We start from the raw sequence: 115,343 nt of genomic DNA on the forward strand, positions 1-115,343 counted from the left end.
TCTAGCCCCGTGAATCGCCTACTGCGTCAGTTCAAAACTGACTTCATTTGCCCGTCAGCGGCGTCGAGTTGATGCTGCGAAACTGCTTTGGCAAATTCGGCATCTCTTTTGGCTGCAAAGCGGAGGACGGGTTCGCGCCAAGCGAGACTTCAACTTCCGGCGGAATGATGACGACCTTGTACTGGCCAGGCGTGATGCCGCCGGCGGCCGCGACTTCAATGGACCCATCGGCGTCCAGAAAGGGATGTATCTCGACATAAGCCCCCGGAAGAGCTTTTTGGGAGAAACTCCCATTCCAGCCACATCAGGGTGCACCAATGAGGCCATCTCGGTCGCTCGGCGGAAATCGGTGGCCGCTAGATTACTCTCCGATCGGTTGCCCCAGCTTTTGCGCCCAAGCGGCAATCGCTTGGTACTTGGGGGAATCGGCCGGGTCTTCGTCGAGCGATTGTAGCGCGCCCCAGCTACCCCATTTCGACCAACTGCCAACCGAAGAGAAGTAGCAGAAGATTCCGCCTCCGTTGGCTTCCCACGCGGCGAAGTACTTGGCGTAGATCTCTCCCAAACGGGGATTGGAGTTCGCGGCGTGCAACAGCTTGGTCAGCTCTTCATTGCTCTCCCCACCACCGACGCCCACAAAGTGCTGTCCCCCTTCGTAAGCCAACAGCTGTAACTTGTGCTTGGCGGCCAACTGATGGTTTTCTTCCATCCACTTCGTGCACTCGGGAAGGGAATGCTGCTCGGCATGATCGAGCAGTCGGTCGACGGTCCAGCTGGCGACTTCCTCCGACGAAGGCTTTCCCGTGGGACTCAGGTTCATGCTCAAGTAGGGAGCGATCGCCAGCGCGTCGGCCTGCTTCGCCGCATCGCGAAAGTTGAGGATCTGCTGGGCGACGTAGGGGTTGGCCGCCTGGGAAGGTAGAACGCGGACGAGGCGCTGCCGGCCGAATTCCTTTTGCCAGATCTGGAAGATCTCGACCGAGCGATAGGCGGTGTAATACCAGGCCGCTTCCCAGGCCTTGTCGGCAAAGCCGAGCTTCTGCCCCTGTTCGGCGGCGTAGCGGTTCTGCTGGAATTGGCCGTTCCAGACTTCGTTGGAGTACTCGATATAGACCTTCCGCTGCGGATCAAGCTTCTCCTTGGTCTGCGCCGCGAAACGTCGGACGTAATCGTCATCCGCCTTGTGCGGCATACAAAACCAAGCGTCGCACTCCAGCCGATTGACCAGGTCGACCATCGCTTCCAAAGGAACTCCATGTTGCGACCAGGTCGCATCTTCCATCGTTGGGCGCTCGGCCCAGGTCGAGATGGTCGAGTCGTTGGTATGCATGAAGTCCATGAAGCGGAGGCAGGCGACGCCACGCCACAGCTTCAAAAACGCCGGATTCCACGGCTCCTGCTCATACGTCTCGACATGCCCCGGCATGATGACGCGAATATTGCGGAGGTAGTCGCTTTTGTCGGTCTCCCGAATCTGCAGGGAGAATCCGCCGCGGCCTGCGTCGACGTTCAGCGTCAATCGCCCTGGCTCTTCCGACGTCACCTCGGCGGCGCCGGAAAAATCGAGCTTTCCTTTCCCGTCATACAGAACCGTAAAGTCGCCTGACGGATAGTGACCTCCTTGAATCGTGCACAAGGGAGACTCGGCCCAGCAGCCAGACTCCAGACTTTTGACCCATCCATGTTCATCGAGCGCGAGCTCCGGCCCTTGACCCCACGGCGATCCTTGCTGTTGACTGACCCAAGGTCGCGACTGGCGGAAGACGTCGACGAACGGCAGTTCGGTATTCCAATCAACCGGCCCGGCCAGATTCATGCCGAGACTCGCCTTGGATTTGGCGGCCGGTTCAGCAGCCAATAGCGGCGAGACGAATAGCAAACAGAAGAGGAGGGCGGGGCAAAGGCGAACAATCATCGCGAGGCTTTCGTTCGGTTCGTATCGGGGCGGAGTTGAACCAGCAGGATCGCTTCAAGATAGCTGGTGGAACTACCGAAGTCACGTTTCCACGGCTGCGCCCCAATTGGCCCCTAATTGCCGCAGTCGTATGATGAAAGTCGAGCCCTGCGACAGAACGTCACCTCTGGAGATTTCCCCAATGAGCGATCATGGCGCCGCGAAGGAACTAGGCAAGTTGTTGGCCGACTACGCCGTCTTCTATCAAAAGCTGCGCGGCTATCACTGGAACGTCGTCGGCAAAGATTTCTTTCCGCTGCACGCCAAGTTTGAAGAGTTGTACGACGCCGCGGCCGAAGGAATTGATGAGTTGGCTGAACGGATTCGCGGCCTCGGCGCTAATCCTCCTTGCACCCTCGCCGAATTCCTCGAACTGACGACGCTGACTGAAGACAACTCGCAAGCGTCGGCCGAAGCGATGGTCGCCAACCTGTATTCCGACATGGGCAAACTGAACGAGCACGTGAAAAAGGTGCACGCCCATGCCGACGAAATCGGCGACACCGGCACCGTGATCATTCTCGAAGACTTTATCGTCAGTCTCGAAAAAGAACGCTGGATGCTCAGTTCTTACTTGCAGGCGTAACTTCCGAGAAGAATAGAACACGGAGGCCACGGATGAATCACGGAGAAACACGGTAAGAAATAAGAATCGGCGGTGAGAAAAGTCGGCGAGTTCCGTTACGGCGGGATTCGGATAAACCGCTATCTCGACTCTCTTTTCTTACCGCGTTTCTTTCCGTGCTCTTCGCCGTGGCGTCCGTGTTCTATTTCTTTCTTTTGCAGGCAAGAAACAAAAAAAGGCGATCCGGCCAGCGGGGGCAAACTTGGGGGAATTGCCGGCCGGGATCGCCTAGTGCGGGAAACGTCAAATAGAACGGGCCGCATTCGTTCGGGCAAAAATCTTGCGGTCATTTCCTTCGACGCCTCAATTGTTCGCCTCCTTAGGAAAGAAGTCCACTTCCCAGCGATGTGGTTTTCCGCACCAGCAGCGGCGAATTCACCGCAAAAGAAACACGCGCAGCGCGTCCCCCACCAAACGGGCGACTTCTCTCGACATGATCGTCATACTTGGATCGAAGTCGACGGTGAGATAACGCACTAACCAGCGTGCGGAACCAATTGGCGCAGATACTCGAGCGACTGCTCGACCTCGGCGAGCGGATACTCGGGGTTCTCGCGCACGACGGTGAGATAGCCGTTATAGCTGGCGTCATCCAGCAGCGTCAGCAACATCGGGAAATCGGCCGAGCCTCGACCAAGTTCGACTTCGATGCCGCGGCCGATCGCCAGATCGCGGACGCCGTCGCGGGCAACCACATGTCGCACATGCTTCAGCAGCACTTCGAGCGACTCGCGTGCGGAGAATCCGTTAACGATCAGCGCCCCTGGATCGAACTCGACTCCCAAGAGTCCATCGGGCAAAACGTTGAGCAAGCGATTAAGATCTTCGGCCGATTGCGGCCCCGTTTTGGCCGTCATAAAGACGCCGTTTTGATGAGCGTAACGCCCAATTTCGGACATCACGTCCCGCAGCAGCGTGAACTTCTCGTCGGTCTCTTCGGCCGGAATGCGACCGATGTGATTGGTCAAAAGTGGGGCGCCCAGTTTGTAGGCGCAGTCGATCGCCTCTTTGGTCGCGGCGATCCGTCGCTCCAAATCGTCCGAATCGTTGTAACCGCGGCGCGTCGGATAACTCGCGGCGGAGATCTTCAGATTCAAATCGTCGAGCAGTTTCCGAAACTGGCGAATCCCCGTTTGCGACAATTCGCGGGGGAGAATCTCGGTGCGGAGGTCAATTTCGACGCCGCGAGCCCCCAGCTCCGAAGCGACTTGCAGCGCTTTGCGGACCGGAAGACGGAGGGAGCGAAGTTGAACGCCGAAACGAAACATAACGATTGTCGCGATTGTCAGGATTGTCGGATACAAAAAGGGACTGCCGCAGCTTGCCGGCGACAGGTCCGTCTGGCTTTATCCGTGGAATAAGCCAAGTTTTCAAGTACCTTTGCGCCCAGCATTTACGTGCAGCGCCGATTTTCGCTCCTTTTGCGCCCTTGTGCGATATGAATTCGCTTTTGCTGCTGCCGTTGTTGCTCGCCGCGATGCCTCAGGCCGAGGCTCCGATCGACGCGCGCCATCCCGAAGCGATCCAGCTCTACCATTGCGACTTTTCGCAAAACTTCGACCTCAATTACGACGAATGGCCCGATCAATGGACGCGTCGCGGCGGAGTCGGTTTTCCGCGCTATCTTGATATCAAAGTCACCGAAGAGGACTCGGCGGTCGGCGATCGCTCGCTGAAGATGTCGCTCGACGGCGGCTCGGCGGCGATCTATAGCCCGCCGATCGAAGCGCGAGAAATCTTCAGCTACGTTCTCGAAGCGCGGATGCGGACCGAAGGGCTGAAGTACGACAAAGCGTTTCTCTCGATCACCTTCTTCGACGCCAAAGAGCAACCGATCGAGACGTTCTACTCCGAGCGTTTCCGCGAAACCGGCGGTTGGATCAAACTGCGCGTCGGGCCGGTCGCGCCCGTATCGACCGACGTCGCGATGGCGGTGATCGGTCTGCATATCGAACCGGCCGGCAAGATCGACGAAGACCTGACCGGCGCCGTCTTCTTTGACGACATCTGGTTCGCTCGCTTGCCGAAGATGACCCTCGCTACGCCTGACGGCACGCACGTCTTCTCCGACCCGAGCAATATCGACATCATCTGCGAAGTATCCGGCATCGTCGAGCGCGATCCGCGGATCGTGTTTGAGCTGGTCGACGTCGGCCGGCAGTCGCTCGCCAAGATGGAAAGCCGCTTGAACGGCAAAGTGGTCGCCCGCAAATCGAATCTGGCGTCCGAGTTATTCGGGAAGCAGGCGCAGGCGACCGTCAATTGGGACATCGGCTACGCCGGCAAGATGGACTGGAAGCCGCCGATCACGCAGTACGGGTTCTATGAGATCCACGCCACCATGATCGGCAGCACAGGGCTGATGCATCGCCGCGTGATTTCGGTTGCGGTCGTCCCGGACGAACTTCCTCCGTCGACCGGCGAATTCGGCTGGTCGCTCCGCGACGGCGAAGCGCCGCTCGATATGACCAACATGGGCAATCTGCTGACCAAGGTCGGCGTGAACTGGGTCAAGTTCCCGGTCTGGTACGGCGAGAACCAAAAGGAACGCGCCAATGAAGTCGCGCGGTTCGCCGAACGTCTGAAGAAAAACCATATCGAAATGATCGCGCTGGTCGACAAGCCGCCGGAGGATATCCGCTACTTGTTCGGCGAGAACGACAACTTGCTGGTCGCCAGCATCTTCGCCGAACCGATTCTGTGGCGACCTTATCTCGAACCGGTGATGACCCGGTTGTCGCTGAAGGTCCGCTATTGGCAGTTGGGTTCGGATGAGGACGTCAGCTTCGTCGGCTATCGCAACTTGCTGGAGAAGCTGGAACAGATCCACGCCGAACTGCGCAAGTCGGGACAAGACATTCGCCTGGGCGTGCCGTGGCGATGGATGGCCGAGACGCCGTCGGCCCGCAAGCTGCCGTGGGAATTCCTGGCTTATTCCATCATCCCGCAAAACGGGGACGTCAATGACGTCATCCCGCTGACCAAGGACGAGCTAGGCTCTTACCTCGATAGTTCGAAGGGCCCGACGCAGCGGTTCGTCACGATCTATCCGCTGGCGCGTTCCAAATACACGACGAACGAACGAGCCCGCGACTTGCTTGAAAAGATGCTGTCGGCCAAGATCCACCATGCCGAAGCGGTCTTCATTCCGCGCCCGTTCGATCATGAATATGGCGTAATGAACGAAGACGGTTCGCCGAGCGAATTGCTCCTCCCGTGGCGAACGACCGCGCAGATGATCTCCGGCGCGACGTACTTGGGCCAACTGCAGCTTCCCAACGACAGCAACAACCACGTCTTTACCCGCGACGGCTCGACGACGATGGTGATCTGGAACGATCGCCCGGTGACCGAGACGATTTACCTGGGAGACGACGTCGAAGTGGTCGACCTGTGGGGCCGCCGGGTGAAGCCGACGCAGGACGAACATCGCCAGGTGATCGAGGTCGGACCAATTCCGATGTTTATCGTCGGCATGAACGAGTCGGTCGCCAAGATGCGGATGAGCTGCCAGTTTGACCCGGCGGTGCTCAGCAGCAATTTCGGCATTCCCCAACGTCTAAAGCTGTCGACGAAGAACGAGTTTCCGCAAAGCCTGAGCGGCGTCGTGCGAATCGTCGGTCCCGACGTCTGGGAAATCACGCCGGACGTGACGCCGTTCAAATTGTCGCTCGGCGGCGAATACGCCAACATGCTCAGCATCTTGCTCCGCAACGACGCTTCGAGCGGTTACCAGCGCGTGCGGCTCGATTTTGAAATCGAAGCGGACAAGACCTACAAGTTCAGCGTCTATCGCCGCATCTTGATCGGCAGCGGGATGCTGAACGTAGAGTCTTCCTGCCATCTCGACGAAGCGACCGGCGACCTGGTCATTGAAGCGGAACTGCTCAAACAGGACGACGACTTCTCGACCTTCGACTGCATGCTGTTCGCCCCGGGGCGTAAACGGATGCAAACGCGCGTGACGAACATGTCGCGGGGGCGGAAGACCGTCACCTACCGAATTCCGAATGGCGCCGATCTGCTGGGTACGAACCTGCTCTTGCAGATTCGCGAAATCGGCGGCGTCCGGATCTTCAATCATCGCGTCGTCGCCGCGCCCTGACGCCGAGCGCTACTCCCAGTTCAGCGCGTCGAGCGTACGCGCCAAACGGACCGCTTCGCGGAAGGGAGAGAGGGTCCACTGCGGCTTGTACCGAATGGCGAAGTAGAAATCGACGTCGTATTGCAACGTCACCAGGACCACCGTTTGCGAACGGGGCGTCAACTCGACGCACAACGTTTGTCGCGCTCGCGATTCGGCGCCGATTAGACTTCCCCATAGATGACCGCGGCGGAAATGAAGACCCGGGGCGTGACTCGTGCGGTGAAATCCAACGCCCTTGTAGAAGTCGACGATCCGCTGCGAAAGCGTGTCGGAGGGCGCCACTTGAAACTGATAGCGATCGACGAATCCGCTCCAAATGAAACCAGACGGACATTCGGCCCGAATCAGTTCGCCTGATTCTACCGCTTGCGGCGACGCGTATGGATTCAGTTCGGGCATACGAGCGGACCTTCTAGCATCGACAAACGCCATCCTTTGATGATGACGCCGATTCGAGCGAACGACAAGCGATTTGCGGTACTGGGCGCGCTCGTAAAATGGATGCTAGCTTGGGGCGAGAGACGCCCTGTTCGCGTCTCTGCGAGTTCCGCTCTTAGTCGCTGCCGCGGGTCGACGCCGCTTCTTCACCCGAATGAACCGGCATCAGCGGGACGTCAGCAACCAGTTCGCCCAACAGCCCGGTCGTTACGGCCAAATCAAACAGCCGGGACTTGGTCGAGATCTTGAGCTTGCGAAAGATGCTGGAGCGACGGAATTGCACCGTCCGCAGGCTCAGCTGGATCTGGTCGGCGATCTCCTGATTCGTTCGACCGGCGATCATCAGCCGCATCACATGCGACTCTTCCTTGGTCAAGTTCTTCAGCTTTCGCCGACCGGCGTCGCATTGCTCTTGCTTCTGCTGCCGAGAATAAGCGGCTCCAACGGCCGTCCGAATCGCGGCCAGCAGTTCTTCGCTGCGGCACGGCTTTTTCAACACGGTCGTCGCGCCCAAATGCATCGCCTGCACGACAAGCGAAACGTCGGCGACATCGGTCAGAAAGACCGCCTCTATCGAAACCGGCAAGGTGCGAACGTGTCGGAGCAGGCCGATGTGTTCAGCGTTTAGTTTTAGCAACAGGCAACCGCAGGACCCCGGTTGAAGGAGGCCGAGAAGTTGTTCGTTTCTTTGGATCGAGACGAGCGGCAGCGAGATCGATTCAACCAACCGTTGAAGCGAATCTATCACCGGCATCTCGTCGTCAACGAGGTAAAGCGATGGGACGTTCGTCATGGACTTCCAGCTACGGGCAAAATGTCTCACGCCGCGCAGTTCTCCTGCGCTGCCTTCTATGCCGATAGTGTGCTGCCCATAGCTTTGCCATCTCTAGCAACGCCGCATCATGCTTCGCTACGCAAAGAAACTTTGCGAGGTGGCTTCTGACGTCCTGCTATGCCAGAAACCGAAGTCGTGACGTGCTGATTGTAGAGACGCGCGATTAATTGCGACAAGTGGAAGGTGTAATGAGACGTGTTATCGGAATGCACGACAACTATAGCATACGATTACATTGGGCAAAAACCTGAATTTCCGCACAATTCCATCCCTTACTGCGCAAACCCAGCCTTCAGGGGAGCGAGATCTGCCACAATCGCGCACGGGTTTGGCCATACGCCTTTTGCGGAAAAACTACAAATGGACCGATTTCTCCACCGCTTTACGCGATCCCAAGTAAGTCGGATCAATTCCCCCTGCTTCTTTTTCGGCTTGCACTTCTACAGCCGTGAAGTCCAGCTTGCTCATGCACAATGCTACCAATTGTCACGCATCAAGGATGCGTTAACTAATCAACTCGGAAACCTCATCCATTGTTTCAAATTTGTTCCCCAAAAGCTCTGGACCACGAAGTTACTTTGCGAACAAATAAGCGGCGTATCAACGATAGAAAATGCGCGCAAAAAAAGCTGGTCCCTGCGGACCAGCTTTTCACGTTGTCGTTCGATTGCAGCGGAATGCCCGCTTACTCTTTGATGATGTCGTTGACCGTCATGCCCGACGGAATCATCGGCAACACTTGTTCCTGATACGGAACCTGCACGTCCAGGACGTACGGGCCATCGTAGTTGATCATCTCTTCGAGCGCCGCTCGCAAATCGGCTTTGCGGCTGACGGTGGCGCCGCCGCAACCAAAGCCCTTGGCGATCTTCACGAAGTCGGGGTAACGTTCGGCCGCGTAACGCTCCGAGCCGTCGCCGGTCGCTTCCGGATGATCGACCGGACCGAGGTAGGTGTGAGCGCGGTTGCCGGCCATGAAGCGATCTTCCCACTGCACCACCATGCCAAGGTGCTGATTGTTGAGCAGCATCACTTTGACCGGCAGCTTTTCGCAGTAGCAGGTCGCCAGCTCTTGGATGTTCATCGTGAAGCTGCCGTCCCCTTCGATGTCGATGCAGAGGGCGTTCGGGAAAGCCGCTTGAGCTCCCATCGCCGCCGGCAGGCCGAAGCCCATCGTGCCGAGACCGCTGCTGCTGAGCCACGTGCGAGGCTTGGTGAACTTGTAGAACTGCGCGGCCCACATCTGGTGCTGACCGACGCCGACCGAGATGATCGTGTCCCGTTCTTTGCACAGGGCGTTCAGTTCCGAAATCGCGTGCTGCTGCAGAATGCCGTCAAACGACGTGTCGTACTTCAGCGGCTCGTCTTTCTTCCACTTCGCACACTGGGCGACCCATTCCGAAATGTCTTCCGGCTTCTCCACAACGTCGTTGAGCATCCGCAGCGCCGGCTTCAGGTCGCTGACGACCGGGAAGTGAGCCAGCTTGTTCTTGTTGATCTCGGACGGATCAATGTCGATGTGGATGATCTTGGCGCCCTTGGCGAATTCGGCCAGTTTGCCGGTCACGCGATCGTCAAAACGAACGCCGAGCGAGATCAACAGGTCGCAGTGCTGCACCGCGTAGTTGGCGTAGACCGTGCCGTGCATCCCCAGCATGTCCATGCTCAGGGCGTCGTCGCCTGGATACGTCCCCAAACCCATCACCGTGGTGGTGATCGGAATACCGGTCTTGGCGACCAGTTCACGCAGTTCATCCGACGCGCCGGAAGTGATGATCCCGCCGCCGGCGTAGATCATCGGACGCTTGGCCCGCTTGATCGCCGCCGCGATCTGCTTGATCTGTTCCGGCTTGGCGATGCGCGTTTCCAGGTTGTAGCCCGGCAGATTCATCGGGCAGTCCCAATCGGGAACGATCTGCTCCAGCTGGACATCTTTCGGAATGTCGATCAGCACCGGGCCCGGACGACCGGTCGAAGCGATGTGGAACGCTTCCTTCATGATCCGGGTCAGGTCGGCGATGTCGGTGACCAAGTAGTGATGCTTGGTGATGCCGCGACAAACTTCGACGATCGGCGTTTCCTGGAACGCGTCGGAGCCGATGACGGCTCGCGGCACCTGAGCGGTGATCGCGACCATCGGAATGCTGTCGAGCTTGGCGTCGGCGATCGCCGTCACCAGGTTCGTAGCGCCGGGACCGCTGGTCGCCATGCAGACGCCCACTTTGCCGGTCGTGCGGGCGACCCCTTGGGCGGCGAAACCGCCACCTTGTTCATGCCGCGGCAGGATCGTGCGGATCTTGTCTTTGTAGCGCGTCAGCGACTGGTGCAGCGGCATGCTGCAACCGCCCGGATAGGCGAAGATGACGTCTACGCCGTGCCGTACCAACGATTCGATCATGATGTCGGCGCCAAGCATCAGTCCCGTGTCGGTCGCGGTAGTAGCGTTCACCTAAATTAACTCCGGTAGCAGTAACAGAAAGAATTGGGATCGCCCCTGGCGACCCCAGCCGTATTGATTGCAACGTATAAGGATAGGCGAGTCGCCCCTTTGGTTCAACCAATTGAACAACTTCTCGCGCCCCCCGAAATCCGGGGCAAATGGGCGCACCGCCCTTATATCGACGGGCGCACGCAGATTCTTCGCAGATAGACCATCCGGCAGGGGTAGACCGTTTTTGCGGGAAATTAACCCATGCTTTCTGGCTTTTGGGTCAACGGCCGCTTATCGGTTCTTCCAATCGACGCCGCTCAGCTGTGATAGAGCCAAAAAGAGGGCCTGGGTTCCGTCTCGGCCATGCCCTTGAGCTTTCACCCCCTGATAGAGCTGCTCGGCCAGCGCCAGCCCCGGCAGCGCGATTCCCATCCGTCGCGCTTCGGCCAGCGCGATACCCATATCCTTGACGAAATGCTCGACGAAAAAGCCAGGGTCAAAGTTATTGGCGATGATCCGCGGAGCCAGATTGGTCAGCGACCAACTGCCGGCAGCGCCCGAGCCGACCGACTTTAGGACCGTCTCCAAATCGAGTCCCGCCTTGTAGCCGTAGAGGAGCCCTTCGCAGACCGCGATCATCCCCGAGGCGATCAGCGTCTGGTTGACCATCTTGGTGTGCTGACCGGCGCCGGGTCCACCTTGGCGGACGATCGTTTTCCCCATCGCTTCCCAGCAGGGATTCAGCGCGGTAACGACCTCTTCGTCGCCGCCGATCATGATCGACAGCCGGGCTTCCTTCGCGCCGATGTCGCCCCCAGAAACCGGCGCGTCAACGCTCACGACTCCCTTTTCTGCGGCGATTTCCGCGATATGGACCGCCAACGACGGCTCGCTGGTCGTCATGTCGACGATCACGTTTCCTGCTTTCGACCCCGCCAAAACACCTTCCTCTCCCAGGATCACGTGCCGCACGTCGTGCGGAAATCCCACGATCGCGAAGACGACGTCGCTCGCTTCGGCGACCGCTTTGGGCGTATCGCCCCACTTAGCCCCTTTGCTCAGCAGCCCCTCGGCTTTCGCTTTCGTCCGGTTGTAGACCGTCGCCGAGAACCCGGCGTCGATCAGATGGCCGCACATGCTGGAGCCCATCACGCCGGTACCAATCCAGCCGATCTTCGTTTGGCCAGGAACAATCGAAATCGCGGGCATGATTCTCTCTCGCAGGGAAGGGTGGAAAGCGGTTTGCGGAGGCGCAACTTAAAGGATCAGCGACCGAAAGTACAGCAGCGACGTCACTCAAGCAGACGGCAACGCGTCTGTTCGTCACAGACCCCGCACGAAACCTCTTCGCCACGGCAGCGAGCCAGACAGACGTCGATCCGCTCGGCCATGATCTCCGCCATCTTGGTATGTAAACCAAGCGGTGCAGTCACCAGGTGCCGGACGCCGGGATGGGCAGCGGCCGCTTCGGCGGCCAGCCGCGGGATATCTTCGCTCCAATGCCGTCCCGGCGACAAGAAGTAGGGATGGACGATCACCAGGTTCGCGCCCTGAGCGACGCACTTCGCGAAAGCGGCGGCGATCGACGGTTCGGCCAATTCCATGTGGGCCGCTTCCACGATCTCGCGCCCCGTCGTTTGGCGGAAGAGCTGCACCACATCCAGCAGCAATTCGTTGCTAGCCGCGCGTCGGCTCCCATGATCGACGACAACGATGCCGATCGTTTCGTTAGGAGATGATTCGCTGTTCAAGCGAATTTCCTTCGTCTTGTGGAGAAAAACAGAGTCACCTAGGTCCCTTTATCTTCGACGGTTACCCACATGCTGGCAACCGCCAAGGCGCCGTTGTGAAGCTACGGAAAGGGAACTATTCTGACCATAGCCATGATCGATCAAATACCAACCATCCTGGGTCTCACCATCGCCGTCTTTCTGGTGATGTCGATTGGGGGAACGGCGCGGCATCTCGGCTGGCTCACCCGCGAAGCGGATGAGGGGATGCTGAAGCTCTGCATCCGCGTGTTGGTTCCCTGCCTGATCTTTCGCTCGGTCGTCGGCAATCCTGCGTTCGACAACGCCACCAATATCTTCATGCCGCCGCTGTTCGGTTTCCTCAGCGTCGCCGCCGGCACGCTGATCGCCGCTTGGATCGGACGGGTGACCGGTCGCTTTACCGGCATGCTCGACGCCAAAACCTACAGCTCGTTCGGCGTCTGCGTCGGGATCTTCAACTACGGCTTCGTGCCGCTGCCGCTTGTCGAGAACCTGTTCGGCAAGGACGCCCTCGGCGTGTTGTTCCTGCACAACGTCGGCGTCGAACTCGCCATTTGGACGATCTGCGTCGGTCTGGTCGCCGGCGGACTCTCCAAGGGATGGTGGAAGCATGTCGCCAATCCTCCCAGCATCACGATCGTCGTCGCCCTCGCGGTTAACTTCCTGGGATTGGGACCTTACATTCCCGAAATGATCCTCCAGGTGATGAAGACCCTCAGCACGGCGGCGATCCCGATGATGATGCTGCTGATCGGGGCCAACTTCTTCGATCAGATCACCGGCGGCGATGCGACCAACGGCAAGAGCGAAAGCTTTTGGGGAACCGCCGGCCTGGCGGTGCTGCTCCGCTGCGGCATCTTCCCGGTCTTCTATCTGATGGCCGCCGCGATGCTGCCGATCTCGCGCGAACTGAAGCAAGTCGCCGCGATCGAAGCGGCGATGCCGGCCGCCGTCTTTCCAATTGTGCTCACGCGACTCTACGGCGGCGAGCCTCGCATCGCGCTCCGGGTAACGATCGCGACCACCGTCGTCGGGCTGGTGACGATCCCGCTCTGGATCTCGTCGGCGATCGGCGTATTGGAACTACAAGACTCGCTGATCCACGTCAGCGTCGAAAGCGACGCGTCCCCGGCCGACGCCGAACCTCCCAAGGCGGCCGATCCCAAGTCATCGCCAACGACCACTGCCGCGCCGGTAAACGAAGCGGCGACGCTCGATCCCGAAGTGGTCGAAGTTGACGCCCAGACGATCGCCGGCCTCAAGGTCAGCACCAACAACCTGAACGAGACGAACTCGCTGACCGGCAAGATCCGCCAGCTTTACAATCGCTACTTCTCCGAAAAAATCGGCGACCTCCTGCCGAACCCTTCGCCCCGCTACGCCGTCTATCACAATTACCAGAAGCAAAGCGACGGCGACTACGCGCTGCTGGTCGGCGGCGCCGTCGAAGAGCCTCCCAGCGACAAGCTGGAAACGACGACGATCGCCCCTGGCAAATACCTGAAGTTCCAGGCCAAGGGGAAACAGCCCGAAGCGGTCATCAAAGCCTGGCGACAAATCGCGGCCTACTTCCCCCAGAGCCCGCACCGCCGAGCCTACACGACCGACTTCGAGCGTTACGACGACCAGTCGCCGGAAACGGTCGAGATTTTCGTCTCGATCGAGTAGAGCAGGGGGGAACAACAAGTCCACGGCCCGAAAATTCCCCCCGCCGCTTCCCGCCGCCCCAAAGCGCGGGCTATAATCGCAAACAACACGTCCCCGTAGCTCAATTGGATAGAGTGTCGGCCTCCGAAGCCGAAGGTTAGTGGTTCGAATCCACTCGGGGATACTTTTTCTCTCTTGGCGGTCTGGCTCTTCCCTGACCGCATGTCATCGCCAGGCGGCACGATCACGTGCGACAGCGCCTTCTTCCGCTAATGTGAGCTAAGCGGCTCTCGCGGCGTCCGAATCAATGAGCTTTGGCAAGCGCAGCGCTGGATAGCGACGGCCTAGACGACGCTCCTTGCGGATTTCGTCCAAATAGGCGTAGAAGTCGACCTGAATCGTGTGCCGAGGCGAGCTTGCGTAACGCTTTTGCAACTTGCGCGCGTAGTCGTCCATCTCCTGATCCATTACCGCTTGAGCTGGCAAGCCGCTCGCGCCTGCGAGCATTTCGGCCACCCAGAGAGACTGCTCCTCGGCCAGCGGCATAATTGCGCCCCAGGGCTGAATCAGACCGACGAAGAAGAGGTTGTGGTAGTTGGGATGCACCACACGCCGATAAAGACGGACCGAATTGTCGCTCGTATCGAGTAAATCCTGGCGAAGGAAGGGGAACGCAATGTCGTAGCCGGTCGCGTAAATGATCGTATCGACCTGCTCGCGACTGCCATCCGAAAATTCGACGTGGTCGTGGTCCAGACGCGTGAGTTGCGGCTTGATGCTGATCTCACCGTGTCCAAGTTGGTTGAACAAATCGGAAGAGATCGTGGGATGCTCCTCGAGAATCCGATGCTCGGGCTGCGGCAGGCCATATCGTTTCAGCTTGCCGCGTGAAATCCGGAGCGCGGCCTCAAACAATCTTTGAAATACGCGAAACGGCAGATAACGCCACATCCAAGACGGCGCCAGGTGATCCAGCGGCTTGCCCAAAAGATACTTGGGGATGACATGCGCTCCGCGGCGTGTGGAAAGAAACACTCGGTCCGCCGCCCGCGATAGCTCGCAGGCAATATCGCATCCCGAGTTTCCTATGCCGACGACGACCACGCGCTGCCCCTGGTAATCGTCCGGCGTGCGGTATTCGTGCGAGTGCATAACGCGACCGCGAAACTCGCCAGCGAAGTTTGGCCAACGCGGTTTCCAATGATGCCCATTCGCCACGATTACGGCCTGGTACCGCGTTGTGATCGAGGGGGATTCTCCCTGCCGAGTCGTTACCTCCCAGCAGCCATCGACTAGCGGCCGAACGCTCTCAACGCGAGTTCGAAAGCGAATGTTACGGCGAATGTCAAAATGGTCGACGTAGTTTTCAAAGTACCGAAGGATGAGACTGTGGTGCGGGAAGTCGGGATAATCCGCAGGCATCGGGAAGTCGGAGAAGCACATCCGCTGCCGAGACGTGTTGATATGCAACGAGCGATAAGCTGGCGACAATCCACTGTCGTTGTCGTAACGCCACACACCGCCGACGCCCGACCCCAATTCAAAACAGTCGAAGGGAACGCCTTGCTGTTGAAGCGATTTGGCGGCCACGATTCCGGACGAGCCGGCGCCGATCACACAGACTCTCTTGAGAATACTCATGAGCGGGAATCGATTAGTTGTCTCACGGGAGCGAAAATGCGACGCTTGAAGAACTCCGGGCGGCGCAAGCGGTAGAACTGGTCGAACAAACCCGGCCAGACGCGGCGAACGAAGCAAGCCAAGCGTGCAAGCCAGCCGACGAACACCGTCCGCTGATTTCGACGGATCGCACGGATCGTCAAGGACGCCACATATTCAGAGGAGGTGCAGATCCAAGCGGGCGGCTGAGCTTCTCGGTCGGTACTGGACGTCATCGACGAAAAAAGGCCAGTGGCGACAAAGCCAGGGCAGAGCGACGTGACTCCCAATCCGCTCCGCGCGTATTCGGCTCGCAACGCTTCGCTAAAGCCGACCAGGCCAAATTTGGTCAAGTGGTATGCCGTACTTCGATTCGTCGCCAGATGTCCGTACATACTCGAAACATTGACGATGTGCGCTTCGGGTTCGGCAAGCAAATAAGGGAGCAGCAAGCGTGTGAGTTCGACGGGCGCCAACAAGTTAACGCCGAGAATTTGCTGCCACTCATCTTGGGACATCGCGTGCGTCGAGCCGTAGTAGGCGACGCCGGCGTTGTTGATCAAGATGTCGACGCCTTGCCAGTGTCGGATCAGTTGTTGTACGGCTTCCTGGATCTGCTCACGGTCACGCAAGTCGCAGATCAGATGTAACGGCTCAGCGTCGATTCCCAGGGCCTTGGCGTCGAGTTGCTTCAACTCAACCTCGTTGTGGTCAAGCAGGGCAAGATGAACGCCCTCCCGAGCCAATTGCATCGCGATCGAGCGTCCGATCCCGCTTGCCGCGCCGGTGACCAGGGCTCGTTTGCCATGAATACGACGCATCGACTTCACCCCAACCCCACAGAGATGCGAAAACAGTCCCGATTGCGGCGATTGTCGGGCTCAGGAGGTGAATTGATAAGCGAATTTCAGGTTTGGGTAAAGCTTAAATCGCAATCGCCGCCCTAGCTGACCCCGCCGCTGTCAGCTAGCAGAAAAAATAGGGGAAAAGGGGCAGCCGCCGAATCTGCGGGGGACATCTCGCCGTCGCGGTCTTATCGATGTTCTCTAGAATTGGTGACCGCCAGCCAGCACGCTTCGCGCCTCAACGCGGCTGTTCTGAGCGGCGGCAATGGGCTCTCGCTCCACAACGAGGGAAAGACCATGTCTAAGGCTTGTAGCGCGTTTCGAGGATGACGGATCATCCACGGGCCTTATTCGTCATTAGAAGTCGGCTTCCTACTGCGTAGCCGCAATCGCTTTCTGCGCTTCCTGCCCATAATAAGAATCAGGATACCGGCTCACAATTCGCCCCATCTGCCGGCGGAGATCGACGGCCGATTTGGCTCGGGCTCGGCCTTGGTCGTAGAGGTTTTTGGCGAGGACCTCGTCTTGGAAGGCTTTGTCTTCGTCCAGTTTTTCGACCAGCTCGCGGCACGCTTTTCCTTGCGACGTCGATTTGAAATCGTTCGCGAGTTTGCTCGCTTGTTCGTAGCCGGCGATCTGTTCGGGGACCGTTCCGCTGCGGGAGAGTTTGATCTTTTCGATCTGGTTGTTGAGATAGTCGACGATCGCGCTGTTGAATTCGTTGGTCAGCGACTCGTCCAGATTCTTTCGCATCGAGAGCAGCGAACGTTCGTCGAGCTTGCCCCCGAGTTCGGCCGGCCACAAGATTTGTTTCAGGCCTGCCGACTGGTCCGGCTTGATGACCGAGAAGGTTCCCTTCTTGTCCGCTTCGATCTCCCGCGCGATGGCGTAATGCTGCGTGCCGTCGGGGCGTTTGTAATAGGCGCCGGCCTGCATGCGGTTGGTTTGCATGCCGTCTTCAAACATCGAATAGTAGAAGAGTTCGCTCTCGAAACCCATCCGCTGGACGATGGTCGGATCGTCGCCGTGGAAGATGTTCGGACCGATGAGATTCCGTTCTAGCGCGTAGTTTACGCCGCGGGTGTTTTCGTCCGCGTTGATCGCGAACAGCACCACCGGCTTGTCTTGGATCGCTTTGTTGATCTGGGCGAACATCTCGGGCGACCAGACGTTGCACTTGGGGCACCACGACGCATAGACCAGCACGACCGGCGTCTTATCGCCAAGGCTCGCCGCCGAAGGAACGCGACCTTGCCAACGAACCGAAGCGAGTGCCGCATCCAACGAAATCTTCGGCGCCGCCGACGGATTTTGGACGACAATCCCCTGCGCGAAGCCTGTGGAGGCGACCAACAACAGCAGCAACGCGCTGAGGGAAGAAAGAAGATAACGGCGCATAGGATTCTCCGAATCTGGCAGATAAGACCACCTATCCATTGAACCCACTAAAGAGGGGGATGTCAAGGTTGCGAGCTGGGGATTACCTACCGTCCGCCACTCTCCTTGAGGACCGCCTCCGCTTCTTTCACGCGGCGCTGTTTATCCTGCTCGCGCAATGCCTGGATGATCTTGCTGCGGTCGCCGCGGGAGATTGGCAAGGTCACCTCGTCGCCGAGGACGCCGAGCGGAACTTCTTCCATCGGCCAGTCGTCGCTGCGCTGGGTGCCGAAGGGGATATCTTTGTTGCCGATCGCTTGGAGGTTGGCCAGTGGATTGCGTCCCCAGGCGTAGCGGAAGTGGATTGGTTCCGAGACCATCGAACTGGTCAGGACGAGCCGCTTGCGATCGTATTGGACTCGGCCGCGATCGTCTCTTCCTTTCTCGGCATAGGCGACGTCGGCGGGATGGAACTTGCGGTCTGCGCCGGCGATCGCGAAGCCTTCGATCACCCCTTCTTCCGGATCGCCGACCTCGGTATCGAGGTTGAGGAAGAGCGCTCCGTCTTGTTTCTCCATTCCTAACAGCATCGGCGGCTTCCACTCGACTTGTCGCTCGAAGCCGTACTGCGTCGCTAGCGCCCAGCGTGCGATGCGTTCGCCGGCCGGCAACTTCAGCTGCGGATGATACCAGCGGCGGCGCAGGTCGTAGGTGCTCGCGAAGCCGATGTTCTTATCGCCGGCGCTATAGAGGTCGAGAAAGGTCTGGTACTGCGCGGCGCGGATATCAATCCCGGCGTCGAACATCTTCTCGCAATAGTCGTCGCGCGTTTGCGGATAGCCATCGGTGCAAAGCGAGAGAATGCCGAACGGCATTTCCGGATCGCCGAACGCATTGCGCCAGGCGCGGATCATCACCGGAAAAATGTCGCCATACATTTCGCCGCCGGCCGAACCGTCGAACGCGTTGTTGTACCCCTGGTGGAAGATCGCTCCTTTGACCGAAAGTCCGGCCAGCGGCGCGATCATCCCGGCGTAGCAGTGGCCGGGGAAGTTGTGGTTGGCGATTGGGCCCGGCTGCAGATCGCTCGGCGGCTGACGCTTGTCGGCCGGAATCGACTTTCCTTCTTTGGTCTGTCTTTCGATCCACGCGGCGTGCTGCTCGATCCGTTTCTCCAAGTCGGCCTGCGGGTCCCACGCCGCGACCGCATCGTCAAACGACGCAACTTTCGCCTTGGTCGTTGCGCTCTCCATCGCCCGCAGATCGGCAAGCGGCGTCCAGGTTTCGACCGTGGTCCCACCGCGCGACGCATCGATCACGCCGATGGGTACATTGCTTGCCATGTGCACGCGGCGCGCAAAGACGAAGCCGATCGCCGACAGCTCGCGAGCAATCTCCGGCGTACACTGGTCCCAATCTCCCTTGCGAAAATGCCGGCTCGACCAATCGCTCCACTGATGAAGCCGCGCGAAGCCTGGCTGAAGTTCTGGACCTTGGCCATAGGGAACCGTCAGGATGCGGATCTCGGGCAAGTTGGCCGAGATGATTTCAAGGTTGCCGTTTTCGACCTTCGCCAGTTCAAACTCCATGTTGCTCTGTCCGCCAAGCACCCAGACGTCGCCAACCAGGATGTTGTCGAGCACTATCGTCTGGCCGCCGCCGCTGATCGTCATCGACTGCGGCTTGTCGTTTGCGCTGACGGCCGGTAGGGTCACTTTCCACCGGCGATCTTTCCCCGCTTCGGCCGCAGCTTCGCCGCCGGCGAACGCGACAGTGACTTGCTCGCCAGGATTCGCCCAACCCCAAACATGAATCGGCTTGTCGCGCTGCAGCACCATGTTGGCTTGAAAAACATTGCTAACGCACAGTCCTTCGCCGATTGCAGGGACGTCAATCACATCCGCCCGCGGCATCTGCTGCGCATGGCCCAGCGTAGCGAGCAAGTTCAAGAGAGTAGCGACCGCGATCAACAGGCATGAATAGAGGCGAGGTTTCATTGGCGGGCTGGCTCGCAGAAAAGAGGAAGAGGCGGGATTTATCACCTCATCAGCATAGTCCCTCGATTTCGTCGCTTCCATCAACAGTCCCGTCAAACGAAAGCTTTTTACTCCATCCGACAACTGGTATTATGACGAAACCGGCCTAGCCCTCACGGGCTAGCGCCGCTCCCCTCGCTTCCTTCTCTCGCTCTTCGCAATCTAGTTGGGAACCTTGATGAAACTCCCACGCAGATCTTTGGCCGTAACCGTCATCTTGGCGCTAATCGTCGCCGCGGGATGTTCGAAACCAGCGTCGCCGCCGACGCCAAGGACAACGGCTGCGCCTACTGCATCCGCGCCGACGCCGATCGCTTGGAGCGTGAGGCCCGATCCGGGACCAGAACTTCCGCCCGTCACGGCCAGCTATCCGATCACCACCGAGCAAGGCGTTTCGGTTCAGTTTCCGCTCGCCTGGCCGCCGCTCGCTTATCTCGAGTCGCCCGACAAGGCCGAGATGCTAGATCTACGCACCGGCCAGTCGTTAGGGGTCATCCGCCTGCAGGGCAAAGGAATGCCCATTGCACTGCTCAACTTCAGTCCCGATGGCAAACTGATCGCCGAGAAGGTGCTCGAGCCGGGGCCGGAACATGTTCGCTTCTGGTCATTCGAAACGGGTCGCGTCCATGGCGACGTTTGTCCTCCCGCGAGTGGAAATATTCAGTTGTCTCCGCTCAACCAAACCCTCCATTTCGCCGGACCGAAGCGCGTCGTCGGCCTTCGCAAAGGACTAGGCGGGGGCCAGGCGATGGTGATCGACATCGGCAGCTTGACGCAGCCGCGCACGTTTCCGCTCGCCAACCTGGATCCCAAAGCGGTCTTTATCTCGGGCGCGTGGGGCGTATCGCCCGGCGGAAAATATCTAGCGGCCCTGATCGGCCAGGCGCTGGTGGTTCATGACATCGAGTCAGGCCAATGCGTCGGCAAAAAGGAACTCCCCGGCGGCGCCGTCGACAACTTCGTCAACGTCAAGGAGCTCGTCTTCTCCCCCGACGGCAAATATCTCGCCACGTTTGTGAACCCAGCCGGCGGCGGCGCAATCCGTGTGCTCGAGTGGGACTTGACGACCGGCGATCTGACGCAGAATAAGTCGTGGCTCCCCTACAAAGAGAAGTTGAAGTCCGGAGTCACCATCAGCAACTACGCACATCCGCTCGCTTACCTTCCCGATGGCAGCGGCTGGGTGTTGCTCGGTCGCTTGACTTGGCGCCGCGATGCTCCGGCGCCGACGCCGGAGTTCGATGAGCTCGAAAATGACTCGCGTGAGCGGGCGGTACTCGACGAGCATCGCGTCGTCGCTTGGGCCGATATCGGCGGGAAGCGCGTCTTGCAAACGATCACCCGCCCCGGCGCCGAACTCGCCGCGACGGGAACTCCCGCGCCGGTTATCCCAGCGACCTGGTTGGTCAAGCCCGATCCCGCGTCAGCGAACCCGCCCACGAGCGAAACGTCGCTGGCCCTGTTCGGCAAGTTGCCGACGGCGCCCCGCTTTTCGAAACGTCCCAGCAAATTCGCGGCGGCGTCGAGCGGCGGCGATTATGTCCTTTTCGATTTGGAAACCGGCGGTGAAGTGAAGCGAGTCGCGGCGGCCGACGGAAAACCGCTCGCGATTCATGACGTCTCGCCGGACGGGCGCTACCTTGTCGTCGCCCCGGCAAACGCGGATTACAACTGCGAGCTCCAAGTACTCGACCTCGACGCCGGCAAAGTAGCGCTGTTGAAAACGGCGCTCAGCGATAAAGCCGAAGTTTCGCTCGAGTTTCTCAACAACACGCAAGTGATGGCCGCTTACGACGACGCTCGTTCGAATGAGCGGAACTATGTGATTTGGAACATCGATACCGGTAAGCGGGCCAAACACTTTCAGTGGAAAAACTCCGGCGTCTATCTCCGCGACTCTCACCTGGTCAGCCCCGGCGGAAAGCTCGTGCTGGTCGGATCGCAACAAACGCTGACGTTTCGTGAGCTGGAAAGCGGCGCCGAACTTGGCAAGATCGAAAACCTGCAAGCCGAAGATCGCCTGGCGCCGGAGCGCATTTTGGCCGGCGGCTTCACGCTCGACGGGACGAAGCTTTATCTGCTGGCCGATTACTCTTCGCAAACGACGCGGCTGATCACTTGCAATCTAGTGACCAGTCAGGCGACGTTCCGAGATCTTGCGCTGGGGGAAGATCGCCAAGAGGGGACGCTCGATCCAACGCCTTGGCTCCGCAACGAAGCGCCTTGGCTCGTCAGTCGCTACGGCGCCGTGGATGTGAATAGCGCGACGCTCGTGCCGCATCTGGGGCTCAAGAAGGAAGCGTCCCTCTATCCGCTCGGCAGCGATCGTTACTTGCTGGGGCATGTTTACCTCGGCGAGAAAGGGGCCCCGGCCGCGGCGATCACGCCGATCTCGTTGCGCCAACATGTTCCGCCGCAGCTTGCCGCATCGGTCGAAGCGCTGCGACCGCAAGCGGAAGCGCCGAAGTTGGAAACGCCGCCCCCCGCAGCGCCCACGCCCGAACCGCCGAAGGTCGCGGAGATGACGCCCGACAACTCGTTCCTTCCGCCGCGGCGTCCCGGAACGACGACTCCACCCGCCACGACGACGTCGCCGTCCAAGCCCAAGCCGAAAGAGCCTGACGATCCGCAGTGGATCGCGATGGTCGACCCGCGGGCCAACGCACAGCCGCTCGCCCCCTCCCGAAAGTTTCCCGACTTGCCCCGGCACTGCGAGTACTTCTCGTCGCCGTACGTCTCCCCGTTTCTGCTGGTCGTCGATACCGATGCCGACGCGGCCAAGCTGCTCGATCTTGCCAAAGGGACGCTCGTTGGCGCCGAAATTCCGTTCCCCCACCAATCGCAACACGCCACGTTCGATCGGACTGGCGCCTACGTCGCCTACGAAGACCCGGACGGCAAAGTATTGATCTTCGACGTGCAGTCAGGCGCCTCGAAGACGATCGACCTGGGCGTCCGGTACTTTGACGTCGATGCGGTCGAGTTCAGCAGCGATCAGCATTTGATCGTTCATTACAACGGCAAGAATCAACGGCTTGTCGGCGTCTGGAAGCCGGAAGGAGGCGAACCGATTCGGACCTTGGCGTTGTCGTCGCGGGCCGATCGGGGAGATCGAGACGTCGCCATCGCCGTCAGTCCCGGCGGTCGTTACCTCGCGGCGCTCGATGTCGATCGGTTGCGGATTTTCGATCTGACGCAGCGCGGCGTCGACCAGGAGACGCCAGTGCCGTTTCCGCTGGATCGATATGGCTATCGCTTCGACGGCATCGCCTTCTCTCCCGATGGCCGCTACCTGGCTGCGTCGTACGCCCATGGTCAGTTCGATAACTTCGCCATCTGGAGCATGGAGTCCGGCGAATTGCTCGTCTATCGTCCCACGACCCAGAAAAAGTCGCTACTCACAATCACGCACAGCGACAAAGCGGCGAAGTTCGTCTGGCTTCCCGACGGCAAGTCGCTGCTGTTGGACGGTACGATCTTGATTGAAGCGACGACCGGTTGTCCCTATTGGGTGCTCGCGCAGGAAGAAGCCGATACCGTACAGGCATTGACCAGCGGCTTGTTTCTCTATTCCAAAGACGAACGGACGCCCAAAGGAGATTTCATCACGACGCTCAGCGTCGGGCCGATGCCGAAGGAGGCGATCGCCGCCTACGAAGCGGTCCGCAAATCGACGGCCGTCGCGGCGCCGCCGCTGACTAGGACCGAGCGTTATAACATGCCGCCGCCGGCGCCGAAAAAGATCGACGCTCCCACGCCGATCGACGCATTTACCAACCGCTTGCCGACCGGCCCAATCGTCTTGAGCGAAAACGAATTTGGGACCGACTATCCTCCACGGCATCTCGCCGTCTCGGGAGCCGGCGTTTTGGCCGCGCAAATCGAAACGGTGTTCACCAACGAACGTCACGCGATCACCGAAGGTCCGCTCGCCCCCGAAAAGCTTTATGCGTTGGCGACCTACGATATGGCGAGCAATAAAAAACTGGCCCAGATCGACGTCCCCGAACATTCCGAACTGCTCGACATCAGTCCCGACGGCACGCTCTTACTAACCGGCGACAAAATGTCTCTGGCTGGCTTCAGCCGTCTCGACGTCTGGGCGCCGCAGCTCGGCCGACATGCCGTCGGTTGGCGGGCCGTTCCTCTCACCAACGGACGTGACGAGCTGCCAACTTGGGCCGGCTTCGTCGACAAGACGCACGTGCTGGTGCTGGAAGGACATCGGCAAATGACCATGTGGCGCCTTCCCGCGTGCGAGCCGATCTATTCAATCTCGGCCAGCGCCCCGCCCAGCTTCAGCCCCAATCGTCGTCAGTTTCTGAATCTCCATACCGGCACGATTCATGACTCGTTGACCGGTCAGACGATCGGGCAATTGGCCGGCGTCGATCAGCGCGTGATCAGCGCCGCCTACTCGGCCGACGGCCAGACGATCGTCGGCAAGCTTAACGACGATCCGTCGCAGCTGTTGGTGCGGTGGGACGTCCCCTCCGGCGAAATCCAAGATCGTTTGTTCATTCCGGTCAAAACGCACGGCGGCACGCTCGTACCGCTGGGAGACCAAGGAGTCTTTCAGATGAGCAGCAGCTTGGGGAACGATCCAGGGGGCATCCTCATCGATTGGCGTCAAAAGCAGGTTTCGTCCCTCTGGAAAACGCCATCGGTCTTTTGCAGCGGACCGGAAGATCGAATCTACGTGGTGGAGCGCACCGGACACAGTACCGGCTCGAAGCACTACGCTCGCAGTCTCGGAATCGAGAACTTCTCATTTCCGCAACTTGCGCTTCCCGCATACGCCGTCGTCGAACCCGGTTCGAAAGTGGCGCTCGAATTTCAAAGCTTCTTGCCGCAGCCGGAAGAAACGCGCGCCGCCGTCCTCAACAAAATGGTGGCCGCCGGTTTCACGATCGATCCCACAGCGGCCGTAAAGTTCAAGTTCTCGACCACGCGCGAGACGACGATGGTTCCCTCATCCCAACGGGACGTCCAGATGCCGCTCGAAGAAGTTGTCGTCAGCCTGACGCTATTTGACGCAGCGGGAAATCCGGTTTGGGGAAAAGGGACTCGTGGGTCAGAGCGGCTCAAAGGGGTCGACCTTGGCCTGCAAATGGATTCGCTGAAGTGGGCCGAAAATATTCGAATTCCTTCCGCGATGTTTCAGAAGAACTGGACCGACTATTTTCAGCCGCAGGAATGGCCGAAGGGGCCCACGCCGTAACGGCCAGTAAGTCTATTAGCGGCCCGGAGTTTCGCTTGGCCGAAAATGCGCCTGCTAGCGCGCCAAAGTGTGGAACCTAACGGAGAAGTCGGCTACGCTGCCGAGTAGAGCCCAGCTCCAGAGGAGGGCGGAACTACTCCTGGCAATCGAATTCGGCAAGACGCAACGACCGCAACCATTCGTCTCCCTCGTGGAGACGAAGGCATCATTTTATTCATTTACTCGCTCGGCGAGTCGCGCGTGCTTGGTGATCTTCGTGCACCACTTGCGTCCCCGCTGGAATGGATGCTCCTTACATTCCATTCATTTTCATTCGGGACCCCATCCATGAACGCGACTCCACGAAGAGAACCGCCAACAGCGGTTCGCGGCCTTACGTTGCTTGAACTCTTAGTCGTCATCGCTATTTTGATCCTGTTGCTGATGTTGCTGCTGCCTGCCGGAGGTCATTCGATCGAGGCCTCGCGGCGGATGAACTGCAGCAACAATCTGAAACAACTCGCCCTGGCGATTCACAACTATCACGATACGTTCCGCTCTTTTCCGGCGGCGATCGGCGGGACCAAACTGCCGGATGACCCAATGGCGAGCAACGTCGGTCGCTTGAGCGGAATGGTCGACCTGCTGCCGTTTCTCGAGCAGAGAAATCTGCACGATCAGATCCGGCAGCCGTACAGCGATTCCGGGAAGGAGTTTCCTGCGATGGGCCCGGCGCCCTGGATCGCCGATTATCCTCCGTGGAAACTCGAACTCGATTTGCTCCATTGCCGTAGCGCCGAACGCAAGGAGAAAAACGAGCTGGGTCAGACGAACTACGCCTTCTGCATTGGCGACCGGACCCGCAATCTCCATACGTCGCGCGTCGATCTGCCGCAGGACACACGGCGTGGCGTATTTGGCGCCGATCGAACGATCCGCTTCCAAAACATCACCGACGGAACCAGCAATACGATCATGCTGGGGGAAATCGGCAACCGCGAGAAAACATTGATCGTCGGCCAATACGTGACGATGTCCTCCGGCAGACTCTTGGAGAATCCGAGCCGAAGCGCGCAGTTCCGCCTGCGGGACAACTCTCCCTACTACGCCGACAAATTCACCTTGAGCGACTTCGGCCGCGGCGGTCGTTGGGCCGACGGCTCGGCCGGCGATAGCCAATTCAATACGATCCTCCCGCCCAACAGCCCCAGCTGCGTCGTCGCTGCAAAGGAAGCAGGGGACGGCCTCTATTCGCTCAGCGGCTTTCATATCAAAGGGGCGCAAGTCGCGCTGGCGGACGGATCGGTCCGCTTCATCCCCGAGGACATTGACTGCGGCGATCTGACCCTGCCAACGCCGACGCAAGAAGAATTGTCGCAGATCGGTTTCGAGAGTCCTTATGGCGTTTGGGGCGCGCTTGGCACGGCGAATGGAGGGGAAGTAATCGGTGAGTACTGAAACGGCGACTTCGAATCGGAGGCGCCAACTGCATAAGCTTGCGGCGCTAGCGATTGCGCTTCTCCTGGCGAAAGTTCTCCTTTCGATCGTCTGGGAATATCGCCGTTACTTTCCCCCAGACTTCACGTCGAACTTTCTCGCCGGCCGCCAAGATACGTTTGTCGGCTGGTACGCGGTTGCGTTTTACGTCCACTTGTTCGCAGGCCCAGCAGCGCTGCTGCTGGGCGCCTTTCTGCTCTTCAGTGGTCCGCGTTGGCGACAGCACGCGGCCCATCGTTGGGCGGGACGCGCGCAGATGGTCGTCCTCTTTGGCGGACTGCTGCCAAGCGGTCTGGTCATGTCGACGCAGGCCCTGACCGGCGCAATCGCCGGTTGGGGTTTTGCAGCGCTGGCGATCGCCACCGGCGGTTCCGCAGCCGCGGCCCTTTACTATGCGGTGCGCCGTCAGATTCCGGCGCATCGCCACTGGGCCAATCGTTGTCTGCTGCTGTTGATCTCACCGCTGCTATTTCGCGTCGTCAACGGTCTACTCTATACGCTCGATCAAGACACCGATCAGGCGTACCAGATCAACGCGTGGCTCAGCTGGCTATCGCTGCTGGCCGGGTACGAACTTTGGCGGCTCTGGACGGCGCCCCAAAACTCCTCTTCTCTCACCCCCGAGTCGACATCATGAACGTTCTACCTGCAAAGAAACGCCCGCGCGGCTTTACGCTCCTCGAGTTGTTGGTTGTGATCGGGATCATCTGCCTCTTGATTGCGCTGTTGTTGCCGGCGGTGCGCCGGTCTTGCGAAGCGTCGCGGCGGATGGCCTGCACCAACAACATGAAGCGACTCGGCCTGGCGATGCACAACTATGCCGACACGTTCGGCTGCTTTCCGCCGGCGATGGGCGGTACGAATCTGGGAAATGATCCAGAGCAAAGTAACGTTGGGCGATTGAGCGGAATGGTCTGCATTCTTCCCATGCTTGAACAGAACGCGTTATACGAACAAATCACCGCGCCGCTGGACGCCGACGACAAGCTTTACCCCGCTTTGGGGCCGGCCCCCTGGATCGCCGACTATCCACCCTGGAAAATAGAGTTAGACGAACTGACATGCCCCAGCGCCGTTCGCGAAGCGAGCGAACTTGGCCAAACCAACTACGCGTTTTGCATCGGCGATTTGGCTCGTGACGTTCATCAGCCAACCAGGTTGCGCGGGATGTTCGGCGGCAACCTGACGTCCACCTTTAAGGATGCGGTCGACGGAACGAGCAACACGATCCTGCTCGGCGAAATCGGCAACCGGTCGGACAATAGAATCGTCGGCCAATACGCGACGATGGCGCCGGCCGAGATGCTGGATGATCCGAGCAAAAGCCGGCAATTTCGCTCAAAGCGGGACGACGAACGTTATTCCGACGACTTCCCGCTGAGCGAGTTCGGTCGCGGTGGACGCTGGGCCGACGGCTCGGCCGGAGACAGTCAGTTCAACACCATTCTTCCCCCGAACAGCCCGAGCTGTGCCGTTGGCGGAAGGGAAGCCGCTGACGGTCTTTATTCAGCGACCGGCTATCATCCGGGCGGCGTGAACGTCACGCGGTTGGACGGCTCGGTCCGCTTCATCTCCGAACAAATCGACTGCGGCGATCTGACCAAGCCAACCCTCACCGCCGCACAAATGTCTAACCCATTAGTCGGCAGTCCATACGGAGTTTGGGGCGCGCTCGGAACCATCGACGGGGGTGAAGAAGTCGGCGACTATTAGATCGCCGCATGCTTGTTTCTCCATCCTTAAGACTTGCTGCAAACGCAATCGTTGAGCCAGCTGCATGAATGCTTATCGCCGTTCCACCTTCGGCTTCACGCTCGTTCACTTGTTCGTCGTCATTGGCATCATCTGCTTGTTGCTCGCCTTTGTGCTGCCGGCAATTAATCAGGCGCGTGAAGCAGCGCGGCGGATGAGCTGCGAAAACAATATGAAGATTCTTGTATTGGAGCAACACAATTTTCACGACACTTATGGACGCTTTCCCAAGGTGCTCGGCGGCACAAACGGGTCCCTCGATCCTATGCAGAGCAATCTGGGGAGACGAAGCCCATGGGTCGATCTTATTCCCTATATCGAGTCGTCGCCGGTCCCCCATCAAATTGAGAATCCGCTTACGACCGACGTCGCCACGTATCCCGGCGGAGGACCTGCTCCTTGGATTTCCGACTATCCTCCCTGGCAGCTCAATTGGTCCTGGTTTGAATGCCCCGCCGCCACGCGCGAACCAAGCGAACTTGGTCAAACCAACTACGCCTTCTGCATCGGTGATCTGGCCCGCGATATTCACGAACCGAAAAAGTTGCGGGGAGTTTTCGGCGGCGGGCTGACCTGTAATTTTAGAGACGTTACCGACGGAACCAGCAATACGATCCTATTGGGAGAAATCGGTACTCGTTCCGGCCGCGCCGTCGTCGGGCAATATGCGATCAAAGTCTCGGGCAACATTCTCGACAAACCAAGCCTCCACACGCAATTCCGTTCGCCTGGCAAGGGCTGGTTCTACGACGACAAATTCGAATTGAGCGAATATGGCCGCGGCGGGCGCTGGGCTGACGGCTCAGCCGGCGATAGCCAGTTCAATACGATCCTGCCGCCCAACAGTCCCAGCTGCACGGTCGGCGCCAAAGAAGCGGGTGACGGTCTCTACTCAGCCGGCAGTTTTCACCCCGGCGGCGCGAATGTCGCGCTGGCCGATGGGTCGGTCCGGTTTATCACAAGTGACATTGATACCGGCGATCTCACCAAGCCGACGCTAACCGTCGAGCAAATGTCGCAGCCAAACGTCGCCAGTCCGTTTGGAATTTGGGGCGCGCTCGGAACGATCGACGCTGGGGACGAGAGCGGCGACGATTAAGGCGACGCATTTTTCTGGCCGGTTTCTCACGCTGCCATTAGTCTGAAAGGGCGAACAGGGATATTTTCGTTTCGCTAGCAGCAAAGAGGTTCTCCCATGCACGATTCGCAGCGCGGTGCAGAGACGAATCGGACGTCGCGCTTTCGCATTATTGACCTATTGGTCGTCGTTTTCATCGTCCTATTTCTGATAGGCTTAACGCTTCCTTCCATGGGACATTCACGTGCGCAATTTGACCGTGCCCATTGCACCAACAACCTCAAAAACATCCTGCTGGCGACCGCCAACTACGAATCGACCCACGGCGCTCTGCCGATGGCGATGGGAGGAACCGACGTCAACGGCGATCCGCTGCAAAGCAACGCCGGCCGACTGAGCGGCATCGTTGCGATGCTGCCGCAGATCGAACAAACGGCGTTGTACGATCAAATCACCGAGCCGCTCGATGTGGACGGCACGCTCTATCCGCCCCGGGGTCCGGCGCCTTGGATCGCCGCCTATCCTGCCTGGACGACGCAAATCGAGCTTCTGAAATGCCCGAGCGCCGCCGACGGAACGAGCAAATTCGGGCAAACGAACTACGCGCTTTGCATCGGCGACATGGCCCGCGACATTCATCAGCCGACTGTCGCCCGCGGCGCGTTCGCCTGCGGTTTGAGTCAACGCATGTCGAAAATCAAAGATGGCGCGAGCAACACGATCTTTTTCGCCGAAATCGGCTCGCTCGACGGCAAACGAATCAACGGCCAATATGCGATCGAGCAATCGGACAAGTTGCTCGACAATCCTACGCTCTGCTTGAAGCTACGCGACTCTTGGAACAAAGCCTATTACCCAGGCAACACGAAGCTCAGCAAACTGGGGCGCGGCGGCCGTTGGGCGGATGGATCCGCCGGAGACAGTTTGTTCAATACAATTCTCCCGCCCAACAGTCCCAGCTGCGCCATCGACGGCGACGAAGCGGTCGACGGGCTCTATTCGGCCGGCAGCCAGCACAAAGGGGGCGTCAACGTCGGCATGGGGGACGGCTCCGTCAAATTCATCGTCGACTCGATCGACTGCGGCGATCTTTCGCAGCGAACGCTAACTCAACAAGAAATGTCCGGCCACAAGGTCGCCAGTCCGTTCGGCATCTGGGGCGCACTCGGCACGGCGGACGGAGCCGAAAAGATTGGCTTTGGCGAATATTAAACGTCGCGGGCAGCTCCGGTAGGAGGCTCTTCTTCTAAGCGTTAAAATGGCGGGACCTATTTTGGAAGGAGCCTCGTCATGATCTCTGCGCTACTGGTCGTCGCCGCGATCGTCTCGGCCGACGCCGATGCGAAACCGCCGCTGACTGCGAAAGCAAGTCGCGACAACACGCAGATCCGCCTCTTGAGCGAAGAGAAGCGGACGGTGATCGACGTCGAATGCCCAATCGGAATCGACAACGCGATCGTCAAACGAACCGGCGACAAGTGGCCGGAACCGCTGATCGTCCGGTTGCACTTGAAGGGGCTCGAATCGTTCCGGGTTGAGAACTACGCGTGGAACGTCTCCAGCAGCGGAGTGCCGCGCGTCTTGGTTTCCGTTCCAGATGGCGGCACGGTCCAGCTTGGCTTGGCGCACCGCACGACGCCGTTGCGGATCGTCAACAGCGTTCCGAAGATTCCCTTGCAGGACGGGGGCTATTTTGAAGTGACGCTTCCCGACAAGTTGTTCGAGAACAACCCCGCCGAACTGAAGCTGTCGTGGGTCGACTTTTATCGCTAATCAAGGAAGAGCCCTGATGCCCCCGTTTCTCCCGGCCGCCGAACTGAAAAAGACGTACGATATCTTCGGCCACTTCTATACCGTCGCCGTTTCGCCGGACGAAGTCGCTTCGTGCCGCAGCGTGCTGGAGATCATCGACAAGGAATGCACCCCGGGGGACGTCAACATCATCTGCGATCGGCAGCCCGACGCCGTCTTCATCATGATGAACCCCGGCTCGTCGCAGCCGCTGGTCGAAGTGAACAACCATATCGACGCCGACCAGATCGGCGACCTGGCGATCTCGCTCGTCCCGACCAAGCCTGACACCACCCAGTACCAGGTGATGCGGGTGATGCGTCACTGCGGCTGGCGCCACGTCCGCGTGCTGAATCTTTCCGATCTGCGCAGCCCGAAGAGCCCGGTCTTTATCAAAACGTTCGAGCGACTGGAAGCGGATCACGACTACGTCGCCCACTCCATCTTCTCGCCGGCGCGTAAGAAAGAGCTGACGAAGAAGCTCCCCCAAAGCCGCGACACGCCGCTGGTCTTTGCGTGGGGACTCAGCGAAAAACTGAGCCCGCTGATCGAACGTTGTTTGAACGCGATCCCGGCCAAGCAAAACTTCACCGGGCTGTTGGCGGAAGGAACCGAAGATAAATATCGCCACCCGCTGCCGACGCTGCAGCGCGATAAAGAGATCTGGTTCCAGAACATGATCCGGCTCTGCGAAACGTAAAAATAGTAGCCCGAAGCGCAAGCGAGGGAAATGCGTTTGCCAAATGACGAATGAAGAAACCAGAATGACGAAAACGAGAGGTTGTTCGTCATTCGAGCTTCGACATTCGTCATTTCATTGAGACCGCATTTCCCTCGCTCGCGCTGCGGGCTACGAATGACGTGCGTTACGACGCACTCGTCGGTTCCGCTTCGGTAACCGGTCCGATGTGCTTTACGTTCTTCTCTTTGAGCCCCGCGCGGATCTTCTCCCAATCAAAACCTTCGCCTGGATCGTGCTTACGTCCTTTGGGCGTCGCGATGTCGCTGTGGCCGGTGATGTGGGTGATCGCGTATTGGTCGATGAGATAGTTCGAAAGCTTCACCAGCGTCGCGTACTGGGCGTCGGTGTACGGTTCCCAGTAGCGACCATCCGCTGATTGGATCGGTTCGGGACCTTGGTACTTCCGGCCGTCGTAGGTGACGAACTTGCCGTCGACCTTTCGTAGCGGGCCCCAGTTGCAGATTTCGATCCCGACGCTGAACGCGTTGACGCCGCTCTTGCCCGCCAAGACGCTTCGTCCCGCATGCCAGGCCGACTTGTCGAGCGGGACCATTTGCACGACCGTCCCATCGCGGCCAACCACGTAGTGAGACGAAACCTGGGCGTCCGGATTGCGGAACCAACCGACGGTGCTCGCCTGCGCGCCTCCGGCCGTGTAGTGCATGATGATCGCCGAAATCGCTTCTCCTTTGCGCTCGCTTTGGTGCGGGCTCGGGTTAAACGTCACCCAGTCAGGCTGCGCGAGCGCCTGCGGAGAGGCCGAATCTTCGGCCCAAACGAAAGCGGGAAACGCCGCGATCAGCAGCGCACAGCAGAAGAAATTGCGATTCATAGCAGGGAAGCCGATAGCGGAAAAAAGGGAAGAGAAGGGAAGCTCCTCTGATTTTACGTCCTTTCCCCCGCCATGCGAGCGAACCCCGGCAGTCGCGGGGGAAAGGAAAATTCTGACCCGCAAGGGGGTTACCTCTCATTGCGGCGGAGAGCGGAGCGCCTACGATGATCTAAGGGACTCCATTCCATTTTTAGGCAAGAAAATCATGAAAGCGATGTTGCTGTCGGAATACAAGCAGCTGGATGTTGTCGAGATCGAAGAGCCGAAAATCGGCCCGCACGACTTGCTGGTGCAAGTGAAGGCCTGCGGCATCTGCGGCAGCGACATCCATGGCTACGACGGCAGCACCGGTCGCCGCATTCCGCCGCTGGTCATGGGACATGAAGCGGCCGGCGTCGTCACCAAGGTCGGCTCCGACGTCACCGGCTTCGCCGTCGGCGATCCGATCACCTTCGACTCGACCGTCTCGTGCGGCGTTTGCTTCAACTGCCGCAAGGGACACATCAACCTTTGCGACAACCGGATGGTCCTGGGCGTCTCGTGCGACGAGTATCGCCGCTACGGCGCCTTCGCCGAGTACGTCTCCGTGCCGCAGCACATCTGCTACAAGCTGCCCCCCGGTTTGCCGTTTGAACATGCGGCGATGATCGAAGCGGTCTCGGTCGCCGTTCACGCCGCGAATCGCGCTCCGCTCATTCTGGGCGACACCGCGATCGTCGTCGGCAGCGGCATGATCGGTTTGCTCGTCGTGCAAGCGATCCGTCTCGCCGGCGCCGCCCAGGTGATTGCGATCGACTTGGATCAAGGACGTTTGGATCTGGCGAAGCAGCTGGGCGCTGACGTCGGTTTGAAAGCGGACGAAGTCGACGTCGTCGACGAAGTGAAGAAGCTGACCGGCGGTCGCGGCGCGGATGTCGCCGTCGAAGTGGTCGGCGCTACGCGGACGATTCAAACCGCGATCGACGCGACCCGCAAAGGGGGCTCGATCACGCTGGTCGGCAACTTGTCGCCGAAAGTCGAAATGCCGCTGCAAGCGATCGTCAGCCGCGAGCTTTCGGTCTACGGCAGCTGCGCCTCCAACGGCGAGTACCCGGCCTGCATCGATCTGCTGGAACGGGGCCTGATCAAGGTTGACCCGCTGATCACCGCCCGCATCTCGCTCGACGAAGGACCGGAATGGTTCAAACGCCTCTACGCCGGCGAACCCGGGGCGATGAAGGTGATCGTCGATCCGACGAAGTAACGGATCCCCCCCCACTCCGCAGAACCGCAATTTGCCTGCGAATCTTTACGCCGGCAAATTGCTTTCCCCGGAAGTGCGGCCCAAGAGAAAGGTCGAACCGCCGCGACCCGCTGGTTACGATAGAGAGAAACCTCGCCTAACCACGGAAAGAATCGTGTCACGCCTGATTCTGACGCTGCTTCTCGTTTCCTGCGCAACCGCGGCGCTGCCAGCCGCCGAAGCGAAGCGGCCGAACATTCTGATCATCCTGGCCGATGACCTCGGCTACTCCGATCTTGGCTGTTACGGCGGCGAGATCCCGACGCCCAATATCGACGCGCTCGCCAAGCGGGGCGTCCGCTTTACGCAGGTCTACAACTCGGCCCGCTGCTGTCCCAGTCGCGCGGCGCTGATGACTGGGCTCTATCCAACGCAAGCCGGCATCGGCGACTTCACCACCGCCCAGCCCAATCCCAGCCGCGGGCCCGGCTATCTCGGTCGCCTGCGGGACGATTGCGTCACGCTGGCCGAAGTCTTGAAGCCGGCCGGCTACGGTTGCTACTACGTCGGCAAGTGGCACCTCCACAACCAGACCGGCCCGATCCGCCGCGGCTTCGACGAGTTCTACGGCTACACGTTCGATCACTCGCACGATCAATACGACGCTGACTACTACGAGCGACTGCCGGCAGGCCGCCAAAAGGAAATCAATCCTCCCAAGGACGAGTTCTACGCAACCGACGTCTTCAACGACTACGCGCTGGAGTTCATCCGCCAGGGACAACAGAGCGACAAGCCGTGGTTCCTCTTCCTCGGCCACTCGTCTCCCCACTTTCCGATCCAAGCGCCGACCGAGCGGGTCGACAAGTACGAAGCGACTTACCAGCGCGGCTGGGACGTGCTGCGGGAAGAACGATTCGAACGGATGAAGGAGATCGGGCTGATCGACGGCGATCGTTGGCAGCTAACGCCGCGCTCGATCGTGCCGGTTGATCGCGACGACATCGCCAATGGTTACTCGGGGAAAGAAAACCCGGCGTGGGACGCGCTGCCGGCAGATCGCCGCGGCGATCTCGCGCGGCGGATGGCGGTCTTCGCCGCGATGGTCGAAGGGGTCGACGTCGGCGTCGGGCGAATCGTCAATCACCTCGAAGCGACCGGCGATCTCGACAACACGCTCATCATCTTCCTGACCGACAACGGCGCTTGCTACGAATGGGGACCTTTCGGCTTTGACGGCGTTTCTCGCGTCGGGACCAACACCCTGCGAACCGGCGAAGAGCTCCGCGAAATCGGTCAGCGCGGCACGCATCAAGCCTATGGCAGCGGCTGGGCGAATCTCGGCAATACGCCGTTTCGCTTGTACAAGCACTTCACGCACGAAGGTGGCATTAGCATGCCGCTGATCGCTCACTGGCCCGCCGGGATCGGTACGCCCGACGTTTGGGTCCGCCAACCGGGTCACATGATGGACATCCTGCCGACCCTGATGGAAGCGAGCGGCGCCACCTATCCGACCACCTTCGATAATCGCGCGATCACGCCGCTGGAAGGGACCAGTCTGCTGCCGGCGATGCGGGGCGAAGCGTTACCGCAGCGTCAGATCGGCTTCGATCATCAGGCGGCCCACGCGCTGCGCGACGGCGATTGGAAGATCGTCTGGTCGAAGCGGATGCCCCACAAGATTGAGTGGGAGCTTTACAACCTGGCCGAAGATCGCTGCGAAACGAATGACCTCGCCGCCCAAGAGCCGGAAAGACTGAAGTCGATGGTTGCCGCGTGGGAAGCGTGGGCCTGGCGCGTCGGCGTTCACTATGATCCGGCGAAAGCGGCTCTCTCCGGCGACTTCTCTCACGTCGATCGCAACTTCCCGATCGCCAAACGAAGCTGGACGATCGAAGCCGAAGTCGACGCCAAGTCGCCGTCTGGAGTCGTCGCCGCGCAAGGCGGCAATCGCCATGGCTATGCTCTGCACTTTGTCGACGGGAAGCCCGCTTTCGACGTGCGTGTCGGCGGTATCGTAACGCGGCTGATCTCCAAGCAACGATACTCCGGCCAGGTCCATCTGCGCGCGGGGCTCGACAAGAAGGTGATGATGCTGCAAATCAACGACGAGCCGCCGTTCAAAATCGCTTCGCCCGGCCTCATTCCCGCGCAGCCGTTCGACGAGCTGTCGCTCGGCCATGATGTGCTAACGGCGGCCGGCGACTACGAGGCTCCCAATCCGCTGCAAGGTTCCCTCCGCTCCTTCGCGATCAAACACGCGACTCCTTAAGCTCTTCCTCGCTGTTTCCTCCCTCACGCCGATCGGACCGATCATGAAAACGTTCGCCCTCTTGTCGCTGACGATCCTGATTACCTTCTGCAGCGCCGCCAGCGCCGCAGAACGTCCCAACATCATCCTGATCATGGTCGACGACATGGGCTTTTCCGATCTCGGCTATCACGGCAGTGAGATCGCGACTCCCAACATCGACGCGCTCGCCCAGGGAGGCGTTCGCTTTTCGCAGTTCTATAACAACGGCCGCTGCTGCCCGACCCGCGCGACCTTGATGACCGGGCTCTATCCGCATCAATCCGGGATCGGCCACATGACCGAATCGCCCGGCGAGTTGAACTATGGCGCCGGCAAGTCGCCTGCTTATCAAGGATTTTTGAATCACAACTGCGTCACGATCGCCGAAGCGCTGCAGGGCGCCGGGTACGCGACGCTGATGTCGGGCAAATGGCACCTTGGCGAAAATGAGGAGAGCCGTTGGCCGCTGCAGCGCGGTTACGACAAGTACTTCGGCTGTCTCTCTGGGGCGACGCTCCACTTTTATCCCGGCGGCGATCGCGGGATGTCGCTCGGTAACGAGGCGATCGAAACTCCAGAAAGCACCACCGACGAGCAGTTCTATACGACCGACGCGTTCACCGACTATGCGATCCGCTTTTTGAAAGAAGAGCAAGCGGGCGACAAGCGGCCGATGTTCCTCTACCTCGCTTACACGGCGCCTCACTGGCCGATTCAGGCCTTCGAAGACGACATCGCCAAGTACCGCGGTAAGTACAAGATTGGCTGGGACAAACTGCGCCAGCAGCGACTCGCCAAACAAAAGGAGCTGGGACTGGTCTCGGCTGATCTAGAGCTCTCCCCGCGTACGCCGAACATTCCGGCCTGGGAAACGCTCGACGCCGAGAAGCAGGACGAGATGGATCTGAAGATGGCGATCTACGCCGCGATGATTGATCGGATCGACCAGAACATCGGCAAGCTGATGAAGTACCTGAAAGAGTCCGGCATCGAAGACGACACCATGATCCTGTTCCTCTCCGACAACGGCGGTTGTCAGGAAGGGGGCGTCCTCGGCGGGGCCAACTTCCGCGATATCGAGAAACGGAATCACGAATACTTCCATGGCTACGGCGAAGCGTGGGCCAACGCCAGCAACACGCCGTTCCGGCTTTACAAGCACTTCAATCACGAAGGAGGAACGGCGACCCCGTTCTTCATTCATTGGTCCGCCAAGATCACGTCGCAAACAGATTGGTACGCGGAACCGGCGCAGCTGATCGACGTGATGCCGACGATCCTCGACGTCGCCGGCGCTACTTATCCGACCGAGTACGAAGGAAACCGAATCCATCCGCTCGACGGCATATCGCTTCGTCCGGCGCTGGAAGGGAAGTCGCTCGACCGGCAAAAGCCGATCTGCATCGAGCATGAAAACAACGCGTCGATTCGCTCCGGCGATTGGAAACTGGTCGGCCGTAACGTCGCGCGTCCGCGCGGCGTTCATCCCGAAAACTGGGAGCTCTACAACATCACCGCCGACCGCACCGAAACCAACAACCTGGCGGCCGAGAACCCCGAGAAGGTCCGCGAGCTGGCCAAGCAATGGAACGCCTGGTCGAAGCGGGTGCTGGTTTATCCCAAACTGGCCGACGACGCCCCGGCGAAAAAGCCGACCGCCAAAGCGAACTAGTTCACCGGATCCTGGCGCCATGCTCTTGCCGCGTCTTCGCGGGATGAGCATGTCTTCGCCCCGATAAAGCGAACTAGTTGTACCAAACGGCGAAGCTCATGAACTGACCGTTGAACGCACGGTTCACGCGGTTCCAAAATGCGTCGTCGCTGAGCGGTCCCTTTTCCAGAAACGGCGTCGCGCCGCTTCCTTGCCACCACATCACCGCGTCAAACGGCTGCGGCTCGAAGAACATCTTCTTCACGTTCACGCCGCGGCCGTCGGTAATGCGCGGGTGCCGCGCCAGTTTTTCCCCTTGCAGGATCGCTTCCAGCTCGTCGAGGAACTCTCGCCACGTCTTCAGCATCTCCGGCGAAGTTCGCCCGCGCGTCACCGGCGACGTCTGCTTCGGCCCTGGGATCCACTCACGATCGTTGTCATCTTCCGCTTCGATCGCATCCCACGTTCGCCGACTGAGGGCGATCACTTGCAGGAAGTGGGCGTGCGCGTCCTTCAGCTTCTCCGCATCTTTCACCGGAAAATTGATCAGGTGGATGAAGGCGACGAGATCGACAATATCGACGTCGCTGATCGGGAACGTCTTTTTCGCGTCGGCGAGATAGGCGTTCGGCGAGTCGATCTTCTGAAAGATGACGTAGCCAACCCGATCATGCAGCTCTTGCATGTCGTAGGCGAGCCAGGTTTCGGCCATCCCGCTCAGCAAATGGCAATAGCCGCGCAGCCAAAGACAATCGGCGTAGTCGAACGCGACGACCGTCTCGTACGGACGCTGGGCCTCCGGATTGCCAGGAACGTTTTCAATCATGCGCAAATGCATCGCGACGGCGCCCAGCGTTTCGATTTCGGTCGTCGTTCCATCGCCGTTGAGGTCCAGGCGAATCTGGAACAGGGGGAGCGGCAGCTTTACCCGCTTGTCGTCGACCTTCGCGAGCGTCTGCTCCGCCACGGCGAGATCGTCGACAAACTTTTGCAGGATGTTGCGGACGTCCTGATAGCTGGTCGCTTTCGGGTTGGGGTTCTCAGTCGCGACGATGCGGAGAAACGGGATCTGCCCTTGATAATCCCGTACCCCACATGCGTAAAACGACTGCGACATCGTTTCCACCGCCCCTACGAACTGCACTACCCCCAACCCAAATCGCTGCTGATCGTCCGACGGGTTTTGGTCCAAGTATTTTTCGAGCGCCGCTTGGCCGCCTTGCAGGTCGTAGCTGGTTAAAATCTTTTCCGCGCTGGGCACATCGGCGACCGACGCTTGCGTAAGAAACAACAATAAGAAACCAGCGCCGATCCAGAGCGCATTCTGCAAACGGGGCATGACTTTCTCCCAAGTCGAAGAGGAGGGGGGACGAAGAGCTTACCCGCAAAAGGGCGAACTTGTTTCTACTACGCGAAAAGGAACCGCCAAGAAGGTAAAAAAGAAAGAACTTCGCCGCCGCGGCGAATATCATGTTTGCAGATAATAATTCGCCAGCGACTGATTGACGTGCAATGCGACAGGACCATGACATGACGATCGACCCCAGCGCCATTCGCGAGCGCCTCGTCAAGCATGTCGATTGCCTGGCGTCGCTGATTGGGATCCGCACGCTCCATCATCCGACTGCGATCGAAGCGGCGATCGGCTACATCACGCAGCAATGGAGCGGCATGGGTTACGACGTCCGGCAGCAGACGTACGAAGCGGTCGACGGCTTTGGGACCAACTTGATTGTCGAAACCCGCGGCGCCAAACGCCCGGAGCAAATCATCCTGCTCGGCGCTCACTACGACTCGACTCCGTTCACCCCCGGCGCCGACGATAACGCGTCGGCCGTCGCGGTGATGCTCGAAGTAGCGCGGCTACTGAAAGAGCATGTGCCGCGGCGGACGATCCGTTATGTGGCGTTCGCCTGCGAAGAGGCGCCTTATTTCAACCTCGGCGCGATGGGAAGCCAGCATCATGCGCGCGAAGCGCGGCAAGCGCACGAGCGGATCCTCGGCATGCTCTGCTTGGAAATGGTCGGCTACTTTCGCGACGATCCGAACTCGCAAAAGATCCCCGCGACGATTCCCAGGATCTTTCATCCCCTGTTTCCCACCGTCGGCAACTTCCTGGCGGCGGTCGGCAACTTGAACAGTTGGAGTTTGAACTGGAAGTTCCGCCGCGGGTTCAAGCGCGGCTCCCAACTTCCCCTCTGGTCGCTTAACCTCCCCGAGCGCGTCCATGAGATCCGCCGCAGCGACAACAGCTCGTTCTGGGACCAAGGTTATCCGGCCCTGATGCTGACCGACACCAGCTTTCTGCGGAATCCGAACTATCACCAGATGAGCGACACGCCGGAGACGCTCGACTACGACCGGATGACCCAAGTCGCCCTCGGCGTCGCCGCCGCGGTGAAGCGTCTTGTCGGGTAGAGCAGGGAAGTGTCGCATCCAAAGATGCTGATTCGTCGCCCTGCTAGCACCGGCTTACGGCGGCATCATGCAACTTAGCGGGGTGCTGACGGAGCACATTGCGCACAGGAAATGTTTCGTTGATTTCACGTTGAATTGCCTTTCGCCTCTATCTAGACTTTGGGAGTACTTTCGAGGGGCAGCTCGGTGACCATTAAGCAGTATTTTTCGTGTCCTAAATGTGAGCGACCTTGTCGCTGGGAGCCTGAACTGGCGGGGCAGCGCGTCTTGTGTCGCCGCTGCCGTCAGAAGATCCGCGTCCCCAAAGTGCTGACGCCCGAGCTGGAAGTCCAACCAGAGACGCAAGTTTCGGCCGACGGCAAATGGACCGTCGACGCCAGCCATGCGGCGGCCGAAAAGCCGCACAGCCACCGCGATACCTGGACGCCGGCGATGTCCGACACGCCGTCCCAACCGATCGCACCTCGTAGCGCTGCTAGTCCCAGCGTGCCGCCGCCGGTCCACATGCCGGCGATGCCGCCGTCGCCCCTTCCGCCGGCGCCGCAATATCCGATGCCGACCGCTCCCTATCCTTCGCCAGGCCCCGGCCAATATCCGATGCCGAGCGGCGGTTACGTTCCGCCCCCTCCGTACATGCCGGCCGCTCCGACACCGCCGCCAATGCCGATGCCAGGCGGATACTATCCGCCCCCGCCGGGTCCGCCGGGCTATCCGCCTCCGCCCTCGTATCCGCCGCCAAACGGCTATGGTGCGCCGCCGGCGCCATCGTATGGTTACGCAGCGCCTCCCGCGCCAGCGCCGACAACTCCTGCGCCGCGCGTTGTCCCGGTACGTCGCGAAGCGAGCGGTTCCGGCGCTGGGAAATTTGCGTTCATCGTCATGATGGGACTCCTCGGCACGGTCGCCGCTCTGGTCGTCGCTTACAAATACGTAATCCCGTTCCAACAAGAACAAGCGCGGCTCAAGGCGCTCGAAGCGTCGCTGCAAGCGCCGGAGTTCGACTTCAACGCCGTCGAACCGACCAACGCGCCGTTAGCCGCCAGCGAAACGACGATCCCAGAATATCCCGAGCTGACCGCGCGTTATCCGGCCGAGTGGACGGAACTCTACAAACGCCGCACCGCCGCTGTGGAAGAGGGTCTCACAGGCACGATCCGCCGCTCCATCCTCGGCCTTCCGGCCCACGTCGCCGAGTCGAAGCGAATCCAAGGCCGCTGGTCCAAAGGAGACATCGCCGCCAGCTGGACGATCAACGGCTACGACGTCGAGATGGTCCTGCTCGGTCCCGACAAAAAGCTCGGCACGGCCGACGACTACAAGTTCCGCTTCAAGGTGTCGCGCAGCGACGCGAAGTAATCCGACGTAGGTTGGGTGCAGCGCAGCGAAACCCAACGATCGGCTTGCAAGCGGAAGGTGGGTTACGCAAGCGTTTCATGCCGAATGCGCAGATCAAGCTCTTTAGCGCTTGCTCCACCCACCCTACAGGAAGCGCAAACTACTTCCCAATCTCTTCCAAGTTCACCCCGGCCGTTTCAATCCGGGTCATCCACGTCACCACCGCGCCGATCAGCGATGCGGCGATCAAGATGTAGAGCAGCCAGCGGACGCCGATGTCGGCCAGCAGGATCGGAAAGAGAAACGCCGTCAGCACCGCGCCGATCTTGGCGAACGACGCTGCCAGCCCGGCGCCTTTGCCGCGGATGTGCGTCGGAAAAACTTCGCCGGCGATCAAATAGGTTTGCGCGTTCGGCCCCAGGTTCGTCATAAAGCTGAACGTCATGAAGCCTGCGAAGATCAAGTAGAGCCGCATCGGATCGGCCGCGCCGACCGACAGCGACGCCAGAAACAAGCCGACCGCACAGCCGATGAATCCAAAGATCTGCAGCTTGATCCGGCCGACTCGATCGGCCAACAGCGCCGCGCCGATAATCCCCACGATCAACAGCAAGTCGATCACCGCGGCGCCTTTGGCGGCGGTCATGTCGTTCAGCACGATGTCGGCCACCTTCGTCGCGTGCGCCTTTTCGGAACCGACCGCCGCGGCCAGAATCGTCGGCGTAAAGATCCCGATGCCATAGGTGCTCAAGTCTTGCAGAAACCAGGGAACCGACGTCAGAATCGTCGCGCGGCGGTTCTTGGCCGAGAAGAGTTCGGCGTAGCCCCCGCTGCACTTTGCTTCCTCTTCGATCTCGGCGAACTCGGCCTGCTCTTTGGCGGCGTCAAGCGCCACTTCCTTCGGATAGGCGGGTTCGCGCTTCAGCAGCCGCAGCGTTTCCCGCTCGGCGTCTTCGTACTTCCCTTGGGCGAACAGCCAATGGGCGCTCTCCGTAATCGTCAATCGCGCCAGCGTCACAATCACCGCCGGCACGATCGCGGTCGCATACATCCACCGCCAGGCGCCGATGCTCGGGTTCTCATACAAAATCAAAAAGCCGATCCCCGCGCCAACCAGCGCGCCGACCGCCTGAAAGCCGAAGGCGCCGAGCACAAACTTGCCGCGGGCATTGCTCGGCATGCATTCCGAAATCACCAGGTGAGCCGTCGGATAGTCGCACCCCAGCGCTACGCCCAGGCCAAACAAGCAGATCACCAGCACCAGAAAGTTCGGGCTCAGCGCGACCGCCACCAGAAACGCGGTGAAGATCGCCATCTCGAGGATGAAGATCGGCTTGCGGCCGTAACGATCGGCCAATCCGCCGAGCGCCGTCGCCCCGATTAAAATTCCAAACAGCGACGCGGCGCCAACCAGGCCATGTGCGGCTGGTCCCAATTGGAACTCTTGCGCCAGCAGCGGCAGCGCGACGCCGGTCATAAAGACGACCAGCCCTTCAAAGAATTTTCCCGCGGCGGCCAACCACCAGATCCGCCACTGCATCGGCGTCAGCGGAGCGCTCGCCGTCGCGGTCCCGTCCGACCAGATCGGCGCTTCGTCAATGTATTGCTGAACCGTCTTGCCGCTTCCCCCGGCCTCAGGCGACGTCGTCATCGTCTCGCTCCTCCGGCGATCCCGCTCAATCCTCGCTATCGCATATCGGGCCCAACCACCCCAGCCAGAACTTCCCGGCTGAACTATAGCACCCGACAAGCGCCACACAAGCGAAGCCCCCCAAACGTGAAGAAAGCTTCGCGAATTCCGCAAAAACAAGCCCACCGCGCGCAATACTAACCCGAGGCGCAAGCCGAGGGAATGCGGCCAGAGCAAGAACCCCGCCGCGCGCCATAGTAGCCCGAAGCGCAAGCGAGGGAAAAGCGGCCAAGAAGAAAGCGAAGAGCCAAAAACAGAAAGCGGCAAGAATAACCATCCGCTCACCAACCCGAGGCGCAAGCCGAGGGAATGCGGCCTGCCACCACAAACCAATGCAAACCTCCCGAACCAACACAACCGCACGCGCCTCTTCCCAACGACGCCCCGCAACCCCAAACGCCCGATGCGAAAGACCATCCCCTCCACCTACGATCCCGCGCTAACGTCGGACGACATCCGCGAGTTCAAACGCCTGCTGCGGCAAACGCCAGGCGTATCGCAAAAATTCAGGTCTGCCCGACGCATGGATGAGACGCACGCCGTTTTGTATACAGGGGTTTTCGCAGGTCGCGTGATTGAAATGGTGCGAGTCGACGGAGCGTGGCAGGTAGGGGAGATTGGCCGATGGCTTTCGTGAGAAGTCCCGTAGCATCTTAAGGCTGAGCGTCAAACTGCTGGGGCTCGGAACAGCCTACGTTACGAGGAGACATTGGAACGTACTTTTCGTAAGATCCTGAGGAACAATCGCCCGAACGATATAGCCATAGATCGAACCGAACATGACGCTCCCCGATCGAATCAAACGTGCCGGCAATCTGTTTATTGACCGAATCGATCCGCAGATCATCTTCGCGGCGGTTGAGTACGCTGACTTCAACGAATGCTGCCTTGCCGTTGAGATACTTTGCGAACAACTCTACGAATATAGCGTTCCCATCACCCTGGAAGAATTCGAGCAGCTTCGGCAACTGGCGACCGAGACGACGGCTGATCCGTCACTAATTGAGATGCTTCGTTCGCTGGTGCGATCGAATTCGACCTAGAGAGACCACAACGATCGATCCGCAGAAATGACCAACGACTTTCCCAAGCTATTGCTCGAATCAATCGCCGACGGGTCATGGAAGTCGCCGGGCGCCGAGTTGTTGAGGCGACTACTTGGAGAAGACCTTCCCGAAATAAAACTATTTGAAGACGTCGCCGTTATGCGGCGGATGCCTCTGGTACTGGATGCGGGCGGCTTCGTTGATGACCCCCAATTCTGTTTTGTTCGGGAAACAAGATCAACGCAGAAGGATCCCCGACTTCTCCTTGACGATGCTATTTTCATCGGCGGCTCGACCGCGCCTGGCGAGGACGTTCTGATCGCGATCGATACCGGCGTATTCGATCCCGATCCGGTCGTACTCGTCTTGGACTGGCGATGCGCAATTCCCAATCGCTGGACGCCGCGTTGTAGGTTAAGTGAGTTGATTGGCCAGCTGCGGCGGAACCAAACCTAACGAATCAAACCATCTGGCTTCTTCGACATCGGATCCACCTTACACCGCGGGCAGGAATAAAGCTCCGGCGATTGGTCATAGCACCAAACGCTGCCGATCCCCACGTATCCGGCCTTCGCCTGTTCTGGATCAACGTCGTCGTGGATCCCCAGAATCGGCCCCAACTCATTCTCTTTCGCCGCCGCGTCGAATATTGCTCCTGAGAGAAGGACGAGTCCGCAGCTGGGGCATCGCTCTGGGAATTCGGATTTCTCGGTCATGTACGCCTTTTCATTTTCGTCACCTCGGATCGGTCATGTAGCGAATCGGAGCATAGATCATCGCTCAACCCAATTCGGCGTTCTTAAGTGAATGAAAATAGGAAACGGCTTTCGGCTCGCCGTCCACCAGTCTTTCCAGGTAGCGATCGTCCTTTGCCCATTCGTCCGGGAGCAAGGAAACGTCCCCCACGTTTGAATAAGGAGACAACGTCAGACTCCAGCCTGAATCCAATGCCCCATCGATGAGTTCGAAGAATGAAGCGCAAAACGGAGTCGGGTATTCGTCGTTGATATCTTCGCAAATCAAATACCAAGGAACGCCCGCTCGAAAGCAAACTCCAAAGACTTGATAACATCGACCGACTACTAATCGAATTGATTCCGAGTGGACGTAATCTGCGACGTGCTCACGGATCTTCGCATCCCTCAGCGACGATACCCTGGTTACTACGCATTGGACGAGCATGCTTTATGACTCCTTGAATTCGCAGATGCGTAACCGACGTATAAAGTGCAGTCCCGTAGGCTGGGTCACGACCCAGCATCAAAAGGTCGAGCGTCAAGCTGCTGCGTCTCGACCCAGCCTACGCACTAGCTACTACATTCCGCCCGATTCGCTGGCGACAAAATCGGAGAGTTTCATCCGCTCGCTGACGCTGAAGTTTTCCGCGAACGATAAGACCTGGGCATCCTTGTCGATCACGAGAATCCCCTGAAACATCGGCAACGCGACGATGTCCTCCAGTAGGGTCATTTCTGGTTTCCCCGCGAGCTTGGCGATGCTCTTGGTTTTCTCCGGGTTAGATGCCGCCGAGAAAACAAGCATGTAGATAGCCATAAAAGGGATGGTGAGATCCACACATTCTTCGCAGGCAGGCGATATCTCCTTTAACTTCTCGCCAAGCAGCCTGGGGCTCGTGGTTAGCAAACCGGAAATCTCGCGAAACTTGGCGTTCCCCTCGAATCGTTCTCCCTCGGCAAATCGTTGCTCCGGCAATTGCACGCAGCCGAGTGGATCGGTCGACGCCGGCGTTACGTGAGTCTCTTCGCCCGGAAGCGGTTGCGACAAGATGCGTGTAAGACGACGAAACGAAGCGGCGGGAATGCGTTTCAATGGCGCTCCCTCCACTAGCGGAAGGCTCGCTAACTTTTCCAAGATCTCCAGCAGTTCCGGATTCACGCTCCATTCATCGTAGGTGCGAAAACCACATCGCGGCGGATCCTCATGCACGTCAAAGCGAACCAATAGTCTCGACGCGGGCCAGCCAAAGAGTTCAATCTTGACGAACGGCTCTCCGCTGCGCCATCCCCGTCGAGAACGGAGCAGTTTCAGTGCAGGCCCCGACCTTCTCGCCAAAAGGCGGTGATCAAATCCAAGTTCTCGGAGTCGTTCAATGAGCGGCTGTAATCGGCCAACTTCAGTGTTTTCCCACATCCAACCTTCGGGAACGATATTATCCCAACTGACGAAAAACTCTCCTTCGACCACCTTTCCCGCTTCAAAGAAGTCGGCCGCTTTACCCATTTTCAGGTGCGGCCAGTGGGCTCGCATCTCTGATGGCGCCTTCGCATCATCGACCCAACCACGAACCAGTTCAAGGATTCGCTCGATCTCCTGCGATGACAAGCGATCCGTAAACAGGGGCGTCTCTCCCCACAAGAATGTCATTTCGGCAATAGAGTTCCAAAACAGAACCTCGCAGCCACGCTCCTGTTTCTCAAATCGTACCGTATGCTCGTTCTCGAACTTCGCTTTTCTGCGAGTGATATGGGTCGCCAGTTCAAGTTGAGACTTCGCGAGTTGGTAGAGCCGCTCCGACCCAAGCTCGGCGGCGCCTGCAAACGGGGCCCGCTGGGCCAGCGTTTCTCGCGAAGCGCCAAGAATCCAGGCGGCGAGCCCCTCGGCGACATCGGCCTCGGACTCGGACTCGCCGACGATGACGATCTGATCGGCATCGAGAAAGGAGACCTGAAATTCGACGGTATCGGAGCGTGGCGAGTATTCCTCACTATAAAAGTGCTCGACCAGGCACGCGCGGTTACCATAAGCAACTCGCAATTCGCGTCGCATCACCGACGAATCGTCTCTTTCAATGACGAGACTCCGTTCGATGTCGCGCAACCGAGGCGCCAGCACCTCAACCAGGTGGCGCAGATGATCGCGGGAAACGCCATCCTCCAGGAAGTACTTCGCCAACACTGCACCTTAGCGCGAATGGGAAACCGGGACGCGGAAATGGGGACGTCTTATCCTATCCGACAAATTGCCCTAGGGCGTAGCATTGTAGGCTCGGTCAAGACCCAGCAACCTAAAGGCCGAGCGTCGATGTGCTGGGTCTAGACCCAGCCTACGCTACTCGCAAATCTGTTTGCCAAATTGCTCGACTTTTGGGAAAATCTGGTGGCAATGACGTCTAGCGCTTGATCACCGCTGGGGCGTCGGTTTTCTTTTCGCCTCGGCTTGGGACGAGGTTTTTCCGCGGCGGGTTTGCTTGGCCTAGCTGCTTGCTGGTTGGTTGTTGAACTGACTTTGGTGTTGTTATGCGCGCTGCGGCGGCGGGGCGTTTGCGCTCTCTGTGCGCGCTGTTGGCAGGAGACTTGGAAGGGAAGGGGAGTTCGAACCGGCAGGCGAAAAAAAATTGTCGCGGTCCAGTCCACTGTCGGTTTGGGTGCGAATCAATTGGGAGCGGTTCGGCGGCTCGTGAGCGCTAAAAAAAAGTTGCGCTGCGGTCCAGTCCAGTCCGTGTGAAAAAAGAATGCGTTGCGGTCCAGTCCACGATCGGAGATTCCGGCCGGATGGCGCGGCATCTTGTCGCTGCGCGACCTGCCCGGTTTGAGGCAAACCGGACGGGCCACCCTGGTTGGAAAAAAGATGACTTGCGGTCCAGTCCACTGTCCGCGTGAAAAAAAAAATGCGCAGCGGTCCAGTCTGGTTTTTGTTGTTTGGCTTGCGGACGCATTCCCTCGGCTTGCGCCTCGGGTTAGTGTCGTGCGTCTCTTTCCGCTTTCAGCTTTCCGCTTTCCGCTTTCCGCTTTTCAGGCCGGCCGCATTTCCCTCGCTGGCGCTTCGGGCTACTAATGACGTGGCGATAGTCGTCTAGATGCGGGCCCGCGGGTGCGCTTTTTCGTACGCTTCTTTGAGGCGCGTGGTGCTGACGTGGGTGTAGATTTGCGTCGTGACCAGGCTTTTGTGGCCGAGCAGTTCTTGGACGCTGCGGATGTCGGCGCCGGCGTCGAGGAGATGGGTCGCGAAGCTATGTCGCAAGGTGTGCGGAGAAGTGCGGGTGTCGAGTCCCGTCAGCGCGATGTACTTTTCGAGCATCCGGCCGACGCTCCGCGTGGTCAGCCGATTGCCGAACTTGTTGGTGAAGACCGGCTTTTCCTTCGCCGCGGCGGCGCGGACGCTGAGGGTTCGTTTGGCGAGCCACGCGTTCAGCGCGTCGATGGCGTAACTGCCCAAGGGGCCAAGTCGTTCCCGCTTCCCTTTCCCGCGAACGCGGATCAAACCTTGCTCGAAGTCGATGTCGCTATCGTTGAGCCCGACCAGTTCGCTGACGCGGAGGCCGGCGCTGTAGGTGGTCTCGAAGATCGCTCGATCGCGCAGTCCGGCGGCGGTGTTTGCCGGCGGGGCGCTGAGGAGCTTGTTGATCTCGTCGCCGGTCAGAAAGTGGGGCAGCTTCCGCTTGCGACGCGGATTGCGAAGCGGCTTGGCCGGGCTGCGGTCGATCAGCTCTTCGCGCTGGGCGAAGCGAAAGAAGGAACGCATCGAAGCGAGACGGCGCGAGACGGTCGTTTCGCTGTAGCCTGCGTCGCTGACGGCGGCGACGTAGCCGCGCAGATCAAGGGTGGAGACTTCTCCGGTGGTGGCCGGAGCGGCGTAGAGCTCTTCGAGATAGTCGACCAGGGCTTCCAGGTCTTCGCCGTAGCTTTTGATCGTCAGGTCGGACGCGTTGCGTTCGACCTTCAGGTACCGGAGGAAGCGGTCGGCGGCGGCTCGCATTTCCACGGCCGCAGGCTCCTATTATTCGAATTCGTCGAAGTCGAGGTGATCGACGCTGCCGATGTCGATGGCGCCCTTGGCGGGGAACTCGAAGCGCGGCTTGACGGCCGAGCTAGCAGCGTCCGACTTTTCGTCTGCTGGCGCCGCAGCCCGAATCTTCTGGCTGAGGACCGCCGCATCATACCACGAAAAGCTGAGTTCCGGGTTCGAAGCGTACCGACCGAGCGTGCGCAACGTTTCGGCGCGACGGCTGTCGTTAAACATGAAGATGTAGCGCTCGGCGCCTTTGACCAGTGCTAGTACGTTGATCTCTTCAGTCACGTGAGGCTCTCTTTCCAAACGCACGCTTCGGGGAACAAGTGGCAATAAGCGTTATCGGCTTTCTTGCCACCTCAACGCCACTTTCGATTTTCCGGCGCCGCCACGAAGTGAGAGCATCTCGGTGATATGCGTGTAGCAACAGAATCGAATGAAATCATCGCTACGATCCAAAAACCCTTGCCACCCGCCGATGCGAGCGTCGTCAACAAAGTCATAGTGATCTTGGGCCAGTTCGGTGAAGTCGGTGTCGTTTTCGTCATAGCTGCGAATTTGCGAAATGATCGGGCCGTTGTAGGGCAACAGCGGCGGGCGCACGGGGCTCGGCGGCGGCGGCACGAAGCCGCGCGGATCGGGCCAACCGGTCGGCAACTGCGGTTGCTCTGGCGGCGAGTTGCCGGCTGCTAGCGGATCGCCGATGCTAGCGGCGCCGTTGACTTGCGGCTCTTCCGGCGTCGGTGCGCCTTCCAGTTGCGCGGCGAGCGGATCGTTGGAGGGTTGCGGATGCGGGTCAGGCGTTTGCGTCAGCAGTTGCTCTTTGGCGAGCGCGAACTCCGCTTCCCAGAGGTGCGATTCCGGAATGTACTCTTCGTCCGCCGTTCCCCACGGCAGACCATAGCCGGGCGGGATTGCGTGGAAGCCAGGATTGACCGAGTACCAGTTGACGGCCAGCGTCATCCGCTTTGGATAGTAGGGGGTGTAGTCGGTGATCGAACCGACGATGACGGCGTCGACGCCGAGCATTTCGCCCAGCTTGCGGATCTCTTCGAGGTCGCGGCCCCGATTGTTGGTCGCTTCCATCGCGCGGATCACCACGCCGACCGGAACGACTTCGAAACCGCGGATCCGCTGCAACTGACCGTAGTAAGCGATCGTTACATCGTCGGCGTTCAGCGTGGGAGCGTCGCTCTGATTATTGAAAGGAATAATCGCGACTTTGCTGAGTTGCGGAAATGGATTGTGAAATTGCGGTTGGCGCTTCACATCCGGGAATGCAGTGCACCCCGTGCAAAGGAGACCAGCTAGCAATATCAACCAATACGGACGCATGAAAATGAAGGTCGCTTGCAGGTGTGCCCCCCTGCGCGACGATCTCCGAGCGCACCAAAATGCGCAGGAAATCTTGTCATTGCTCAGCAATCGGCAAAGTCGACGCAATCGCTTTAGTCGGAACGCGAGATTTTAAGAAGAAACAACAGAAACGGGTGCCATGCTCTTACGGCGTCTTCGACGGAAGAGCATGTCTTCGGCCTGTTGAATCAACCAATCGGGCGCCACTGCTGGCTTGTCCAGCAGTGCGAAACTGCCGAATGACTCCATTTCAAGACTCGCCCGCAAAGTTAAGTCTGCTGTTCCCTATCCAATCACTTGCATACCGAACACTGCTGGACAAGCCAGCAGTGGCACCCGAGGGAAAATATGCTCTAAAACAGCGATTGCATGCTAGCGAGGCCCAGCGGCTCGCGACTGGTAAACGGTTCGCCGTAGCGCTTGCCGATCACCTTGCCCCAGTAAGAGGCTTCGTCCCGGAGCTTCTCGAGGAAGGTGGGCGGCTCTGGCGAACGTCCTTCGACGAACTGGCTGTGATAGCAGGCGATCGACGCCGCCTTTTGTTCCCAGTGCTCGCTGATGTCGAGGACGAAGGCCGGCTGTGGGGTCATTTTCAGATGGACGCAGTAATAGTTGTAGATTCGCTCGGGATGAAACGGCTCGCCCGGCATGTCGGTCTTGGAGAGCTTCGACCAGAACCGGGCCGCTTCGACCAACTGCGTCGCGGCGACATGATCGGGATGGGCGTCTTCCCAATAGGGAGCGAAGAGCCAGCGCGGGCGGACCTGGCGAAAGACGGAGGCCAATTGCTCGCGAGCTGCTAGCGTCGGCTCGAGACTCCGATTGGGCAGGCCAAGGTTTTCGCGCCAATCGAGGCCGAGGATTTTGGTGGCGGCGGCGGTTTCGGCGGCTCGTTTTTCGAGCGAGCCGAACGGCGTCGGTTCGCCGCTGGTCAAATCGAGCACGCCGACGCGGAGCCCTTCGGCTTTGAACTTCAGGATCGCGCCGGCCATGCCGAGTTCGGCGTCGTCGGGATGGGGGGCGATTACCAGTACGTCGAGCTGCATTTCAGTACCAAATAGGGGAGTGCGTCAGGGAAGTTGCTATAGCGTCAAGGGAACCGATTTGACAGACTCCGGCCCTTCGAGCATGTCCGGAAATCTCAATTTGCATTGGCATCGCCACGTTTTCGCCCCTGCGGCGTTGACCTGCATCGGCGAATCGAAAGGATTCGCCTGCTTCGGTCGCCTTGCAGGGACAAAAACGTGACGATTCCAACAAGCAAAGCAGCTTTCCGGACAGGCTCTTAATTCGGCTCGATGGCCACATGAACCAGAACTATGAACCGCATGACCTTACTACTTTTGCTCTTGGCCGCCAACTTCCTGGTTGGATGCCAAACCTGGCGCCCATGGCACAAGAAATCGAAAGACGAGCCGATTGACGCCGAAGTGGAAGACGAAACGAGCGAAGCGAAGTCGTACATGGAGTCGGTAACCGACGAAGTCTCGGGCTTCTCGAAAGCGTTTCGCGGCGACAGCGATGGAGATAGCGGCACCGGTCTGAGCAGCCGTTCGCGCGACATCGAACGCCGTTTGGGCTACAAATAGCGGACGCGACTTACGTCGATTCGGCGGCGCTATCGGTCGTCGTTTCTTTCGCAGACCCGTCGCCAAGAAGCCACTGGTGGGCCTCGGCGACGGTACGAAATACCTGGCCGTTAAACAGCCCGCGGTTCCGCAAGACCGTTTCAATGAACTTCAGCTGTTCGTACCGCGCCGGATCTTCCGCAACCCAGGCGACGCGATGCTTCGTGGTGAGGCCTGCCTTGGGGACGCTGTCAATATGTTTGAACGCCTCCAGGGTCGGCATTTCGACCTTGGCTTCCGACTCTCCCAGAATGTTGTAACAGTCATACTCCTCGCAGGCGGCGATGATCTTGCGCAAGATCTCGAATGACATTTCCGCCGAACTACTGCCGCGGCCGCGGACATGAATATAGTCGCCGCGAAACTCGATAACGCTTTCCTCGCTCCGCGGCTTTCCATCAGTTTCCATAGCAGTCCTTCGCCATTGGGTCAGGAAGTGGGGGAATCCGAGGTATTGGGAGCATCGACATCGGCCGTAACGTCATTGAGGAGCCACTTCCGCGCCTCGGGGACGGTATGAAAAACATGGCCGTTCGCCAGCGCTCGGTTCCGCAGGACCGTTTCGACGAACTTCAGTTGCTCGTATTTGTCAGGCGCTTCGGCGACCCAAGCGATCCGATGCTTCCAGGTAATGCCGGCCTTCATGAACAGGTCGATATGTTTGAAAGCCCCCATGGTCGACAATTCTTCCTTGGTTTCGGCTTCCCCGAGAATGTTGTAGCAGTCAAACTCCTCGCACGCGGCGACGATCCCGCATAACAACCGAAACGACTTTTCCAAAGAGTTATTGCCGCGGGCGGTGACATGAATGTGGTCGCCGAGAAACTCAATGATGTTCTCGTCGATCAGCTGTTTTCCATCAGTTTCCATAGCACGTCTCGGCCCATCGATCAGGAAGTGGAGGATTCGGACTTCTGCGGAGCGTCGTCGATCTGCACCCGACTAAGACGCGCTCGATTCGGACCGCTTGGGAGTGTTCTCGTGTTCGAGAGGATGAGCAAGCAGCCAATGCCGCGCTTCCTCGGTCGTGCGGAACAAATGTCCGTTGACCAGAGCGCGGTTCCGCAGGACCGTTTCGATGAACTTGAGATCTTCGTACTTGTGCGGATCGGCCGCCACCCAGGCGATGCGATGTTTCCAGGTGATCCCCGCTTCCCGGAAGATCTCGATGTGCTTGAAGGCGTCCATCGTGGAAAACTCTCCGCCGGTCCGGGACTGGCCGAGAATATTGTAACAATCGTATTCCTCACAAGCGGCGACGATTTGCTTCCACAACTCCAAAGAACGTGGGACGGAGTCGGCTCCCGTTGCGACGACGGAAAGATAGCCCCCCATATATTCGATGAAATTCTCGTCTTTCATGGCACATTCCCTTTCCGTTGGGACGACGCGCCTCATCGTCGAAAACCGCCGGACGAAAGAGTCGATTAACTTGCGGAGGAGAACTCAATCATGTTCGCGAACTTCGCTCGAACAATGAAGGATAGTTCCCCCATTCGAGCAGGCCTCATCCACATTTTCATTACCCTGAATTTGGTAGGGCTTTCACTAGTCAAGATAAACCACCGCTTATCGCAAATACAATGATTTGGGCCCAAAAGCGATGGAATCGACACCCCATTGCCAGCGACACCCTAATAGTCCCGGTAACAGCACGATCTTTGCCACTGCCATTCAACACAGCTTTTCAGCTCACTATTCCCCGCTTTTCGCCGCAATGCATGCCGCAAAACCCAGTAAACTCATTGCTTTTCTTTTAGTAAGCCGATACTCTTACGCAGGACGCGTGCTGTCGCGTCGTCATGCTCCTCTTTCTGCGCGGGTCCATTCGGAACAGGGTAGCCACAATGCGCCGTTCGAATCCATTATTCCCCAAGAACTCCGGTTTTACGCTTGTCGAGTTGCTCGTCGTGATTGCGATCATCGGCGTGCTGATCGCGCTTCTGTTGCCGGCGGTGCAGCAAGCTCGCGAAGCGGCTCGCCGCATGCAGTGCACCAACAACCTGAAGCAACTTGCGCTGGCGCTGCACAATTATCACGACGTCAACCAGAACTTCCCGATGGCGGCCGCGCACGGGTCAGGGCGGATCAGCGTCCAGTTCCGCTTATTGCCTTACATCGAACAGCAGAACCTGTACGACCAAGCGGAGTACACCGCCGACTACCACGCCAACGTCGACCTGGCGAAGACGCGGATCGACGGCTTCCTATGCCCCAGCGGTACATCGGAGATTTCCGCGCGGTCGACGAGCGTTGGCGATGAGCCGGACGCTTACACGACGCACTACTACGGCAACGCCGGCCCGATCGGAACCAACACGCTGACCGGCGCCGCCTATCAGCAAGTCGCGAGCTCCTTCGGCGCCGTTTCGCAGGAAGGGGTCTTCGCCGCGCTGAAGTGTTACTCGTTCCGCGATCTGCTCGATGGCACCAGTAACACGATTGGGTTCGGCGAACTCTCCTATAACAAGTACGCCAACTACCGCGCCTGGACGCGCGGCGCTTATCAATACGATGCGACCAATCTCGCGCTGCTCGGCACGAAAACGCACTCTCAGCCGATCAATTACGGCAAAAACGGCGCCTCGATGTCGTTTAACGCGGCCGGTTACGGCAGCGAACATCCAGGCGGCGCCAACTTCGGCATGATGGACGGTTCGGTCCGCTTCGTCGCGCAGACGGTCGACATGAACATCTACCGCGGGCTGGCGAGTCGCGCCGGCGGCGAAGTGAATTCGTTGGACTAACGGATCGAAGGGACCATCATGCGACGCACCTATTTGCACCTCGGCGCAATCGTGCTCGCTGGCATGTTGCTCCTCGGATGCCAGCGCGACGAAATCTCGCGTCACCGCCTCTCCGGAACGGTGACGTACCATGGCAAACCGGTTCCGGCCGGCGCGATCTTCTTTGAACCAGACGCGTCGCAAGGTAACTCCGGCGCCCCGTCGTACGCCCAAATCAAAGAGGGAAAGTTCGACACGGCGGCCGAGAACGGTCTCGGCTTTATCGGCGGCCCGCACGTCGTGACGATCGAGGCGTTCGACGGCAAAGCGGTCAATGACTACGCGCCCTTCGGCGTATCGTTGACGCCGGGAAAGAGCTACGTCAAGAAGTTTGACCTGCCGAGCGAAGACGCCGAACTAACGATTGAAATGGGGGACGGCTTGAAGAAGTAACCGCGTCGAAGCGCGACTTACGTGCTCGAAACGAACCAAAGGGCCCAGTAACAGGGCCTTTTCTATTTCGAAATTCTCAAAAAACTTTAGAGTCCATCGGCTGCAATCGATACGTCGCCGCACGGTCGTTTCGCAAAAAAACATCGGCCAACTATGAAATTGCACCTTTTCTCTACCCGAAAGGACTGTTGCCAGCTTTGCATTTGAGCGCAAATCTGCCAAATCGGCCTTGCGACGGACTTCTAAGTTGATAGCGGAAAACAGGTTACGCCCCTCATATCCTCCAATCAGGGCATACCCGACATTCGCAAGTGGGTTTATTTTTATACGAACTAGTTTTTTGCTTATCTCTTGCCATTGGCTGGTCTCGCCACCACTTGGCTCTTTTCATCCAATTCCGTTTCTTCTTTCGGGAGTCACTCATGTCTCGACTTTCTCCGTATCGCCGCGGCTTCACGCTGGTGGAACTGCTGGTCGTGATCGCGATCATCGGCGTTCTCATCGCGTTGCTCTTGCCGGCGGTTCAGCAAGCCCGTGAAGCGGCTCGTCGCGCTCAGTGCACCAACAATCTGAAGCAACTGACGCTCGCCGCCCACATGCACATCGACACCTATCCCGATTGGTTTCCGCTCGGCGCCATGAACAGCGCCGGCAATCCGACCAAAACGGAAAACGGCGCCCAGTACTATCGCATTACCTGGCACGTTCTGCTCTGGCCGTTCATCGAACAAACCGCGCTCTATAACAACTACGATTTGAAGAGCCCCTTCTATACGACGCCGAACATCAATCAGTTGCGCGTCCCGGTCGCCGCTTACTATTGCCCGTCCGATCAAGTCGGCGCCGTCCAGGGCGCCGCGGCTGACCCGACCTACTGGCGCGTGATGGGGAACTACGTCGGCAACATGGGGAACACCCATCTCCATCAGAACGCCGCCGACCAGGCGATCTACAACGGCTCGCCGTTCGGCGTCCGTCATACCTATCGGATGAGCCAGATGACCGACGGCACGTCGAACACCGCATGCTTCTCCGAGATCATCATTGCGGCGGCCAACTCGACCTCCGACAACCGCGGCGACATTTTGAACGACGAAGGCAGCCCCGGCTTCATGTCGATTCTGACTCCAAACTCGTCGAGCCCCGATCAGTGCCGTCAATGCAAGGCGTCGGCCATGGATCCGAACCACAACGACTATCGCACGATTCCCTGCGCCGTTGTGGCCGGCAACAGCGAGATGCAAATCGCCGCGCGTAGCCGTCACCCGGGCGGCGTGCTCGTCAGCATGTGCGACGGTTCGGTCCGCTTCGTCGGCGAAACGGTCGCGCAATCGGTCTGGCAAGGACTGCTTTCGGGACGCGGCGGCGAAGTTGTGACGCTTCCGTAATCCCACGCTTCGCAACGATCGAAGGCGGAACCGCGCGGTCCAGGACGGTTCCGCTTGCGAATTCGGCCATCGATTCAAACTACTATTTTTAAGGCTGTAATCATGCGAGTAACCTTACTTGCGACAATCCTGATCGCCGCGACGTCGCTTCTTTCCGTCGGCTGCGGCGGCGGGATAAAAGACAACGAAGTGAAGGTCAGCGGAAACGTAACGATCGACGGCCAACCGATTGAAATCGGCTCGGTGTCGTTCGTCTCCGCCGACGGGTCGACGCCGACCGGCGGCGGCAACATCAAAGATGGCGCTTACGTCGCGTTCGTCGCTCCTGGCGAAAAGAAGGTGTTGGTGCTGGGGAACAAGCTCGTCGGCAAAGAAAAGCTGTACGACACGCCCGACAGCCCGACGCGCGACATGTACGAGAAAGTGACGCCGCCTGAATACAACGCGGTTCACCTGACGCCGCTGACCGCGACAATCAACAGCGAACAGGACGGGCTCAACTTTGAGCTGACGTCGAAGGTCAAAGCGAAGCGCTAAACCGACGCTTCCTGCTCACCAAGAAACGACAAAGCCCGCGGCAAGATCGCTCTTGCCGCGGGCTTCTTTTTTTCGCGTTCTCCGCGCTTAGTCGCGGCGGCTGGTGTAGATGATGATGTAGTAGAGCAAGGTCAGCACCGCTTGCAGCGTTGCGGCGACGTACGTCAGGGCCGCAGCGTACAGCATGTTGCGAACCGCCGGCATATCTTCTTGCGGAACGATGTTCAGATCAACGAGCACCCGTTTCGCACGAGCGCTGGCGTCAAACTCGACCGGCAAGTTGATCAACTGAAAAACCACGACGCAGCCGAATAGGATGATGCCGGCCAGCATCAGGAATTGGATGTTGAAGATCATGCCGGCGAAGAGCAGGATCCAGCTGGCGCCGCTCCCGAAACTGGCGGTCGGAACAGCCAGATTACGCAGGACCAGCGGCGCGTAATGTTTGGCGTCTTGGATCGCGTGCCCCGCTTCATGGGCTGCGATGCCGACGGCGCCGAGCGAACGAGATTGGTAAACGTCGGGACTCAGGCGCAGCACTTTGGCGCCCGGATCATAATGGTCCGAGAGTTGTCCGGGGATTTGTTCGATCGCGACGTCGTACAGCCCAGCCGAGTCGAGGATGTGCCGCGCGGCGGCGGCCCCTGACAACGGCGCCGGCTTTTTCATCGCCGAGGCGTACGTCGACTTCAGCCAGAGCTGGGCGATGAACGCCAGCAGCAAGGCCGGAGCGATAAACAGGAAGTACATTGGGTTGAACCACATGGCGTGTTTCTCGCCTTTCGATTTCGGGTGAAAGTAACGGAGCGGGCCGGCAGGATTTCTGCCCAGCTATGGGGTATTCGCCCTCCGCTGCTCGGAATTATAGACCTGCAAAATGGCAGGAACAGCTTCTTTCCCCCTTATTGAGCAAGTCATGTTCCACAATCGTCAAATTGCCTAAATTGCGTATTCGCTAGTTTCTCACTGGGCCCCATGCTATAACAAAATGACGCCGTTTTTCGTTCGAAACTACTTCTTTTGAGCAGCTTGTATGTCGTCGGTTCGGTATTTCGGTCTTTGCCTGGTCGTGGTTATGACGCTTGTTCTGACCGGTACGAGCTGCCGTCCGTCGCTTGCTCCCCCTGCAGGGCAAGAGCTGCCGACTGCGTCGACCGAAATCGACATGGACAAGCTGCGAGATCGGATCGATGCGGTTCTCGACTACACGCTGGCCAATCGCCGGCTGAACACCAAGGATCACGCCGCGTGGCAGATTCTGCACGGAGCGCTCGCCTACCAGGCTGTCTTCCCGGTTGAGAATGACGGCAAGTACGTCTCCGCCGTCCAGCACGTTCTGGATGGAGGGAAGATGGAAGGTTGGACGATGGAGCGCGGTTCGCCGCTGCCGTTCGTCGGCGCCGATGGCGAAAAGCGTTACGGGCTGCGTGCTTTGCTCGAACAAGGAACCAAAACGGGCCAAGGGCACAACGATCAGTGGCTCGCCATCTTGTCGCAATGCAACTTGTCGCCGGAGACGACGATTCAGTTTGATGGGAACGAGTACACCGTCGCCGATTTCGTCGGCCAGGTGCAACTCGACCTTTCGCGCAACTTCGATCATGAATACAGCTGGACCTTGATCGCGCTGACCGCCTACTTGCCGACCACGACCAGCTGGGTCGACTCGGCCGGCAAACAGTGGAGCATCCCGGGCCTGGTTCAAGCGGAAGTCGATCACGGCTTTGGGAGCGGCGCTTGCGGCGGTACCCATCGTCTGATTGGTCTGTCGATGGCTCTCAATCGTCACACGGCGCAAAACGGCGAAATGACGCCGGAATGGGTCGCCGCCGACGATCGCATTCAAGAAGCGATTCGCAAGGCGCGAGAATACCAAAACCCCAACGGCGCCCTCAGCAGCAACTACTTCCTCCGTCCGGGCAGCTCGCCTGACCTGGCCGAAGACATCGGCACGACGGGGCACACCCTCGAGTTCCTTTCGCTGTCGCTGACCGAAGAGGAGCTGAACAAACCGTGGGTCGCTCGCGCCGCCCAGCACATGTGCAAGGTGTTCGAGCAAACCGAAGGGGCTCCGCTTGAATGCGGCGCTCTTTATCACGCCGCCCACGGTTTGGTTCTCTACCGCGAACGGGTCTTCGGCCCGCGCGAGTACAAGTTCGAGCTGACCGCCGATCCAGGCGCTTCGACCAGCATCGCTCCGGCAGAGCGATCGTAGTTAATCGCGTCGACCGAGCTTCAGCCGTTTCGAGCTGCGATCGGCGATGCGGCGGTATTCGATGTCGACTTCATCCCCTGGGTTGAGCCCAGAGACCGCGGACATCACGTCGCCGCGGCTCCGTACTTCGCGGCCGTGGACCTTCGTCAGCAGATCTCCGACGCGGAAGCCGATCTCGGCGGCTGGTCCGCCGGGACGAACTTCGGTCACTTCGACGCCGCCGTCCGCCTGACGCACGTTCATTCCCATTTGCGGTCCGGCGCCGATCAACCAATCGCCGAAGACTTCGTTCCGCTTCAGCCGATCCCAATGCTTGCGGACCGGATACGGATTGACGATCACCGGCGATCCGCCGCTGAGAACTTCGACGCAGAGGCCGCCGAGACGTTGTTCGATCTCAATCGCTCCTTGCCCAACGTCAAACGGAAAGTCGGGAGGCGAAGTCCAAATCGCGCCGAAGAATTCTCCCTCTTTGCGAATGACCTCGGCGGCCGGCTTTTGATTGGCGTCGACGCCGACCGCGAGCAGCACTTGCTGGCGTTCGTAGTTTTCGCGATAGGTGAGGTCGATCCAGGGCCAGCGATTGTCTTTCGGCGGCATGTCGGTGATTTGCAATAGGCCAAGGTCGTGCTCGCGATCCACGCCGGCGGTCTTCGCCGCGAACGTTTGCCCATCGGCGGTCGTAATCTTGACGTCGCGCTGCGGCGGAAAGACCTGATGTCCCGGCGCCACGACCCAACCTTCGGTTTCATGGACGATAAAGCCGCGTCCCTGGCGACCGTCGCCGTAGTCGATCGTTACCGAAGCGGCGAGCGCCTGCGGCAAGTTTTGCTCGCGGCGATCATTCCAGTTCTCCCAGTTGTTGCGATCGGGACTTGGCGCGATGATCAACTCGTAATCGGTATGGCGACGTGCGAGGTAGAAGTGATCGAAGATGCAATGTCCGCCGTCCACGACGCGAATCGACATTCCCGTAACGCCGATCTCCCCAAAGTTGGCGAAGAGGTCAGCGAAGCCCATCCGCCACTCTTCTTTCAAATCGCCGGCGTCGAGCACGACGTACCCTGGCTCTTTCGCCGAGCCTTTGCCGATGCGATAGATCGCGGGAGTTTCGCGATCGCCGGAGTGGGAAAAGCGGATCTCCAATCGGCCGCCCCCTTCCTTGCGATAGGCGAACCTCAGGAACCGCAATTCGCCAAGCGCCGACCGTTCCGTAATCACCAGCGGCGGATCGAACTTCGCCACTTCGACGAATTCGTCACTCGGTGCGATCCGGATCGCCGGCGCGCCGATCATGCTGGGGGAGTCGACCAATTCGACTTTCCCCTCTGCGCCTGACTCCGTTTTCATCTCGGCGACCTGCTCGGCAGTCGGGTCTTCCAGTACGGTGATCAACGTCATCCGTTCGGGGCCAACGCTGATTTCGCGCCAGTCGATCGGCATCCGCGCGTCGCAGGGAAACTGTCGTATAACAACTTCGACCGGCCCAGTTCGTCCGGCGAGCGAAACGTAGCGCGGCGTTTGTCCCAGCTCATGACGCTGGCTCTCCGGTAGTTCGCTTTCGAGCGCGGTAGCGCCGTCGAGCAAGACTTCCAAACGGGGCGGAGCGCCGAAGTTGCCCCAGCGATCGGTCGTGATCGTCAGCCAACGGTCGTCGGCCGACAGATCCAGCGTCCGCCGCAACTCAAACGGCTTGTTGACGGCGAGCGCCGCCAGGCGCCATTCGATCGGCTGACGATCGACGTCGCGCCGCAGGTTGACGATCCGGATCTCTCCTTCCGGCTGCGGCGCCACGGCCCAGCCTTCCCATGCGGCAATCTGCTTGATCGCCCGAGCGCGGACTTCCGTTTCAAGCTGTCCGCGATCGAGCAAAAACTGCGGTTCCAGCCAGTTGGTGAGATCGCGAATGTCGAATGGATCGGCACCCGCCGGGCGATTGTCATGCGCCGGGTCGACCTCCAAGCGAAGCTCCTTCACTTTCTTCTCGGCAGGCCACGAAAGGGCGCCGCTGTCGATCACCTCTTTCGAACCGACGATCAGCGGGCTCTCGAAGAGTCGCTCGTTGTCGAGATAGATGCGAGCCTGCACGCAACCTCCGTCGCGCGCGGCGTAGTCCAAGCCGATCTTGGTTTGAAAGCCGCGGACCAGCGGCGAAAGAGGAACGCTGATCTTGCTGGCCGCCAACACGCCCAAGCCCCAGCCATACAGTTCGTCTCCCGTGCGGAGCGGACCGCCGACAACGCTTCGATTGTTACGAACCGGCCAACCATTCTCCGAGAAGAACGCGCCGCTCCGATCTTCGGTTTGGGCGAACCGAACCAGCGGCGGACGCTCGGGCGCAAAGCTGCGTCGCAAATAGCTGCGGGCATTCGGAATCCAGAGGACGTCGAGCGACCAGGCAGGCTGCATCGCATGGACCCAGCGATCTCCCTGGTTGTTGTCTCCTTGCGAATCGGCGTCGAAACGTTCGAGCGAAGTGGTCGCGACGATGCCGTCGATCGATTCCCACTGCAGGATGCGGGACATCTTCGGATCGCTGAAACCATTGGGAAGCAACGTCCCTAGTTCGTCGAGATAAACGTTCCAGCTGTCGGCTTGCGGCATGTGGAGCTCGGCCAGTTCGTCGAACCGCGCCACGCGTCGGCCATTGGCCAGCAGCAGATGAGCGTCTCCATCGACCAGGCGAATCGCACGGAAGCTGACTTTGCGGCCATCGCGATAGTAGGCGCTTGAAGGTTCGTAGCGATCGATCGGACCGCCCCGCTTCCAGACGATCTTCTTGACGAAGCGATCGAGCACGCGGACCGAATAGTCGATGCGCTGATCACCAGGCCGGCGAATATCGACCGTCGGCTGGACTTCAAAGTGGGAAGGAACAATCGCCCCTTGAACCGACGAAGTCGGCACATACCGCGTAACGTCGCCGGGAAGGCGATCGCCGCTGACCAGTTCGATGTAGGCGTTCGGCGTTTCGCTCGGCTGGAGCGACCGATCGAGCAGCCACCGCATCGAGTTGTCGCCGTCGATCAGATTGCGACCGGCCAGTTGCGGCAGCGCGTTGTTGGAGTACCAGTTGCGGATCTGTTCGTCGGCGAGCCGCTCCCCATTTTCCATCGCGGCCAGATAGCGCTTCGGCTGCTCGTCGGCGGCCAACAGAAGATTCGCGCCGATCAGGATCGAAACGAGCGAGAGCGTGATGCAAAAGCCGAACTTCATGAGCACGATGCAAAGGGGAAGAGGGCTGGGAGTCGAAAGTTCCAGTCTATCAACAACCTATGAGCGCCGCCCGCGGATGGTTACGACGCAAACGAGCCAGAAATCGAGCCTGGCCGTCAAAGGGAACCGAAATCCTGGCATTCCCGCACAAACCCCACTATACTGGCACGCGAAAATACCCCTACGGGGAGCAGCGAGCCGGTGATGAGCGATCTCACAGACCGAATTGCAGACCCTTCGTTTCGCGCCAAGCTGCGTCTGGCGCTCGTATCGGGCGTCGGTCCGCGCACGTCCCAGGTCTTGCTCGAGCATTTTGGCACGCACGAGGCGATCCTGACCGCATCGCGCCACGAGCTGGAACGGGTCTCTGGCGTTGGCCCAAAGCTGAGCCAGAAGATCGCCACGGCCGGGGAAATCGACATCGATCGCGAGATCTCGCTCTGCGTCGATTTTGGCGTCGACATCATGACGCTCGACGACGAGCGTTATCCCCATCTGCTGACCGAGATCCCCGATCCACCGAGCATTCTCTTTCTGCGCGGCGAGTTGACGCCGGCCGACGCATTGTCGGTAGCGATCGTCGGAACGCGGCACGCGTCAAGCTATGGTCTGCAGCAAGCCGAGCGGTTCGGCTTTGAACTGGCGAAGGCCGGCTTTACGGTCGTCAGCGGCTTGGCTCGCGGGATCGACGCCGCAGCGCATCGCGGAACCCTTCGTGCCGGTGGTCGTACGATCGCGTATCTTGCGAGCGGACTGCGGAACATCTATCCGCCGGAACATGAAACGCTGGCCGATGAAGTGGCGGAGCAGGGGGCGCTGCTGAGCGAATCGCCGCCGCTGGCCAAACCACTGAGCGGCGCCTTTCCACAGCGGAATCGATTGATCACCGGAATGAGTCTGGGGGTGATCGTCGTGGAAGCGGCGCTGCGGAGCGGAGCGTTGATTTCGGCCCGCTGTGCGATGGAGCAGGGGAGGGAGGTCTTTGCGATTCCGGGTCGCATCGATAACGCCAACGCTCGCGGCTGTCATCGGTTGCTCAAAGATGGGGCGAAACTGGTCGAGTCGATTGACGACGTGCTGGACGAGCTTGGCCCGCTGACCCGACCGGCGAAAACCGAAGATGGCAAAACGATCCATCGCCCGATTGAATTGCAATTGAACGAGATGGAAACGGCGATCATGCAAGCGCTGGCCGACGGTCAGCCGGCCGATATGGACGCCGTCGTCAGTCGGAGCGGGCTACCGATCCAAAATGTCCTCTCCACCATTTGCGTCCTGGAGATGCGACGGCTGGTCCGTCGGTTGAGCGGCGTCAGCGTCCAGCGAGCGGTTTGAACGACTTGGGCGTTTCCCTGCCGGCGCGCGACGCTGTGTGACCCGGGGAGGCTGCGGCTTGGGAGTTTCGCTGATCGTGATCAGGAAGATGTACTGTTCAGGGTGCTTTTCTTTCATCCCCCCAATTTAGCCAAAGGGGGCGCCAACTAGCTGTCACTCGGCGGGGAACAACTCACCCTTTTTCGCCCGCTGGCGAGGAAAACGTTCGCCTGCGATGATTCAGGCTTTAACGGCTGTGACGATCACGCAGTTTTGTTTTGGGCCTGCGTCGACCGGTCCGCAGATCCCCGCAGGTTTGACGCAAGCGGCGGCCGATAAAACCAGAGATATTCCCCGTTTTTGATATGACCACCCGACTCGCCTGCCCTATGACCGACTCCGCCGCGATCCAAGAGGACTTCGCGACCTTCGTCGCGTGGGCGCTTGCGCAGTTAGGTGTCGACGTCGCCGATCAGGGAGACGGCTTCTATCTGGCGACTCCCTCCAATCCGCAGGCGACCTGGCCGCCGGCCGAGTTCCGCTACCGGATCGGCCCGCATGGGGAAGAAGCGACGGACGGCGCGGTGGTGATCAGCCCGGCCGGCACCTTCTGGCAAGAGATGCTTCGCCGACTGGAGCAACTCGATCCCGCTCCGCAGTCGGCCCCAGACGACGAACCGTCAGGAGTTGGCGCGTTGGCCGAAGCGATCTTCGCTCCGTACGTGATCGAAGGGGGAAAGTGCCAATTGGGCGGCTGCCGTCTGGAAGAACGTCCGTTGCTTCGGATGACGTCGATTCCGGCCGACGGCCTAACGGTGCGACATCAGTTCTTTTGGCGCACCGGCGAACAACTGAGCGGCGCAGAGATCGACGCGTTCGGGCTGAACCATTTATCGCGACGTTTGGCTTACACGCGCGACGCACGGGCCAATGTGCAGATCTTGCTTGAGCAATCGCACGACCGCGCGATGGCGGCGCAAGTTGGCGATCGGATGCTGGCGACGATCGTCTGGTGCAAATACGTGATCGGCAAGATCGACATCCTGATCGGCGACAGCGTGACCAGCTTGCCGTTCGAAGGCTGGGCGCGACACTTCGTTTCGGGCGATATCTCGCCGCCGCGATTCCACTGCGAAGCGACCGGCCGCATCAGCTATCACCTGGGGGTCACCGATAGCGGCGTGATCGCGCCGGTCGAGTCGATCGCCACGTGCGAGCTGACCGGCAAATGCGTGCTGGAGTCGGACCTCGAGACGTCGACCATCAGCGGCAAGCGGGGATGCAAGGACCAATTCGCCACGTGTCCCGTCAGCAACGATCGGTTGCTCACCACAGAACTGCAAACATGCAGCGGGTGCGGTCAGAAAGTATCGCCAAAGTCGCTCCGCGGCGGCGTTTGCCTGGTCTGCCGCAGCTTGCGATCGATCAGCAAAGACGATCCGACGATGGCTCGCATCCTCGACGTCTACCCCGAGCTCGACAAGTGGGGAAGCTGGCGGATGGCGGAATCGCATGACGCCTACGTCTTACGTGGCGGCGGCTGGTGGAATGAGATCCGCCTGACGCTCGATATGGCGACGCTGGAGCCGCGCCTGGCGGAAGAGCGAACCAAGGTGGTCGGTCGCTGGCGACCGTTTCCCGACGTCGAATGGCGACGCATCTTCGAGAAGTAGGCGTTAGCCCCGCTTGCTGCGAGTTCCCATCACCGCGGCGACGGCGACGATCGCCAAGCCGATGACTCCGACGCCAAAACCGCCGGCGGCGAACTTCAGCTGATTCGCGCGCACGATGTTGACCATTTCGGGGTGGGTTCGCAGGTCGCGAATCTTATCGAGATAGCCCTTCTCCGAAAACTCTTTCCACATGTCCAACGATTCGGAAGCAGGCAGCTTTTGGAATTCGCTGACGACGAGCTCTTTCGGCAGCGGTTCGACTTCGACCGCTTCCGGCACGTTCATCATGACGTACGAACCGTAGGCCAAGCCGATCAGCATGATCACGAAACCGACCGCGAAGAGCAGGCCGGCCGCGCGATTCCATTCTCCCCGCGAACCGGTCGATTGGCTGCGAGAGTCCTCTTCGTAGAGCGGCAAGGTTCGCATTTCGCGAAGAGGCGGAACTTCGACCGTGCGGCCGCTGGGGGTTTGAATCATTTCCCCAGCTTGGGTCGGAGTGACGACAACTTGCTCACCGTCATCGGTCGTAAGAAGGTATTTCAGCATAGATCGAGAGGACTAGCGACAAGAGGGAACCAAACGGGCTCGGTGGAAACCTCTATCTTAAATCGAAACTCGCGAGGGCGCCCCGCTCAAACGGCAGGTTTCCGGTTTTTCGCCGATTCTTTACCCCGGCGCAGCGGAACCGCGATTTCCCCACCACGGCAAGCTGATGCCGCCGTCGACCAGCAGGGTCGCCCCGGTCATGTAGCTGTTGGCCGGATCGCACAGATAGGCGATCGCTTCCCCCATTTCCTCCGGCGTTCCCAAGCGTCCCAGCGGAATTTTGGCGCCGCTGGTCTGCAAAGTTTCTTCCGACGCGAATTTCCGTTCGCCGGGCGTATCGGTCCAGCCAGGCTGGCAAATGTTGATCCGGATGCCGAACTCAGCGACCTCAATCGCGGCGGTTTTCGCCATGTGATCGAGCGCCGCTTTCGACATGTTGTAGGCCATCGCCCTGGGGGCCGGAATGAACGCGTGGGGGGAGCTGACGAAAGTGATCACGCCCCCATTTCCCTGCTTCAGCATCTGCTGCGTTGCGGCGTGCAGCAGGTGAAAGGCGCCCCACATCGTGACGTCGACCGTACGGCGAAAACCGTCCAAATCGGCCTCAAAATAGCGTTGCCGATCGCTGTAGGCGGCGTTGCTGACCGCCACGTCTAGGCTGCCAAACTTGGCGACCGCCTGCTCAACCATTCCCTGGACGGCCGCAAGGTCGGCGACATCCCCTTGGACGGCGATCGCCTGGCCACCCAGTTTTTCGATGGTTTCGACGACTTCGGCCGCTTTTTCGGGCTGCGAGCGGTAATTTACGGCGACGTTGGCGCCTCGTTTGGCGAGCGAAATCGCTGCGGCGCGACCGATTCCGATGCTGGCTCCGGTGACAAGGGCGGTCTTTCCAGCCAGATTCTGCGAATTCATCCGTTGCAACTCCCGAAGGTCGAGGAATAGGAGGGGGGCGTTTATGCTATCGAGCCCGATTGCGGGAAACAACCAGCACTAGAGCCGGCGGAAGAGCCGATGAGATAGCGCGAAATATCAACTGGAATGTTGAACATTTTCGTCGAGTTGAGAAAACGCCACGCCTAGGCAATTTAGGCAATTTTATGGGGAATGGAAATCGGGACGAACCGCAGGAGGAAATCCAAACTAAACTCTAGACCGAGCGGTGCCCCTAGTTAAAATTTAAAGACTGCAAATTTGGACAGAAGAGGCCAAGCAATCGCAAACTAATCCCGTTTCGCACCCTTAGCGACATCTTACCGCCGCGGCGATGGATTGAGGAAGACGCTCAAATCCGAAGATGGAAAACCCAAGGGTCGCTAAATCGGTAGGCGAAGGGAGTTGCGGATTCGCTTTCGGTTCACCGCAGTAGTATCGCGTCTTCCAGAGTCGTCGCATCGTTCCAATTTGGCAACAGAAATGTCTTTCGTTGTCAATCACCCCATAAATGGCGGGCAATGCGCGTTCCACGCGAGGAAAACTCGTGGAAACCGGACAATACGTTTGATTAGAATAGTTAGCATAACCGATTCCTTAATATCCGCGATGTGTATTCGGGATATCGGCTAAGCAGATGACAGAAGTGCAAGCTTGCCACCAGGTCAGAGTGACTGAGAGGTCTCAATGACTGGCAAGTTTGAGGCGATTAGGCAATGTCTGATTGGGCATCGATGAAGCGGAACAAGCGGTTCCACTTGGCGATGTCAAATTAGATGGGCAGGATGCCGTCGCAAGACTCAAGAGTTGGCGGACGTAGCACGTAGGAAAAATACGGCGTCTTGGGAAAGCGGCGCAGTTGCGACATATGGATCGAGGTCGTAACGCGTTTATGTCTAATCTTTTACCAAATGTCCACGGACGGCGATGCGTTACTAGTTCGGTGGTAGACTTGCTTGGTTTGATGCCAAGCCGCCGCGAAAAAACAACAAGAGAAGCACTAAGACGACAGACCCTTTTCCCCGCCTCATCGTAAGGTAGATCGCAGTTCCCGCATGCAACGCTAAGAAAGCGTTACCCTCGGCGCCGGTCGCGATCAAACAGGTGGATTGAAGCTCGAACGTTCTTAGCCGCTTCCTTGACCAGGAAATCCCAACTCACGTTTTGGCGAGTGAAGGAGTGCAATGTTGTACGACGCCCTGATTGATGATTTTGAAGACGATGACGCTCGCGTCCGCAGCCCCCGCGATTTCGACGCTTCGGTCGAAGTGTTGGATGGGGACAGCGATGACGGCCCCATGCTGGACATCGACAACGATAACGATGACAGCATCGAGGATTCGTCCGACGAATTTCTCGGCGATGACGGCGAAACCTGGTCGGACGACCCGGTTCGTATGTACCTGACGCAGATGGGCGAAATCCCGCTGCTGACCCGTCAGGAAGAAATCTTCCTGGCTCGCAAGATCGAGCTGACTCGCGCCAAGTTCCGCGGCATGCTGCTGGAATGCGATTACGTCATTCAAGACGCGATCAAAGTCCTGCGTCGCGTTCAGGACGGCGAACTGCCGTTCGATCGCACCGTGCAGGTCTCGGTGACCGATCGCTTGGAAAAAGAGCAGATCCTCGGCCGTTTGCCCCACAATCTGAAAACGCTCGAAACGCTGCTGAAGCGCAACTATCGCGATTATCGCATCGCCACCAGCAAGTCGCGCAGCGAAGCGCAACGTGCGGAAGCGTGGGTTCGCCTTGGTCGTCGCCGCCGCCGCGCCGTGAAACTGGTCGAAGAGCTAGGTCTACGCACCCAGCGCATCGAATCGAAGATCGGCACGCTCGAAGATTTCTCGAAGCGCATTGACGATCTCAAAGTTCGCATCGACGAACACAAGAAGGCGAAAGGTCACGAAGCTGATCGGGCCGACTGGGTCGCCGAATATCGCAACATCCTGGTCGCTACCCAGGAAACGCCGACCAGCCTGCGTCGTCGCGTCAACCAGCTGAAGGTGATCTACTCCGAATATCAGCAAGCCAAGCGTGAGCTGTCGGAAGGGAACTTGCGTTTGGTGGTCTCGATCGCCAAGAAGTATCGCAACCGCGGTCTCAGCTTCCTCGACCTGATCCAGGAAGGGAACGCCGGCCTGATGCGTGCGGTCGACAAGTTCGAGTATCGCCGCGGCTTCAAGTTCTGCACCTACGCCACGTGGTGGATTCGCCAGGCGATCACCCGCGCCGTAGCCGATCAGAGCCGCACGATCCGCATCCCGGTTCACATGGTCGAAACGATGTCGCGCGTTCGCAACGTCGCTCGCCAGCTGCTCCAGGAAAAGGGTCGCGAACCTACGCTGGAAGAAACGGCCCGTCGCGCCGGCACCACCGTCGAAGAAGCGCGTCGCGTATTGGCGATGAGCCGCTATCCGATCTCGCTCGATCGTCCGGTCGGCAACAGCGAAGATAGCCAGTTCGGCGATCTGCTTCCCGATGGCGAAGCCGAAAGCCCGGCGATCGGCGCCGCGCAGGAAATGCTGCGGACCCGCATCAGCCGCGTGCTGAAGACCCTCAGCTACCGCGAACGTGAGATCATCAAACTCCGTTACGGTCTGGGCGACGGCTACAGCTACACGCTGGAAGAAGTGGGCCACATTTTCAAGGTGACCCGCGAACGTATCCGCCAGATCGAAGCGAAGGCGGTTCGCAAGCTCCAGCAGCCGAGCCGCAGCCAAGAGCTGGTCGGTTTCCTCGACTAAGCTTTTCGCGAAACTGCGAAACGACAATCGATAAGCCGACGCTCGCGACTTCCGCACGTCGGCTTTTTTTATGGAACCAACGCATGTCGACAGGCGAGCCTTCCAATCCGTTCCGCTCGCCTGACGACGGCGGCTCGTCCGACGTCGTCTCGGCGACTCCGCCGTCGGTAGCGCTCGTCTATCTCTTCTCGGCGCTGCTCGCTCTATTTCAATTGTGCGTCGCCGTGGCGCTTGCCTTTCAGTCGCACGACCGCACCCAGGCGCTCATGCTGTTCCCTTACTTGCCGCTGCTGTTGGCGGTAGGACTCTGGTTCGGCGGACGCGCCGTCTGGGCGACCGCTCGCTATTACCTGGCGTTCGCCACCGCTTCGTCGGCCCTGTTTGCGGTCGCTTCGCTCGCGGTGGGGCATCCTTGGCCTTCGGCGTACGCCGGCGTCAACACGATCCTCTGCGCGCTCCTCTATTGGGAGCTTGGCCGTTCGGCCGCGCGGGCCTATTTTGGTTTTATCTGTCCGCGGTGCGGCGCTGATCGCCCGCGTGGAATCGACATCCTGCAAATCGAAGTCCGCTGCCGTCAGTGCGACTATCGCTGGTAACGCTGAGGAATCGCTCCCTTGTCGACTGACGACAATCCTTCGGAATCGCACGGCCAAGCCCTCGATCACAATCGCGCCGCGTGGGATCGCAAAGTCCATCAACGTGATCGCTTCGCGCGCCCGGCGAAAGACGAAGACTTTCGTGATCCGCTCACCCTGGTCGATCGCTGGGGATGGCTCGGCGGCAGCGTCGTCGGCAAGCGGATCTTGTGTCTCGGCGCCGGCGGCGGTCGCCAAGGACCGCTGTACGCCGCGGCAGGGGCGATCGTCACGGTGGTCGACATCAGCCCGGCTCAGCTCGAGCTCGATCGTCAGGTCGCCGCCGAGCGACGTCTGACGCTCACCACCGTCGAAGCGTCGATGGACGATCTCTCGATGCTCGGCACGGCTGACTTCGACGTGGTGATCCATCCGGTCAGCACCTGCTATGTTCCCGATCTCCGTCCGGTCTACGCCGAAGTTTCGCGACTGCTTACCGACGGCGGCACGTACATCAGTCAACACAAAACGCCGACCAGCCTGCAGACCGACATCCGCCGCAGCGCCGGCGGCTACGAACTGATCGAGCCCTACTATCGCCGCGGTCCGCTGCCGCCGGTCGCTGGAAGTCGCCATCGCGAGGAAGGGACGCTCGAGTATCTCCATCGCTGGGAAGAGCTGATCGGGCTGATGTGCCGTAGCGGCTTTGTCATCGAAGATCTGGTCGAGCCGCTGCACGCCAAGGACGACGCCGAGGCAGATTCGTTCGCCGATCGCAGCCGCTACGTCGCTCCCTATGTGCGGATCAAAGCACGCCGCGTTGGGCAGAATGCCAAGCAGGAAAGCCGTGGGGCGATCTGGTTGCCTGGAAGCTAACCTTCTCCGCAAATAGGCTCCTTCTACGGGGCGGGATCCCTCTGTCGTTTTTTTCGCCGGACCTGTCGCGCTAACCGACAGGCCCGCCAGACGACGCCGGCCATGGTCTCTTCCGAAAGCGAAAATCCGCAGGAATTGCGCTGAAAAACTCTTCATGCGCCCGCATTATCCATTGGCGCAGAAAGTGCGTTTAAATCGCACTTTCATCGGAACAGGCAACGAGGAAACAACGGAAGTGCAACTGCGTCGTGGCGTTACCCTGGTGGAGTTACTGGTCGTGATCCTGACCGGCAAAGGGCTCGACGATTGGGTTAATCGCAACATCAGCACCGCCAGCTACAACCTGGTCGGCAGCGGCACGCCGACGCTGATGTACCTGGTGACGCGCGACAGCGGCGAGGTGATCTCTGATGGGCAATAGCGTAAGCGGATTCGTCGCCGTCCTGGTCGCGACGGCGGCTCTCAACGGTGGTTGCAATAAAGCTGTACCGACGGAAACGCTCGTCTCCGGCGTCGTGCGCTTCCGGAAAAAGCCGGCTGACGGCGTCTACGTGCTTCTGCACAAAGATCGCAACCCTGACGCGGCGGCCGATGCGACAGCGCGGACCGGCAAAGACGGGACGTTCGTCGTCAGCGTCTCGGAGCCCGGCGCCTACGCGGTAACCGTCTTCTGGCCGACAACGACGAACGTCGACGGTTCGGTCGAAGAGGGAGCGGATCGTTTCAACTATCGCTATCGCGATCCACAACAACCGCTCGCCGAAATCGACGTGCACGAGGGCTCCAACCAGTTGGAACCGCTCGAAGTGAAATAGTCGGCTTAGCGATTGAACAGCTTATCCAAGCCGCGGTTCAGACCTTTTTCGATCAGATCTTGCGCCGCGCCGCCGATCGCTTGGCCGGCGATCCCTTCGATCGCACGAGCGTCCAGCTTCGGGCTCTCCAGCGTTCCGCTGATCGGCACTTCCAGCGTCTTGCCGCGGAGCGACGCCAACGCAGGATTGCTTTGGATCCACGCCTCTTGCACCGGGATCTTGGCGAGCATCTGAATCGACTGGTCGACGCCAACCGATCCCTGGCTGATGATCTGCACCGAGTCGATCTGCATCGTCAGATTCTGGTGATAGACGCGACCGCCGGCCATTTGCACCGGAACTTGCTGCTCCGGCATTCGCATCAGGACGGTTTCGTTCGGGTTCGTTTGACCAGGAATCTGCTTCTTGACGATCGCTTGAATCTGCTTGGCCAGCACCACGTATTGATACGCGAGCGGGCCAGGGCGAACTTCGGCGCCGTGAATGGTCAACGTTCCGACCGCTTCACCACCCATCGGATTGAGGACCGGGAAATCGGCTTGCTGCACGTCGAGCGAGAAGCGACCTTCCGCGCGAGTCGAATCGGCCAACAGCGGCGCCGCGTATTTCATCCAACCTTGGCACATCTCCGGCGTGATCGCCAGGTTCTCGACCAACCGGCCTTGCGGCAATTGCAACAGCGGCGGATTGGTCAGCAGCGTCACTCGCGGCTGCGCGTTCACTTTGCCGCCGCTAACATCGATGCGGAGCGGATCAAACCCGATGATTCCCTGGTTCAAGTTCGCTTTGATGTTGGTGGCGCCGATCGGTACGCCGTAGAGCGTCGCTTGTTGCCACGCGATCGACCCGGCGGCGGTCAACTGCGGCGAGAGCCACGCGAACGGCGCGGTCGATTGCGTTTCGGGCGCCGTCAAAGGACCGGCGATTTGAAACGGCGATTGCTGCTTTCCGGTCAGTTTCACTTCTTTACCGGCGAAGGACGCGATCACCGGAGCGAGCAGGTCCCAGTCGTAGTTCGCGTTGCCTTGCAAGTTGGCGATCGGCGCGGTCGACCATTGCTCCACCTTGCCGGCGGCGGCGACTTGCACGGCGCTGGTCGTCAGCTGCATTGTTTCGATCGTCGCGGTATCGGCGGCGTCGATCTGGCCGTTCAGTTCAAATCCAACGCTCGGTTCCCGCCAGACGACGTCATACTGCGAACCGCCGGCGACATTGTTCGCCATGCTGACCTGCGTCATCTGCGGCGCTGCGACGCGCGACAGGGCGCCGAGCTGGAAGTTCTTGATCTCGCCGACGATCCGCGCGGTCGCGCCGCCGGTCTCTTGCGTGAAGTTCAAACTGCCGGCCAGTTCGCCGGCCGGTAGAAACGGAGGCTGCGCGCCCCAACGCTTCCACTGCATCGTCCGATTGAGATCCAAGCGGTAGGCGATGCTACCGACCGCCGACCCTTTATGCGTTGCGGTGGCGGGCAAGTAGTTGACTTGCTTGCCACGGGCGGAAATCGTCGTACCAACCATCGTGAAGCCGGGAGACTGAATCCGGCCATCTTCCAGACCGTAGGTCAGATCTCCTTCCACTTCGAGGTTCGGCTCAAAGACGTTCAACGTCTGCGAGGTGACCGACAGGTTGCTGAGCGAGGCGCGAATGCCCGACACGGTCACTTGTTGCTCGGTCATCACCACGCCGGCCGTCGCCGCGGTCGTGCCGTCGAGTCGCAACTCGCCGAGATTCATCAGCCCCGCCAGGCGATTCTGCCAATGGCCAAGCGACCCGTTAAGCTGTAACTTCAACTGCTTCGGCTCGACGCCGCCCAATATTATCGGCGCAGCCGTTTCGAGCATCAAAAGATCGTTGCCGGCGATCCAGCTGAACGATCCGGTCTCGACCACCGAGTTGTCTCGAATCATCGCGTTGAATTTGATTTCGGCTGCGGCGTCGTTCCAGATGTCGACGCCATCGCGAATCGCTCGCATGTTGGCGCCACGGAACGAACCAGCCAGCGATGCGACGTTGGCGTTTTGCCGTTGAATTTGAACCATGCCATCGGCGGCGCCAGAGAGGTCAACGCCCAAATTGACGAACTGCGCCAGTTCGGCCGACAGCTTCGCCAGGTCGATCGTCGCATGAATCTGGGCGCCGTTGGCGTCACCGGTTCCGTCGGCGACCAGGAAGCTGGAGTTCGCCGCCGCATGCTGCAGTTGCAAGCCGGACGGAGTTTGCGCCAGCGTCGCATTGACCGAGAGAGGATCGCGCCACGTCACTTCCTGTCCCGAGACGATCGCTCCGACGTCGCTGACGTTGCCGACTGCGGAAATCAGCCCCGGCTGCTGCGGATCATGCGCCAGCTGAAAGACGGCTTGGCCTGACTTAATGACGGCGTCGTCGCGCAGTCGCATCAAATGCGGCAAGCGAGCCGCCAGCTTTTCGAGATCGACCGTTCCGCCCAGTCGCCACGCTTGTTCGCTGGCGGCGATCGGCACGGCCGTAAAGTCAGTCAGTTGCGAGATCGGCACGTCGCCGTCGGCGACGAAGTTGGCGCCAAAGTCGGTCGTCACCGCGACTTGCTCAGCCCGCAGACGACCAGCGCCATGCAGCATCTTGCCGTGAAAGGCGATCTGCCCGCCGCTGACCGGTTCGGTTCCCAGAACGGCCGGCCAGACGATTCCGCCGATGATCGCCTGCATGTCGCCGGAGATCGAGTTTCCTTCGGCCGTTTGCGCCAGGCGCAACTTGCCGTCTAGTTTTCCTTGCGTGCGCAGCTGCGTCTCGAAACGAGTCGCAATCGGCTGCACCAAGCCAAGCGGCACATTCGTGGCGATCACGTCGACCACCGCTTCGCTGCCGGTCAGGTTCCCTTGCGCTTGCAGTTGGCCCGTTTGTTCCGCTTGTTTAACGGCGGTTTGCAGCGTGAAGTTCTGGGCGAGTCCTCCTTCGGCGGTGGTGGCCGAATTGAAATCGAGCGCACAGTCGTCGAGCGACCACTTGTCGGTGGAGGTCGTTTCGCGAATTTGAATCGTTCCTTCGCGAATCGTCATGTTCATCTTCGGCAGCGTCAGCGGCGTATCGGCCGCGGCGACTTCTTCGACGGTCTCGTAGGCGTCGGGCGGAAAGAGAATCGCTTCCAAGTTGCTCGTGCCAGGCGAGACGACGATGTCGGCCGTCGGACGCGTGATTTCGACGACGCCGAGATCTTTCTGATTCCAGATCAAGCTCAAGAGCGACTTGCTGGTCTTCAGTTCTTCGACCGTCGCGACGACGTTCCCATCCATGTCGGAGAGGGTAACGTTGCGGATCGTCGTCGCCGACATCCAACCGAGCGAAGCGCTGCCGACCGAGGCCTTGCCATTGATCCCGCTGGTGGCGCTCGAAACGGCGAGCCCCAGCAGCGGCGTCATCGCCACGATGCTGGGTAATAGATAAAGACCGGCCAGCACCAGTATCAGCGCGATCCAGCGCCAGCTGCCGCCACTGCTTTTGCGGCTTTTTCTTCGTCGCGACTTGGACGGACGATCGTCGTCGTCCTCGTAGTCTCTTTCGCGCGATTTTCGGTTCAGCGCCATGACTTGCGTCCTGCCAGATGAATCCATCAATAAAAAAATATCTAGGCGCTGGAACTTCTACCGAAATCCCCCCAAAGACGCCATAGCAAGCGGCGAGTGCTAGCAGCCGAAGTTTTTTACCGCCGTCTGCAGGAAATCGCTGAAGATTCGCCGCCCGTTTACCGGGGTTGGGTTTGACAGCCGCTGCCGAATTCTCTATTTACCTCCTCTCGCAGTCGGCGTGCGCCGGCATTTTGTTCTCCCCCGAACAAGCAAACACGTGATTCGACTTCGCCTGCTAACTCCGCTCTTCGGCCTGTTGTGTGCACTGGTTCTTTCCGGTTGCCGCAGCGATCCGAATATGGAACTGCTGGAGCGCGACCTGCGCTACCTGGAGGACAAGGTCTACTCACTGCAGGACGTGGTCGAACAAAAGAACGCCGAGATCAACTCGGTCCGCCGCGAAAACGAAACGCTTCGCAAGCGACTTGGCTTGCCTGACCTGGAAGACGACTTCCAGTCGTTTAACGACCTGCCCGAGACGCCGGAGATGCTCGCGACCCGTTTGAAACCGGTGACCGGTTCGCCGGCGCTGCAAGCGCCGACGATCGACCTGGGCATGGCTCTTTCTCCTGAAGAGGCCGAAGTGGTCGATCGCCATGTGACTGCGATTCATATCAATCCCCGTCTGACCGGCGGCTACGACTTTGACAAGAAGCCTGGCGATGAAGGCGTAATGGTCGTCATCGAGCCGCGCAATCGCAACGGTCAATACGTCGACGAAACCGGACAGCTGTCGATCGTCCTGCTCGATCCGCAGAAGGAAGGGAAAGAGGCGTACGTCGCTCGCTGGGATTTTGAAGCGTACGAAGCGCAAGAGAAGATGAAGCGCTCGCTGCTAGGGAAGGGGATTCATATGCAATTGCCCTGGCCCGGCGGCTATCCCGAACATGAAACGCTCGTCTTGTTCGTCCGCTACGAAACGCCGGATGGACGGAAGATCGAGCAGAAGAAAGAGATCCGCATCGAATTGCCGGCGAAAGTTTCGTCTCGCTGGACGCCGGCGATGCAAGAGTTGCAGCCGCGAATGTCGCACGCACCGCGAATTGGCGTGCCGTCCACAGTAGATCTCTCTCCGCCGCCAGAAGCGGCGACTCCGGCCGCTCGCACGGCGACGGCGCCCGAGTGGAAGCCGTATCGCTAAATCGATCGACAAAGCGCGACGGGGAGTCTCCTCCCGCATCGCGCCGCGTTTCGATTGGTAGTTGTTAGGCGTCCGCGACGGTCACTTTGACCATCTTGTCGCCCTGCTTGATCGAGTCGACCACGTCCTGACCTTCGATCACTTTGCCGAAGACGGAGTGCTTGCCGTCGAGCCATTCGGTCTTCACATGGGTGATGAAGAACTGCGAGCCGTTGGTGTTCGGACCCGAGTTCGCCATCGACAACACGCCGGGACCGACGTGCTTCAAGTCGGGGTGGAATTCGTCTTCAAACTTGTAACCGGGACCGCCGGTGCCGGTACCGTGCGGGCAACCGGTCTGGATCATGAAGTCGGGGATGACGCGATGGAACTTCAGGCCATCGTAGAAGCCGTCTTTGGCCAGCTTCTCGAAGTTGGCGACCGTCTTCGGCGCCTTGTCATCATGCAACTGAATCTTGATCGTACCTTTGTCGGTCTCGATGGTTGCGACCTTCATCGCATCTCCTCTTTGCGCTAAATGAGGCGGGGTGCAGATTTGCAATCCCCTATTTTATCGCTTTAGCGTCCCCCGCGTAACCGGTCGATGACGGCGAGACCGCTTCACAAGCGACGAAAGCGGCGGCAAATGTCTAATGACTAATCACTAATGTCTAATGCCAAGAAGCGCCTTCTCCATCCTTTTAGACATTAGTCATTAGACATTCGTCATTTACCAGCGGCCGCATTCCCTCGCTTGCGCTGCGGGCTAGTGTTACGGCTTAACCAGTTGCACGAAGAAACCCTCGCGGGCGAAGCGGCGGAACCAATCGGGCAATTGGCGGGCAAGCGCATCCAAATCGGCCGCTTGTTCGGCCGCTTGCTCAATCGCGTCGCCGACCGACTCACCGGTCATCAGCGAGTGAAGCAGCAGGAACTCTCCCTGCTCCAGCGGAACCCTCCGCACGATGTAGTCGCGCCGCGACAGCGCCAGCCAGGTCGGTTCGGCCGGCGGAATGGTGAGCGTTTGGCCAGAACGAAACTGCGTGAAGTAATCGTTCACCGGAAAACGGTACGCATGCAAGTTCAAACATGGCGCCGCGATCAACTTGCAATCGGGCCACTGGTCAGGCGACACCTGGGCGAGATCCTCCGGCGAGATCACGCCGCTCTGCTCCACGCCTGGACCGTCGAACGTTTGCGCTACGCTCCATTCAAACGACGCGAGATCAATCAGAAAGTCGGCCCAGCCAGGTTCGCCGCCGTCGCTCGTTGGGCGGGTCGCTTCCAGGTGTTCGACAAACTGATCGGCGAGTCGCGACAAGGTGTAGCTGGTCGAAGGACGCTTGTCCAAGTAGTCGAGCGCGAACCCATCGAACAACTCTTGCCCGAGCGTTTCGCAAAGAGCCGGAAACTGCTCGCGCATGCACTCGACAAGCCGCGCGAAGTAGGCGTTGCCGTAAACCTGCAAACGCTGCAGACTCGTCCGCTTTTCGCTCCGCTCGATCACTTGCTCGACCTGGTCGCTCGCCACGTCGATCCATTGCCGCGATGCGTCGATGCCGGCCGAGACTCCGCCGGGGCAAGAGATCACGCTTTGCATCCAGCGCTGTAGCTTCGCAAGTTGCGCAGGCTCGCTCATTCGATCTCCGGCGCAACAAAGTGAAGGGGATGGGGCGCGTGAACTTCGCCGCTTGGCGTTTCGGTCGACGTCGGCAGTTCGCCTAACTGCGAGGTGATGTGGTCGCGGGCCTTCAGCACTTCGGCATGCAGGACGTCGAACGGCGGAATGTTGGCGTCCCATTCCAAGAGCGTCGACGCTCCGCCGGTCAGCTCGTACGCCAACCGATAGAGCTGCCAGACCGGATCGATCACCGCGGCGTCGTGCGTGTCGATGCAGTAGTCGCCCATGTTGGTGTGGCCCGCCAGATGAAACTGCACGACCCGCTCGTGAGGAACGCCGCGCACGTATCCGGCCGGATCAAAGTCATGATTGACGCCGGAGACGTAGACGTTGTTCACATCAAGCAGCAGTCCGCAGTCCGCTTCCTCCGACATCGCCGTCAGAAACTCCCACTCGGTCATCGTCGACGCGGCGAAGGTGACGTACGAACTGGGATCTTCCAGCACGAGCGGACGTTCGAGAAACTCCTGCACCGTTTTGATGCGCGCGACGACATGTGCGAGCGACTCTTCGTTGTACGGAATCGGAAGCAAGTCGTGCGAGTTGCGGCCTGCGACTCCGGTCCAGCAAAGATGATCGGAGATCCAGCGAGCGTTGATCTCGTTGGCTAAACGTTTCAGCTTCGCCAGGTAAGCGAAGTCGAGCGGATCGGTGCTGCCGATCGACATCGAAACGCCGTGCATCACGATCGGGTAACGTTCTGCGATTTGGTCGAGGACATAGCGCGGACGCCCTTGCGTGTCGATGTAGTTCTCCGAGATGATCTCGAACCAATCGACGGCCGGCCATTGCTGCAGAATGTGGCCGAAGTGGGCGGCGCGAAGTCCGACCCCCAGTCCCAAGTTTTGATGGCCCAGCCGCGCGGCGGTCATGACGTTCTCATCATGTGCGCTAGCCGGCGCGGAACGATCGCCGCGCCGGACGTGAATCGAGAAGACGAATTACAGCATCGGGGCCGGGGCCGGTTTGGCCTCTTTGCCCGCTTCTTTCATCTTGGCTTCGAACTTTTCGCGAGCTTCGTCCCAGGCGCCTTCCATCAGCGGAATGGCGCAACCGCCTTTCCCTTTGCACTCGTTCAAGCCGACTTCCTTGCCGCAGCCCCCTTGCCCTTTGCATTCGTTATGGCCGCCGCAGGCATGCGCCGCGAGGGACGAACAAGCGCCGGCCCCGGCGCAATCATTGTCGCCCCCTTTTCCTTTCCCCTTGCACTCATTCAAACCGCGGCACAGGTGAAACTCGGCGGCAGCTGCACCGCCGCTCCCCGTATCAGCGACATCCGGCTTACCGCTTTCGCCGCAACCGAGCGAGACGCCCCCGATCATTCCGCCCAAAGCGGCGGCCGAGAGACGGTTGAAGTCGCGACGATCGAGATTTCGTTTGTCGTTGGTGCTCATGTTACGTGTCCTGATGGGAGGTGGAGATTGGGGCGATCTACGTCTGACCTACCCTAACGGCGGCCATGCTCGCAGTCTACCGAGGACCGCTGCGAACCGACGGTGGAGGCGCGTACAAAGTTTCGGTTAAGTTCGGGCGATTCCGCGGCGGTTCGGGAAGGATTGTGTGTCCCTCTCTGCGTGGTTCTCTTCTAATGGGGGTTCGGCGAATGAACTCTCCCTTCTTCGCGTAAGGTTACCAGCTTTCCAGGCCGCATGGGGCCTGTCCGGGCTCGTTTCAGGGCAGTTCCGATGAACTCATCACCACCACAATCGCCAACCGATTCGACGCTGAGGTATATCTATAACCTCTTTACGGATCTCTTCTTCGGGCCGAATTTCCGCTGGAAAGACAACCTGCTGCAGGGGATTATCGTCGCCACGTTCTTCGCGATGGGGGCCAGCTACGGCTTGCTGATCGCCGAAGACAAGTACATGGGCTTCCTGATCGGCAGCCTGATCGGGATCGTTTCCGGGGCATTGGGAAGCGGGTTCTCGCTGATGATCTTCCGTGGACTCCGGCACATGCTGGGTCGTCACGATTAAAAAGTGAATTTTTCTTCGCGAAGTTGGAGTTCTAAAGTCGCCGGAAAGCGCTTCTGCCGGTGGTGCGTGAGTTTGGACGCCGATAACCGGGGCTTGCCAGTCGACTGTTGCCCACAACCTCCGGTTTCCCCATCTTTTGGACGTTTGCAACGGCCGCCCCTTACGCCCGTTGTGGAGCAGTTTTAAGGGAAGTATAATCGCCTTCTTCTTATACCGGTTTCGTGCACGATCAGCGAAACCAGCGACGGATCAAAACAAGCGACGGACCCGCTGACTCAAGCTTCCCCAAGCGGAGATCGATCGTCCGCTTGAAGTCGATACATCACTAGACGAGTTCGCGTCGCACGTGGTCAAACACCCCAGACCGCGGCGCAAGTTCAAGGAGAAATGACAGTGGCTGTTCGTGTTGCAATCAATGGTTTTGGACGCATCGGTCGTTTGACCTTCCGCAATCTCATCGCCCGTGGCGACGAATTCGAAGTGGTCGCGATTAACGACCTCACTGACAACAAAATGCTGGCGAACCTGCTGAAATATGACAGCACGCACCGCCGCTTCCCGGGCACCGTCGAATATGACGCCGAAGGCCTGACCGTTAACGGCACCAAGATTCGCGTCTTCGAAGAACGCAACCCGGCCGCGCTGCCGTGGGGCGACATGGGCGTTGACGTCGTCGTCGAAAGCACCGGCGTCTTCACCGGTCGCAAGACCGAAACCAAAGCGGGCTACGACTCGCACTTGGACGCCGGCGCCAAGAAGGTCGTCCTCAGCGCTCCGGCCAAGGACGCTCCCGATCTGACCTGCGTGCTGGGCGTGAACGACAACGAACTGACGGCCGACATGAAGACCGTCTCGAACGCGAGCTGCACGACCAACTGCTTGGCTCCGGTCGCCAAGATCCTGAACGACAAGTTCGGCCTGAAGGATGGTTTGATGACCACGATTCACGCCTACACCAACGATCAGCAAGTGCTCGACCTGCCGCACGCCGATCCGTATCGCGCTCGCGCCGCGGCCCTCAACATCATCCCGACCTCGACCGGCGCCGCCAAAGCGGTCGGTCTGGTGATTCCGGCCCTGAAGGGCAAGCTGACCGGCATCTCGATGCGTGTTCCGGTTCCGACCGGCAGCGTCGTCGACCTGGTCGCCAACCTCGAAAAGACGGTCACCAAGGAAGAGATCAACGCCGCGATGAAGGAAGCCGCCGAAGGCCCGCTGAAGGGCATTCTGTGCTACACCGAAGACCCGATCGTCTCGGCCGACATCATCGGCGACCCGCACAGCTCGATCTTCGCCGCTCCGTTGACCGACGTGATCAACGGCTCGCTGGTGAAGGTCGTCTCGTGGTACGACAACGAAGCCGGCTACTCGGCTCGTACCGCGGACCTGGTCGCCAAGCTGGGCAACATGTAATCGCCGCATTTGCGACGGAAACGTACAAAGCCCTCGCTGCATCCCGCAGCGAGGGTTTTTTTGTGCGCATTTTGGAACTAAGGTAGAGATAACCCACTCTCGCTCCGCCAACGGCGGCAGCGCCCACATCCGACCCATCCACCCAATCGGGGCCAGGGAACTCTTTCCCCCCGTCCAGGCAAATAGCTCAGGAGTCTCTTCTCTATGGCGAAAACGACCCGTCGTACCGCGATCAAGGCGATGGCCGCCGGTACCGCTTTGATCAGTCTGCAAAAGTCGACCGCCGAGGCGAAAGACTCCGCCGCCCAAACGACTGCGGCTAGTCGGCTGGAGAACCGTCAGGACCGCGTCTGGCTCGGCGAAGAGTATTGGGCCAACCCGATGGAAGATTGGCGGATCGTCGACGGCGCCGCCGAGTGCCAAAACACCGCCGGCGATCGCAACGTTCACCTGCTGACGCATCAGCTGACCAACAACGGCGGCGCCTTTCAAATGTCGGTTCGTCTCCGTCAGGTCGAAGTCAACAAAGACGACGGCGGCGCCGGCTTCCGCATCGGCGTTCGCAGCGACATCAACGAACATCGCAGCAACTGCTTCGCGAAGAACGGCATCAACGCCGGCGTCATCGGCGATCAGCTTGTTCTGGGCGGTTCGAAGAAACCGCTGACCGAAAAGGTCGCTGACCAAGTGATCCAACTCTCGCTCTCCGGCAAGCCGGCCGACAAGGGCTACCAGCTGACCTTGATCGCGTCGACGCCGACCAGCGACAAGCCGCTCGCAACCTTGACCGAAACCGTTCCCGCCGCCTCGGTGCTGGGGAACGTCTCGATCGTCAGCAACTACAACAAAACTCCTGCCATCAAACGGGGCGCTCGTTATCGCTTCTGGGATTGGAAGGTCTCCGGCGACGCGCTGACCGAAGCGGCCGAAAACAAGTTCGGCCCGATCCTCTGGACGATGTACTCGCTCAGCGATTCGCGCTCGGGCGAAGGCTTCGTCTTGAAGCTGAGCGCCTTGACCGGCCCGCTCGGCGAGAAGGATAGCAAAGACGTCGAACTGCTGGTCGAAAAGGATGGTGCGTGGAAGTCGCTCGGCACGGCCCAGCTCGATACGGACGCGTGGGTCGCCACCTTCCGCATCCCGAACTGGGACGAGAAGACCGCGACGCCGTTCAAAGTCGTGTATCGCGAAGCGCTGCGTGACGGCAGCGTCAGCGAGTCGGACTGGACCGGAACCGTCCGCGCCAACCCGGTTGGCCGTCCGCTGCGTTTTGGGGCGCTCACCTGCCAGAACGACTATGCGTTTCCGTACGAGCCGGTCGCCAACAACTTGCTGGCGCTCGATCCCGATATCCTCTACTTCTCCGGCGATCAGCTGTATGAAAACCATGGGGGCTACGGGCTCATCCGCGACCCGGCCGACCCGGCGATCCTCAACTACCTGCGCAAGTATTATCAGCATGGCTGGTCGTTCCGCGAGCCGATGCGCGATCGTCCGACGTTGTGCCTGCCGGACGACCATGACGTCTTCCAGGGGAACATCTGGGGCGAAGGGGGCAAGGCGATGATCAGCGGCGACACCTCTTCGGCCGGCGGCTATCGCGAACCGGCCAAGATGGTGAACGTCGTTCACAAAACCAACTGCGCCCATCACCCCGATCCGTACGATCCGGCGCCTTGCTTGCAGGACATCAGCGTTTACTACGGCGACGTCGTTTACGGCGGCGTCAGCTTCGCGGTGATCGCCGATCGTCAGTGGAAGACCGGTCCCGATCATGTCGATACCGGCGGCGGTCGCCCAGACCATGTGCCGGATGCGAACTTCGACACGTCGAAGCTCGACAAGCCGGATCTGGTGCTGCTCGGCGAACGCCAGGAAAAATTCCTGGAAGAGTGGGTCGAAGATTGGCGCGGGCACAACATGAAGGTGGTCCTCAGCCAGACCGTCTTCGCCGGCGTTGCGACGCATCACGGCGGTTACGACGGCTACCTGAAGGCCGACCTCGACAGCGGCAGTTGGCCGCAAACGGCCCGCAACCGCGCGGTCGCCATCCTGCGCAAGGGAATGCCGCTGCACATCAACGGCGACCAGCATCTGACGACGCTGGTGCAGTACGGCGTCGACAAGCAGCGGGACAGCAACTGGTCGTTCTGCTCGCCGGCGATCGCCGTCGGCTATCCCCGGTGGTGGCGTCCCGACGAAGTCGGCATGCCGCACGAAAACCGACCGAAACATGGCCTGGCCAACACCGGCGAGTTCATCGACGGCTTCGGCAACAAAGCGTACGTCTACGCCGTCGGCAATCCGGAAGTCGGCAACAAGCGTAACCGCTACGAACTGGCCCACCAAAAAGGAAGCGGCTTCGGCATCGTCACCATCGACACCGAAGCGAAGACCTACAAGATCGAGTCGTTCCGCTTTTTGATCGACGCGACCGACGGCAAAGAAGGGAACCAATTCCCCGGCTGGCCGATCACGCTGCAACAAAAAGAAAACGGCGGCCAGAACGTCATCGGCTAAGGCGACGCCAAACTAACCCGAGGCGCAAGCCGAGGGAATGCGGAAGGCAATCGAGCCACAAGCCGCAAAGTCAAAATAGGGTGGCCCGTCCGGTCGGCAAGACTGGGCGGGCTCTGAAGCAACAAGATGCCGCGCCCTCCGGTCGGAACGACTGGACCGGACCGCGGCATTTTTTTTGCGCGGGCATCGTAGCTTGAGGAGCAAGCCGAGCGGAATGCGGACTGGACCGCGGCGCGATTTTTTTCGATCCGGCAGTGGACTGGAACGCACTCTATTTTCCGGGCCAGCCCCGCCCGATTCATTCGCGTCCAAACGGACACTGGACTGGACCGCAACATTTTTTTGAGGAGCTGTCTCTCTGGCCCCTCATAACTTCCCCTGGCTTTCCCAGTCTTCCTATGATGTGGACCGCTCGAACACGTTTTTTTAAATCGACCAGTGGACTGGACCGCACACTTTTTTTTTCGAGCTCCGCATCTTCCGTCGGGTCCGCTCTGCGGACCGCAACGTTCCGAACGACTTGCCATCGGGTTCTCGCTTCCGACGGTCCGCAGAGCGGCGCCAACGCTGGGAGTGGACTGGACCGCGGCGTGATTTTTTTTCGCGACGCCACCGCGGCAACAGGAACGTCTCATTCCAGATTCACGAATTGCCAAAGACCTTCTCCGTCAGGCAAGCGACGCCGACGGTTTGCTCCTCCCGAGCGAGAATTGCGCTTCGCTGCGCTACGGGGAATCGACCACAATTCCGTGCGCTTTGTCAATCAAAAAAGTAAGGCGCGAGACGCCGCCGATACTAGCCCGAGGCGCGAGCCGAGGGAAAGCGGCCGCAAGTAAATGACGAATGTCGAAGCTCGAATGACGAATCTTGTTCTTTCGTCATTCTGGTTTCGACATTCGTCATTTCTCCAAACCCATTCCCTCGGCTCGCGCCTCGGGCTAGTGTTGGTGCGCGAACTACGCCATGTAGACCGTCGGATCTTTGAGCCCGTGCTTCGCGAACGCTTCTTTCCGTTCGGTGCACGCGCCGCATTTGCCGCAGTGCTCTTCCAGACCTTTGTAGCAAGTCCAGGTCAGCTCGTACGGGACGCCCAGCTCGGCGCCGCGCTTCGCGATGTCTCCCTTGTCGATGTCGACGAAGGGGCGCCACAGCTGGACTGGGTTCCAGTCGCAGAGCTGCGCCGCTTGGTCCATCGCGGCGGCGAACTCCGGACGACAATCGGGATAGATCGCATGGTCGCCGCTATGGGCGCCGTAGGCGACGGCGACGCACTGCTGACTGATCGCCCATGCGATCGAGACCGAGAGCAAGATCATGTTGCGATTTGGGACGACCGTCAGCTTCATGTTCTCTTCGGCGTAGTGGCCTTCGGGGATTTCGATGTCGCGGCCGCTCAGACTGTTGGCGCCAAACAGCGGATTGATCGCCGAAAGATCGGCGACCATGTGCGGAACGTTGACTCCCTCGCACAACTTCCGCGCGTACTCCAGCTCCTTCACATGCCGCTGCCCATAGTTGATCGAGATCGCGCAGACTTCGTGCCCGGCGTCGAGCAAATGGTAGAGCAGGGTAGCGGAGTCCATCCCTCCGGAAACGACGGCGACGACTTTGGACATGGGGTTGGCTTTGGCGAAACGAAAAAGAGAAAGAATGTCGGTTGGCATTATACTACAATGCGGTGAATTGCCTGCACGGCACGACAGCCCCTACGATTGTCGGGAAAGGGAGTTTTCCATTGATCGCGTTGAGTCGCTTCGCCTGACCACTCGTCGCGTAGCCACTAAAGGAACGGTGAGCGATGCTAGTCTCGGCCCTCGACCTTCAGAAGCTGCTGTTCAAGGTCATGTTCCTGGCATTTGTCTTCAGCTTATTGCTGGGACTGCTGGCGATCTTCGTCGCGCTGCTGCGCCGCTCGCAGGCGGCAAAAGCCTTGGGTTCGTTCTGCGTCGCCGTCGGCCTGGTCGCTGGGATCTTGCCCGGAGTGATGTACGTTCCGTTCACAACTCCGCTGCTGCTGGTCCCGCTCGCGATTCCGGCGCTGCTTGGCGCGGCGGCGCTGGGGATCAATCGCTACTACAAAGACCTGCCTCCGCTGACCGGCTTTCAGTTTCCGCTGCCGGCGTTGATCTTCGTCACGTTGCTCGTCGCGTCGATCGCCGGCCTCTACAAGGCGGGGCAGCGGGCGTATTTCTACAACCGCGATCAGGCCCTGGCGAATTTCCAACGAATGCCAGCCATCGAATCGGTCGTCGTGCATGGACGCCCTGATCCCGACTTGTTCGAGTTCTGGGTCGAGGAGATTGAGTTTTCGCTGGTCGGTCGGCCGGAGACGCGGATTCGTCTGGCGGCGAACTATTCGCTGCGTCATTGCGACTCAGACCAGCCGCTAGAGCAACTTACGATCAAGCAAATCGGTCCCTGGACGTTCGGCGGCCAGGGTATGATATCGACCACGAGCGCCGACGGTCAGCCGCGTAGAAAGAAAGTCAGCATCGGCGACCTATCGCTGGGAGTCGACGGGCCTTTGCGTTCTCTGATCCCGCTGAAGATCGAAAGCGTCGACGATATCGTCGCGAACTACGACAAGCTGGTCGAACTGCTGGAAAGTTGGCCGCGGGTAGAAACGCCGGGACGATTGGAGTTGGAAGATCAGGTGATTGAATATTGGGTGACGGAAGTCGACAGCGTCCCTGCCCCGTAGAGAACGAACGCGAACATGCAAGGCGACTTATTCCCCGGTATCGAGTACATCGTTTTCTCGATGGCGTTTCTCGCCATCGGGATTCCGCTGGGACTGCTGGCGATCTTGATCGCGCTGCTGCGGCGACTAACGGCGGCGCGGCTGCTGGGGAAGTTTTGCGTTGGCGCCGGAGTGTTGGGCGCCGCGATCCTAGGCTATTTGCTGTTCTCAAATTCCGTGCCGATGCCGGTTCTGTTCATCCTGCTCATTCCAGCCGCCCTGGGCGGCGTGACATTGGCGATCGCCTACTATTACAAAGATCGCCCACCGCTGGGGCGTTGGCAGGTTCCGTTTCCGGCGCTGATCTACGTAACGCTGGTGGTCGCCGGAGCCGCCGGCATTTACAAAATGTCGCAGACGAGCTTCTATCGCGAACGCGATCAATGCCTGGCGAACTTTCAAAGGATGCCGGGGATCGACAACGTCGTCGTTCACGGTCATGAAGTATCGCGGTTTGAGGTCGACAGCGTGCAGTTTTCGCTGGCCGGGCGTCCCGACACGCTCGTGAAGCTTGGCGGCCAAGAGGAGCTGTTCGATTGCAAGTCGAGCGATCGTCTCGAATCGCTGGCAGTTCTCCAGATCGGCCCCTGGACGTTTGGGGGCCAAGGGAAGAAGCCACGCAAAGGAAGCACCGCCGAAGAGCCCCTGTTCTCCAAATTCGGGATCTACGCGCTCTCGTTTGGCCCCGATAGTCCGCTGCGTGATCTGGTCCCGCTGAAGATTGAAAGCGTCGACGATTTGGTAGAGCATTACGATGAGTTGGTGGAACTGCTGGAAAGTTGGCCCCGGAAAGAGGCGCCGGGACATTTGGAACGAGGGGACGAGACGCTCGACTATTGGGTGATCGATAACCGCCCACCGAATCGCGACGACGCGAGCGACTAATGCATCATGATCGAATTCATCCTCCTCTTCGGCTTCGGTGCGCTCGTCCTTTGCTATTTCGCGATCTTCCTTTCGCTCGGTTTGCGCGCGCTTGTCCACGCGTGCTGGGGAAGGTTTGTGAAGGCGCAATACCTGGGTTGGCTTTGTCTCTTGATGGGAGGAACGTTCGGCGTGTGGCTGGCGATCGTCTCTCTGTTTCTTGGCTTTCCGCTGCCGTGGATCTTTGCCGTCCCAGCGATCCTGGGAGGAATGGCGCTGCTGCACTCCTACAGCTTTCGCGACGTGCCGGCGCCGGGGCAATTTCAGTTTCCCATCCTCGCGGTTTTTTACGCAACGTTTCTCACCGCGATCGTGACGCTAGCCGGAGTCCAGTTCCATCGCTTGCTGCGAACCGACGACGCGATCCGGCGCGAGTTCGCCGCCAATCTAAGTCGCATGGACCAGATCGAAAACGTCAACGTGATGGGAAGCGTCTATAGACGGGAGTTCCACGTCCAGCAGATCGAGTTCTCCTTGGCCGGACGACCAGACACGCTCGTTCGAATTAATCCCGACGATAAGCTAAGAACGTGCGACGCCGATGAGCCCTTACCGGAGGTCATGCTCATCCAGGTCGACCGTTGGCTGGTCGGCGGGGAGACTCAGCCCAACGCAAATACGCGGCTTTCGTTTATCGGCATCGACGTCCACCAAGGTGGGAGGTTTGAAAAGTCTTTTCCCTTTCCTTTGCAGAGCATCGACGACATCGCGGCGCATTACGATGAGTTGGTCGAATTGCTGGACACGTGGCCCCGCGAAGAGAAGCCTGGGCGAATGGAAACCGCCGATGGATTGACGATTGAATACTGGAAGGTGGATGGCGGCGCTCCGACGAAAGGCCCTTGAGCAAACTCACGTCATGATGGACTTCGACACGTACGCACTGTTGTTCATCCCTTTTTGGGCGATGGGGCTCCCATTCTTGTTGGTCGGCGTCCTTACGGGAATCATTGGGGCGGCCAACGCATGGGTGGGAGATTTTGAGACGGCGCAGCGGTTGGGTTGGAACTGTGCGGTTCCGGGCGGGATTGTCGGCAGTCTGCTATTGGCGGCTAGCGCAGCGATCGGAGTTCCCTATCCGTGGATCTTCGCGCTTCCCGCGCTGCTAGGAGGCATGGCGCTGCTGCATGCCCATTACTTTCGCGACATGCCGCCTCCTACATAGCACCAATTTAAGCGATCGATGTTCTTTTACTCGACGCAGGCGTCGGCAAATCTGGTTACCGCATCGCTGGTCCGCACAGCGGACCCTACGATTTGCGTGCGCAAAAAAAGAGGGCCGTCCTGTTGGACGGCCCTGCTTCTTTGTTCTTGACGCTGTTGGCGACTAGACTTCCTTCGAGTCGATCCAGGTCATCAGCTTGCGGAGGCGCTTGCCGACCTGTTCGACCTGGTGGCCGCGTTCGTTGCGGCGGATCGCCTTGAAGCGCGGGGCGCCGGCGCGGTTTTCGAGGATCCAGTTGCGGGCGAAGGTGCCGTCTTGGATCTCGTTGAGGACGCGCTTCATTTCAGCCTTGGTTTCGGCGGTGATGATGCGCGGGCCGGTCGAGTAGTCGCCGAATTCGGCGGTGTTCGAGATGCTGTAACGCATGTAGTTCAGTCCGCCCTGATAGAGCAGGTCGACGATCAGCTTCAGTTCGTGCATGCACTCGAAGTAGGCCATTTCTTCTTGGTAGCCCGCTTCGACCAGCGTTTCGAAACCAGCTTTGACCAGTTCGCTGACGCCGCCGCACAGCACGACCTGTTCGCCGAACAAGTCGGTTTCGGTCTCTTCGGCGAAGGTGGTTTCGATGACGCCGCCGCGGGTGCCGCCGATCCCCTTGGCGTAGGCCAGGCCGATCTTGCGGGTTTCTTCGCTGGCGCCGTCGCCGAGCGCGATCAGCGACGGAACGCCGCCGCCGGCGACGTATTCGCTACGAACCAAGTGGCCCGGGCCCTTCGGCGCGACCAACAAGGTGTCGATCCCCTTCGGCGGTTCGATCTGGCCGAAGTGGATGTTGAAACCGTGCGAGCACATCAGAACGTCGCCCGGCTTCAGGTTCGGGGCGATCGAGGTCTTGTAGATGTCGCCCTGGACTTCGTCCGGCAGCAGGACGTTGATGACCTGGGCCTTCTTGCAGGCCTCTTCGATCGACATCGGCTCGAAGCCGTGCTTCACGGCCAGGTCGTAGTTGGCGCTGCCGGGACGCTGCCCGATTACGACATTGCAGCCGCTATCGCGCAGGTTCTGGGCTTGGGCGTGTCCTTGCGACCCATAACCCAAAATAGCGATCGTCTTATCCTTCAAGACGGAAAGGTCGGCATCGTTGTCGTAATAAATCTTGGCGGGCATTGAAAAAGTTCCTGTAACGCAACAAAACGGGTGTATGGAAAAGCAGGCGAAGCGAAGGCTCCAGTCCTGCGAGCAGGCGAAAGTGGAGTCAAAACGCCGCACAGGGCGTTTCGCTGAATCGCTTATTCGACCGTGGTACCGCTGCGGACCATGGCGATTCGGCCGGTGCGGACCAGTTCGGTGATGCCGAACGGACGCATGCAGTCGATAAACGCGATGATCTTGTTTTCGGGACCCGACATTTCGATCACAACGTCTTCCGCGCCGACATCGACGATGCGGCCGCGGAAGATGTCGGCCAGCTCGCGAACTTCGCTACGCTTGCCGCCGGCGGTCGAAACCTTGATCAGCATCAAGTCGCGTTCGACGAAGTCTTGCGAACTGACGTCATAAACGCGAACGACCGTAACGATCTTCTCGAGCTGCTTACGAACTTGCTCCAATACCTGATCATCGCCTACGACTACAAACGTCATCCGCGACAGGTTGGGTACTTCGGTTTCCCCTACCGCAAGCGAATCGATATTGTAGCCCCGCGAAGCCAGCATCCCCGAGATGTGCGCAAGCACCCCGGGCACGTTCTGGACGACCGCCGAAAGGACGTGTCGCATCAGTTTCTCCCAGTAGAGTCAGAATAAACCCGCATGATACTTGGCGTTTTGAGCGGGAACAAGTAGACGAGACCCCCAAACAGCCGTCAGGTTCACCCTGTTTCGCAGGAACTTCACGCGTACGTAAAGCAAGATTTCACGGGGATTTAAGTTGACTCGGCCAGGCCATAAGATCGGCCGACTCTGGCCCCCCACGAGCGGCCGCCAATCACGCGTTAAGCGGCCTCTTCTTCCAACTTTTCGCTCTCCGGGCGATGTCGACCGATCAAACGGGTCACATCAGCCAACACTTGCGGAAGCGCCCAGCCGCCGGGAGAGGCCAAATAGCGGGGGGCCCAGACCGGTTTGAACTTCGATTTGTAGGCCCGCAGCCCCTCAAAGCTGTAGAAGTGGTCCCCGTGCCGGTAGACCAGCCCGGCGATCTTGTTCCACATCGGGGCCAGCCGGCGATCTTCGATTCCAGAAAGGGGCGCCATGCCGAAGTTAAACCACTCGTACCCTTCCTCCTTCGCCCAGAGGAGGAGTTCAATGAACAGGAAGTCCATCAGCCCGGCGACCGACGAGTCATACCGCATCAGGTCGATCGACGCCTCTTCCTTCGGCTCGTTCGCCAAGACGTTCGCGAAGGCGACAATTCTTTCCGCGTCGCGGATCACGGCGATGTCGAAATGGCTCAAATACTCTTCGTCGAAGAAGCCGAGGGAGAATCCTTTCTCGGCCGAGTGCTTCTCGGCGAGCCAACCGTCGGAGATCTCGCGAAGTCGCGGCATCAGCTCGGCGGTTTGCTCGCGGGGAACGATCTCAAACGTGTAGCCCGACTTTTGCAGCTTGTTGCGGGTCGAGCGGAGGCTCTTGAAGTGATTGCCGGCGATCGAATACTCGCGGAGCGGCACGCGGCCATCTTCACCGAGCTTCAAGAGCGTCAAACCTTGATCGAGATAGATCGACAAGCTTTCAGGGGCGACTTGGTAGAAGACGGGCCAGCCATGATACCGATCGCAGAGTTCGCGATACTTCCAAATCAGTTCTGACCATTGCTCAACCGGGCCGACCGGGTCTCCCATCGCGACCCACGATCGCCGTTCGATCGCGTACATGATGAACGCCGAATTGTCGTCGCTGAACAGGAACCGTTTGTCTCCCAGCAGCGCGAGCGTCGATGCGAGCCTGGGCGACTTGGCGACGATCGCCATGACGGTTTCCATCTCTTCAGGCGTCGGCGGTTCGGTCCGTGGACCCGGTGCGCGCGAGAGGAGCCGCCACACTGCGAAGACCAACACCACGACCGCGACGCCGACGCTGGCTCGCAAGAAGCGCGACGCATCCCCATGAAACGCGAAGTCCCACCACAAGTCGTTGCGATAGTCGACATGGCGGTAACTGAAGAACCCGAGCCATGTCGCACTGACGAGCGCCAGCGCCAGCAGGGCGATCCAGGCCGGCGAGAATCGCTCGTGCACCAGCGATCCTTTCCGATAGAACTGATCGCGACACGCAATTAGCGCAAATAGGACGAGCGATAGCAGAATCGCCGCTTCATAGTCCAATCCCTTGAGCAGCGACGTGATGATGCCGGCGACGAGCAAGAACGCCGCAGCCCACCAGGCCGAGTCAAGTTTCAGTTGAAGTCCCCGCGCCGTCAGCAGCAGCGCAACGCCGGCAACGCTTCCCAAAAAGTGAGACGCCTCCAAGAACGAGAGGGGAATGTAGTGCTTGAGCGCCGCGATCCGTTCTCCCATCCCTGGCGTATTGCCGGAGAAGAGCAAAACCGCGCCGGCGATGAACGCGGCGAACGCCAACAGCGTTGGTAACAGCGACGAGGTGATCTGCCAGGCCTGACGCGCTACCGGATCGAGATGATGGCGATGAGCGTGATACTCTTGACCGCCCAGCAGCAAGATCGCGGCGAAGAGCGGCAGCAAGTAGTAAATCACCCGAAAGACGAGGAGCGCCGCGACGACGTCATCTTTGGCGGTCGATGCGGTCAGCGTCAGGATCACCAGTTCAAAGACGCCGACGCCGCCAGGAACATGCGTCAGAACCACCGCGATCGACGCCAACAGAAAGACGCCGAGAAACTGCGGGTAGTTCATTCCCACGTCTTCAGGCAGCAGCACGTACAAACAAGCGGCCGCGATCATGATGTCGGCGATCGCAACCCCTAGCTGCGCCAGGGCGATCCCCGGACCAGGCAAACGGATCTCTTGCCCGGCGATCGTGAACGGCTTTTTCCAGAGGAACGTCAGCGCGATGTAGACGACGGCGCTGGCCAACAGTAGCCAGCCGAGTCCCGAGACCGACGTAATCGGCAGATGCAAGTCAGGCGGCAGCTCGAACGGATCGAAGACGAATGCGAGTCCGCCGATCGCGAAGACGCCGATCCAAAAGGTCCCGCCGAGCATGACCGAAATCTGTAAGACTTCGACCGAGGAAAGCCCCAGGACCGAGTAAGAACGATAGCGAACCGGGACCCCGCCAAGCGTTGCGCCAAAGTTATAACTGGCGGCAAATCCGGTAAACGACGCGAAGGCGACCCGCAGCAGCGGCAACGTCCGGCCGATCGCCTTCAGGGCGAGCAAGTCATAGCCAACCAGCACGACGTAGTTGAGGAACATCAGCGCCACGCAGAAAGCGATCTTCTGCGACGGCATCGTACTCAGACTTTCGCGGATGTCGTGCCAATGGTAGTTGCGCAGCTCATGCGCCAGCAGCCAGGCGGCGCCGCAAAAGATCAATACCGCCAAAAAGGGCGACAGTCGTGACAGCAGTCGTTTCATGGGGAATGTTCTAGTATTCGTAGCGACGGATCGCAACGTAAGTTTCGACTGGCGTTGTGCGATCGCTTCCGCCAAACCGGTCGAAGCCGGATTATACCGGGGACCAACAACCGCATGCCGAGCGCAAGGAAACGATTTTTTTGCGTCGCCGCAGGGGAGGGGGTATGATCAGGCGAACCGCCGACTTTCCGGTCGATCGGTCCTCCTCGCACAGCTTTCTATTCTCGGCGGAACGTCTCATGCCTATCGAATTTGCGTGCCCGGTTTGCAGCAAACGCTTCAAAGTGGACGACAAGCACGTAGGGCGAAAAACAAGTTGCCGATCATGCGGCGCGGCGATCACCATCCCCGACCAGGGAGAAGCGGAGCTTTCCGGCGACACCACCGGCGGTAGCACGCTGTACGACCACTCGAACAAAGAGCGGCGCGACCTGGGGATTTCGATCGGGGACGAGGGGCTGATCGAAGCGGTCAGCGAACATATTGAGAAACATTTCGGCAAGGTCGACAACGTTTTTCATGAGCTGATTTCGACCGGAGTGCATGTCGACGTCCATGTGATCAACCCGACGACCGAGCGTCCTTACTACACGCTGGTCACGTCCGGGATGTCCGAGCTGCCGATGACGACTCCGCCGGGCGCCGAAGAGCTGGCCTACGCCGAGCTGGTTCTCTGCTTGCCGCCCGATTGGAAAATGTCGCAGGACGCGTTTGAGGACGAGTCGAACTACTGGCCGATTCGCTGGATGAAGATCCTGGCGCGCTTTCCGCACGACTACGAAACCTTCTTCACCATCTCGCACACGATCCCCGGCGGCAATCCACCGGAAGAGTTCGACGCCAGCACGCCGATGGGTTGCTGGATGTTCGTTGCGCCGTTCATGTTTGAAGAAGAGTCGTTCGAGTTGCAGCATGACGGGCACACCGTCAACTTCCTTTACATGCTGCCGCTCCATCTCGATGAAATGGAATTCAAACTGAAGCATGGTTTTGACGAAGCGGTCGATCGGATCATGGAATCGTTCGAGATTCGCGAGCTGATCGATATGCAGCGTCCCAGCTTCATGCAGTTGGATTGGGCCCCAGCGCGTCGATCGAAGCGGCAATCGATCGTCGCGAGTTGCCCGTGCGGCGAAACCTTCGAAGCGAAAACCGGAGATGCGGGCAAATCGATCCCCTGTCCGAAGTGCAGCCAGCCGGTCTACGTCCCTTGTTCGACCCTGGCGGTGACCGGCAATTATCCGGATGGACCGGCCGCATCGAATCCGGCCGGCGTCTCCCTGAAGCTCGGCCGCTACGTATCGCTGCGTCCGATCGAGATCCTCTGGTGGGGCATTCCGGCGGTCTTGTTCGTTCTGCTCGGCATTATGGTCCACTGGAGCCTCTTTATTCCGGCCGTGATCCTGTTCGGGATCTTCGCACTCAGGTGGCGGAAACTTCATCATCACTTTAAAGACGGCGACAGCCGGCCCGGCGTGATCGTTTCACTGGATCCGCCGCTGTTCGCTTCGATCACCGACCTCGATTTGGGCGCCGGCGGAGGAGAACGACTCGCGGTTAAGGTGGTCCCCTTTTTCTCGAAACAAATCGACGGCAGTCCGATCAAGATTGGCGAGCGCATTCCAACCGCCGCCGCCTATCATGAAGATTCCGAAAAAGGGGACAAAGCGACAAGCTGGGGCGACTTCGAGCCGATTCCGGTCGCCTACGCCAACGGCGATCCAGCCGCCGCACGGTATGTGATCTCGCAAATCGACGACGAAGAGTGGAAACAACTCAGCGAGGGGCTAAAACAAGTTCCCCGCCCCTTGAAACCAGGCCTGTATGACGTGACGCTATAGCAGTCCCTTTCTCGTCCGTTTCGCTCTCTCCACCCCAGACTTTATGCCGATTGAATTCCGCTGTCCCATCTGCGGAAAAGGATTCAAGGTCGACGAAAAGCATGTCGGTCGCAAGACGATCTGCAAAGGGTGCGGCACGACGATTCTCGTCCCGCAGCCCGGCGAAACGGAAGCGATCGTCATCCCCAGCGAAGATGAAGTGCTGGTCCCTGCGACGGCGGCGGAGCCGCCCAAGCGCGTGATCGAGCGCGACGGTCAACTCTTCGCCGCGATCAGCAAGCATATCGAACAGCACGTTGGGCCGATCGCGCGCGTCTTTCGCGATCATGTCAACGAAAAGAAGCAGGTCGACATCCTCTGGGTCAAACCGACGGCCAAGACGCCGTTTCATACCTTAGCGACCTGCGGCATGGCGGAGCAACCGATGCAGATCCCGCCGGAAGCCGACGGCTTCCCTTACGCCGAGATGATCCTCTGCTTGCCGCAGAATTGGCCCATCGACGAAAGCGCGCTGGCCAACGAAGCGATCTACTGGCCGTTGCGCTGGATGAAATTGGTCGCGCGCTTGCCGCAAGAGCAAAACACGTATGTCGCCAGGTCGCAGGTTCTGCCCAACGGCGTCCCTGCGCGTCCTTTTCACGCCAACACGACGATGACCGCCTGGATGTTCACTCCGCCGCAAATTGGGCCGGAAGAGCTTCCCGCGATGGCGGTTTCAGATCGTACGGTCGACTTTTTCGCGATGACGGCGATTCACACGGACGAACTGCGGTTCTACTATCAACATGGCTATCTCGAGACGCTCCGGCGACTAAAAGCGGAGTTTCCGTCGCGCACCTTGCATAGCATGCGTCGCCCCAGTTTTCTCAATCCTCACCGGTAGCGGCTGCGAATAGAACAGGGCGACGGCGCCCCTGTTCCCGATCTGCCGATCTCTATTTCTCCTACCGCGTCTCCGGTCGTGTTCTTCCTCCGCGGCCTCCGTGTTCCATTCTCCTCCCTCCTCCAAAATGGGGTCGAATTTCGAAGCTCAACGAACCCTTTGGGCGATTTGACTCTCCACACCCGCATTGACCCGTCCCCAAATCTCTGGAAAATGTTGGGGTTCTTGAGGTTACATTCTTCGCTGTTGCGCCTCGGACTTGCTCCTTGGCGGATTTCGCCCCCCAATCAAGGCAATTTTCGATGGCTGCGCCCGCCAAACGCCCCTCCAAGTACCACGTCTTCCTGCTTTGGTCGAATGACACGGTCAAGGAATGCCGCGAAGTGCGGAAGTTCTTCAAAGATTTCAACAAATCGGTCGCCAAGCCGAACTACGGCGTCACCTTTGAAATCATCGATCACTGCTTTGACACGGATGACCACGGCCGTCCTGGCGCCGTGCCGTCGCGGGAATTGCTGGAAAAGGCGCGTGACACGCTCTGCCTGACCATCGGGCTCGGCTCGGACAACGAAGCGTCCCTCAATCCCTACACCAAAGAGACCGCCCAGCACGAACTGGACATCGTGCTGGAGAGCGCCCAGCAGACGCAACTGTTGCAGTGCGTGTGGTTTATGCGCAACGACCACAATGGCAACCGCGAAGACGTCGCCGGCGAAATGTACGATCTGCTGCGACTGCCGAGCGGCCTGAAGCCGAACGAAGTCGAACTTTACGAACCGCATGACGACTTCAAAGAACTGCTGGCCGCCATCGTCGGCCGCAAGTTGACCTCCAAGGATCGACCTTGGACGGTGAGCGAAGACGAAGCGAATCTGTCGGCGTTGGAAGCGGCTCGCCGCCAGAAGATGCAGCAGCTGATCGACATGGGGATCGACCCGTGGGGTCAGCGGTTCGACAATCACATCGCAATCGCCGACGTCCGCGCCCAGGAATCGAAAATCACCGAAGCGACCGAAACGGTCGACGGCAAGGAAACGACCACCTACAACGGACCGAAGGTCCGCATCGCAGGGCGACTCGTGCTGATGCGATCGGCCGGCAAACTGATTTTCGCCGATGTCCGCGACCGGACCGGGCAGATCCAGATCTTCATCGGCCAAAACCAGGTCGGCGAGCGGAACTGGCAGATCGCTCAATGTCTCGACCTGGCCGACATCGTCGGCGTCGACGGCGAACTGAAGAAGACCAAGACCGGCGAACTGACCGTCTTCGTCGAAGAGCTTCACTTCCTCACCAAGACCCTCGATCCGCCGCCGGAAAAGCACAAAGGCCTGACCGATCCGGAACTGCGTCAGCGGATGCGTTATCTCGACCTGTCGCACACCGACGGAGCGATCGAACGTTTCGTGAAGCGGACTGAGATCGTCAAGTCGATCCGTCAGACCTTGTCGAACCAAGGCTTTATTGAAATCGAAGGCCCGACGCTCCACGCGATCGCCGGCGGCGCCGCCGCTCGTCCGTTCATCACCCACCACAACGCGCTCGGCATGGAATTGTACATGCGGATCGCGCTGGAGCTGCATTTGAAGCGGCTGTTGGTCGGCGGCATGGAACGGGTCTTTGAACTGGGACGCGTTTATCGCAACGAAGGGATCAGCCCGAAGCACAATCCTGAGTTCACGATGCTCGAAGTCTATCAGGCGTACGGCGACTACCGTTCGATGATGGATTTGACCGAAGCGATCATCACCGACGCTATCAAAGCTATCGGCGCCGCGTTTGAGCTGCCGTATGGCGAAACGCTGGTCAACTTCACGCCGCCGTTCCAGCGCCGGACCTACGCCGAGCTGTTCCATGAAAACACCGGCATCAATCCGGAAGACGACGCCGCGGTGAAGCTGTATGCGATCAACCTCGGTCTCGATACGGAAGGAAAGCACCCCGACGTCATCCGCAACGAGATCTTCGAAGAGAAGGTGGAAGACCAGCTGAAGGGTCCGATCTTTGTGATGGACTACCCTGCTAGCATCTGCCCCCTGACCAAGCGGAAGACCGACAATCCGGCGGTGGCCGAGCGTTTCGAGCTGTTCATCAACGGCATGGAAGTGGCCAACGCGTATACCGAGCTGAACGATCCCGACCTCCAGGACAAGCTGTTCCGCACGCAGCTAGAAGGGCAATCGGAAGAAGACTCGATGGCCAAAATGGACCATGACTTCATCCGGGCGCTCCGCAACGGCATGCCTCCGGCCGGGGGTCTCGGAATTGGGATTGACCGGTTAGTCATGTTACTTACTAATACGCAAACGATCCGCGAGATCATTCTATTCCCCCTCCTGCGGCACGAAGCGTCGCAAGAATAGAGCTTGCCGATTGATCCGCGTCGGCACGGAAGCCGCCGCCGTCGAGAAAGCCAAAGGACTGGCGATGTACAAGCTGTTACTCTGCCTGCGCTATCTGCGAACGCGCTATATTGCGCTCGCTTCGATCATCAGCGTCACGCTGGGCGTGGCGACCATGATCGTCGTCAACTCGGTCATGTCGGGCTTCGCGCACGAGATGCACTCGCGCCTGCATGGCATCCTTTCCGACATTGTGATGGAAAGCCACAGTCTGAACGGCTTTTATCACTGGGAAGAGGAGATTGCGCGGGTCAAAGAGGTCGCCGGCGACGACATCGAAGCGGTCACCGCGACCGTGCACGTCCCGTCGATGCTTAGCATCAAAATCCGCGATCAATGGATGCCGCGGCACGTCACGCTGGTCGGTATCGATCCCGAGTCGTACGCCAAAGTCAGCGACTTTACCCAATATCTGAAGCATCCCGCCAACCGCGAGCACGTTAACTTCGACTTGAAAGAGTCTGGCTACGATGCAGAGCAGGGCTCTCCGCTGCGCGACGCCGGCTGGGGACATCGTCGCGGCAAGGTGATGTACGAGCGCGAGCTCGAAATGCAGCTGATGCAGTTCCGCGAATTTGAAGAAACCGGCCGTTGGCCCGATCAAGATCTGTTGAAACAGAAACGAGTGATGCAGCCGGCGCCGATTGCGCTGGTCGATCACGAAGAAACCGTGACCGAAAAAGCGGTGCTGCCGCCGTTCGCTTCCGATCCTGACGCGCCGCCGCTGCCGGGAGCTCGTCCGGAAGAACTGAACCAGATGGCCAACGCCGAGCTGTACGACGCGAACAAGAAGGGCGCCGACCCGTTCTCGTCGCGCCGCGGCTTGCCGGCCGAATCAACCTACGATCCGCTCACCCATCAAGCGACCGGCTTGATCCTGGGGATCGCCATCGGCAGCGTTCGCGATCGCGACAAGACGACCGGCGAAGTGAAGGACTTTTACATGGTCCTGCCGGGCGACGACGTCAAACTGACCTTCCCGACGGCCGAGAATCCGCCGAAAGCGATGAACGCCACGTTCACCGTGACCGACTTCTACGAAAGCAAGATGAGCGAATATGACGCGGCCTTCGCCTTCATGCCGCTCGATCAGCTGCAACGTCTACGCGGGATGATTCATCCGGAACATGGAACCGCGATCTCGTCGATTCAGATCAAGCTGAAGGATGGCGCCAATCTACAGCAAGTGACCGACAAGTTGCGTGCTGCGTTCCCGCCCGCTTCGTCGCCCTACCGCATTCAATCGTGGCGCGACCTGCAAGGTCCGCTGCTCTCGGCGGTCGAAATGGAAAAGACGATCCTGAACATCCTCCTCTTCTTGATCATCGGGGTAGCCGGCTTCGGCATCCTGGCGACCTTCTACATGATCGTCGTCGAGAAGACCAAAGACATCGGCATCCTGAAGTCGCTGGGCGCCTCGGGCGGCGGCATCATGAGCATCTTCCTCGGCTACGGCTTGTCGCTGGGGATCGTCGGATCGGGCGTCGGCATGGTGCTCGGACTGCTCTTTGTGATCAACATCAATCGGATCGCCGCGGTGATTGAATGGATCACCGGCCGCGAAGTCTTCGACCCCACGGTCTACTACTTCCGCGAAATCCCGACCATCATCGAACCTTGGAGCATCGTCTGGGTCGTCGCTGGCGCGATGCTGATCGCCGTGTTGGCGAGCGTTCTGCCGGCGATGCGAGCCGCGCGACTTCATCCGGTAGAGGCACTTCGCTATGAGTAACGCAGAACCGCAAGGCCTGTCCGCCCTCGAAATTCGCCTGCAGCGCGAAAGCGTCCTGCCCGATCATGAAGTGCGTCGCCAAACGATCAGCGGCCCGCACATCAGTCCGGCCAAGTTCGCGCCGCCGACTAGCAGCACGCCGGAAGCGAGCGAAAAGCCGAGCAAGAAAAAGAAGAAACCGTTGCTCGAGACGAAGAACCTGCACAAGAGCTACCGCAAAGGGCGGCTGACGATTCCGGTCCTGCGCGGCGTCGACTTCGCGGCGGAAGAAGGGAAAATCACCACCATCATCGGGCAGAGCGGCAGCGGCAAGAGCACGCTGTTGCACCTGATGGGAACGCTCGATTCGCCTGACTCCGGCGAGATCAACTTCGCCAACACGCGGATCGACAAACTGAGCATTCGCCAGCGCGACGCGCTTCGCAGCCGCGCGTTTGGAATGATCTTCCAGTTCTATCACTTGCTGCCGGAACTGACGACGCTGGAGAACGTCCTGACGCCGATCATGATCTCGCACGGGATGTGGAGCTATTGGGCGGCTCGCAAGAAGTTCCGCAAGCGCGCTGAAGAGCTGCTCGAGATGGTCGGCCTCGGTCATCGCATCACGCACAAGCCGCGTGAGCTTTCCGGCGGCGAAATGCAACGGACCGCAATCGCACGTGCGCTGATCGCGCAGCCGCGGATCCTGCTGGCCGACGAACCGACCGGCAACCTCGACGAGCAGACCGGCGGCGAGATCATGGAGATCTTGAAGCGGCTCAACCGCGAGCAGAATCTGACGATCGTCATGGTGACGCACGACAACGCGATCGCCGCGCAAGGGCACGAAGTGATTCGCCTGACCGGCGGACGCGTCGAGAAAACGTAGGGCGTTTACTCTTTGGTGCCATGCTCTTGCGGCGTCTTCGCCGGATGAGCATGTCTTTGCCCTGGTAATACGCATTGAAGACATGCTCTTCTCGCGAAGACGCGACAAAAGCATGGCGCCCGGTTACTAGCAGGCTCTCCTCAGAAAATTCGCGATTTTCTCTCGCAATTGATCTGGATGCTGGCGCCCCCCGTTTGCTAACCTCCCGCGCGCTAACTACAGATTCTCGCTCACTGCACACACAGCAAGGAGGCTGCGATGCGGGCCCTCATTCTTTCGGTTTTGGCGTTCCTCTTCGGATTGATCTTTTCCGGCGGGTGCAACGTTGAACAACTCGAAAAATTAGCCGCCGAAGTCGCTCAGCAGCAACAGAACCAGCAAACCGAGTCGACCGCGACGACGCCGATCTCGACCGGCGGCCCCACCGCCGCTCCGTCGGGCGATACGATTCGAATCGCTTCGTTCAACATCCAGGTCTTCGGTCAATCGAAGATCGGCAAGCCTGACGTGATGCAGGTGCTGACCGAGATCGTCCGCAAGTTCGACGTCGTCGCGATCCAGGAACTGCGCAGCAAAGAGCAGGACGTGATTCCCCGCTTCTTGCAGATGATCAACGCCAACGGCCGCAACTACGACTCGATCGTCGGTCCGCCGCTCGGTCGAACCAGCAGCAAAGAGCAGTACGTGTTCATCTACGACAAGAATCGGATCGCCGTCGAACCGAGCTCGGTCTACACGATCAATGACCCGAGCGACCTGCTCCATCGCGAACCGATGGTCGCCACGTTCCGTGCGATCGGCGCCGATCAGACCCGCGCCCCGTTCCGCTTCAGCCTGATCAACATCCATACCGATCCGGACGAAACCGACCAAGAGCTCGACGCCCTGGGCGAAGTTTATCAACTGGTCCGCTACAGCGGTCACGAAGATGACGTGATCCTGCTCGGCGACTTGAACGTCGACTACAAACACCTCGGCGCGCTCGGTCAGGTCCCCGGCATTACCTACACCGTCTCGGACGAACCGACCAACACGCTGCGCAAGAAGAGCTACGACAATCTGGTCTTCATCGCCGCCGACACCCGGGAATTCACCGGCCGAGCCGGCGTCTACGACATGCAGAAAGAACATGGACTGACGCTGGAACAAGCGTCGGAAGTCTCGGACCACTTGCCGGTCTGGGGCGAGTTCTCCGCCTACGAAGCCGGCCCATCGGCCGTCGCCTCTGGCGCCGGAGCGCCGGTCCGCTAATCGCGATCTCAATAGTAGCCCGAAGCGCGAGCGAGGGAAATGCGTCGGGCTACTTCCAACCGCGTCATGATTGCCAAGCGCATTTCCCTCGCTTGCGCTTCGGGCTACGAATGAAGAGGCTCGCTGCGTTTACACCAGCGGCAACAATGTCGCCAGGATCAGCGTCGCCAGGAAGCTGGTGCCCCCCAGGACCAACAGCAGCAGCGTCCACGACTTCAGCGCTTCGACTTCGGTCAGACCGCTCATCTTGGCGAAGACCCAGAAGCCGCTGTCGTTCATCCACGAACCTATCAGCGAGCCGCTGCCGATCGCCGTGGCGAGATAGACCGGATGGCAGCCGAGCGTTTCCGGCGTCGCTAGTCCCCCGAGCATCGCAGCGCCGGTGATCATCGCCACCGTGCTCGAACCTTGGGCGATCTTCAATACCGACGCGATCGAGAAGCCGAGCAGCAGAATCATAATCGCGCTGCCGCCGCTGCCGACGCTGAACATTTCGCGAATCGCCGGACCGACGTTCGCCGCCCCCAGCATCGCGCCGAAAGCGCCGCCGGCACACGTGATCAGGATGATCACGCCGCCGCTCATCAGCGCCACTTCGACCGATTGTCCCAGTTCCTTCAACGACAGCTTTCGCGACGAAACGAGCGTCGCCATCGCAATGATCGCCGACAATAGCAGGGCGAAGTTCGGATCGCCAAACGCCGCCGACCAGTTGGCCGCTTTCCGCGCGTCGGTATCCCAGACGTGCGGCTGAATCATTTCTTCGCCGTAAGTCGATTCCAACACCTGGCGATTCATCCGCTCGGCGTCGACCGGCTTCATGCGGGTGTTGTCGCCGTTCACCTTTTTGACCAGCGACGGCGGCAATTTGCCAGGCAAGTCGACCCCCAGCGGTTTGTGGGAGAGTACGAACTGGTTCAAACCGGTCACCAAAGCTTGCTGATCGTCGGTCGAAAGGGGTGCGTCACGCAGCAGCAGATCGGCGATCTCGGCGCGACGTTCCTTTTGGAATTCGCTTTCGGTGATGACCGAGACCATCCGCTTGCCAAGCGTGTCGGCGTCGCCGCCGTTCTCGGCGCGAACCTTGTCGCGGAACTTCTCCCAATCGACGTCTTCCACTTTCAGCTGCGCGGCGCGCTGTCCATCGGCGATCGTCGTCAGGACGGTGTTGGTCGAAATCAACAAGACCGGCAACAACACCGGCAGCAGCGAGACGAAGAGGCTCGGCAGTTGATCGTCCGGCAGTTCATCCGGTTCCGGTTCGGCGCTGATCGGCCGCATCGGCAGCGGCATCCAGCGGTTCATCAGCATCGAGAAGAGGAGCCCCGCGATGGCGCCCGGCAAGGCGACGCCGGCGCCAACCAGAATCATCATCCCTTTGTCGACTCCCAACTGATCGGCGACGACCAGCGGACCAGGAGTCGGCGGAACGAGCGTATGCGTAATCGCGCCGCCGGTGGCGATCGCCATCACGTAGAGCAGGTAGTTCTTTTTCGTTTTGCGGAACAGCGAGCGAGCCAGCGGCACCAGCAAGTAAAAGACGGTGTCGAAGAAGACCGGCACCGCCAGGATAAAGCCGCTGCTCATCAGCGCCGCAGGCGCCCGTTTCTCGCCGCAAATGCTCATCATCCAGCGGACGACCCTATCGGCCGCGCCGCTGTCGAGCATGCACTTGCCGATGATCGCTGCGAGCGCGATCACAATGCCGACGCCGCCGGCCATGCCGCCGAATGCCGAAGCGACGCGGCTGAATTTGTCTTGCACGCTGCCGTCGGCCATCAAGCTGACGACCATCGCCGCAACCAACATCGCGATGAAAGCGTTGGCCCGCAGGAAGATGATCAGTCCCAATACCGTGGCCATGCCGACGCCCAAACAGAGGAGGGCGTAGTTCACTTGGTCAGGCGTCATGGCAGGCGTCTCTAGCAGCTATTTCAGAGAAGTGGGGTAATTTTCCGTGGCGCGGGGAAGTATGAGAATGCCACAACGAGGCCCGAATATCAAGGGTTACGCTGGGAAATAGGGAGCCAAATCCGGCAAGAGCAGCTCAGGCCATGCCGGTTGGGGGCGACAAGGGGGAAGATCTGGTCACAAAGCCACGTGGCCCCATTCGCAACATGAAAAGTCATTCATTCCTTCGCTTCCTAAGCCTCGCGCTCGCGCGCGAATCTGCCCGCACCGACGAGCCGAATCGTCGTTTTTCGCTCGGCGTTTCCCGTGCGAATTGACGCCGAGATTGCTAGCAGCGAAACACATCGGCCTTGGTCGTTTTAGGGCCAATCCGTTACATTGCCCTGCTATCAACTTCGGCTTTACAGCTCCCGCGAAAGAAAGCACCCCAATGAGCGTCACACTCGGCCAGTTGGCTACTCTTGTCGAAGGGGAGCTGCTGGGAGACGCACAGCTCGAGATCACCGGCGCCGCGATCATTCGCGATTCTCAGCCGGGCGAAATCACCCTGGCCGATCGCCCTGAACTAGCGAAAGAGCTGGCCCGCTCGCAAGCCGCCGCCGTCATCGCTTCGGGCGAGTTCGCCCCGGCGGGCATGCCGGTCATTCTGGTCAAGAATGTTCACGCCGCGTTCGCCAAGGCGGTCGCGCTATTTCGTCCTTCCCTCACCCAGCAGACGCCGGGCGTTCATCCTTCGGCCATCATCGCCGCCAGCGCCGTGATCGCACCGAGCGCGTCGATCGGGCCGATGGTAGTGATTGGGGAAGGAGTTACCGTTCACGCTGACGTGATCATTCATAGCAGTGCGCAGATCAGCGCCGGCTGCTCGATCGGCGCTGGGACGACGATCTTCCCCGGCGCCGTGCTCTACGAAAACACTATCGTCGGCGCCAACTGCATCCTGCACGCCGCGGCGGTGTTGGGAGCGTACGGCTTCGGCTACGACTCTTCCAGCGGCAAGCATGTTCTCTCGGCGCAGCTGGGGAACGTCGTGCTGCATGACAACGTCGAGATCGGCGCCGCCACGACGATTGACCGCGGCACCTACGGACCGACCGTGATCGGCGAAGGGACCAAAGTCGACAACCAGGTGATGATCGCCCACAACTGCCGCATCGGCCGCTTCAATCTGATCTGTTCGCAAGTCGGCATCGCCGGCAGCACCAGCACCGGCGACTACGTCGTGATGGCGGGTCAGGTCGGCGTTCGCGACCATGTCCACATCGGCGACGGCGCGATCCTGGGCGCCAAGTCGGGGATCTCTTGCGATATCGGCGCCGGACAAAATGTGATCGGCGCGCCGGCAATTTCGGCGAAGGACAAGAAGCTGGAACTCGCGCTGCTCAGCAAGTTGCCGGAGATGCGAAAGCAGCTGAAGGCGCTCCTCGCGCGAGTCGATCAGCTCGAGAAAGAAGAAGAGCTGCGCAAGACGGCCTAACGAGTTCATCAGCAAGGATGCCATGAATTCTCACGCACAGACGCAACAGCGGCCGTTCGGTTTGCTCGCCGGATGGGGCAGACTGCCGATCGAAGTGGCGACCGCGCTCACGCGACGCGGTTACGCGGTTCACACGCTGCTGATCAAAGACCACGCCGATCCAATTCTGGCTGAACTCTCAACTTCGCACGAGTGGATCGGGCTGGGACAGCTCGGCAAATGCGTCCGCTTCTATCATCGTCACAATGTGACGACCGCGACGATGGTCGGCAAAGTCCACAAGGTGCGGCTGTTCGACCGGAACGTCCTCTGGAATCATTTTCCTGACTGGTACGGCGCCCGGATCTTCGCTCCGCACTTCCTGCTGGGGACGAAAGACCGCAAAGACGACACGCTGCTGGGCGGCATCTGCCGCGCGTTTTCGAAGAAAGGAATCGAGTTCGTGCCTGCGACCGACTACGCTCCTGATCTCTTGGTCAAATTCGGACACCTCGCTGGCAAACCGCTCAGCAAGAAGCAACTCGCCGACGTCGAGTATGGCTGGCGGCTGGCCAAAACGATCGGCCAGTTCGACACCGGGCAGAGCGTCGCGATCAAAGGCCAAACCGCGCTGGCGCTGGAAGCGGTCGAAGGGACCGACGAGTGCATCCGTCGCGCCGGCCAGCTTTGCCGATCAGGCGGGTTCACCATCGTGAAAGTCGCCAAGCCGCAACAAGACATGCGGTTCGACGTCCCGACCATCGGCGTCGGCACGATCGAAACGATGAAGGCCTCCGGCGCCGTAGCGCTGGTGATTGAAGCCGACAAGACGATCATCGTTGATCAGGAAGAAGTGCTCGCCAAAGCGAACGAATTGGGAATCGCGATCCTCGCCGCCACCGGCGAGCGACTGGGCGAAGTGCTGACCGACGAAGACGCGGTCGCGGCGTAATTCTGACTCCACACTAACCCGAGGCGCAAGCCGAGGGAATGTGCGTGACAATAAAGAAGCGGCCGCAATTCTACTTGCGGCCGCCAATGACTAATCACTTCTTGTTTCGCGCCGAACGCATTCCCTCGGCTTGCGCCTCGGGTTAGTTTCGGACGTTACGGCGTGATGCAGTAGAACTTCGGGCCGGTTCGGATCAGCAACTTGCCTGGGACGGCGGCGTAGCCGTAGACGATCGGTCCGGACGACATCGGCGGGCCGCGACGGCCTCCTTCCTCCCCTTCCGCGGCGGGCGCTTGGGCCGGCTCTTCCGCTTCCGGATTCCAGAGCATGTTTTCGGCCAACACTTCCCATTTGGGACCTGCTTTAACGACAGTCGTCTTCCCATCTTTGCCGAAGAAGTAAACCCGATCGCCGACGCCAAGCGACGTAGCCCAGCACGATTGCGACAAGCGTTCGGTGAAGAGGGTTTCGCCGCTTTCCACATCGACGCCGAAGACGACGCCGCTTTTGTTGACCCAGTAGGCGACTCCCTGATGCACGATCGGCGTGCTGAACGAAGAGGAGGCCTTTTCATTCCGCCACAGGACTTCGGCCGTCGCGCCGGCATCCGATTCGCGGACGCGAACCGCCATGTTCGAGCGTTTGGCGCCGTCCCCTGATTCTTCGCCGCGACCGGCCGACGCGCCGACCAGGAACATCCCATCGCCATACGGCATCGGGGTGTTGGTCGTGTTGCCGCCGAGATCGTCGATCGTCCAGAGCTTCTTGCCGCTGCTAACGTCGTAGCCGTCGACCGTGCCGCTGCTACTGACGATGATCTGCGGACCGCCAGGAGTGGAGATGACGCGCGGCGAACTCCAGCTCACTTTGCTCTCGCGATCGGTCTTCCAGGTCGCTTCGCCGGTCTTCTTGTCGAGGGCGACGATGTAGGAGGGACCGTCGTTTTCGACGAGCAAGATCACCGCGTCGTCGCTCAAAGCAGGCGAAGCGGCGAGCCCGTGGTTCGACTTCATTTCGCCATACTCGGCGATCAGCGACTTGCTCCAGAGTTGTTCGCCGTCATGCGACAGGGCGATGATGTCGCCGCTCTCGAAGAACGCGTAGACTCCCAGCTGATCAACGGCCGGAGTTGGCGCGGCGCGGCTGACGTAAGTGCTGCTCTTGATCGGCAGCGACGACTTGAAGTCTTTCCGCCACAGCTGCGATCCGTCCGCCAGGCTCCAACAAGTGACGATGTTCGTCTCTTTGTTGGGACCGTCGATCGACGTGACGTAGACCTTGCCGTTCCAGACGATCGGGCTTGATTGTCCGTAGCCCGGCAGATCGGCCGTCCAGGCGATATTGCTGTCCGGCGACCACTTCAGCGGCACTTGGGCGGCGGCGGGAGGTTCGACGCCGGCGCCTTGAAAAGCGGGCCAATTGTCGCTGCCGACCGCCATCGCCGTCAGCAGGACGAAGCAGGAAACCGCATGCATCTCGTTTCTCGCAGATAAATGGAAATGAGGTCGAGTCCGACGAATTCAATGTCCTGGCGCCTGGTGCCATGCTCTTGCGGCGTCTTCGCCGGATGAGCATGTCTTCGCCCTGGTAGAACGCATTGAAGACATGCTTACTCGGCGAAGACGCCGTGAAAGCATGGCGCCAAGTAACGTTAGTTTACTTGGTTTTCAGCTGCGGATGGTTAAATTCGACACGAACGACCTTCCGTTCTCCTTTATCAGAAGTTCGGATCGCGGTGTGGCTGACCGGCAGATCCCAGTCGCCGACCCGCTTCCAGACGTTTTCGACCGTCGCGCTGGCGGTCAGATTGCCGTCGGCGTCCCAGTTGCTGATGGTGAAGACCTGCGGCAGGTATTTCCCTTCCGGGTTCCGATAAACGTTGACCACGGTGATGGTGAACGAACCGGTCTTCGAGCGGCGAATCACCTCGTGAATCACCCCATCTTTCACGCGGGATTGGCTTTCCATCAAGCCGCCGCTTTTCTCGATCAGCTTGCCGAGGGCGGTGCCGGGATCTTTCGGATCAAAGTAAGCTTCTTCGCCAGCTTCGTTCGCTTCGTCCCGGAAACGGTGCGCGATCAGCGAATCGAGGGCGCGGCCGATCGTCTTGTCTTCGGCGAGCGAAACGCCGCTGATTTTCATTTCACCGTCCGACGAAACGTCGATCGTCCCGGTTTCGGTCTTGCCGTCGAGTGAGACGACCAGTTCCGCGGTGAAGCCGGGGATGCCGTTCCAGACGATCCGCTGATCGCGGGCGTCGGCCAGCAATTGCACAGCGGAAATCTCGGTGGAAGTCGGTTCGGCGGCGGCCAGAGGAGCGGCCAGCAGTACCAGCAGACAGAAGGTTCGGCGAATCATCGGCAGGGTCCCTTTCCAAGAAACGGCGCGGTTTTGAAGAGCGTCGAAGCGTGGCTGGCGACAGATTCGGCTGGCGAGCTGATAAACGCGAAAAACTTGAGACTGATTCTCGATAGGCTATCTTCCCGCGAAGAAAGAGGCAAGCGGCCGCGGGCCGAAGTTCTTGATTTCGCCCGAAACTCCCCGAAAACCGGGGACTAAGTCGGAGAAAATCCAAATCTGGCCAATTGACGCCAACAGGGGAGCTGATAAGCTACATGCGTGAGAATCAATCTCAATAAGCCTTCGCCAGCAAGATTCCCGCCAGCCCGGCATCGATTCTCACAACGGTTCGTATCCCCCCGCATTCCGCGATCTGGTCCAATAGGATCAGTCGCCTTGCTCCTAACACTTTGGCGAAGGAATCCTTGCATGTTGCGAAAACTGACAAGCGCGCTGGCCGTTGCGCTGCTCGTATCGGCCATCATCGCGCCGGCCCAGGCCCACTTTTTGTGGCTGGTCGAAAGCGATAACCCGAAAGTCCTGAATCTCTACTTCTCGGAAGGGCCGTACGCGGACGAGCCAGCGATCCTGAAGCGGGTCGAAGACGCCGTCGCTTACAAAGTGTTCAGCGACAAAGAGCCGGAACAGATCAAGTTCACACTGGCCGACGAAGAACTGAAGTCGGAAGAATTGAAAGGGCGCGGCGAATCGCTGTACGCTTTGACCCGGTCGCTGGGCGTCATGGAGCGCGGCGGTGAGAAGTTCCTGCTGCAGTACAATGCGAAGACCGGCCCGACGCTGGGCAAATCGGCCTGGAAGCGGGACGCGTCGAAGCTGGTTACGCTCGACGTCGTACCGACGCTGCAAGATGGAGAAGCGGTCTTCACGGTGACCTTCGCCGGCAAGCCGGTGGAAGGAGCCGAAGTGTCGGTCGACGGCGCCAATGGAAAAGAGAAGGCCGAGACCGACTCGCAAGGGATCGCCAAGTTCGCCGCCAACAAGGCAGGCCTCTACGCGGTTCGTGCGAAGTATGTCGAACCGAAGTCGGGCCAGGTCGGCGACGACAAGTACGATTCGATTCGTCACTACACCACGTTGACGTTGCCTGTGATTCCGAAACTGAACGAAACGCTCAGCGCTTATCCCGATCTGCCGGAAGCGGTCACCAGCTTTGGCGCCGCGGTCATCGGCGATGCTCTGTACGCCTACGGCGGTCACACCGGCGACGCGCATCACTACTACTACGAAGCGCAGAACGGCTCGCTGCAAAAGCTGTCTTTGAAGAAAGACGCCAAGTGGGAAACGGTCGCCGAAGGGCCGAAACTGCAAGGCTTGGCGATGGTCGCTCACGGCGACAAGCTCTACCGCATCGGCGGCTTCACCGCGATGAACAAAGAAGAAGAGGAAGGTCGCAACCTGGTCTCGCAGGCCGACGTCGCGGCGTTCGATCTGAAGACCGGCAAGTGGTCCGATCTGCCGAAGTTGCCGGAGCCGCGCTCGTCGTTTGACGCGGTCGTCCTCGGCGACAAGATCTACGTGATCGGCGGCTGGGCCCTGAACGGCGAAGACAAGGATTCGACCTGGCACAAAACCGCTTACTCGCTCGACCTGAGCCAACCCAGCGCCGAATGGACCGCGATTGCCGAACCGCCGTTCCAGCGTCGTGCGAATTCGGTCGGCGTGGCCAACGGCAAGATCTACTCGATCGGCGGGATGCAAGAAGAAGGCGGGCCGACTACCCGCGTCGCCGTTTACGATCCGGAAGCGAAAACCTGGAGCGAAGGGCCGGAACTGCCCGGCGGCAACATGGACGGCTTCGGCACGTCGACGTTCGCCCAAGGCGGCAAACTGTACGTCAGCACGATGAGCGGCCGTTTGGTTCGCCTGGCCGATGACGGCAAGTCGTGGGAGACGGTCGGCGGGCTGACCAACGAACGGTTCTTCCACCGCATGTTGCCGGTCGGCAAAGACCAACTGATTCTGCTCGGCGGCGCCAGTATGACCGTTGGCAAGTTCAGCGAAGTCGACGTGGTCAATCTGAAGTAATTGCTACGCAGCAATTCTTCGAGAAACGAAAAACGCGAGCCGGATTCGGCTCGCGTTTTTTCGTGCGTTAGTGTTCCTGGCGCCATGCTCTTATCGCGTCTTCGCGAGAAGAGCATGTCTTCAATGCGGCATCCAACAGCAGGCTCGCATGCTCATCCGGCGAAGACGCCGCAAGAGCATGGCACCAGTTGATTATTCGCTTTCCGCGACAGCGACGCGGCCGTTTAAGAGCGGCTTCAGGAACTGGCCGGTATAGCTTTCCGCTACCGCCGCCACTTCTTCGGGCGAGCCCGCGGCGATGATCTGGCCGCCGCCGGAACCTCCTTCGGGGCCGAGGTCGATAATCCAGTCGGCGCACTTGATGATGTCGAGGTTGTGCTCGATCACCAGGACCGTGTTACCCTTGTCGACCAAACGGTTCAACACGTCGAGCAAGCGGCGGATGTCTTCAAAGTGGAGACCGGTCGTCGGTTCGTCGAGCAGGTACAAGGTCGAGCCGGTATCGACGCGGGCCAGTTCGGTCGCCAGCTTGATGCGCTGCGCTTCGCCGCCTGACAACGTGGTCGACGGTTGGCCGAGCGACAAGTAACCGAGGCCGACGTCATCCAGGCTGGCCAACGTCCGGTGGATCATCGGGATGTTCTCGAAGAAGCTGACCGCGTCGCGGATCGGCATGTCGAGAACTTCGGCGATCGACTTGTCTTTGTAGCGAACCCGCAACGTCTGGCGATTGAAACGAGCGCCGCGGCAGGTCGCGCAGGTAACGAACAGGTCGGGCAGGAAGTTCATCTCGATCTTCTGCAGCCCTTGTCCCTGACACGCTTCGCAGCGGCCTCCCTGGACGTTGAAGCTGAAGCGGCTCGCTTTGTAGCCGTATTGCTTCGCTTGTCGTGTGCCGGCGTAGACCTTGCGAATTTCGTCGAAGACGCCGGTGTAGGTCGCCGGGTTGCTGCGCGGGGTGCGGCCGATCGGCGATTGGTCGATCGGAATCACCTTGTCGACATTCGCGGCGCCTCGAAGACTCTTGTGCGGGCCTGGCTTAGCGGTCGGCGTATTCAATCGCTTGAGAAGCGCCGGCGCGAAGGTCTCGTTGATCAGCGAGCTTTTCCCCGATCCGCTCACGCCGGTGACGCAAACCAATGCGCCTAGCGGAACGAGAACCGAGACGTCTTTCAAGTTGTTGGTCGTCACTCCTTCGATCGTGATCGAACGAGTCTTGGCGATGCGGCGACGCTTCTCCGGCAATTCAATTTTGCTTTTGCCGGAGAGATATCGCCCGGTGATCGAATCGGAGTTCGTTTCCACTTCCAGCGGCGTACCATCGGCCATCACGCGACCGCCATCGCCGCCGGCGCCAGGTCCGATGTCGATCAAACGATCGGCCATCCGCATCATCGCTTCGTCATGCTCGACCACCAGGACCGAGTTCCCCTGATCGCGGAGATCGGTCAGCGAGCTGATCAGCCGCTCGTTGTCGCGAGGATGCAGCCCGATCGACGGTTCGTCGAGGATGTAGCAAACTCCGACCAAGCCGGAACCGATGCCGGTCGCCAGACGGACGCGCTGCAGTTCGCCGCCGCTCAATGTGTCGGCGGCGCGATTCAGCGTTAGATACTCGGCGCCGACCTTCTCAAGAAACTCGAGCCGCTTGATGATCTCCCGGACGATTGGTTCGGCAACCGGCTCTTCATGTTCGACGAAGGTGAGTTGCTGGAAGAACTCGCGGGCTTCGGCGACGTTCATCGCCGTGATCTCGTGAATCGCTTTGCCGCCGATCTGGACGGCCGTCGCTTCCATCCGCAAACGCGAGCCTTTGCAGGCGCTGCAGATCACTTCGGCGCGGAAGGCGGCCAGCTGATCGAGTCGCGCTTTGCGCGTGGTAGTGACATACTCTTTTTCGAGCATGACCAGGATGCCGAGGAACTTCTTCTCGTCGCCGTGGAAGAGCTGATGGAGCGTCTTTTCGGGAATCTCGGCCAGCGGAGTCGTCGGTTCGACTTTGTGCTTCTTCAGAAACTCGACGGCGGCCGCTTGATGTTTCTTCTGCGTCGCAGCGGTCAGCGCCTTCCAAGCGACGATCGCGTCCCCTTCGACCGAGAGCGACATGTCGGGAGCGACCAGCTCGGCGTCGAACTCTTCTTTGGCGCCCAAGCCTTCGCAGACCGGGCAAGCGCCGTACGGGCTGTTAAAGCTGAACGTGCGCGGTTCGATGTCGATAAAGCTCAAGCCGCAGCTGGGGCAGGCCAGCTCGGTGTTGTAGACCTCATCGCGCCACGTTCCCTTCGGGTGCTTGGCGTCGATCGCATCGGCGTCGAGATAGCAGGCCAACATCCGGCCTTCGCCCAGCTTCAGCGCCAGCGCGACCGATTCTCCCATGCGAGCCCGCAACCCTTCGCGGACGATGATGCGGTCGACGACGGCGTCGATGCTGTGCGCTTTCTTCGGATTGAGTTCCGGGATCTGATCGAGTTCGAAGACGTCGTCATCGACGCGAGCGCGCAATAATCCGCTCTTCCGAATCTTGTCGATCTCTTCTCGATGGGCGCCTTTGCGTCCGCGAACCATCGGCGCCAGAACCATCAACTTCGTCTGATCGGGCAGGGCGAGCAGGCGGTCTTGGATCTGTTCGGGCGTTTGCTGCGAGATCGGAACGTTGCACTTCCAGCAGTGGGGCTGCCCGAGTCGCGCCATCAACAGACGCAGGTAGTCGTAGACTTCGGTCACCGTAGCGACGGTGCTGCGCGGGTTCTGACTGCCGGCACGTTGATCGATACAGATGGTCGGCTGCAAGCCTTCGATCAGGTCGACGTCGGGACGTTCCATCTGATCGAGGAACTGCCGCGCGTAAACCGAGAGGCTTTCGATGTATTGCCGTTGCCCTTCGGCGAACAACGTATCGAGCGCAAGCGAACTCTTCCCACTACCGCTCGGTCCGGTGAAGACGACCAGCTGATTTCGAGGGATATCGAGATCGACGTTTTTCAGATTGTGAACGCGGGCCCCACGAATTCGGATGAAGTCGCTGGGGGATTCCGGAAGCGTTTTTTCCTCGCGATGCACTACGTCAGCTTTCGAGAAGAGAGTCGAAAACCGCCCTGACGGCGATTAAAGTGCGGTTACGAATCTTTTCAGCCTAACACGCCCGCGACGTTCCCACAATCGCCGGATGTCTCAAAACCGACCCACAGAGGGGTCTGGCTGACTGCTCTACGGGAAGTCCGGGTCCATTTTGGCCATTCTTTGCAGAATTCGGTTTCGATTTCGGCCCCTCGCGCAATTTAGCTGGTGTAGCGACTTCAATTTTGGTTGTGGAGCCGCTGCGCATGGGGGAGAATTAAAGCTTCCCGCCCGGCCTCTCACCTTTCCCGCCTGCTCCTTGTTCTGGTGCTTTCGAATGCCGCGAATGGATTGCTTCCGTTGGGTCATGACGCTGCCGACGCTCCTGTTTTTGGCAGGGGTCGTGGCGTCCGAAGAACCGGTCGATTTCAACCGCGATATTCGCCCGCTCCTCTCGGGCAATTGCTTCCACTGCCACGGCCCCGACCCGGAAACGCGTGAAGGAGGACTGCGGCTCGATGAGCGCGAGGGGGCCATCGCCGAACTCGATAGCGGCACAATCGCCGTCGTCCCTGGCAAACCGGATGAGAGCGAATTGCTGGCCCGATTGGTTGGCGACGATTCGATTCGGATGCCGCCGCCGGAAGCGGGCCGCCAGTTGACCCCCGCCGAAGTCGATCTGTTCCGCCGCTGGATCGCCGAAGGCGCCCAATTTCGCCGTCACTGGTCGTTCGAGCCGCCGGTCAACAGCGAACTGCCAATTCCCCCCAGCGTCGAGTGGGCGAAAAATCCGATCGACCACTTCATCCTAAATGAACTGCACAAGAAGAACCTGACGCCGG

89 protein-coding genes and 1 tRNA gene (1 of these 90 running past the window's edge) are annotated in these 115,343 nt (G+C 59.6%); 50 read left to right on the top strand and 40 right to left on the bottom strand.

The window, feature by feature from the left end:
- Nucleotides 1-361: 361 nt before the first annotated feature.
- Nucleotides 362-1,915, bottom strand: coding sequence for a hypothetical protein (locus LOC68_RS15385; protein ID WP_230220342.1), 1,554 nt, complete (start codon nucleotides 1,913-1,915; stop codon nucleotides 362-364).
- 181 nt (nucleotides 1,916-2,096) lie between these two features.
- Here LOC68_RS15385 and LOC68_RS15390 point away from each other — a divergent pair, with 181 nt between their 5' ends.
- Nucleotides 2,097-2,540 carry a Dps family protein gene (locus LOC68_RS15390; RefSeq protein WP_230220344.1) on the top strand — a complete coding sequence of 148 codons (444 nt, stop codon included), beginning with the start codon at nucleotides 2,097-2,099 and terminating at the stop codon, nucleotides 2,538-2,540.
- A gap of 515 nt (nucleotides 2,541-3,055) precedes the next feature.
- Here LOC68_RS15390 and LOC68_RS15395 read toward each other — a convergent pair.
- On the bottom strand, nucleotides 3,056-3,847 hold the full coding sequence (locus LOC68_RS15395) for a sugar phosphate isomerase/epimerase family protein (protein ID WP_230220346.1): 792 nt from the start codon (nucleotides 3,845-3,847) through the stop codon (nucleotides 3,056-3,058).
- Nucleotides 3,848-4,017: 170 nt separating this feature from the next.
- On the opposite strand from LOC68_RS15395, the gene LOC68_RS15400 reads away from it, so the two are divergent.
- Complete coding sequence (locus LOC68_RS15400) at nucleotides 4,018-6,684, top strand: hypothetical protein (protein WP_230220347.1); 2,667 nt, start codon at nucleotides 4,018-4,020, stop codon at nucleotides 6,682-6,684.
- Nucleotides 6,685-6,693: 9 nt separating this feature from the next.
- On the opposite strand, the gene LOC68_RS15405 is transcribed toward LOC68_RS15400, so the two are convergent.
- From LOC68_RS15405 to LOC68_RS15425, 5 genes are all read right to left on the bottom strand, one after another.
- Nucleotides 6,694-7,125, bottom strand: coding sequence for a hypothetical protein (locus LOC68_RS15405; RefSeq protein ID WP_230220348.1), 432 nt, complete (start codon nucleotides 7,123-7,125; stop codon nucleotides 6,694-6,696).
- A gap of 154 nt (nucleotides 7,126-7,279) precedes the next feature.
- Entirely contained in the window at nucleotides 7,280-7,957 is a 678-nt protein-coding gene (locus tag LOC68_RS15410) for a response regulator transcription factor (protein ID WP_230220349.1), read from the bottom strand.
- 727 nt (nucleotides 7,958-8,684) lie between these two features.
- Nucleotides 8,685-10,415 carry a biosynthetic-type acetolactate synthase large subunit gene (ilvB, locus tag LOC68_RS15415; protein WP_230225153.1) on the bottom strand — a complete coding sequence of 577 codons (1,731 nt, stop codon included), beginning with the start codon at nucleotides 10,413-10,415 and terminating at the stop codon, nucleotides 8,685-8,687.
- A 306-nt stretch (nucleotides 10,416-10,721) separates the two neighbouring features.
- Complete coding sequence (locus LOC68_RS15420; protein WP_230220350.1) at nucleotides 10,722-11,639, bottom strand: NAD(P)-dependent oxidoreductase; 918 nt, start codon at nucleotides 11,637-11,639, stop codon at nucleotides 10,722-10,724.
- A gap of 83 nt (nucleotides 11,640-11,722) precedes the next feature.
- Complete coding sequence (locus LOC68_RS15425) at nucleotides 11,723-12,181, bottom strand: CbiX/SirB N-terminal domain-containing protein (protein WP_230220351.1); 459 nt, start codon at nucleotides 12,179-12,181, stop codon at nucleotides 11,723-11,725.
- Between the two features lie 132 nt (nucleotides 12,182-12,313).
- Here LOC68_RS15425 and LOC68_RS15430 point away from each other — a divergent pair, with 132 nt between their 5' ends.
- Together LOC68_RS15430 and LOC68_RS15435 are read left to right on the top strand one after the other, a co-directional pair.
- A complete protein-coding gene (locus LOC68_RS15430) occupies nucleotides 12,314-13,870 on the top strand; it encodes an AEC family transporter (RefSeq protein ID WP_230220352.1) in 1,557 nt (518 codons plus the stop codon).
- 89 nt (nucleotides 13,871-13,959) lie between these two features.
- Nucleotides 13,960-14,033 (top strand) — tRNA-Arg (locus LOC68_RS15435).
- A 95-nt stretch (nucleotides 14,034-14,128) separates the two neighbouring features.
- On the opposite strand, the gene LOC68_RS15440 is transcribed toward LOC68_RS15435, so the two are convergent.
- The 4 genes from LOC68_RS15440 to LOC68_RS15455 all read right to left on the bottom strand — a co-directional run bounded on the left by LOC68_RS15440 (nucleotide 14,129) and on the right by LOC68_RS15455 (nucleotide 19,727).
- Complete coding sequence (locus tag LOC68_RS15440; protein WP_230220353.1) at nucleotides 14,129-15,490, bottom strand: flavin-containing monooxygenase; 1,362 nt, start codon at nucleotides 15,488-15,490, stop codon at nucleotides 14,129-14,131.
- The gene (locus LOC68_RS15445; RefSeq protein WP_230220354.1) at nucleotides 15,487-16,329 is read right to left on the bottom strand and encodes an SDR family NAD(P)-dependent oxidoreductase; all 843 of its coding nucleotides are present in this window, start codon (nucleotides 16,327-16,329) and stop codon (nucleotides 15,487-15,489) included. Before LOC68_RS15445 ends, LOC68_RS15440 begins: the two co-directional genes overlap by 4 nt.
- 396 nt (nucleotides 16,330-16,725) lie before the next feature.
- Nucleotides 16,726-17,751, bottom strand: coding sequence for a TlpA family protein disulfide reductase (locus LOC68_RS15450; RefSeq protein ID WP_230220355.1), 1,026 nt, complete (start codon nucleotides 17,749-17,751; stop codon nucleotides 16,726-16,728).
- A gap of 86 nt (nucleotides 17,752-17,837) precedes the next feature.
- Nucleotides 17,838-19,727: a hypothetical protein gene (locus tag LOC68_RS15455; RefSeq protein ID WP_230220356.1), complete on the bottom strand. Its 1,890-nt coding sequence runs from the start codon at nucleotides 19,725-19,727 to the stop codon at nucleotides 17,838-17,840.
- A gap of 361 nt (nucleotides 19,728-20,088) precedes the next feature.
- Between LOC68_RS15455 and LOC68_RS15460 the strand changes: the two genes are divergently transcribed.
- The 8 genes from LOC68_RS15460 to LOC68_RS15495 all read left to right on the top strand — a co-directional run bounded on the left by LOC68_RS15460 (nucleotide 20,089) and on the right by LOC68_RS15495 (nucleotide 31,784).
- Complete coding sequence (locus tag LOC68_RS15460) at nucleotides 20,089-24,987, top strand: WD40 repeat domain-containing protein (RefSeq protein WP_230220357.1); 4,899 nt, start codon at nucleotides 20,089-20,091, stop codon at nucleotides 24,985-24,987.
- A gap of 378 nt (nucleotides 24,988-25,365) precedes the next feature.
- Nucleotides 25,366-26,424: a DUF1559 domain-containing protein gene (locus tag LOC68_RS15465; protein WP_230220358.1), complete on the top strand. Its 1,059-nt coding sequence runs from the start codon at nucleotides 25,366-25,368 to the stop codon at nucleotides 26,422-26,424.
- Nucleotides 26,414-27,100: a DUF2306 domain-containing protein gene (locus tag LOC68_RS15470; protein ID WP_230220359.1), complete on the top strand. Its 687-nt coding sequence runs from the start codon at nucleotides 26,414-26,416 to the stop codon at nucleotides 27,098-27,100. The genes LOC68_RS15465 and LOC68_RS15470 overlap by 11 nt, the downstream gene beginning before the upstream one ends.
- Nucleotides 27,097-28,176: a DUF1559 domain-containing protein gene (locus LOC68_RS15475; RefSeq protein WP_230220361.1), complete on the top strand. Its 1,080-nt coding sequence runs from the start codon at nucleotides 27,097-27,099 to the stop codon at nucleotides 28,174-28,176. Before LOC68_RS15470 ends, LOC68_RS15475 begins: the two co-directional genes overlap by 4 nt.
- 64 nt (nucleotides 28,177-28,240) lie before the next feature.
- Complete coding sequence (locus LOC68_RS15480; protein WP_230220363.1) at nucleotides 28,241-29,314, top strand: DUF1559 domain-containing protein; 1,074 nt, start codon at nucleotides 28,241-28,243, stop codon at nucleotides 29,312-29,314.
- Nucleotides 29,315-29,524: 210 nt separating this feature from the next.
- Nucleotides 29,525-30,505, top strand: coding sequence for a DUF1559 domain-containing protein (locus LOC68_RS15485; protein ID WP_230220365.1), 981 nt, complete (start codon nucleotides 29,525-29,527; stop codon nucleotides 30,503-30,505).
- A 78-nt stretch (nucleotides 30,506-30,583) separates the two neighbouring features.
- Nucleotides 30,584-31,066, top strand: coding sequence for a hypothetical protein (locus tag LOC68_RS15490; protein WP_230220367.1), 483 nt, complete (start codon nucleotides 30,584-30,586; stop codon nucleotides 31,064-31,066).
- Between the two features lie 16 nt (nucleotides 31,067-31,082).
- Entirely contained in the window at nucleotides 31,083-31,784 is a 702-nt protein-coding gene (locus LOC68_RS15495; protein ID WP_230220369.1) for a DUF1643 domain-containing protein, read from the top strand.
- 166 nt (nucleotides 31,785-31,950) lie between these two features.
- Here LOC68_RS15495 and LOC68_RS15500 read toward each other — a convergent pair whose 3' ends face one another.
- On the bottom strand, nucleotides 31,951-32,658 hold the full coding sequence (locus LOC68_RS15500) for an N-acetylmuramoyl-L-alanine amidase (RefSeq protein WP_230220371.1): 708 nt from the start codon (nucleotides 32,656-32,658) through the stop codon (nucleotides 31,951-31,953).
- A 205-nt stretch (nucleotides 32,659-32,863) separates the two neighbouring features.
- On the opposite strand from LOC68_RS15500, the gene LOC68_RS15505 reads away from it, so the two are divergent.
- The 3 genes from LOC68_RS15505 (at nucleotide 32,864) to LOC68_RS15515 (ending at nucleotide 37,848) form a co-directional block, all read left to right on the top strand.
- Nucleotides 32,864-33,901, top strand: coding sequence for a zinc-dependent alcohol dehydrogenase (locus LOC68_RS15505; protein ID WP_230220373.1), 1,038 nt, complete (start codon nucleotides 32,864-32,866; stop codon nucleotides 33,899-33,901).
- 154 nt (nucleotides 33,902-34,055) lie between these two features.
- Nucleotides 34,056-36,155, top strand: a complete 2,100-nt coding sequence (locus tag LOC68_RS15510; RefSeq protein ID WP_315858795.1) for an arylsulfatase — start codon at nucleotides 34,056-34,058, stop codon at nucleotides 36,153-36,155.
- A 43-nt stretch (nucleotides 36,156-36,198) separates the two neighbouring features.
- Nucleotides 36,199-37,848, top strand: a complete 1,650-nt coding sequence (locus tag LOC68_RS15515) for an arylsulfatase (protein WP_230220375.1) — start codon at nucleotides 36,199-36,201, stop codon at nucleotides 37,846-37,848.
- Between the two features lie 73 nt (nucleotides 37,849-37,921).
- Here LOC68_RS15515 and LOC68_RS15520 read toward each other — a convergent pair whose 3' ends face one another.
- Entirely contained in the window at nucleotides 37,922-39,166 is a 1,245-nt protein-coding gene (locus LOC68_RS15520; RefSeq protein ID WP_230220377.1) for a hypothetical protein, read from the bottom strand.
- Between the two features lie 191 nt (nucleotides 39,167-39,357).
- Here LOC68_RS15520 and LOC68_RS15525 point away from each other — a divergent pair, with 191 nt between their 5' ends.
- Nucleotides 39,358-40,245 carry a M28 family metallopeptidase gene (locus LOC68_RS15525; protein WP_230220379.1) on the top strand — a complete coding sequence of 296 codons (888 nt, stop codon included), beginning with the start codon at nucleotides 39,358-39,360 and terminating at the stop codon, nucleotides 40,243-40,245.
- A 267-nt stretch (nucleotides 40,246-40,512) separates the two neighbouring features.
- Nucleotides 40,513-41,601: a hypothetical protein gene (locus tag LOC68_RS15530; protein WP_230220381.1), complete on the top strand. Its 1,089-nt coding sequence runs from the start codon at nucleotides 40,513-40,515 to the stop codon at nucleotides 41,599-41,601.
- Between the two features lie 139 nt (nucleotides 41,602-41,740).
- On the opposite strand, the gene LOC68_RS15535 is transcribed toward LOC68_RS15530, so the two are convergent.
- Nucleotides 41,741-43,231 (bottom strand): MFS transporter, encoded by a 1,491-nt coding sequence (locus tag LOC68_RS15535; protein WP_230220383.1) that lies wholly within the window; start codon nucleotides 43,229-43,231, stop codon nucleotides 41,741-41,743.
- A gap of 818 nt (nucleotides 43,232-44,049) precedes the next feature.
- Here LOC68_RS15535 and LOC68_RS15540 point away from each other — a divergent pair.
- Both LOC68_RS15540 and LOC68_RS15545 read left to right on the top strand, forming a co-directional pair.
- The gene (locus tag LOC68_RS15540) at nucleotides 44,050-44,313 is read left to right on the top strand and encodes a MafI family immunity protein (protein ID WP_230220385.1); all 264 of its coding nucleotides are present in this window, start codon (nucleotides 44,050-44,052) and stop codon (nucleotides 44,311-44,313) included.
- Nucleotides 44,314-44,340: 27 nt separating this feature from the next.
- Nucleotides 44,341-44,772, top strand: a complete 432-nt coding sequence (locus tag LOC68_RS15545; protein WP_230220387.1) for a hypothetical protein — start codon at nucleotides 44,341-44,343, stop codon at nucleotides 44,770-44,772.
- Here the strand turns inward: LOC68_RS15545 and LOC68_RS15550 are convergent.
- The 6 genes from LOC68_RS15550 to bshB1 all read right to left on the bottom strand — a co-directional run bounded on the left by LOC68_RS15550 (nucleotide 44,769) and on the right by bshB1 (nucleotide 51,467).
- Entirely contained in the window at nucleotides 44,769-45,032 is a 264-nt protein-coding gene (locus tag LOC68_RS15550; protein ID WP_230220389.1) for a hypothetical protein, read from the bottom strand. The genes LOC68_RS15545 and LOC68_RS15550 overlap by 4 nt on opposite strands.
- Before the next feature lie 598 nt (nucleotides 45,033-45,630).
- A complete protein-coding gene (locus LOC68_RS15555) occupies nucleotides 45,631-47,229 on the bottom strand; it encodes a hypothetical protein (RefSeq protein ID WP_230220391.1) in 1,599 nt (532 codons plus the stop codon).
- Between the two features lie 900 nt (nucleotides 47,230-48,129).
- Nucleotides 48,130-49,032, bottom strand: coding sequence for a tyrosine recombinase XerC (gene xerC, locus LOC68_RS15560; RefSeq protein ID WP_230225155.1), 903 nt, complete (start codon nucleotides 49,030-49,032; stop codon nucleotides 48,130-48,132).
- A gap of 21 nt (nucleotides 49,033-49,053) precedes the next feature.
- The gene (locus tag LOC68_RS15565; protein ID WP_230220393.1) at nucleotides 49,054-49,353 is read right to left on the bottom strand and encodes a hypothetical protein; all 300 of its coding nucleotides are present in this window, start codon (nucleotides 49,351-49,353) and stop codon (nucleotides 49,054-49,056) included.
- 51 nt (nucleotides 49,354-49,404) lie between these two features.
- Nucleotides 49,405-50,334 carry a hypothetical protein gene (locus LOC68_RS15570; RefSeq protein ID WP_230220395.1) on the bottom strand — a complete coding sequence of 310 codons (930 nt, stop codon included), beginning with the start codon at nucleotides 50,332-50,334 and terminating at the stop codon, nucleotides 49,405-49,407.
- 440 nt (nucleotides 50,335-50,774) lie between these two features.
- The gene (bshB1, locus tag LOC68_RS15575; RefSeq protein ID WP_230220397.1) at nucleotides 50,775-51,467 is read right to left on the bottom strand and encodes a bacillithiol biosynthesis deacetylase BshB1; all 693 of its coding nucleotides are present in this window, start codon (nucleotides 51,465-51,467) and stop codon (nucleotides 50,775-50,777) included.
- Nucleotides 51,468-51,740: 273 nt separating this feature from the next.
- Between bshB1 and LOC68_RS15580 the strand changes: the two genes are divergently transcribed.
- Nucleotides 51,741-52,010 (top strand): hypothetical protein, encoded by a 270-nt coding sequence (locus tag LOC68_RS15580; protein ID WP_230220399.1) that lies wholly within the window; start codon nucleotides 51,741-51,743, stop codon nucleotides 52,008-52,010.
- 10 nt (nucleotides 52,011-52,020) lie between these two features.
- Here the strand turns inward: LOC68_RS15580 and LOC68_RS15585 are convergent, their stop codons facing one another.
- The 3 genes from LOC68_RS15585 to LOC68_RS15595 all read right to left on the bottom strand — a co-directional run bounded on the left by LOC68_RS15585 (nucleotide 52,021) and on the right by LOC68_RS15595 (nucleotide 53,411).
- Nucleotides 52,021-52,458 (bottom strand): hypothetical protein, encoded by a 438-nt coding sequence (locus tag LOC68_RS15585; protein ID WP_230220401.1) that lies wholly within the window; start codon nucleotides 52,456-52,458, stop codon nucleotides 52,021-52,023.
- 20 nt (nucleotides 52,459-52,478) lie between these two features.
- Complete coding sequence (locus LOC68_RS15590; RefSeq protein WP_230220403.1) at nucleotides 52,479-52,919, bottom strand: hypothetical protein; 441 nt, start codon at nucleotides 52,917-52,919, stop codon at nucleotides 52,479-52,481.
- A 72-nt stretch (nucleotides 52,920-52,991) separates the two neighbouring features.
- Complete coding sequence (locus LOC68_RS15595) at nucleotides 52,992-53,411, bottom strand: hypothetical protein (RefSeq protein ID WP_230220405.1); 420 nt, start codon at nucleotides 53,409-53,411, stop codon at nucleotides 52,992-52,994.
- A 485-nt stretch (nucleotides 53,412-53,896) separates the two neighbouring features.
- Here LOC68_RS15595 and LOC68_RS15600 point away from each other — a divergent pair, with 485 nt between their 5' ends.
- The 4 genes from LOC68_RS15600 to LOC68_RS15615 all read left to right on the top strand — a co-directional run bounded on the left by LOC68_RS15600 (nucleotide 53,897) and on the right by LOC68_RS15615 (nucleotide 57,153).
- Complete coding sequence (locus LOC68_RS15600) at nucleotides 53,897-54,796, top strand: DUF1559 domain-containing protein (protein WP_230220407.1); 900 nt, start codon at nucleotides 53,897-53,899, stop codon at nucleotides 54,794-54,796.
- 18 nt (nucleotides 54,797-54,814) lie between these two features.
- Complete coding sequence (locus LOC68_RS15605; RefSeq protein ID WP_230220409.1) at nucleotides 54,815-55,228, top strand: hypothetical protein; 414 nt, start codon at nucleotides 54,815-54,817, stop codon at nucleotides 55,226-55,228.
- A gap of 422 nt (nucleotides 55,229-55,650) precedes the next feature.
- Nucleotides 55,651-56,616 carry a DUF1559 domain-containing protein gene (locus tag LOC68_RS15610; protein WP_230220411.1) on the top strand — a complete coding sequence of 322 codons (966 nt, stop codon included), beginning with the start codon at nucleotides 55,651-55,653 and terminating at the stop codon, nucleotides 56,614-56,616.
- Between the two features lie 102 nt (nucleotides 56,617-56,718).
- Nucleotides 56,719-57,153, top strand: a complete 435-nt coding sequence (locus LOC68_RS15615) for a hypothetical protein (protein WP_230220412.1) — start codon at nucleotides 56,719-56,721, stop codon at nucleotides 57,151-57,153.
- A gap of 87 nt (nucleotides 57,154-57,240) precedes the next feature.
- Here LOC68_RS15615 and LOC68_RS15620 read toward each other — a convergent pair whose 3' ends face one another.
- On the bottom strand, nucleotides 57,241-57,918 hold the full coding sequence (locus tag LOC68_RS15620) for a zinc metallopeptidase (protein WP_230220414.1): 678 nt from the start codon (nucleotides 57,916-57,918) through the stop codon (nucleotides 57,241-57,243).
- Nucleotides 57,919-58,186: 268 nt separating this feature from the next.
- On the opposite strand from LOC68_RS15620, the gene LOC68_RS15625 reads away from it, so the two are divergent.
- On the top strand, nucleotides 58,187-59,368 hold the full coding sequence (locus LOC68_RS15625; protein WP_230220416.1) for an ADP-ribosylation factor-directed GTPase activating protein isoform b: 1,182 nt from the start codon (nucleotides 58,187-58,189) through the stop codon (nucleotides 59,366-59,368).
- On the opposite strand, the gene LOC68_RS15630 is transcribed toward LOC68_RS15625, so the two are convergent.
- The gene (locus LOC68_RS15630; protein WP_230220418.1) at nucleotides 59,369-62,584 is read right to left on the bottom strand and encodes a PDZ domain-containing protein; all 3,216 of its coding nucleotides are present in this window, start codon (nucleotides 62,582-62,584) and stop codon (nucleotides 59,369-59,371) included. It lies immediately after the preceding gene.
- Between the two features lie 204 nt (nucleotides 62,585-62,788).
- Here LOC68_RS15630 and dprA point away from each other — a divergent pair, with 204 nt between their 5' ends.
- Together dprA and LOC68_RS15640 are read left to right on the top strand one after the other, a co-directional pair.
- Entirely contained in the window at nucleotides 62,789-63,919 is a 1,131-nt protein-coding gene (gene dprA, locus LOC68_RS15635) for a DNA-processing protein DprA (protein ID WP_230220420.1), read from the top strand.
- A 368-nt stretch (nucleotides 63,920-64,287) separates the two neighbouring features.
- Nucleotides 64,288-65,571, top strand: a complete 1,284-nt coding sequence (locus LOC68_RS15640) for a hypothetical protein (RefSeq protein WP_230220422.1) — start codon at nucleotides 64,288-64,290, stop codon at nucleotides 65,569-65,571.
- A gap of 3 nt (nucleotides 65,572-65,574) precedes the next feature.
- Here the strand turns inward: LOC68_RS15640 and LOC68_RS15645 are convergent, their stop codons facing one another.
- A complete protein-coding gene (locus LOC68_RS15645) occupies nucleotides 65,575-66,120 on the bottom strand; it encodes a hypothetical protein (RefSeq protein WP_230220424.1) in 546 nt (181 codons plus the stop codon).
- 120 nt (nucleotides 66,121-66,240) lie between these two features.
- The gene (locus tag LOC68_RS15650; RefSeq protein WP_230220426.1) at nucleotides 66,241-67,035 is read right to left on the bottom strand and encodes an SDR family NAD(P)-dependent oxidoreductase; all 795 of its coding nucleotides are present in this window, start codon (nucleotides 67,033-67,035) and stop codon (nucleotides 66,241-66,243) included.
- A gap of 1,202 nt (nucleotides 67,036-68,237) precedes the next feature.
- Here LOC68_RS15650 and LOC68_RS15655 point away from each other — a divergent pair.
- From LOC68_RS15655 to LOC68_RS15675, 5 genes are all read left to right on the top strand, one after another.
- Nucleotides 68,238-69,797: a sigma-70 family RNA polymerase sigma factor gene (locus tag LOC68_RS15655; protein ID WP_230220427.1), complete on the top strand. Its 1,560-nt coding sequence runs from the start codon at nucleotides 68,238-68,240 to the stop codon at nucleotides 69,795-69,797.
- 83 nt (nucleotides 69,798-69,880) lie between these two features.
- Complete coding sequence (locus LOC68_RS15660; RefSeq protein ID WP_230220430.1) at nucleotides 69,881-70,393, top strand: hypothetical protein; 513 nt, start codon at nucleotides 69,881-69,883, stop codon at nucleotides 70,391-70,393.
- Nucleotides 70,394-70,411: 18 nt separating this feature from the next.
- Nucleotides 70,412-71,248: a class I SAM-dependent methyltransferase gene (locus LOC68_RS15665; RefSeq protein ID WP_230220432.1), complete on the top strand. Its 837-nt coding sequence runs from the start codon at nucleotides 70,412-70,414 to the stop codon at nucleotides 71,246-71,248.
- Nucleotides 71,249-71,483: 235 nt separating this feature from the next.
- Nucleotides 71,484-71,669 (top strand): prepilin-type N-terminal cleavage/methylation domain-containing protein, encoded by a 186-nt coding sequence (locus LOC68_RS15670; RefSeq protein WP_230220434.1) that lies wholly within the window; start codon nucleotides 71,484-71,486, stop codon nucleotides 71,667-71,669.
- Nucleotides 71,659-72,063, top strand: a complete 405-nt coding sequence (locus LOC68_RS15675; RefSeq protein WP_230220435.1) for a hypothetical protein — start codon at nucleotides 71,659-71,661, stop codon at nucleotides 72,061-72,063. The genes LOC68_RS15670 and LOC68_RS15675 overlap by 11 nt, the downstream gene beginning before the upstream one ends.
- A gap of 5 nt (nucleotides 72,064-72,068) precedes the next feature.
- Here the strand turns inward: LOC68_RS15675 and LOC68_RS15680 are convergent, their stop codons facing one another.
- The gene (locus LOC68_RS15680; protein ID WP_230220437.1) at nucleotides 72,069-75,623 is read right to left on the bottom strand and encodes a hypothetical protein; all 3,555 of its coding nucleotides are present in this window, start codon (nucleotides 75,621-75,623) and stop codon (nucleotides 72,069-72,071) included.
- Nucleotides 75,624-75,882: 259 nt separating this feature from the next.
- Here LOC68_RS15680 and LOC68_RS15685 point away from each other — a divergent pair, with 259 nt between their 5' ends.
- Nucleotides 75,883-76,806 carry a hypothetical protein gene (locus tag LOC68_RS15685; RefSeq protein ID WP_230220439.1) on the top strand — a complete coding sequence of 308 codons (924 nt, stop codon included), beginning with the start codon at nucleotides 75,883-75,885 and terminating at the stop codon, nucleotides 76,804-76,806.
- Between the two features lie 64 nt (nucleotides 76,807-76,870).
- Here the strand turns inward: LOC68_RS15685 and LOC68_RS15690 are convergent, their stop codons facing one another.
- The 4 genes from LOC68_RS15690 to LOC68_RS15705 form a co-directional block, all read right to left on the bottom strand.
- Nucleotides 76,871-77,302: a peptidylprolyl isomerase gene (locus tag LOC68_RS15690; RefSeq protein WP_230220441.1), complete on the bottom strand. Its 432-nt coding sequence runs from the start codon at nucleotides 77,300-77,302 to the stop codon at nucleotides 76,871-76,873.
- A 255-nt stretch (nucleotides 77,303-77,557) separates the two neighbouring features.
- Nucleotides 77,558-78,424, bottom strand: a complete 867-nt coding sequence (locus LOC68_RS15695) for an HvfC/BufC N-terminal domain-containing protein (protein ID WP_230220443.1) — start codon at nucleotides 78,422-78,424, stop codon at nucleotides 77,558-77,560.
- Nucleotides 78,421-79,338, bottom strand: a complete 918-nt coding sequence (bufB, locus tag LOC68_RS15700; protein ID WP_230220445.1) for an MNIO family bufferin maturase — start codon at nucleotides 79,336-79,338, stop codon at nucleotides 78,421-78,423. Before bufB ends, LOC68_RS15695 begins: the two co-directional genes overlap by 4 nt.
- A 69-nt stretch (nucleotides 79,339-79,407) precedes the next feature.
- The gene (locus tag LOC68_RS15705; protein WP_230220447.1) at nucleotides 79,408-79,860 is read right to left on the bottom strand and encodes a hypothetical protein; all 453 of its coding nucleotides are present in this window, start codon (nucleotides 79,858-79,860) and stop codon (nucleotides 79,408-79,410) included.
- A gap of 291 nt (nucleotides 79,861-80,151) precedes the next feature.
- Here LOC68_RS15705 and LOC68_RS15710 point away from each other — a divergent pair, with 291 nt between their 5' ends.
- From LOC68_RS15710 to LOC68_RS15720, 3 genes are all read left to right on the top strand, one after another.
- Nucleotides 80,152-80,445 carry a hypothetical protein gene (locus tag LOC68_RS15710; protein ID WP_230220449.1) on the top strand — a complete coding sequence of 98 codons (294 nt, stop codon included), beginning with the start codon at nucleotides 80,152-80,154 and terminating at the stop codon, nucleotides 80,443-80,445.
- 393 nt (nucleotides 80,446-80,838) lie between these two features.
- The gene (gene gap / locus LOC68_RS15715; RefSeq protein ID WP_230220451.1) at nucleotides 80,839-81,858 is read left to right on the top strand and encodes a type I glyceraldehyde-3-phosphate dehydrogenase; all 1,020 of its coding nucleotides are present in this window, start codon (nucleotides 80,839-80,841) and stop codon (nucleotides 81,856-81,858) included.
- Nucleotides 81,859-82,062: 204 nt separating this feature from the next.
- Entirely contained in the window at nucleotides 82,063-84,378 is a 2,316-nt protein-coding gene (locus LOC68_RS15720) for an alkaline phosphatase D family protein (RefSeq protein ID WP_230220453.1), read from the top strand.
- 956 nt (nucleotides 84,379-85,334) lie between these two features.
- Here the strand turns inward: LOC68_RS15720 and queC are convergent.
- Nucleotides 85,335-85,994 (bottom strand): 7-cyano-7-deazaguanine synthase QueC, encoded by a 660-nt coding sequence (gene queC, locus LOC68_RS15725; RefSeq protein ID WP_230220455.1) that lies wholly within the window; start codon nucleotides 85,992-85,994, stop codon nucleotides 85,335-85,337.
- Between the two features lie 182 nt (nucleotides 85,995-86,176).
- Between queC and LOC68_RS15730 the strand changes: the two genes are divergently transcribed.
- Genes LOC68_RS15730 through LOC68_RS15745 form a run of 4 tightly spaced genes read left to right on the top strand, consistent with a single transcriptional unit; the run spans nucleotide 86,177 to nucleotide 89,207 of the window.
- Nucleotides 86,177-87,079 (top strand): hypothetical protein, encoded by a 903-nt coding sequence (locus LOC68_RS15730; RefSeq protein ID WP_230220457.1) that lies wholly within the window; start codon nucleotides 86,177-86,179, stop codon nucleotides 87,077-87,079.
- 15 nt (nucleotides 87,080-87,094) lie between these two features.
- On the top strand, nucleotides 87,095-88,003 hold the full coding sequence (locus LOC68_RS15735) for a hypothetical protein (protein ID WP_230220459.1): 909 nt from the start codon (nucleotides 87,095-87,097) through the stop codon (nucleotides 88,001-88,003).
- A 6-nt stretch (nucleotides 88,004-88,009) separates the two neighbouring features.
- Nucleotides 88,010-88,888, top strand: coding sequence for a hypothetical protein (locus tag LOC68_RS15740; protein WP_230220461.1), 879 nt, complete (start codon nucleotides 88,010-88,012; stop codon nucleotides 88,886-88,888).
- A 13-nt stretch (nucleotides 88,889-88,901) separates the two neighbouring features.
- Nucleotides 88,902-89,207 carry a hypothetical protein gene (locus LOC68_RS15745; protein WP_230220463.1) on the top strand — a complete coding sequence of 102 codons (306 nt, stop codon included), beginning with the start codon at nucleotides 88,902-88,904 and terminating at the stop codon, nucleotides 89,205-89,207.
- 162 nt (nucleotides 89,208-89,369) lie between these two features.
- On the opposite strand, the gene ilvC is transcribed toward LOC68_RS15745, so the two are convergent.
- The 3 genes from ilvC to mprF form a co-directional block, all read right to left on the bottom strand.
- Nucleotides 89,370-90,374, bottom strand: coding sequence for a ketol-acid reductoisomerase (gene ilvC / locus LOC68_RS15750; protein WP_230220465.1), 1,005 nt, complete (start codon nucleotides 90,372-90,374; stop codon nucleotides 89,370-89,372).
- Nucleotides 90,375-90,496: 122 nt separating this feature from the next.
- The gene (gene ilvN / locus LOC68_RS15755; RefSeq protein WP_230220466.1) at nucleotides 90,497-90,985 is read right to left on the bottom strand and encodes an acetolactate synthase small subunit; all 489 of its coding nucleotides are present in this window, start codon (nucleotides 90,983-90,985) and stop codon (nucleotides 90,497-90,499) included.
- 215 nt (nucleotides 90,986-91,200) lie between these two features.
- Nucleotides 91,201-93,762 carry a bifunctional lysylphosphatidylglycerol flippase/synthetase MprF gene (mprF, locus tag LOC68_RS15760; RefSeq protein WP_230220468.1) on the bottom strand — a complete coding sequence of 854 codons (2,562 nt, stop codon included), beginning with the start codon at nucleotides 93,760-93,762 and terminating at the stop codon, nucleotides 91,201-91,203.
- Between the two features lie 239 nt (nucleotides 93,763-94,001).
- Here mprF and LOC68_RS15765 point away from each other — a divergent pair, with 239 nt between their 5' ends.
- The 6 genes from LOC68_RS15765 (at nucleotide 94,002) to LOC68_RS15790 (ending at nucleotide 102,739) form a co-directional block, all read left to right on the top strand.
- Nucleotides 94,002-95,603 carry a DUF3239 domain-containing protein gene (locus tag LOC68_RS15765; protein ID WP_230220470.1) on the top strand — a complete coding sequence of 534 codons (1,602 nt, stop codon included), beginning with the start codon at nucleotides 94,002-94,004 and terminating at the stop codon, nucleotides 95,601-95,603.
- Between the two features lie 43 nt (nucleotides 95,604-95,646).
- Complete coding sequence (locus LOC68_RS15770; RefSeq protein ID WP_230220472.1) at nucleotides 95,647-96,486, top strand: suppressor of fused domain protein; 840 nt, start codon at nucleotides 95,647-95,649, stop codon at nucleotides 96,484-96,486.
- Nucleotides 96,487-97,310: 824 nt separating this feature from the next.
- Nucleotides 97,311-98,849: a lysine--tRNA ligase gene (lysS, locus tag LOC68_RS15775; protein ID WP_255670991.1), complete on the top strand. Its 1,539-nt coding sequence runs from the start codon at nucleotides 97,311-97,313 to the stop codon at nucleotides 98,847-98,849.
- Nucleotides 98,850-98,859: 10 nt separating this feature from the next.
- Nucleotides 98,860-100,620: an ABC transporter permease gene (locus LOC68_RS15780; protein ID WP_230220473.1), complete on the top strand. Its 1,761-nt coding sequence runs from the start codon at nucleotides 98,860-98,862 to the stop codon at nucleotides 100,618-100,620.
- Nucleotides 100,613-101,488, top strand: coding sequence for an ABC transporter ATP-binding protein (locus tag LOC68_RS15785; protein WP_230220475.1), 876 nt, complete (start codon nucleotides 100,613-100,615; stop codon nucleotides 101,486-101,488). Before LOC68_RS15780 ends, LOC68_RS15785 begins: the two co-directional genes overlap by 8 nt.
- Before the next feature lie 258 nt (nucleotides 101,489-101,746).
- Nucleotides 101,747-102,739 carry an exonuclease/endonuclease/phosphatase family protein gene (locus tag LOC68_RS15790; protein ID WP_230220477.1) on the top strand — a complete coding sequence of 331 codons (993 nt, stop codon included), beginning with the start codon at nucleotides 101,747-101,749 and terminating at the stop codon, nucleotides 102,737-102,739.
- 129 nt (nucleotides 102,740-102,868) lie between these two features.
- Here LOC68_RS15790 and LOC68_RS15795 read toward each other — a convergent pair whose 3' ends face one another.
- Nucleotides 102,869-104,650 (bottom strand): GntP family permease, encoded by a 1,782-nt coding sequence (locus LOC68_RS15795; RefSeq protein ID WP_230220479.1) that lies wholly within the window; start codon nucleotides 104,648-104,650, stop codon nucleotides 102,869-102,871.
- Nucleotides 104,651-105,080: 430 nt separating this feature from the next.
- Between LOC68_RS15795 and lpxD the strand changes: the two genes are divergently transcribed.
- Together lpxD and LOC68_RS15805 are read left to right on the top strand one after the other, a co-directional pair.
- Entirely contained in the window at nucleotides 105,081-106,127 is a 1,047-nt protein-coding gene (lpxD, locus tag LOC68_RS15800) for a UDP-3-O-(3-hydroxymyristoyl)glucosamine N-acyltransferase (RefSeq protein WP_230220481.1), read from the top strand.
- 22 nt (nucleotides 106,128-106,149) lie between these two features.
- Complete coding sequence (locus tag LOC68_RS15805; protein WP_230220483.1) at nucleotides 106,150-107,058, top strand: LpxI family protein; 909 nt, start codon at nucleotides 106,150-106,152, stop codon at nucleotides 107,056-107,058.
- Between the two features lie 155 nt (nucleotides 107,059-107,213).
- On the opposite strand, the gene LOC68_RS15810 is transcribed toward LOC68_RS15805, so the two are convergent.
- Complete coding sequence (locus LOC68_RS15810; protein ID WP_230220485.1) at nucleotides 107,214-108,533, bottom strand: outer membrane protein assembly factor BamB family protein; 1,320 nt, start codon at nucleotides 108,531-108,533, stop codon at nucleotides 107,214-107,216.
- Between the two features lie 181 nt (nucleotides 108,534-108,714).
- Nucleotides 108,715-109,416 carry a DUF3386 family protein gene (locus tag LOC68_RS15815; protein ID WP_230220486.1) on the bottom strand — a complete coding sequence of 234 codons (702 nt, stop codon included), beginning with the start codon at nucleotides 109,414-109,416 and terminating at the stop codon, nucleotides 108,715-108,717.
- A 411-nt stretch (nucleotides 109,417-109,827) separates the two neighbouring features.
- Here LOC68_RS15815 and LOC68_RS15820 point away from each other — a divergent pair, with 411 nt between their 5' ends.
- Nucleotides 109,828-111,444: a Kelch repeat-containing protein gene (locus LOC68_RS15820; protein WP_230220488.1), complete on the top strand. Its 1,617-nt coding sequence runs from the start codon at nucleotides 109,828-109,830 to the stop codon at nucleotides 111,442-111,444.
- Between the two features lie 192 nt (nucleotides 111,445-111,636).
- On the opposite strand, the gene uvrA is transcribed toward LOC68_RS15820, so the two are convergent.
- Nucleotides 111,637-114,504 (bottom strand): excinuclease ABC subunit UvrA, encoded by a 2,868-nt coding sequence (uvrA, locus tag LOC68_RS15825; protein ID WP_230220490.1) that lies wholly within the window; start codon nucleotides 114,502-114,504, stop codon nucleotides 111,637-111,639.
- Nucleotides 114,505-114,847: 343 nt separating this feature from the next.
- On the opposite strand from uvrA, the gene LOC68_RS15830 reads away from it, so the two are divergent.
- Nucleotides 114,848-115,343 carry the beginning of a DUF1553 domain-containing protein gene (locus LOC68_RS15830; protein WP_230220492.1) on the top strand. 2,357 nt of this gene lie beyond the right edge of the window, so only the first 496 of its 2,853 coding nucleotides appear in the window; it begins with the start codon at nucleotides 114,848-114,850; its stop codon lies beyond the right edge, outside the window.

The organism is Blastopirellula sediminis (genome assembly GCF_020966755.1).
Classification (GTDB): Bacteria; Planctomycetota; Planctomycetia; order Pirellulales; family Pirellulaceae; genus Blastopirellula; species Blastopirellula sediminis.

Bases quoted from the DNA above. Each gene is read 5' to 3' on its own strand.
- LOC68_RS15475 (WP_230220361.1), top strand. From the start codon at position 27,097: ATGAACGTTCTACCTGCAAAGAAACGCCCGCGCGGCTTTACGCTCCTC.
- LOC68_RS15630 (WP_230220418.1), bottom strand. From the start codon at position 62,584: ATGAAGTTCGGCTTTTGCATCACGCTCTCGCTCGTTTCGATCCTGATC.
- LOC68_RS15675 (WP_230220435.1), top strand. From the start codon at position 71,659: ATGGGCAATAGCGTAAGCGGATTCGTCGCCGTCCTGGTCGCGACGGCG.
- LOC68_RS15390 (WP_230220344.1), top strand. From the start codon at position 2,097: ATGAGCGATCATGGCGCCGCGAAGGAACTAGGCAAGTTGTTGGCCGAC.
- LOC68_RS15455 (WP_230220356.1), bottom strand. From the start codon at position 19,727: ATGAAACCTCGCCTCTATTCATGCCTGTTGATCGCGGTCGCTACTCTC.
- queC (WP_230220455.1), bottom strand. From the start codon at position 85,994: ATGTCCAAAGTCGTCGCCGTCGTTTCCGGAGGGATGGACTCCGCTACC.
- LOC68_RS15745 (WP_230220463.1), top strand. From the start codon at position 88,902: ATGATGGACTTCGACACGTACGCACTGTTGTTCATCCCTTTTTGGGCG.
- dprA (WP_230220420.1), top strand. From the start codon at position 62,789: ATGAGCGATCTCACAGACCGAATTGCAGACCCTTCGTTTCGCGCCAAG.
- LOC68_RS15405 (WP_230220348.1), bottom strand. From the start codon at position 7,125: ATGCCCGAACTGAATCCATACGCGTCGCCGCAAGCGGTAGAATCAGGC.
- LOC68_RS15450 (WP_230220355.1), bottom strand. From the start codon at position 17,751: ATGCGCCGTTATCTTCTTTCTTCCCTCAGCGCGTTGCTGCTGTTGTTG.
- LOC68_RS15525 (WP_230220379.1), top strand. From the start codon at position 39,358: ATGACGATCGACCCCAGCGCCATTCGCGAGCGCCTCGTCAAGCATGTC.
- LOC68_RS15770 (WP_230220472.1), top strand. From the start codon at position 95,647: ATGCCGATTGAATTCCGCTGTCCCATCTGCGGAAAAGGATTCAAGGTC.
- bufB (WP_230220445.1), bottom strand. From the start codon at position 79,338: ATGACCGCCGCGCGGCTGGGCCATCAAAACTTGGGACTGGGGGTCGGA.
- LOC68_RS15820 (WP_230220488.1), top strand. From the start codon at position 109,828: ATGTTGCGAAAACTGACAAGCGCGCTGGCCGTTGCGCTGCTCGTATCG.
- LOC68_RS15395 (WP_230220346.1), bottom strand. From the start codon at position 3,847: ATGTTTCGTTTCGGCGTTCAACTTCGCTCCCTCCGTCTTCCGGTCCGC.
- LOC68_RS15595 (WP_230220405.1), bottom strand. From the start codon at position 53,411: ATGAAAGACGAGAATTTCATCGAATATATGGGGGGCTATCTTTCCGTC.
- bshB1 (WP_230220397.1), bottom strand. From the start codon at position 51,467: ATGCAGCTCGACGTACTGGTAATCGCCCCCCATCCCGACGACGCCGAA.
- LOC68_RS15400 (WP_230220347.1), top strand. From the start codon at position 4,018: ATGAATTCGCTTTTGCTGCTGCCGTTGTTGCTCGCCGCGATGCCTCAG.
- LOC68_RS15480 (WP_230220363.1), top strand. From the start codon at position 28,241: ATGAATGCTTATCGCCGTTCCACCTTCGGCTTCACGCTCGTTCACTTG.
- LOC68_RS15600 (WP_230220407.1), top strand. From the start codon at position 53,897: ATGCGCCGTTCGAATCCATTATTCCCCAAGAACTCCGGTTTTACGCTT.
- LOC68_RS15735 (WP_230220459.1), top strand. From the start codon at position 87,095: ATGCAAGGCGACTTATTCCCCGGTATCGAGTACATCGTTTTCTCGATG.
- LOC68_RS15585 (WP_230220401.1), bottom strand. From the start codon at position 52,458: ATGGAAACTGATGGAAAGCCGCGGAGCGAGGAAAGCGTTATCGAGTTT.
- LOC68_RS15740 (WP_230220461.1), top strand. From the start codon at position 88,010: ATGATCGAATTCATCCTCCTCTTCGGCTTCGGTGCGCTCGTCCTTTGC.
- LOC68_RS15785 (WP_230220475.1), top strand. From the start codon at position 100,613: ATGAGTAACGCAGAACCGCAAGGCCTGTCCGCCCTCGAAATTCGCCTG.
- LOC68_RS15445 (WP_230220354.1), bottom strand. From the start codon at position 16,329: ATGCGTCGTATTCATGGCAAACGAGCCCTGGTCACCGGCGCGGCAAGC.
- LOC68_RS15705 (WP_230220447.1), bottom strand. From the start codon at position 79,860: ATGAGCACCAACGACAAACGAAATCTCGATCGTCGCGACTTCAACCGT.
- LOC68_RS15640 (WP_230220422.1), top strand. From the start codon at position 64,288: ATGACCGACTCCGCCGCGATCCAAGAGGACTTCGCGACCTTCGTCGCG.
- LOC68_RS15790 (WP_230220477.1), top strand. From the start codon at position 101,747: ATGCGGGCCCTCATTCTTTCGGTTTTGGCGTTCCTCTTCGGATTGATC.
- LOC68_RS15420 (WP_230220350.1), bottom strand. From the start codon at position 11,639: ATGCCCGCGATTTCGATTGTTCCTGGCCAAACGAAGATCGGCTGGATT.
- LOC68_RS15615 (WP_230220412.1), top strand. From the start codon at position 56,719: ATGCGAGTAACCTTACTTGCGACAATCCTGATCGCCGCGACGTCGCTT.
- LOC68_RS15550 (WP_230220389.1), bottom strand. From the start codon at position 45,032: ATGACCGAGAAATCCGAATTCCCAGAGCGATGCCCCAGCTGCGGACTC.
- LOC68_RS15765 (WP_230220470.1), top strand. From the start codon at position 94,002: ATGCCTATCGAATTTGCGTGCCCGGTTTGCAGCAAACGCTTCAAAGTG.
- LOC68_RS15625 (WP_230220416.1), top strand. From the start codon at position 58,187: ATGTCGTCGGTTCGGTATTTCGGTCTTTGCCTGGTCGTGGTTATGACG.
- LOC68_RS15610 (WP_230220411.1), top strand. From the start codon at position 55,651: ATGTCTCGACTTTCTCCGTATCGCCGCGGCTTCACGCTGGTGGAACTG.
- LOC68_RS15690 (WP_230220441.1), bottom strand. From the start codon at position 77,302: ATGAAGGTCGCAACCATCGAGACCGACAAAGGTACGATCAAGATTCAG.
- LOC68_RS15430 (WP_230220352.1), top strand. From the start codon at position 12,314: ATGATCGATCAAATACCAACCATCCTGGGTCTCACCATCGCCGTCTTT.
- LOC68_RS15535 (WP_230220383.1), bottom strand. From the start codon at position 43,231: ATGACGACGTCGCCTGAGGCCGGGGGAAGCGGCAAGACGGTTCAGCAA.
- LOC68_RS15580 (WP_230220399.1), top strand. From the start codon at position 51,741: ATGAACCGCATGACCTTACTACTTTTGCTCTTGGCCGCCAACTTCCTG.
- LOC68_RS15385 (WP_230220342.1), bottom strand. From the start codon at position 1,915: ATGATTGTTCGCCTTTGCCCCGCCCTCCTCTTCTGTTTGCTATTCGTC.
- LOC68_RS15490 (WP_230220367.1), top strand. From the start codon at position 30,584: ATGATCTCTGCGCTACTGGTCGTCGCCGCGATCGTCTCGGCCGACGCC.
- LOC68_RS15515 (WP_230220375.1), top strand. From the start codon at position 36,199: ATGAAAACGTTCGCCCTCTTGTCGCTGACGATCCTGATTACCTTCTGC.
- lpxD (WP_230220481.1), top strand. From the start codon at position 105,081: ATGAGCGTCACACTCGGCCAGTTGGCTACTCTTGTCGAAGGGGAGCTG.
- LOC68_RS15620 (WP_230220414.1), bottom strand. From the start codon at position 57,918: ATGTGGTTCAACCCAATGTACTTCCTGTTTATCGCTCCGGCCTTGCTG.
- LOC68_RS15410 (WP_230220349.1), bottom strand. From the start codon at position 7,957: ATGACGAACGTCCCATCGCTTTACCTCGTTGACGACGAGATGCCGGTG.
- LOC68_RS15815 (WP_230220486.1), bottom strand. From the start codon at position 109,416: ATGATTCGCCGAACCTTCTGTCTGCTGGTACTGCTGGCCGCTCCTCTG.
- LOC68_RS15695 (WP_230220443.1), bottom strand. From the start codon at position 78,424: ATGAGCGAGCCTGCGCAACTTGCGAAGCTACAGCGCTGGATGCAAAGC.
- LOC68_RS15660 (WP_230220430.1), top strand. From the start codon at position 69,881: ATGTCGACAGGCGAGCCTTCCAATCCGTTCCGCTCGCCTGACGACGGC.
- LOC68_RS15505 (WP_230220373.1), top strand. From the start codon at position 32,864: ATGAAAGCGATGTTGCTGTCGGAATACAAGCAGCTGGATGTTGTCGAG.
- ilvN (WP_230220466.1), bottom strand. From the start codon at position 90,985: ATGCGACACGTCCTTTCGGCGGTCGTCCAGAACGTGCCCGGGGTGCTT.
- LOC68_RS15795 (WP_230220479.1), bottom strand. From the start codon at position 104,650: ATGACGCCTGACCAAGTGAACTACGCCCTCCTCTGTTTGGGCGTCGGC.
- LOC68_RS15440 (WP_230220353.1), bottom strand. From the start codon at position 15,490: ATGAGTATTCTCAAGAGAGTCTGTGTGATCGGCGCCGGCTCGTCCGGA.
- LOC68_RS15540 (WP_230220385.1), top strand. From the start codon at position 44,050: ATGACGCTCCCCGATCGAATCAAACGTGCCGGCAATCTGTTTATTGAC.
- mprF (WP_230220468.1), bottom strand. From the start codon at position 93,762: ATGAAACGACTGCTGTCACGACTGTCGCCCTTTTTGGCGGTATTGATC.
- LOC68_RS15805 (WP_230220483.1), top strand. From the start codon at position 106,150: ATGAATTCTCACGCACAGACGCAACAGCGGCCGTTCGGTTTGCTCGCC.
- LOC68_RS15650 (WP_230220426.1), bottom strand. From the start codon at position 67,035: ATGAATTCGCAGAATCTGGCTGGAAAGACCGCCCTTGTCACCGGAGCC.
- LOC68_RS15495 (WP_230220369.1), top strand. From the start codon at position 31,083: ATGCCCCCGTTTCTCCCGGCCGCCGAACTGAAAAAGACGTACGATATC.
- LOC68_RS15545 (WP_230220387.1), top strand. From the start codon at position 44,341: ATGACCAACGACTTTCCCAAGCTATTGCTCGAATCAATCGCCGACGGG.
- LOC68_RS15680 (WP_230220437.1), bottom strand. From the start codon at position 75,623: ATGGCGCTGAACCGAAAATCGCGCGAAAGAGACTACGAGGACGACGAC.
- LOC68_RS15485 (WP_230220365.1), top strand. From the start codon at position 29,525: ATGGGACATTCACGTGCGCAATTTGACCGTGCCCATTGCACCAACAAC.
- LOC68_RS15655 (WP_230220427.1), top strand. From the start codon at position 68,238: ATGTTGTACGACGCCCTGATTGATGATTTTGAAGACGATGACGCTCGC.
- LOC68_RS15720 (WP_230220453.1), top strand. From the start codon at position 82,063: ATGGCGAAAACGACCCGTCGTACCGCGATCAAGGCGATGGCCGCCGGT.
- ilvC (WP_230220465.1), bottom strand. From the start codon at position 90,374: ATGCCCGCCAAGATTTATTACGACAACGATGCCGACCTTTCCGTCTTG.
- LOC68_RS15710 (WP_230220449.1), top strand. From the start codon at position 80,152: ATGAACTCATCACCACCACAATCGCCAACCGATTCGACGCTGAGGTAT.
- ilvB (WP_230225153.1), bottom strand. From the start codon at position 10,415: ATGCTTGGCGCCGACATCATGATCGAATCGTTGGTACGGCACGGCGTA.
- LOC68_RS15500 (WP_230220371.1), bottom strand. From the start codon at position 32,658: ATGAATCGCAATTTCTTCTGCTGTGCGCTGCTGATCGCGGCGTTTCCC.
- xerC (WP_230225155.1), bottom strand. From the start codon at position 49,032: ATGCGAGCCGCCGCCGACCGCTTCCTCCGGTACCTGAAGGTCGAACGC.
- LOC68_RS15730 (WP_230220457.1), top strand. From the start codon at position 86,177: ATGCTAGTCTCGGCCCTCGACCTTCAGAAGCTGCTGTTCAAGGTCATG.
- LOC68_RS15605 (WP_230220409.1), top strand. From the start codon at position 54,815: ATGCGACGCACCTATTTGCACCTCGGCGCAATCGTGCTCGCTGGCATG.
- LOC68_RS15810 (WP_230220485.1), bottom strand. From the start codon at position 108,533: ATGCATGCGGTTTCCTGCTTCGTCCTGCTGACGGCGATGGCGGTCGGC.
- LOC68_RS15645 (WP_230220424.1), bottom strand. From the start codon at position 66,120: ATGCTGAAATACCTTCTTACGACCGATGACGGTGAGCAAGTTGTCGTC.
- LOC68_RS15590 (WP_230220403.1), bottom strand. From the start codon at position 52,919: ATGGAAACTGATGGAAAACAGCTGATCGACGAGAACATCATTGAGTTT.
- LOC68_RS15520 (WP_230220377.1), bottom strand. From the start codon at position 39,166: ATGCCCCGTTTGCAGAATGCGCTCTGGATCGGCGCTGGTTTCTTATTG.